Genomic DNA, 105,289 nt, shown 5'->3' on the forward strand with positions numbered 1-105,289 from the left:
TATTTCTATTCTGACGTATTAATTACTAATCCAAAATTATATATATAAACAAAAAGAAAAAGTGTTGTTTTAAGATGTAAATCTTATTGAAAAAAGTGGTTGGGAAGGCTGCTCCGGGAGGAGCGGCCTTTTCTGTTCTAACAATGTTAGAATTGCAATAAGACCTCTTCACCATCCAAAAGGGGGATATGCAGAAATCCATCTATTACTGGTAATGAAACAGGCTTTTGGTTTTTCCTGACACTGAGATTTTTCGAATGTTCGGGTAGTTTGATATTAAACTGTCCGGGAACGGTCGCTTTGATGGTGGCTTCTTTTAGCTGGCTATTGACCCATCTGGCTGAGACTTCGCCTCCTCCTCGTACTTTCAACCCGTTAAAATGGCCGGAGCCCCAATGATCGGGCAACGCAGGGAGGAAGTCGATGTACCCATTCTGACTTTGAACCAGCATTTCTGCGATTCCGGCACAGCTGCCGAAGTTTCCGTCAATCTGGAAGGGCGGATGTGCACAAAACAGATTAGGGAAAGTCCCTCCTCCTGTCACATTTGTGGTTCCTTCTTCCACACAGGGTTGAAGTAAATCCTTCAATAGTTTATAGGCATGATTGCCATCTTTCAGGCGAGCCCAGAAATTGATCTTCCAGGCCATCGACCACCCGGTACTTTTATCTCCCCGAGCCATTAACGATTTGCGGGCAGCCTCGGCTAGATTGGGAGTCGACTCCGTAGAAATTTCATCCCCGGGATATAAACCGTATAGATGAGAAACGTGTCGGTGAGTGGGCTCCACCTCTTCAAAGGGTTCCAGCCACTCCATGATACGTCCGTCTTTACCGATGGTGGTAGGCATTAGTTTGGCTTTTTTATTTTCGAGTTCTTCGACGAAAGCAGAGTCAACACCTAGTATTCCGGCTGCTTCAATGGTATTTGCAAACAGTTCACGTATGATCTGGTTATCCATTGTTGATCCGGCACAGACATGCACTACATTTCCATTAGCCATACGGAAACCATTTTCCGGTGAAGTCGTAGGGGCGGTTACCAGATAACCGTTGCGCGGATCAGTAACTAACATATCGACAAAGAATAATGCAGCACCTTTCATCACCGGATAAACCTCTTCCAGATAAGCCTTATTCATGGTGTACAGATAATGTTGATAGAGGTGCTGACAGAGCCATGCGGCAGAGGTATTCGTCGCTCCCCACGACGGATGTTCACCCGGTGCGGTAAACTCCCAGACATTCCCTAAGATATGTGTGACCCAACCGCGTGCATTATAAAACACTTTAGCTGTCTGCTCCCCACTTCTGACCTGTTGCTTTGTCCATTCAATCAACGGAAGATGTAGTTCCGATAGATTAGTCACCTCCGCCGGCCATAAATTCATCTGCAGATTAATATTCAGATGATAATCGCCATTCCACGGCGTATGAATCGTATTACACCATAGCCCTTGCAAGTTAGGCGGCAGTAATCCTTCGCGGGTCGAGGAGATGAGCAAGTATCTTCCGAATTGAAAATAGAGAGCGGCTAATGCCGGATCGTTTTCATCCTGTTGAACTAATTTTAAGCGTTGGTCTATCGGTAAATCGCTTGTCGATGAACGTCCCAGATCCAGGCCGACCCGACTAAAATAATTGTTATAAACCGCTATATGTTCTTTTTTTAATGCAGAATATTCCTTTTGTTCGGCTGAAGCAAGCAGACCAACAATCTGCTCTTTATATCCTTCTTTGTCAAAATAATCTGTAGCCATACTAATCAGGATTACTGCTTCGGATGCATTTGCGACTGTGAGTGTGGAATCAAGCGGAGTCAATGTCCCGCCTTTGGGTAAGACCACCCGTACTCGTACACCATATTGTGTCCCTTTCATCTCCAGCGTATCGACACCATCCGGCAGACGTCCCTTCATAATTAAATCACGCCCTTCAATAGCGAAGGTATAATGTTCCGGACGGTTTAATCCGAGAGTAAACGATAATGCTTTTTCATCATCGGCAGTCAGATAGACAACTCCGAGATCACCGGAAAAAGAGGTGAACACTTCACGTTGATACGACGTACTCCCTTTTTTAAAAGAGACGGAAGCGATGGCTTCATTCAGATGAAGCGTTCGACGATAATCGGTTATAGGTTCTTGCGTATTGTAATGATAATCCAAGAGTAAATGCCCTACTAACTGATAGCTTCCATATGGGGCATTTGCTCCGTCTCCCAACGCACTACCTGCTCCTTTGCAGACAAAGGTCTGATACATGAGGGCTTGCGCTTCATCATTTCTCCCCTCAAAGAGCAGTTGCCTGATACGTGAGAGGTACCAGTAGGCATACGGATTGTCTGTTTCTTGTTTACTCCCCGACCACATGGAGATCTCATTCAGAAGGATCCGCTCCTGTTCGACCCCTCCGTCGGGCATTAAACCGACTCGGCCGTTACCCAACGGGAAAGTCTCTTCCCATATCTGTGCCGGTTGGTTGAAATAATATGAGAGGGTATTCTCTTGTTTAATAATACCGGAATGACAGGAAACGAATAGAGATAACATAAAAAAGATCGGGAAATTATGGAGCCGACGGTAACATAAGTCGCAGATTCTATTCATCGGGTTCACTTGGAAATGTGTTTAATCGTTTTTCAGAAACTTTGCATATCACAAAGACGTTTGTAAAAACCATTTAGTTTCAGTAACTCCTCGTGCCGTCCGCGTTCGACAATCTCCCCTTCATGCATCACACAGATTTCATCTGCATTTTTAATGGTAGACAACCGATGGGCAATAACAATCGTTGTACGGTTTTTCATCAGGTTCTCCAACGCATCCTGTACCAGACGTTCCGATTCGGTATCCAAAGCCGATGTGGCTTCGTCCAGAATAAGGATCGGAGGATTTTTCAATATGGCTCGGGCAATACTGATCCGCTGGCGTTGGCCACCGGAGAGTTTTCCTCCCCGGTCACCAATATTCGTCTGGTAACCCTCTTCCGTAGAGAGGATAAAATCATGGGCATTGGCAATACGAGCAGCTTCTTCCACCTGTGCCTGCGTGGCATTATCTACTCCAAAAGCGATATTATTGAAGAAGGTATCATTAAAAAGAATAGCTTCCTGATTGACATTTCCCATGAGCGAACGCAGGTGATATAAAGTTGCATTTCTTACATCCGTGTCATCGATCGTGATATTTCCTTTTTCCACATCATAAAAACGAGGCAGAAGATCAACCAGTGTACTTTTCCCAGAACCCGACTGCCCGACCAAAGCGATTGTCTTCCCTTTCGGAATAGTCAGATTGATGCCTTTCAATACCCACTCGTTTTGGTATTTAAACCAGACGTCCTTGTATTCGATCTGTTTGTTTAACTGTATATCTTGAGGCTGCTCCGGATCTGTGATATTACTTTCAGCCATTAATATTTTATCAATCCTTTCCATAGATGCCAATCCTTTCTGAATAGCGTATGTAGCCTTGCTCAGATCTTTTGCCGGATTGATTATACTGTAGAAAATGACCAGGTAAAAAATAAACGTAGAAGCATCTATGGCGCTGTTCTCTCCTAAAATCAGGCTACCTCCATACCACAATACAATAGCGATTGTCGCTGTTCCTAAAAATTCACTCATCGGATGCGCCATCTGTTGGCGACGATAGATCCGGTTAGTGGTACGGCGAAAGGTATCATTGCTTTTTTCAAAACGTTCCTGGATTTTCTTTTCAGCATTAAATGCTTTAATAATTCGTAAGCCACTTAATGTCTCTTCGATCTGACTCATCAGATATCCCCATTGTTCCTGTCCGACTAACGATTTACGTTTCAATTTTTTCCCTACTGCCCCCATAATATATCCTGCCACCGGAAGAAGGATCAATACAAAAACTGTCAATTGCCAACTGATCACTATCATCCCAACCAGATAAATAACAATCAATATCGGATTTTTGAACAACATATCCAGCGAACTCATGATGGAGGTTTCAATCTCATTCACATCTCCGGAGACCCGTGCGATAATATCTCCTTTCCGTTCCTCGGAGAAGAATCCTAAGGGCAATTGGGTGATCTTTTTATTGATCTGATTACGGATATCCCTGACAACACCGGTACGGATAGGAATCATCGTAAAAAAGGCCAGATACATGGAAGCTACTTTCAGGAAAGTCATCGTTACCAGAAAAACCCCCAGAATGATCAAGGTAAATGAGCCGCCTTCTGTTTCGATCAGATTGCTGACAAAGGCAAAAAAGTTGTTACTCAATATCTCCGGCATCTCCTTCCAGGAATCCCATGAGAAAACATCCAACTGCCAATCGATATACGTATACACGCTCTCATCCGTTTTAAAAAGGATATTCAGGATAGGGATAATCAGGGCAAAGGAGAATAAATTCAATACAGCAGACAGGATATTGAAGATAACATTCAATACCAGGTATTTTTGATATGGAGGAACAAACCGTTTGAGTATACGAAGAAAATCTTTCATGTTTCTTATAGAGGGTTTAATTGGGGGTGCAAGTTAGTAATATCCTGTCGGAAAAGCTCCTTTTTTAGGTATATTAGCATAAATCTGTTTGTGTAGAATAGGGGTTTTTATTTGTGTATTTGTCCAATGATAAAACAAAAAGATGCATATACTAAGAAAAATAAGCGGGATAATTTTACTGATACTGCCCCTCTGCCTATCGGCAAAAGAGCGAAGAACCAGCGACCTTATGCTTACTGCCGGATTGAATAATGCTTCCGGATATGAACTTGAATTATCTACCACTTACTTGTTCAACAATTATTTCGGAGCAACACTTGGTTTGGGTGGCTATTGTCAGTTCGAACAATCAAGACACTTAGGCGGAACCATTCCGAATGGTGATGAATGGCGTATTTATAGTAATGATGTCTATGCACAACGCTTATTGCTTCGTCCGGCTCTCCGCCTCCGGATGCCTGTCATAACGGTTTGTGAGGATTGGCATCTCTCTTTGAATTCCGAACCGGGACTTTATCTTGTCGGTTTCCCGAATGAAGAATTGGGTGTTGATTATTACAGTAAAAAGGATGATATCAAACTATTCCCTTATCATACCGAAACGGTAAAAAACAAAGGCGGTAAGTTCTTCTTCTGGAATGTAAAGAACTTCATCGAACTACATGCCGAGAACCTCCTTATCAGCGCAGGGTATACCATCAGCAACTTTGATATTTACAACGGACGAAGAAATATCAAGATTGAAGGCTTCCCTATTAATCAATGGTTCCGAAAGCGAATGATGAGTCACTCCGTTTTTGTATCAATCGGTTATTGCTTTTAGAAACTTTCTGTAACCGATTTCTTCATAAACATTTAAACAAATATTGTCAGTTTTTACACTCTTCCGTAAACGCTTCTGCCCGGGTTATCGCCTCATGAATATTGCTGCAAATATTTTCCGTACCGATTTTTTGATCAAAACCTGATTTAATCAGTACCTGACGTACTTCGGAATTAACTCCGGAGAGGATCATACGGATGTTTTCTGCTTCTGATAAACGCAACAAACTTTCCAGGTTATGTAGTCCCGTAGAATCCATAAACGGCACTTTACGCATACGGATGATACGCACCTTTGGCTTATCGCCTATGCTTTTCATTACACCGTCAAATTTATTGGCGACACCAAAAAAGAAAGGACCGTCTATTTCGTATACTTCGACTCTTGCCGGAAGTTTCAACATCTCTTCTTCATGTTGTATTTCACCGTCATTAGATAAATCGACTACATCCCTGACGACCGAAACACGAGTCGTTTCTGTTACCCGTCGCATAAAGAGGAACATGGCCATTAACAAACCGATTTCAATCGCAATTGTCAGATCGAAGATCACTGTCAGAAAGAAAGTGGCCAATAGGACATAGACATCACTTTTGGGGTTTTTCAGTAGTGAGCGGAACGTTCGCCATTCACTCATATTATAAGACACGATAATCAACACGCCTGCCAAACAAGCCATAGGGATATGTTTGGTCAAAGGACCGAGGAAAAGCAAGATTAATAAAAGAACAACCGCATGTATAAGGCCTGCCACAGGAGTTCGTCCACCATTGTTAATATTTGTCATTGTCCGGGCAATTGCTCCGGTCACAGGGATACCTCCGAAGATCGGGACAACAATATTTGCAACCCCCTGTGCAATCAGTTCAGTGTTTGAATTGTGTTTGTTTCCGATCACCCCGTCTGCGACTGTCGCAGATAGGAGCGATTCAATGGCTCCCAGCATCGCTATTGTAAAAGCTGATGGCAAAAGCAGGTTAATCGTTTCCATATTGAAAGAGATTGCTTCCGGTTCAGGTAGTGAGGCATTGATCGTAAATCGGTCGCCAATAGTCTCTATCGTCGTAATCCCCAGGTAATTTTTCATAACAAATACGATCAGGGTCACAACAATAATCGCGATCAATGAACCGGGAATTTTTTTTGAGAATTTAGGAGATACAACGATAATGCCTATGCTAAGTAGGCCAATCAGTAGAGACCACCAATTGATCGTTGAGATATGTTGCCCATAAGTGATCCACTTGGAAATGAAATCAGCCGGTACATGTTCTATGGTTAAACCAAACAGATCTTTCATTTGCGTGGTGAAAATAGTCAATGCAATACCACTGGTGAAACCAACCACAATCGGATAAGGGATAAATTTGATCACCGTTCCCAACCGAAGGAGACCTAAAATAACCAACATAATACCGGCCATAACCGTTGCAATAGCCAATCCTTCGATCCCGAAATTCTGGATAATCCCATAAACAATCACGATAAAGGCGCCTGTCGGACCACCGATCTGTACCGAACTCCCTCCTAAAAAGGAGACAATAAAACCGCCTATAATCGCAGTGATCAACCCTTTCTCAGGACTTACTCCTGAGGCAATACCAAAAGCGATCGCCAGTGGCAATGCCACAATTCCCACAATAATTCCCGCCATCAGGTCGGCCATGAATTTCTCCCGGGAATAATTTTTTAGTGCTGTCAGCAATTTGGGATGAAAATCAAGTTTACTCGTCATATCTCTAAGACTAAAATATTAATGAATGTGCAAAGATATGAATAAATACTAATACGTTTTTGTATTCATAGAGATCTAATAGAAAACAGACTTGGGAAGTGCTGAAATCGCTCTCTTTTCCACATGCAGGAGAAACCACTTAGCGATTAAAACGAATTACTCCTGTATTCCCTCTTCCTCCCCCCCTCTCATTACTTGAAAATTGTAATCACAACTTGTAAAAGTTAGGATTTACAACTTGAATGAGTTGTAGATTCTATTCATTTTCAGGCCGTTTTTGGTAGATTCCGACAAATTACGATTTGTAACCTATTTTTCCTTTTCCAGAATTTCTCACCTCCCATCGCCCCCCTATATTTGCATCGTGTTAAGGCACGAATGAGTAAAACAACAACCACTAATTTTTCAAATTTATTACATCATGGCAACTAAGGTATTTTTTAAATTATTCGTTTTAATTTCTATTACATTATTTATCACTAGCTGTTCTTCTGACGAACATTTCGAAAGCTTACCACTAACCAACCAGACCGCTTCTACCACTCCATCAGCAATGACTCCCAACGAGAACGTATTAAGAGCGATGGATATTCAGTTCCCAAATGCTAAAAGCGTAAAATGGACTATCGAAAACGGCTATTACACAGCCAGCTTCTCTGAGAACGCCTCAGTTGTAAAAGCATGGTTCAGCCAGAAAGGAAACTTGGAATCTGCTCAAACAACTGTTGCTTACCAAACATTGAACCAATCGGTAAAAAGAACATTAGCCACAAGCGCATATGCGGATTACAGCCTCTTAAACGCCTATATCCTGGAAAGAGCAAACACATCGGATATCTATATGGTGAAAGTAAGCAACAACTCGGAAGTGTTGAACGTATACCTCTCTTTAGCCGGTGACCTGATCCGCACAAAAAACAGTACAGCCACTGAATCGGAAGCACCTGTTGTAATCCCTTCACAAGTAAACCGTACCATTAACGGGATGTTCAATGATTTCCAGGTATTGGATTACTGGGATGATTCATTGAGTGCCAAGGTAGGTGTGATCGACAGCAACAATGTTTTCAAACTGATTGCTCTGGATCAGGAGTACAACTGGATCTCTACATTCTGGGTGGTAGAAGAAGAGGTAGTACCTGCTCAGGTGATGAACAAATTCAAAGCATCTTCTTATGGCCATGCCGCAGTTAGCGACATCCGCGTGATGGATAACGGCCAAGAGGTGTCTTACCTGTTTTATTTCAGCCAGAACGACAAAAACAAAATTGCAACGGTGAAAGAAAATGGGGATTGTATTTCTATTCTGACGTATTAATTACTAATCCAAAATTATATATATAAACAAAAAGAAAAAGTGTTGTTTTAAGATGTAAATCTTATTGAAAAAAAGTGGTTGGGAAGGCTGCTCCGGGAGGAGCGGCCTTTTCTGTTAGTATATGATACGATCGTCATTTCTCGTTTTCAACAATTCTTATTCCCTGCTATTTAAATGGTTTGCATATATAAGTTCAATGACCCGGATGACCTGTTTTTTTGTGCAAATAAATTAATCGTCTAACAGCTGTGTCACTTTCGTCTACCAATTGGTGTACTTCCGTCTACCAACTGTGGTTTGATCGTCTACCAACTGTTAGACGATTAAATCTTTCAAAAAAACGGGGAGAGCGATCAGATAAAAGACGTAGGGCTTTCGCAAGAGCGGGTGAAAGGGTTTTAAAAGAGATCTGCCACGAGTGTTAATATTTTGTAATTATTAGTACCTTGCGATACAAGGTATTCTGCCCTTCCCTATATTTGCTTCGTATTTCATATCTGAAAAGCAAAAAATAAATCTCTATTTATTGTAACCAAACAGAAAAGAAGAATCTCTAATAATAAACGAACATGATGAAAACAAAATTAGTCTTTTTATTAAGTATTCTATTCATACTTCCGGGAAGTATACTTGCAGCCGATCCACTAAAGGGGAATGGTCATTTAACGACTACAAAAATCGAAATAGGAGACTATAATGACATTCGGATCGACGGTATTATGGATTTTAACTTTGAACAATCGGATGCTTCTCCAACATTAGAAATAACAATCGACGAGAATCTCCAACAGTATGTACAGACAGAAGTGAAAGATCGGATACTGACAATCGGATTTAAGAAGGGGATAAAAGTGGATCAGGTGACTAAATTCATCGTGAAAACAAACTCCAAATGGCTAAAAAACGTTCGCGTAACAGGCAACGCTTATTGTATGGTCAATAGCCGTATTGAGGAGGATGAATTAACGATACGTGCCAATGCAAACAGCTTGGTTCAATTCAAAGAGCCTGTCAAAGTCGGACGGTTGGAGATGAAAGTAACAGGTAGTGCCAATTTGGTCATCAGCGATTTGCAAACAGAGAACATCAAATGTGATCTGGACGGGTCGGGTTCGATCGCGTTAAAAAAGGGGAAAGCGAAAGAAGGCAAATACCTGATCACAGGCAGTGGAGATATACATGCCTTTGATTTTGAAGTTACTACGTTAACTTGCAAAATGACCGGAAGTGGTCTGGCTGAAATTTATGCAACCGAGTCTCTGAAAACGAACGTTATCGGTAATGGGGAAATATGTTATAAAGGAGTTGACCCGGATCATCTAACAATCATCGGAAAAGGGAAAATAAGTCCGAAACATAAAAAATAAATAATGACGTATGAAACAGAAAGTGGTTTGGTCTATTGTATTATGCATATGTGTGATTACCTCCGGATATGCAAAAAATAAAGTAAAGGGGAATGGTACGGCAGAGACCCGAGTCATATCGGTCAATGCGTATAACGATCTGCGTTTAGGTCAGAATATCGAGCCGAATAACGTCTCTTTTTTAGGGATAAATAAGAAGAAAAATTTTGCATTCAATTATGAACAGACAACTGGTGCATATACGTTGGAAATTACTCTTGATGAAAATCTATTCCCCTATTTAGAAATTGATCAAACCGGTCAAACACTATTTATCCGTGGAAAGGATGATACGAAAATTAATCCGACGATTTTTGTGGTTAATGGTCAATCACAGGAACTGAACAATGTGAGTATCAGCGGATGTGTTGATTTTATCGCTGAACGCGCTTTGACAACTCATAATATCAGCTTCCATGTATCGGGCGTAGGGGATATCCGGATAGCCCAATTAGTCAGTGAAAATATCGATTGTGAGGTTTCCGGTGTCGGGAGCGTTTACCTGACCGGTCAGGCCGCCAATGGTTCTTTCGAAGTCTCCGGAGTTGGTAAGATATATGCGTATGACTGTTTCGTGAAAAACTTGAATTGTGAAGTGTCGGGAGTCGGTAGTATACAAGCGAACGCCACGGATAAACTGACGGCGTATGCATCAGGTGTCGGCAACATCTATTACCGGGGTAATGCAACCGTCGACACCCATACTTCGGGGATTGGAAAAATCAGAAAAAATGACAAATAATTATTTTTAATACAACAAATTATGAAAACGAAAATCACTTTATCCCTTTTTACTTTCTGGTTGATCATAGGAAGCGGATGTATCCCGTTCAAACCGATCAAAGGCGACGGTAACCTGGTTACTCATCAAATTTCGATTGACGATTATAATAAAATCGGAGCCTTCAGCAGTTCGATGAAGATTAACTATGTCAGATCGGATGAAGCTCCTTTTCTGGAAGTCACCACCGATCAGAATATTTATGAAAAATATGATTTTATCATTGAACATGATAATCAGTTAAGTATCAAACCTAAAAAAGAATATCGGCAGAACAACTTTCGGCCGACGGAATTTAATGTCACGACCAATTCGCGTCAGCTGATCGAGATTATTATTGCCGGAAGCATTGAGTTTGTGACAAACAGTTCGCTATCGGGAGACGGACTCAAATTTGAAGTTGCAGGAAGCGGTTCTATATATTTTAACGACACAGTCATAGGCGACAAGGTAAAAATGAATATTGCCGGTAATGGGGAAATTCATGCTGTTCATCTGGTTAGTCGGGAGTTTCATAGCGAAATTGCAGGATCAGGTAAGTTGAATTTAGCGGGTCAGGCTGATCGTGCATCCTATAACATAGCGGGAAGTGGTGAGGTTAGAGGATTTGATTTCATTACCAACGACATTAAGGGTGAGATCGCTGGTAGTGGGGATCTTGAAATATATGCAAACAATAGCATCAAAGTGGATATTGCCGGCAGTGGAGAAATTAAATACAAAGGGGATCCTGAAGAGCCTTCAATAAAAGTCGCCGGATCAGGTTCAGTCACAAAAGTAGAGTAGGTTGCAAATCTACAGCCATCCTTTCCGACGATACCATTCGATACTTTCCTGTAATCCTTTCTCTAAATTATAGATAGGTGTAAAATTCAGATCATCCTGAAGCGGCGTAATATCACAGATCCAGTTGCGCTGTTTCAGGATAAGATATTTATCGGTATTTAGTGTCATGCTTTTCCCAAGTAATCGCCCTATGCCTTCCGAACAAAAACAGACCGGCTTGACAAGCCATGCGGGAATACGGGCACGAAACACCCATTTTTTTCCCAGCATGTTTTTGATCAGTTGCGCAAACGTTGTATCGGTATACACATCACCGTCTGCCACAAAATACGCCTTGTTCAAAATATGCTCACGCTCTAAACATTGAAAAGCCAGATTTGCCAGGTCTTTTACATAGATAAAGGTTAATTGCTGGGGAGTATAACCAACCGCAAAATCAAATCCCGATTGAATGCTTTTAATCTCCATAAAATAATCTTTATCCCCCGGGCCATAAATACCGGTAGGTCGCAGAATCACATAAGGGAAATCTATCTGAGAACGAACATATTCTTCGGCAAGCGCTTTGCTCTTTCCATAGGCTGTATTCGGTGTTTGGGGATCATTCGCTCTAATGGGGGTAAACCCTTTTTCATCTCCCGGCCCAAAACTGCTCAGACTACTCATCAGAAGAAATTTCGTAGGTTTACAGTCGGCCAACGATAAGGCAGTCAGTAATGTGCGCGTATGTTCTGCATTTACTTTAAAAAAATCGGCCTTATGTAGTGTTTTAGTCAGGCCGGCATTATGAATCACATAATCCCATATTCCGTTTTCCTGTACAAATAATTTGAGTTGATTGGTCAGTTTCTCGACATCCTGATAAGCTAAATTGATAAAACGTAAACGTTCATCTTTTAACCGCTCTTTATTACTTGTCAATCTGACTCCTGCCCATACTTCATATCCACGCCGGAGTGCCTCTTCGACTAAAAAACCGCCTACAAAACCACTGGCACCTGTAATCAGTATCTTTTTTTTATCCATGTTTATGCGATTTTAATACCCGGTGAGGAATTTCTCCATGCCCTATCAATTCAATCGGACAGGCATATACATCTCCCAACCAATCTTCCGATATCTCTGTTCCCGCGTGATAATGCAATGTCTCATTGACACACGCGATATTTTTTACAATAGACAAGACGGTTCCGATATCATGCGAGACCAACACAATTGCACTCTCCTTATTTATCTCTTCCAATAAGTGATAGAACTGTGATTCGAACCGTTTATCGACATATGAACTGGGTTCATCTAAAACCAATACACTGGGACGGGATACGATTGATCTTCCTAAGAGGACGCGTTGCAACTGTCCTCCTGACAGTTCACCGATGGCTCTTCCTTTTAGTTCCTCTAACCCCATTTGGCCTATCACCTCATCAATACGTTCCCGTTGGCGCTTATTAAACCCTCTAAACAATGATTTTTCAGAGGAAAGGCCGGAAGCAATCACTTCCCAAACGGAGATCGGGAACTTCTTATCGATGATATTCATCTGAGGGAGATATCCTATCCGTAATGAAGAGACACGTTCTTCATTTTGAAAAAAGCAGACTTCCCCTTTCTTTGGAGTTAATAAACCCAGAATCACTTTTAAAAGCGTTGTTTTTCCTCCTCCATTGGGTCCTATAATCCCTAAAAAATCATTCGCATAAATGGTCAATGAGACGTCATGCAATACGGTCTTTTCCTCATATCCGGCTGAGATATCCTGCAACTCAATTAACTTCTTCATCGGCTAAGGCTTTTGCGATATGAATCATCTCTTGAGACCAGTCGTAGTTTAACGGGTTGATAGTCACCAGTCGGCAACCAGTCTCCTGCGCGATCAATTCACCGTTTTTACGGTCAAACTCTTGTTGTACAAACACCACCCGTACATTGTGGTTCTTTGCCGTATCCACTAACTCTTTCAACTGGACAGGAGAAGGTTCTTTTCCATCCATCTCTATACACAGCTGCGTCAGATTATATTCTCCTGCCAAGTAGGTCAGCGCAGGATGGTAGATAATAAAAGTTCTGCTTAATAGCGGTTTCAACAAGGCATCAACCTCTTTTTGTGTCTCTTCAATCTCTTTTATCAATTGTGTATAGTTTGCTTGATAAACGGATTTATTCTCCGGATCCAAAACGATAAATGCATTCAGCATATTTAAAATAATCTTTTTGGCTCCATTAAAAGAGGTCCAGAGATGAGGGTCTACCGCTCCATGATAGTGATCTCCATGTTCCCAATGATTCGTAATCAACTCCATCCCCTCCGAAAGATCAACGATTTTTAGCTGTTGGTTATTCTGTGCGATATGTTCCATCCAGGCAAGTTCAAATCCAATATATCCGATTCGGAAATAAGCTTCACTTTTCCCGATTTCAACCATCTGTTGTGGAGTCGGATCATACGTTTCAGGACTTTGTCCGGTTGGAACAACACAGTTGATCTGAAACCGATCGCCTGCAATCTTCTCTGCAAAATAGCGTTGAGGTTCAATAGTTACTGAGATAACCCGCTTATCCACCTCCTTTGTCTTGCATGAAAACAAGCAAATAAGAGTTAAAAAAACAACAATCTTTTTCATGCCGTATATCATTTGGTGTAATCAAGGTCACAAAGTAAAAACAAAAAAACCATATCCGTATTAAAAGCGACTGCCCGAGTTTATCTTAATCTGAAAAAAATAAACGAATCATCTCTTTCTTAATTTACGTATTTAAATGAATAAACTCATATTCGATTTCTCAGCACGTTCCAGATAGGTGGCTACTCCGCCTAATTGAACATTATCCAACAACTCTTCTTGTTTCACTCCCATAACATCCATCGACATCGTACAGGCAATCATCTCTACTCCCGAATCGACGGCTTGCTGTATCAGCGCCTCCAAACTGTCGATATTCTTCTTTTTCATGATAAAGCGCATCATCCGGCTACCCATTCCTCCCATATTCATTTTGGAAAGCGATAGTTTGGTGCTGTTCGAAGGGAGCATCATTCCGAACATTTTGCCGAAAAGATCTTTCTTTACTGAACGTTTCTCTCTCTTTTTAATCACATTTAATCCCCAGAATGTAAAGAATAAACTGACTTTTTTTCCGGTAGCGGCAATCCCGTTGGCAATCACAAAAGAGGCTAATGCTTTGTCGAGGTCGTCACTAAAGACGATCATCGTTTTATTTCCTCCCATAGAAACGGCAGGAACAGTTTGTGTTTCGCGCACTTTTTCTACAGTGACAGCGACGGTTCCCGCCTCGGTTTTCCGTCCCACGAACCGTGCTCCGGTAATATTGCACCAGCTTTCGGCATCCTGGCTGAAGGCCATATCTGTCGATTTTACCTCCAATCGTTCGCCAGTATTCAATCGATCATAATGCTTTTTTAGTTGAATAATCGGCCCCGGGCAGGCTAAGCCGCAAGCATCTACTCTGATTGTTTTTGTATCGCCGGCGTTCCGGGTTATTTCATTTTGATTTTCATCGAGATTATCCGATTCGTGATAGTAGGATTGTTCACACATGACCGATGAATAGGTTTTGAACCCTCCCGAAAGGTTGTATACATTCGTAAAGCCTTTCTGTGTCAGTATCCTGTATGCCAGATAACCACGCAGGCCGATGGCGCAATACAGGATTATCCTTTTATCAGTAGGTATTTCGTCTAATCGACTTCGTAAATCGTCTACAGGGATATTTACTGCTCCGTCTATCCGGTTTAGATTGTATTCGTGTATGGTGCGAACATCTAAAAGGAAGTCTTTTTTAGGATCGATCGTTGCGATATCCCGCCAATGCAGGGGTTTCATCTTCCCTTTGATGATATTCTCTGCTACGAATCCGGCGATATTCACAGGGTCCTTAGCCGATGAAAAAGGAGGGGCATAGGCTTGTTCTAATTCGGTCAGGTCGTAGATAGTGCCTTTTCTCTGTATGACCTGAGCCATCATTTCGATGCGTTTGTCTACTCCATCGAAACCGACCACTTGTATTCCGTATAATTCTCCCGTTTCGGGGGCGAAAACGATTTTAATTGAAAGGGGTAAAGCCCCTGGGTAGTAGCCGGCATGCGAAGAACTGTGGGTGTACGACGAAAGATAATCCACGTTCAGCCGCTTCAAGACTTTGGCAGAAACACCCGCAGCCGCAACTGTTAAATCGAATACCTTGGCTATGGATGTTCCGATAGTTCCTTTATAGAGATGTTTATTCCCTTCCAGAATATTGTCGGCAACTATCCGGGCTTGCTTGTTTGCAGGGCCTGCCAATGGAATCAGTGCAGGTAGATTGGTGACCGGATTGGTGACCTCAACGGCATCTCCTACAGCGTATATATGCGCATCCGATGTTTGCATATGTTCATCTACCCAGATGCCTCCCAGTGTGCCTATCTTCAAACCTGCCGATTCGGCCAACTGCTTTTCGGGTCGAACGCCGACACTGCTTATAACCATATCGGATGTGATCTGTTTGCCACCGTCGAGTAAGACACTCAAGTGCTCGCCGGCAGTTTCAAATCCGATAACTCTTTCTTTTAACCAGAGGTTGATTTTTTTCTCCTTCAGGTGTTGATGTACCATAGCGGCCATAGAAAAATCGAGCGGTGCCATCACCTGGTCGCTCATCTCAACGATATCGACTTCCAGACCCGCTTCGTGTAGGTTTTCCGCCATTTCCAAGCCGATGAATCCACCACCCATTACCACAGCCCGTTTGGGTTTGTGTTGTTCGATATAGGTTTTGATGGCATCGGTGTCGGGCACACTTCTCAATGTGAATATTTGGGGGTGATCGATACCCGGAAGCGGCAGTTTAACGGGGTCTGCTCCGGTGGAAATAATGAGTTTGTCGTAAGATTCGGTGTACGTTTCTCCTGTTTGCAATTTCTTTATCTGTATGGTTTTATCTTCAGGAGAAATAGAGACAACTTCCGATTGCAACCGGATATCAATGTTGAAACGGTTAATGAATCCTTCTGCCGTTTGAACAAACAGTCGATCCCGCTCTGCAATCGTTCCTCCAATGTAATAAGGTAGTCCGCAATTGGCATACGACACATATTCTCCTCGCTCAAACAGGATGATTTCAGCATTTTCATCCATTCGACGAAGACGGGCGGCTGCGGTTGCTCCTCCCGCCACTCCTCCGATAATCAATACTTTCATATATAAACTGTATTTAATGTAAATAATGTTTAGTAGAAACTAAGTGAGTAAAAAAAAGCGATTACTCGCTTTTTATCAGTTTCGACAATACATCATCTAAATGTATTGGCTGTTTTTTCATGATCCGTACCACTTTTTCACCCTCTTTCGAAAGAGAAAAGATCATCTTCCGCTTATCTTCTAAGCCTATTTCACGAATGATCCACCCTTTTTCTTCTACCGACATAATGATTTTTGATACACGCGAGTTGGAAAGACCTATAAATTCCGCGATTTCGTAAGCAGAATGAGGTTTTCCATCTTTCATACAACACAGCAACATTGCTTCGTTTATCGTCATATCGAACTTTTTAACAAACTCTTTTTCAAACGAATATAGTGCTTTGTAAATATCTTTTATCTGACAAATAGATTCCATTATGTATATTTTCTATTATGAAATATTTTACAAAGGAAATAATTGCTTCTGAGATATACAACTCTAAGCTGTTAAAGTTAAAAAAATAGAGTGATGGGGATTGATTTGCAAATCATCCCCAAATTAGAAAATACGTTAATCTGTGCCTTGATTTTATTATTTGCTATCCGGCAAATTCTTGAACCATAATCTGTGTGTTTCTGTCAGTGCATTTCCACGATCTGTCAGATCCCAGACCCGATCATTGATATATGTGCATTGATCAAAATAGGTCATCCTATTGATATTTGTTTCTTCAAACTCCTCCATATTTACTTTTTTGTTTTTTACCATATCGCAAATCTCAAGTAACAAAGAAGAATTTGTAATAACAGCCCATTCCATTTCATCTTTATTAGAAGGAGCCGGTTTTGTCTCATGGCAACAATACATGTTCAGTATTACCCTCAGCTTCTCTTTCTTAGGAACTGTAACCGTTGCCTTTTTGATTAACAATCCATTTTGCCGATCGTTATTCTTTGATTTCAGAATCATGCCTGCCGGAAAGGTGAGTTCTATATCTTTATCTGTTATATTTTCAAGCGGAAGTAAAACCGTAACCGCATATCCACTGCCAACACTCACATCGTAATCAACCGAATAACTCCACAAGGCTCTTAGTGCCGACGGTTGATTTGCATTAAAAGAAGCATCAAAGTAGTCATCAAAGGCTCCTTTTATTTTATCTGTAGCAACAATGCCATCAGGTAATTCATACTTTTTCCCTGTTAATGGACCTTCTGTTGCTCCTAATCCTGATATTTTTCCGGGTATGTCTACTTTTATCGTGTCATCAGTATCAGTATCATCACCATCCGAACAAGCCGGTACCAGTAAAATCGAGCATGCAAAGAATAAACTTAAAATCCAATTGATCTTATTTTTCATTTCGTATCTGTTTTAAAATTAGTAAAGTAAGCCATTTAATAGAAGTAAACGTTTATCCCTTAATCATTGTGAGCAGCATCTTAAATGGCTGCAGGGCAAAGAGTGCGTGCGGTATATTAGCCGGCATGATAACGGTTTGTCCGGTAGTTAGTAGTAAGGGATTGCCGTTTATCGTGATTTCTGCTTCTCCATCCAATATTTCTACTACCGCATCAAACGGAGCTGTGTGCTCGCTTAGTCCCTGCCCCTTATCGAAAGAAAAAAGGGTAATGTTTCCTGCATCGCTTTTTAAGACTTGTTTGCTGATTATACCACCCGCGGAGTAGTCAACCATTTCCGTCATATTCAGAATGGCTCCTTTCTCAAATAATTCGCTCATAATTACATGTGTTTATTGTTAACTTTAATATTTGTTTCTTGAAGAAAAACCCTCCAAAAGGGAACCTTCAGGAGGATTTTTCAATCATAAAGTAATTGGCCTCAAAGACTATCCTAAAAACATCTTCATATCTTCATCTACTGTTGTAATTCCACCGATACCGAAATTATCGATCAGTACCTTAGCCACATTCGGTGAAAGGAATGCAGGCAGTGTAGGCCCTAAGTGGATATTCTTTACTCCTAAAGCAAGTAATGCCAGAAGGACGATTACCGCTTTCTGTTCGTACCAGGCAATATTATAAGCGATAGGCAATTCATTCACATCATTCAGTTCGAACACTTCTTTCAGTTTCAGGGCAATCAATGCCAATGAGTAGCTGTCGTTACATTGTCCGGCATCCAATACACGGGGGATACCGCCAATATCGCCCAATGGCAGTTTGTTGTAACGGTATTTAGCACAGCCTGCGGTAAGGATAACCGTGTCTTTCGGAAGTTTTCCGGCAAACTCGGTATAATAATCACGGCTTTTCATGCGTCCGTCGCAACCGGCCATCACGAAGAACTTACGGATAGCCCCTGATTTTACGGCGTCGACAACTTTGTCGGCAAGGGCAAATACCTGTTCGTGAGCAAATCCTCCGATGATTTCTCCTGTCTCGATTTCAGTAGGTGCTTTGCATTGTTTGGCATGTTCAATGAGTTTTGAGAAGTCTTTCGGCTGTCCGTTTTTGCGATCTTCAATATGTGTAAAGCCACTGAAGCCGGAAGCACCCGTAGTATAAACGCGGTCGGCATAAGTTGAAGTAGAACGTGGCGGTACGATACAGTTTGTCGTAAACAGGATCACCCCATTGAATGATTCGAAATCTTCATTCTGACGCCACCAGGCGCTACCGTAGTTGCCGGCAAAGTGACTGTATTTCTTGAATGCCGGATAGTAATGGGCCGGAAGCATCTCGCTATGCGTGTAAACGTCTACACCTGTTCCTGCGGTCTGTTCCAATAAGTCTTGCATATCGCGTAGATCGTGGCCGGATATTAAGATGGCCGGATTATTACGTACACCGATATTCACTTTGGTAATTTCCGGATTGCCGTAAGTCGACGTATTGGCTTTATCAAGCAGTGCCATTGTTTTTACACCATATTCACCACATTTAAGTACCAAAGCTGTCAACTCATCAGCCGATAACTCTTGAGTGGTGGCAACTAAGGCTTCTTGCATAAAAACATGAATATTTTCATCATCAAAACCTAAATTAACAGCGTGTTCTGCATAGGCAGCCATCCCTTTTAATCCGTATGTCAGCAATTCACGCAAAGAGCGTACATCTTCATTTTCTGTTTTAAGGACGCCGACGGTAGCGGCTTTCGTTTCCATTTCTTCCAAACTGTTTCCTTTCCAGGTTGTACAATCGCAGTCTGTAGTAACGTTTCCAGCCTCTGTCGCAAGTTTGTCGCGTAAAGCAATTGCTTCGTGAATACGTTTCACAAAACGCTCTTTGTCGAAATTAGCATTCGTGATCGTCATAAACAATGATTCCATCACAAAGTGGTTGGTTTGGGCAGACACCTCAACCCCTTTTTTACGCAGCTCCACCGTATAGTGAGAAATCCCTTTTAACAGGAATATCAATAAATCCTGTAGATTAGCCACATCGGAAGTCTTTCCGCATACTCCTTTTATCGTACAGCCTTTGTTCATGGCTGTTTCCTGACACTGATAGCAAAACATGTTCATTTTTTTTGATTTTAATTGGTTTATATCCAGTTTTCTTCTATTATCTCTCCTTGTATTCCTATGACAACCTTTTTAACAGGAACTTTGTTTGATGCCTGCTCCAAAGCCATTTTTACCAGTTGTAATAATCCTCCGCAACAGGGAACTTCCATGATGACCACTGTTAAGGTATTAATCTGTGCTCTGTCTATCATCTCGGCAATCTTCGATACGTACACTTCTTTGTTGCTGTCGAGTTTCGGACAGGCAATAGCCAATGTCCGGTTACGCATAAAGCGATCATGGAAACCACCGTAGGCATAAGCTGTACAGTCGGCAGCCAACACCACGTCGGCGCCCTGAAAGAATCCCGACTGCGGATTCAATAGGTGAAGCTGCACCGGCCATTGGCGCAACTGCGAAGGGCTATTGGTGGTTGGTATTGCCGTATTTACCGGAGCAAATGACATCTCCCGACTTCCCGGGCATGCAGCGAAAGGTTGTCCGCAATTAGAGGATTGTTTATGATTATTTTCCATGTCTATATCTATTGCTATATTATGTTCTTTTAGATAGCGAAGGCCTTGAGCCAACAGTTCTGTTTCATTATGATCTTTCAGATGAGTGAGGTGAGCCCGGATTGTTTTTTCTCCTTTTGGGACCAATCTTTCCATAACTGCAATCTCATCATAAGGCTCTGCTTCGCGTTCTTCAAAGTCTATCGCTCCCACGGGGCAGTCTCCGATACAAGCGCCCAAGCCGTCGCAATACAGGTCGCTAATCATTCGCGCTTTACCGTCAATCAGTTGCAATGCGCCTTCGTGACAGCCATTGACGCAGATTCCACAACCATTACACAAGTCTTCATTTATCTTTATTATAGTTCTTTTCATCATTTTCTTCAATTATACTTTTGCAAACATACAGTGATACGAGAAGATAAACCGTAACATTCGTTACGGGTGTAAAACTTATTCTGTGTAACTTTGCAAAAAATAGATGTATGAATCAGGACTTACTGTTTTTCTGTTCTATATGCCGGGATAAATCCCCTGAAGAGATTGATCAAATAAGATGTACAATCGACCATACGGTAAAAAACTATAAAAGGGGAGAATTGATTGCTTCACAGGGCGATCGTATATCAAGTCTTTACATGTTGACGAAAGGCAAAGTGAAAACGGAAATTATTTCCAAATCAGGACTTACTGTTTCCGTAGAAGAGATAACGGCTCCTTATCCGTTGGCTGCCGCTTTTCTTTTTGCAGACAACAATCGCTTTCCGGTAGAGGTTACCGCGATGGAGGAGTGTAAAGTGATACTCATCAGTAAATCATCGATCGAAAAACAGATGGCAAAATGTCCCGGATTCCTTCGGGGATTTATGGCTTTTATAGCCAACCGGGTACAGTTTCTTTCGGAAAGACTGAAAATATTTTCACAGAAAGGGATTAAGGCTAAAATTGCCTATTATATCCTGCAACACGACCAGAATGGGACATTTGAACTGGGACGGAGTATTGTATCACTTGCCGAATATTTTGGCGTAGAACGTCCTTCGCTCTCAAGAGCCATATCCGAGATGGCACATGATGGGATTATTGAGTTTGAAGCAGGGAAAGGGAAAATACTAAAATACAATGCGTTGAAAGAGTTGTTGGGATAATTCATTCTAATTTTCACCAATCACTGACAACGTTCATAGCTTGTAATAAGGTTTCTTATTTCACTTTAATCTTATTTCTTTGCTTGTAAAAAGTATGATTCAGTATTGTTTTTATTAGCTTTGTCAGCACTTTATTTAATCGTTGTTTGATTATATTAAATAGTTAGTTATGAGCCTTTCAATTCATATTGATATAGAAACCTGCACCCGTTGCAGAAAGTGTGTACGGATCTGTCCGGCGGAGATATTTATTCAAGAAACGCCGAAAAGTGATGTCGAAACACAGCATATTTCCTCCTGTATCCACTGTGGACATTGTGTGGGTGTTTGTCCTACTTCTTCAATAGTTCATTCGGATTTCCCTGCTGAAAAAATACATCCTATTCATCCGGAGAAATTTCCGACCTCGGAACAACTCCTATTATTGATCAAATCGCGACGGTCGAACCGAGCTTTTTCTGCAAAACCTGTTCCAGCAGAGAAATTGGATCTGATTCTGGAAGCTGCTCATCGCGCGCCAACGGGAACAAATGCACAAAATGTCTCTTTCACTTTGGTGACTGATCCCGAAAAGATTCAGCAAGTAATCGGGTTTACAATCGACATATTTATGGAACTGGGTAAAAAATTATCCAATCCGTTCCTGAAGCCCATTTTAAAGTTGATCGTACCGGATGCCTATGCCTATTTACCCCATCTCGAAGCACTCAGGCGAAAATATGAAATGGGGCAAGATCCAATTCTCCGTAAAGCAACTGCTTTATTATTGATTCATACCCCTAAGAAAAGTCAATTAGGCTGTCAAGATGCTAACCTGGCTTATCAGAACGGTTCGCTTATGGCAGAAAGTCTGGGGATAAGTCAGTTTTATACCGGTTTCCTCTGTATTGCCATGCAACAAGATAAAAAGAACCGAATTCCGAACTTTCTGGGAATCGAAGGTAAAGTACATGCCGGGATGGGGCTTGGTGTTCCAAGTATCCATTTTGAAAATTATATTGACCGGAAAGAGATCGATGTCCGGAAGCTTTAAAAGAGCGCAAGTAAGTTTTATTATCTTTGTTGAGTCACTTTTTCGGAATATGGGTCATAAGACTCTAAACAGGTAACTTATGAAAAATAAAATACTCCTTGTCGAAGATGATGTTTCATACGGAACAATGCTGAAAAACTGGATCGTGAAGAACGGCTATGACGCATTACTCGTACATTCCGTCAAACAGGCCAAAGAGGCGATCAATAAAAATGAAATACAGCTTATCTTGACCGATCTGCGTTTGCCTGATGGCGACGGTATCATGTTGCTCACCTGGGTCAAGGAACAAAAAAAAGTACCTGTTGTTATTATCATGACCAGCTATGGCGAAATACAAAGTGCCGTTTCAGCGATGAAGATCGGTGCTTCCGATTTTCTGGAGAAACCAATTAATCCGGTTGTTTTAAAACAGAAAATCGAGCAGGCTTTCCAACAAGAAGCCAAACCCTTATCGACAGTCAGATATGAAGCCAACAACTCGCATACTTATCTACAAGGTAAGAGCAAGGCTTTTCTGCAGATGTATGAACATATCGAAGTGGTTGCACCCACCCGTATGTCGGTATTGATTACCGGTGAGAGTGGTACAGGGAAGGAATATGCCGCCCGAATGATTCATGAGATGAGTAAACGAAAGCATGCCCCTTTCATTGCAGTAGACTGCGGTATCTTGTCTCGCGAACTTGCTCCCAGTGAGTTGTTCGGACATTTGAAAGGCTCTTTTACATCGGCTATTGCAGATAAGAAAGGGGTCTTCGAACAGGCTGACGGAGGCACTGTCTTTCTGGATGAAGTAGAGAATCTGCCGTATGATGTGCAGGTACAACTATTGAGGGCTTTACAGGAATTGCGTGTTCGTCCAGTCGGATCGGCAACAGATATAAAAGTAGATATTCGTATTATTGTTGCAACAAATGAAAATCTGGAATCTTCCATAGCTGAAGGGCGTTTCAGGGAAGATTTGTATCACCGCTTGAATGAATTTTCCATTCATGTGCCACCGTTGCGTGAGCGTCCTGAGGATATTCCACTTTATGCCATGCACTTTTTACAGGAAGCAAATATCGAGTTGGAGAAGCAATTAACGGGTATATCGGAAGAAGCTATGCAATTGTTAATGGGTTATCATTGGGGCGGCAACTTACGTGAACTGAGAAACGTCGTTAGAAGATCAGCTTTGTTTACCCAAACGCATGAAATCGAACAACAGAACTTACCTGATTTTCTCTCTTTGCGACAACCTGATCCTGCCTTATCTCTAAAACCCGAGAATGAAAAAGAACAGATCATCACTGCCTTAAGAGTGGCAAAGGGAAATAAGGCAGCAGCAGCCCGTTTATTGAAAATCAGCCGAAGGAGCCTATATAATAAAATGGAGCAGTACGGGCTGGATCTATAATGTATCTGTTTTATTTAGTGCGTAGATACTCCTCACAATAACTCCTCAATTCTGCAAAGAACGGTTTAAATAGTTCATTGAATAATTCTTCTTCATGGCTTTTGAGATACTCGATGGCGAGGGGGACGGAGATGTCTATACGATGAACGCTTACCATAATCTGGAGAGAGCCAAGGATTCCGTCTGTTGTTGCGTATTTCGAGAGTCTGTTGGTCAGGATAAAATGCCACATAAACCGTTTAATACGACCGGGCAGATAGCGGTAGTTGCGGATCATAGTCCAATAAAACTGTCTGGCAAAACGCTTTAACGGGATATCTGAGAACTCATTGAAATGTGCAGCCAACAGATAATCGGAGTAGATGTCGAGTACGACTCCCGAATAACGTCCGAAGTGGGGGCGCAAGGCTTGGATCGTCTCTTTTATCCGGGGATGATTATCGGTAAAGTGATCGATGGCCCGGTGAAGTAGTATGCCTTCAGCAATTGGGGACGGGTAATTCTTATAGGAACTTCCTTTTACGGCATCCCCGATAAAATTACCCAATTGTCTCCTCTTATCAGACCCCGAGAGGAATATGTGTGCGAGATAGTTCAAATTTGATTGCTTAAAATAGTGCGCAATGTACAACAAATCGTCGAAATATTTCTCTTGCACTTTATCGAGGGTGCCTTGAAAAAGTCATGTAAGAACTTTTTCAAGGCACCCTTTATAATTATCTATTATAAGCAATGAGACAGTAATTCTTAAACAGTATATTCCCCCTTATGATACGGTAATAATATATTGTGCAAAACGAGTCATTGGGCGAGTAGCGTCATCACGTACTTCGAGATTGATGGCGAATTTGTCACCTGCTTTTGCATCGGCGGGAATTGTAAAATTAGTGCTCCAGCCGCTCTCGGACGAGACAACGAGACCTTCCGCTTTGCCCTCCTTGTAGGTGCAAGCGGCGGCAGGAACCCACCACTTTGGGGTAAGTATGTCGCCATCAGGATCTTTTGCACTGCCGGAAAGAGTAATTGTCTGACCAGGGGTGGCTGTAAAGTCCAACTTATCGGCTGTCACGATCGGAGCATGGTTGCAGTCCTGCGGTTCACAGATAGCCCAGTCAGCACGTGCCGCCAGTTCTTCCCACATAAGGATAGTGTAATAGTTGTTGCGGTTAGAAACTTCCGGACGCAGACCGATATTGATGAAAGAAGCAGCACCGAATTGGCAGAATGCCCAATCGAACGGCATATAGTCTGCACGCGGATACGTCTTGAGGTTTTCCGGTCCCCAGCCCAATTCAGCTGATTTAGCCCAATCCATATAAGTGATAAGACCATAGTTGTAGATAATCGGTTCGCCATAGAGGGCACGACCTTCACCCATTAGCCATATTTCTCCGGTCAGTTTACCGTGATTATATTTGTAGGCATCCAGGATAAAATCGGTATGAAGATAGGGCTGAAGCTCGTCGGCGGCACGTCTGGGATTGTTGTAGCTCGCCGAGAAGAAAGAACCGTAACTGAAGAAGCCCATTCCGTAGCCACCATTCTGCAAGCCGGGGAACATTTCGTCGATTTTACTGTCGGCACGGCAATTGTCTTCGCCGCTTCCACCGATGCGCACCTTGGCAGTCACTTTTGCAAGAACACTTTCCCACTGCGGCGTACCGTGATACTTTTCATAGATCGAATACAATGCGCGAACCGTGGTGTTGATTCCACCCCAATGCTGGATGTACAACGGACGCATATCATTGTCCATTATGCAGTCCACAATAAAGTTAGAGCCTTCGGTCTCGAAACGGTAATCGCCTTCGAATTCGATATTGCCGACCTTGGTGATGCTCCTGATGTATTCAGGCGTCGGGTAGTTCGGATTGTTCTTACTCAACAGTTGATAGTCTGACTCATAAAAATCCATTATCCGATCCAGCCAGGTCGGGTCAATCGGACGGTACTCCGTAAGATCGGCCGGTGCTTTTACACGATGCTCACAATGCTGGGCATTGCATCTGAAATTCGGTGTGATCTGACCGAGTGTATGCTTTCCGCCATCGCCCGTAAAATGGTACATACCTGCCGACCAGACAATACCTGCCAGGTCATAATGGTCGGCATACATCAGGCTCAAAAGGATGCCATTCATATCATCCACCTCCAAGTCGGTGGTGATCAGGATTCTTGCTTGTTGACTCTTGTCAACTTTTACAGCGAGGTCTTCCGGCGCAAAGGATTGCTGTTGCCCTTTACAAGCAACTGGCAATAGCGCCATGAGGATTGATATGGATAGTGATAATATCTTCATGTTTAATTGAGATTAAAAATTAGTTTATATGTAGTTTACACCACAGTAATAATAAGCCTGTGATATCTTGTTAAAGCCGGAGTTCCGCTGTCCTGTGCTTCGAGGATGAGGTGAATAGTCTCACCCGGTTTTGCGTTGGCAGGAACAGTGAAAGTGGTTGTCGCTGTAGACGGACTATCGACTGTTACATCACCTTCGTATGTGCCTACCTTGAACTGCCACCAATTCAGTGATACTCTATCACCGTCAGGGTCTTTTACCGAACCTTTGATGTTCACCTTCTCACCCGGAGCAGCCGAAATGCTTAACGGTGCTTTAATTTGTGGATGATGATTAGCGTCAGCGTAAGTAGAAGCGACTGTCCATTGGAAACGTGCGGCCATTTCGTTCTGTACGGCAGAGGTGAAAGTGTTAGGCATCGCCGGATCGGCCTGTCGACGGTTCGAGAAGTCGGATACCGCAGGCGAATTAGCTCTCTTGCGACCACTCCATCCACCGTACGACTGATCTTCGTGCGCACGCAGTCCATTGTCAATAAAGTTCAGGAACGTATGTGTATCACCTTCGGAGATAAACTCGCCTTTCGGACGAGGAGCCGTCCATACATTGTATCCCATCTCACGGAGCTCTTCGCTTGTATAACCGGAGAGGTGGAAATAGTCGAACATATCGCCTTCCACCATCGTTTTGCCATCGCCCCACACACGGTACATCGCACCCATCGGACCTTTGTCAAGGATATTAGCCTTTATCCATTCCGCCTCGTAGTAATGTTTGATATCAGGATCCGCGCCATTCTGAGCGTTGTAACCCAATGCCACACCCCCCATGTTAGTGGTAAGATGTTCGATGTCGGGCCAGTTAGGACGTACATAATTAGCGTTGGTATTGTCTTGGTCGCCACTGAGACAGATGATGATCTTCTTTGACACCTTTTCATAGATAGATGCCCATTCAGGAGTACCTTTGTAGGTGTCTTCGATGCTCTTCAGCGCTCTTGCCAGCGTGCTGCCACCACCCCACACCATCACATATACAGGGGCCGGTTTGTCGTCCAGTATCACTTCCTTTATAAGGTCGGAACCTTCTGTGTCTTTTGTATAGTCGCCGTCAAACTCAACATTACCCCATTTCACTTTCGACATCAGATACTCAGGCGTAGGGTAGGCAGGATTGTGTATTTTTAGGTTAGGATAAGATGCCGCGTAAGCTTCGACAGCGTCGTGAATGAAACGCTCGTCCTTAGCCCAACGATAAGATTCCATCGGACCGTAGTTCATACCCGGACGGCTGTACTCACGATTTTCGAAATAAGCCAATGTCCCTTTGCCGTCGCCCTTCCAATGGAATTGGCTACTGGCATAGATCAGTCCTTCGATCTGCATATCCGTAGCGTGAAGCAGGAAACGCAAGAGTGAGTTGAGGTCATCCAACTCAGGATCGCACGTTAGTATAACGCGTGGTTTCTCGACTATCTGTTCAGGGGCTGTCGAACAGCTTGTGATAGAATATATCAAAGTAAGTCCCACTATCGCGATACAAACCTTATCAAATAATTGTCTACTTTGTTTCATACGTCATTATTTTATTTTTTATATTTCGGTCGTATGGAACTCACTAATAATGTCATCGCCTTTGGCGAAACAGTTTTAATGGCTCGTTTCATATTATATAGTCTTAAGATATCATTTAGTTCAGTTAGAGATATAAGGGAATGACAAAGCTATAAATATAGTTTATCACTCCCTAATAAAACCCAATCTAGTAATCTAATGCTAATAGATCAATGAGGCTAAACGTTCTCATTATTTAAAGAGCTGCGGGGCGAGTATGGAGAGGTACTCTCTCCAGCAGTTCCAAACGTGTCCGCCACCGGTTTCCACGTATGTGTATTTCAATCCCATTTCGTCCAGTTTGTTGCGGAAGTCAACACCGCGTTGGTACAGGAAGTCGTCCGAACCCATGCCAATCCAATACAATTTAACGCCGTTGGCGAATTGTTTCTTCAGTTGCTCAACGTCTTCGTCTGTACGCAGTGAACCGGCTGCCGAGAATAAGCCAACATAGTCGAATGTATTCTCATATCTCTTCGAGATGGCCATCGCATGTCCGCCACCCATCGACAAACCGGCAATAGCACGGTGAGACTTATCCTGAAGCGTACGGAAGTTCGCATCCACAAAGTTCATGATCTCCGGAAATATTTCTTCGAAGGTAGCAGCGGGACGAGCCGTATGGTTATGTTCGGGTTTGTAGTATCCCCAATGGCTCTCGCCCGGAGCAGCTTCCAAATAAGGGTGTCCGTTAGGCATCACCACAATCATTGGCTCCGCCTTACCTTGTGCGATAAGGTTGTCCATGATCTGAATCGTACGACCGAAGGTCACCCACTCATTCTCGTCGCCTCCCGTACCGTGAAGCAGGTAAAGAACAGGATAGCGTTTGTTCTTGTTCGCTTCGTATCCGGGAGGAGTGTACACATTCATACGACGGTCTACACCCAACGCCTTAGAGTCGTACCATACATGCGTCAGCGAGCCGTGAGCTATATCGTTCACCTTATACAGGTCGGCCAGGCCGTTACCTACAAGGAATACGTTCGAGATAGTACCAAAGTCACGGTAAACGTGTACGTTGTTGATGTCGATCGTTGCCACGCCGTCCACTACGAACAGATAGCTGTACAGTTCTGACTTCAGCGGCTTAGAGGTATATACCCACATGCTGTCCGTCTCTTTTTTCATATCCACAAGGCCTGTTCCTACAAGACCGCCGATAGGATTATCTTCCACCTTGTCTACAAAATCTCCCGCCACCTGTACCAGCTTAGCATTAGGAGCTATAAAGCGGAAAGTGACCGTGTTATCGTCGTTCACTACGCCGGATTTAATATCTTGTCCGCCGAAAAGATTCTGTTGTGCGAAAGTGTTCGTAACGCACAGTGCCATCATAAGCAATAACCCGAAGGTTTTCATTATTTTCATATTCGTTTCTTTTAAATTGTTTTTTTACTCTGTCAAAAGCTCCCTCTGCTCAATCGTTTTACACCACAGTGATTATAACCCGGTGATATCTTGTTAATGCCGGCGAGCCGTTATCTTGCGCTTCAAGGATCAGGTGAATAGTTTCTCCGGATTTGGCCTCGTTAGGAACGACTAATGAAGTTGAAGCAGATGATGTATTCTCGATCTGTATATCTCCATCATAGGTTCCTACCTTGAATGGCCACCATTTAATGGCCACCGTATCTTTATCCGGATCGGTAACAGTTGCTTTGATATTCACTTTCTCACCTGGTTTTGCCGAAAGGCTCAGAGGCGCTGTAATCACCGGATGATGATTTGCTCCTTCATAATTAGGTGTCACCGACCATCTGAAACGGGCCGCAAGTTCATTCTGTGCAGCCGGCAGGAAATTGTCAGGCATGGCCTCGTCGCGACCTCTGCGTCCGAATCCGAACTCTCCGGCAGGCGGCGCTCCTCTTTTGCGTCCACTCCAACCTCCATAATTTTGGTCTTCATGTGCGCGTAATCCATTATCTAATAGATTCAGGAAAGTATGCGTGTCACCTTCGGCCAGCCATGAATTCTTTTTATGAGGCGGGGTCCAAACGATATACCCCATTGCTTTCAGTTCATCGACAGTATAACCGGAGAGGTGGAAATAGTCGAAAATATCTCCTTCAACCATCTGCTTACCGTCTCCCCATACCCTGAACATTGCTCCCATAGGGCCTTTGCTGAGGATATTCTCTTCTACCCACTCGGGCTCGTAATAATAAGCATACTCCGGCTTAACGCTGGCCTGAACGTTGTAAGCCAGTCCGACACCGGCTCCACCGGATTGAAGAACCGCGATATCCGGCCAATTGGGTTTCATGTAATTCGCATAAGTATCGTCCTGATCACCAGACAGGCTTAATATGACTTTGTCAGAAATCTTTTTCTTTAAGGCCGGCCATCCGGGTGTGTTTTCGTTATTGTCCTGGATTACTTTCAATGCTCTGGCTATTGTGCTTCCACCGCCCCAGGCTGTAATAAATAACGGGCCGGGAACATCATCCAGTATTACCGATTTGATCAGTTCCGATCCCGGGGTATCTTTTGAAATATCACCGTCAAACTCAACATTCCCATAACGGATTTTAGATTTCAGGTATTCCGGAGTCGGATAATCCGGATGATGTACTTTCAGGTTGGGATAAACTTGCTCGTAAGCTTCCACCGCCTCGTGAATGAACCGTTCGTCTTTCGCCCAGCGATACGATTCCATTGGACCCATATTCAATCCGTGACGGGTATATTCCCTGCCGTCGACAAACCATTTCGTTCCCTTACCGTCGCCCGACCAGTGATATTGGCTACTCGCATAAATAAGCCCTTCTATCCTGAAATCAGTCGCATGTAATAAAAAGCGGATAAGGGAATTAAGATCATCCAGTTCGGGATCACATGTAATGATGATACGAGGTTTTTCCGGTTTCGGAGCCGTCTCTTGCGAACAACTCGTGAAGGAGAATACCATTGCAAGCCCTGCTATCATCAAGCTAAGTTTTCCAATTAGATTTCTTTTCATTTCTATATTCATTTGTTATTGAGAATTAATTGTTAGCCAGACGAAGCCTGGCACTCTTTTACTTAAAGAGCATTGGTGCAAACTCCGAAAGATACAACCGCCAGTTGTTCCAGGTATGCCCGCCTTCGCTTTCGCGATAGATATACTTAAATCCTATCTCGTCATACAATTTTATCAGATCAAGAACGCTCTGGTACAGGAAGTCGGTTGTTCCGCAAGCAATCCAATACAATTTTGGGTTAGCTGCCTGAAGCGCTTTCAATTGAGCAATATGATTGTCTTTGTTATATTCGCCCATGGTCGACATCAGCCCCATACTCATAACACCAATATAGTTGAAGGTGTTAGGATAAGCGTTGGATGTCATTTGCGTTTGGTATCCGCCCATCGACAGACCGGACAGCGCACGGTTCTCTTTATTTGCTTTCACGCGATAATTGGCTTCAATGAAAGGAATAATATCTTTCACTATACCATCAGGAACACTACTGCCCACCATAGCGCCGGCTTGTGCCATAGCGCCGGCATCTTGTGCCAGGCGAATAGACAAAGGCGTTTCGCCCGGAGCGGATGTAGCGCTTGCGTTACCGTTAGGGATAACAACGATCATCGGAACAGCCTTGCCTTGTGCGATAAGATTGTCAAGGATATAGTTTGTACGGCCGCGGCTAACCCATGCTTCTTCGTCGCCACCGGCGCCGTGCAGCAGATAAAGTACGGGATAAGATTCGTTCGAAGTATCATAACCCGGAGGAGTGTACACCATCATACGGCGAGTCTTGCCAAGTGTCGGCGAAGGATACCATACAGCGGATAGCTTTCCGTGAGGAACATCTTTCACATCGATCACTTCAGTGATACCACCCGGTATCATCAAACGGCTTTCGATGTGTGAACCGTCACGAACAACAATATTGTTGCTTGGGTCGGTAGCCTTAACACCATCCACACTAAAAGTGTATGTATACATATCCGGTGTGATAGGAGTTGTTCTGTACTCGAATACGCCTTCGGCGTTCTTTGTCATTTCCTTGCGTGCGTCCGGAAAGGTACCGTTCACAATCACCGATGTAGCGTTCGGCGCACGTAGGCGGAATACCACTGAGTTGTCGTTCATAACCTCCGGCGATATAATGTGCGGAACTTGTTGTTGCTGACCGACAGCCTGTGTCAGGGTGAGGGTGAAGAATAATAGAATAAATAAGATAGACATAATTGTTTTATTATTTGAATAAACGAGGAGCGAAATTTTTCAAGTCTTTACGCCATACATTCCATGAATGGCCGCCCACCATTTCGCTTAATCTGTTTAAAAAAAATCGTTTGACGATTGTGAGACAATCGTTTGACAACTATCAAATGATTATTCTATAACTATCAAACGATCATTCCACAATTGTCAAACGATTATATCATGCAGTTTTTACCAGAAAATCCTCCGGTATCCCGGAGAATTCTTCCTGATAATTTTCAATGAATTAATCATTCATAATTCATTAAAATGTTTACCACCCTGAATTCTGATTCAGAGCAGAATTGGCAGTTACTTCATCAGCCGGGAAAGGCAGAAATTTATACTTCTCCAACCAGCCGTTGCCGGGGCCGTCCATTTCTCTTACATCCCAGTTGGTCGTTCCGTCCACATATCCATAGAAGCTATACCACTTCTTTCCTTTATTCTGAAGAGCTGTAGCAGCATCACCCCAACGGACCAGGTCGAAATAGCGTTCGCCTTCGAAGAACATTTCGGCTCTCTTCTCTTCTTTAAGCGTTTGCAAATCGTAAGACCCAAGAGTCGGTACTCCGGCACGTGTGCGTATCTTATTGATAGCCTCCAAACCTGTTCCGTCGTTGTCATTGTTGGCCACTATCTGCGCTTCAGCATATAGTAATAAGACTTCGCCATATCTGAGCCACGCCTCATTGGCTTTGCTTCTGGCTTGCATAGACCAGGTATATTGAGTTGTAAAAAGATCTTCTTTTCTTGCGGCCTTAACCAAACGAAAATAACCTTGATTGTTCTGAACGGGAGGAGCCCATACACCGGTGGATCCCATAGCCAGGATATCTTCATAATCCGCCACATAAGCTTTCCATCTGGGAGATTTTCCTCCGTCATGTTTCAGTAGGAACTTGGCATAGTCAGCAGTTACGGCACCGAATCCCCAGGTTGCCGGAACCAAACCAGCTCCATCCGAATCTACATTATCGGCTCTCCAACCCAGATAAGCCTGTCTGCTATCACCTTGGTCGGTATAGTTTGTTGCATTATCCGCAGCGTTGAACTCCCATAGATACTCCGGACCGAAATCTGCTCCCGGGCGATGAAGCACCTCCATATTCACCAAATCGTAGAGATTGGAGGAGATGATTTGTTTTAATGTCGCTGCAGCTTCACTATATTTTCCCTGCCATATCTGCGCCTTACCGAGAAGTGCTTTGGCAGCTTCAGCCGTCAGACGTCCGCCAATTGCTCCCTGTCCCATCTGACCTGATTTCGAAGGAAGCACACTGATCGCTTCGTTCAGATCCTGTTCGATCAGTTGCCAGGTCTCTTCAACAGGCGTATTAGGCGTGTTACTTGCTTCACCCGAGGCCAGTATCTTGTCTACTTTCACCGGATTGCCCCAGAGTCTTACCAGATCCATATGGCAAAATGCCCTGACCGCTTTTGCTTCGGCAATAACCCTCGCTTTGACATCCGTATCCGCTTCTACTTTATGGATAAGAAGGTTACACCAGTATATAATCATATAGTAGTTCTGGTAAAGAGATTTAAGCGTTGTATTGGTGGTAACAATATTGTAGTTGCTGAACTGCTGCATATTATCAGCATCGGTAAAAGCACTTCCGGCGAAACAGTCGTCGGACAATCCGTTGATCGGAATATACCAGTTTGTAGCATTCCGCACTCCGGAATAGACAGTCTTGTATATAGAAGCCATCGCCGAGGTAACATCTGCATCATCGGCATTGGCATAAAATTCCTCCAGTTCCATAACTCCCTTTTGCGGGATCTCAAAATCGTCCTGGCAGGAGAACTGTACGGCTACCAGCAGCAAAAGAGATACTGTTATTTTTATGAATCGTATGTTTTTCATATTCAATAATTTTTTATGCGTTAAAATGATAGATTAAGACCAAATGCAACATTCTTCGATGTCGGGAAAGACATTCTGTCGATACCTATACCTGAGGTCGAGCTTGAACGTGTTTCCGGATCAATACCTTTGTAACTGGTAAAGGTGAAGAAATTGTCTAATGAGACATATGCTCTTAAAGCAGCCAATCCAAGCTTTTTCAAATACGTTTGCGGGATCGTATACCCCAATTGTATCTGTCTGATCTTAAAGTAAGATGCATCGAAAAGCATCGCGTCGGAACCCCAATATTTGGTGTCTGCAACATTCGGTTTAGGAACAGAAGCGTTCGTATTGCTTGGCGTCCACCGGTCGGTATAGAGGTAGCTGAGACGGTTGACAACAGGCAAGTCCGTACGATAATAAGCCTGGAATATTTTTCCGCCCTGCGAACCAGAACCGAATATGGTAAAGTCGAATCCTTTGTAGGCCATATTGATGGTAATACCATACGTGAAATCCGGAATACCCGAACCGGTATAAGCTCTATCATCATCCGTTACATCGGCATATGTACCTACTGATCCGTCTGCTTTCTTATACATCGTAGATCCTGTTTCCTTATCGATGTGATCCACCTGATAAGTTCTGAAATACCATACCGGATAACCTTCTTCGAAGTATGTAATCGTACCGAAGCTCTGCAGGTTGGCTCCATTCAGACGTTCGGTCGATGGGCCTTTGATCACTTTATTATCGACAGTTGCCAGATTAGCGCTGATGCTGTAGCTGAAATCTTTGATCTGATCTTTCCAGGAGAGTTCGAACTCATGTCCCATGTTGCGGACATTCCCTGCATTCACATACATCGAAGAGGCTCCTGTTGTCATGGCGGGAGTCGTAGTGGTTAAAAGTCCGTTGGTCTCTTTATGATAGAAGTCATAGGTAAATGAGAGACGGCTTCTGAGGAAGCGGGCATCCAATCCCACGTCATACTGTTCGGACTCTTCCCATTTCAATTTCGGATTGGGCAGTCTGTTAGAAGGAGCAACACCTATAGTCGAACCTGATGTATTGGTGAAGTCATAGGTGTACGAGCTACCAACGGTAGTGGCATATTCGTAATTATTCAAAATATTGACATTCCCGTTCTTACCCCAGGATGCTCTGAGTTTAAGTGAAGAGAGTGCGTCCTGGTTGACTTCTTTCATGAAACTTTCATTACTGATCGTCCAACCGGCAGATACCGACGGGAAGTAACCCCAGCGTGAATCTTTGGATAACTTAGAAGCGTCGAAAGCATCGGCACGGAAATTGGCCTGAAGATTGTAACGATTGTCGTAACTCCAACTCAACCGGCCGAAATACGCCATATTTACGCGATCATTCGGAGCACCGGTTACGCGGTCATTTGCTGAAGTAGAAGAGTAATCTACATAACGGTAGTTGTCAGCTTCGTTCGTCAGTAAGTCGGTAGAGACATTCAGGTAGTTGGTTTTATTCTTCTGATAAGACATACCGGCCATAGCCGTAAAGCTGTTTTTTCCCAGACTGAATGAATAATTGGCAAAATTCTCCCATTGATAGAACAGAGAGTTGCTTGACCGGGCTTCGAGCGTACCGTTATTTTGTTCGTTGGTCGAAAGGACATAATACGGACTCACATAGGTAGAAGTATTGCCATACGAATATCTGTATCCGAAACGGGAAGTAACGACAAGACCTTTAATCGGAGTTATATCTGCATAGAAGGTACCATTCGTATTAATCCCGTCTGATTTTGTATCTCTGGTATCGCGCATTTGCATAGGGTGCCATATTTGCGAGGTCGCATAAGGAGAAGTACCGTAAATATTACCGTCGTTATCCTTTAAGAATGGTTTGCCCTGTGAATGAGGAGTCGCGATATGCGTAGGAAGATTATCCATTTCATAGGTATAAGGCGTAATCGGATCATATAAGATCGCAGAAGCAATCATCCCGTATACTTCCGAGTTCTCCCTGACACTTTTTGATTTGTATCTTTCAATGGAGTTTGTCATTCCGACTTTAAGCCATGGTTTAATTTTATAATCGGCATTTACCTGTGCCGTGGTACGGTTGTAAGTGTCTTTATCTCCGATAACTACTCCGTTGTTATTGATAGAGGATAATGCGATATATAAACTTCCTTTATCATTGCCACCTTCGAATCCGACTGTATTCCGGACTAACGAACCGGTATCGAATACATAATCCGACCAGCGGGTATTTGCTCTTGTTCCGTTTTTATATGTATACCAGTAATCATCAATCGATGTCTGGCTGGCAAATCCGCCCTCAACCATATATTCGGACCATTGGCTGGCATTCATCACATCCGGGATGTTTCCTACTTTAGACGAACTGTATTGCATGTTGTAGAAAACTCTTCCCCGGCTATTATTAGCACCTGTTTTGGTGGTGATAAGTACTACCCCATTCCCTGCCTGTGCTCCGTAAATAGCTGCAGAGGCAGCATCTTTCAATACCTCCAGTGACTCTACATTCTCCGGATCCAGGTAATTGATATCCGAAACAGTCAAACCGTCTACAATATAGAGTGGTTCCGACGTATCATTAGAAGAATAACCACGGATGCGGATAGAGGTACCGGCTCCGGGAGCTCCGGAGGTCTGGAGGATATTGACACCGGCGGTTTTACCCTGAAGTGCATGTCCTACGGTAGAAACCGAGCGGTTCTCCAGGTCGGCTGCTTTCACTTGTGATACGGCTCCGGTGACATCACTTTTTCGTTGTACACCGTATCCGATCACGATCACTTCGTCCAAAGCCTGGTTGTCTTCTTTTAAAGTAATGTTTATTACACTGGAAACAGCCCTTTGCTCCTGGCTGATATACCCAATATAAGAGTATACGATCGTTGCTCCTCGTGAAACCGATAAGGAATACTTTCCGTCGATATCACTCATTACACCATTCGTTGTCCCTTTTTCAATCACATTCACACCAATCATCGGTTCATTCATTTCATCGACAATTGTACCGGACACATTGATCCTTTCCTGAGCGAATGTGAGAGGAATGGCCAGCCAAAACAGCAAGATGAATGCTATCAGGCCCCTTTGTTTGATTTGTGTCATTCTTTTCATTAAATATATTCTTTGAGGTTAATAAATTTTGATATAAAATCTCTGTTATTGTTTCGCTTAAAGCATAGTCTGATGCGTTCTTGTAATGGGAAGGGATCCTGTGGGGAGTCCCTTCCTGCTACAAAAACCAAGACAGCAACCTTAAATCTGAAGAACTAATAAGAACGCCTAAACAATCTTGCCTTAAAGGCTTTTTGTTAGTTGGAGAGAGTGATACAAACTAATCCGGCAATAAACAACAGGAACATCGCCGCAATCAGTTTGTTTGTACCTTTCGGAGCATCTTTAAATTCTTTCCATACAAAGACACCCCATATCATGGCGACAACCGGAGCCGCATTACTTAGTGCATACGAGATAGCCGGATTGGCAGCGCCGGCGCCCATAAAGCTGATCGCCATACCACTCATCCAGATGAATCCTCCCAATACGCCGATCAGGTGTGTACGCATATCGCCGGCGAAATAATCTTTCATCGTGACTTTTTCTCCCTCTACAGGATATTTCATGGCAAACGTGTTGAAGATAGGTGTAGTGATCAGGATACCTACGGCAAAGAAAAAGACTCCCGTATAAGGGCTCAGTGTACCTGTTCCGCCTGCCAGGTATTGAGGAGCGATTGATTTAACAACTAATCCGTAAAAGAACATGATCGCCAGCCCGGCTATAATAGCCAGTATGATCCCTTTTTTAGGAGTTGAGGCTTTGCTGGCCGACATTTTACCGTATATCTTACCACAGATGATGATTGCAACAATGATAATAGCAACACCGATCCAAAGTAATAACGAGTTGCCCGGATAGGCTTGCCCTGCCAGAGTGATCAACAGATAGTTGAATATAATACCACCGATCCATGCCAGACCGCCACCGATAGGGAATCCGATCGACATACCTGCGACTGCTATGGCGGCTGTCAGGAATATGTTACCGAAATTCCAAACGATCCCGCCTAAGAGGGCATACCGGATACTCGACCAGTCCATCACAGCCAGGTCATCAAAGAACGTTTGTCCCTGATTTCCCAGACTGCCTAATGTTACCGCTGCTAAAAGCGCTGTAAAAAAGAGACCTATGGTCAGGTCCCAGTAGAACAGTGCGAAATTCCACTTTTTGGTTGCAACCATTTTCTGCGTATTCGCCCATGATCCCCAGCAAATACAGCAATAAACGCAGCAAAGAAGTGCTAAAATGTAATTATTGACTAATATCATAATCGTGTGGATTGAGTGTTAACTGTGAACATATAGATCCCATCCGAGATAGTTTTCGATCGCTTCCTGAAGGATATCGCGTACGCCTGTTCTCACCACTGCCACATGATGTTCGAAACCGTTTTTACAGATGTACTTCATTAAGCCTTGCAGGTTGTCTACTTTAGTTACCGCTATACAGCCGTCCATGTTGTATGGCTCGTCTGTGATCGTTCCTTCGCCCAGATATGATTTAATGATGCCTTTGGGATCATCGGTGGAGATCCGGAAGTATGTAAATTCACCTTTTGTGACCTTACCGTAAACGGCGCCGAAGGTATTGATCTTACCTAATGTACGACCGAGTACACCAAGAGGACCTAACTTAAGATCGTTGTTGACGAATGATTTCGGGAAGTTACCGCAGTGCGTACAAACGCATTTGTTACGGTCTTCAGCGAAGTTGTTGTTCCAGTCTACCAACGCTGAAGGTTGATTAGACGCAAGTGTTAATGCATACATGGCAACAGCTCCGGCGAGATCCATTTCGCAAGCGGCAGGAAGAAGTTTCTCGCCCAACATGCTCATAACGACACAAGTCGCACAACCGAAGTTCTTTTCTAACGAATCCCAGCACTGAATAGCTACTGCATCGACATCGGCCTCTTCGATCCAGGCGTCGACCGCCAAACCAAACTTAGCCACAAGTGGTAATTTATTGTCGTAATCGGCAGGAACAGTCGCGTAGGCTCTGATCTCGTCCATCTTCTTCAGTAAGGCAGGAGCGTTATCTTCGATAGCGCGGGCTGCTTCAATGATCTCGGACAAGTCGACAGGAACGACGGTCATACCCGATGCCTGAAGTATCTTTTCGCTTGCGCGAACGGTATTGAAGCCTAAAGGACGAGCGCCGATAGCGCCGATTCGTGAGCCACGGATACCGTTAACAACGCGGCAAATGCCCGCGAACTTGTTGATGTCCTTAGCCAATAGATCAGAATAAATAGAATATGTATGTAATGTCGTATCGGTAAAAGGTATACCATATTGATACAAGTTATTGCATACGGATATCTTTCCGCAGAATGCATCACGACGACTGTCAAGGTCGACTTTATCATTCTCATCATCGCAAGCCTGTACTAAGATAGGCACATTCAGGTTTGCCACACTGATCGCGTTGATGATGCCGATCTCGAAACCGAAGTTTGGCAACGAAATGATGATACCATCTATACATTCTCTGTTTTCTTTGAAAAGAGCGGCGCATTTTAAACCGTCTTCACGTGTCTCTATACTACTACTTCCCGTAGGTGTTGCATCCTCCGGAAGAATTACATAATCATACCCTTCATCAGTGAGTGTTTTTAATAATTGCTTACGAACATCTCTTGCTAACTCTGAATTGAAATAGGCGCGTGTTCCTATGATCACGCCAAAACACATTTTGTTCTTGTTCTTCATGCTATTGAGTATTAAAATTGTTTCGAATTATGAATTATGAATTGTGAATCATAATTAGCAATTCATCATTTATTTAATTAGTTGTTTTACCGTTTTTTGCCACTCTTTATAGAGTAATTCCATTTTCCCTTCTTCGGTAGCCGGAAGCATCCGGTTATCTCCGCTTCGTAGAGCGGTGATATCCTGAAAACAGTTCCAGACTTTACGTGCTAATCCGTTCATGACTACTGCTCCCAGTGCTGATGCTTCTTCTATGTCTAAACAATTGATGGGTACTCCGAGTAGGTCTGCCTGGAACTGCATCAGAAATTTATTTTTAGTAGGGCCACCGTCTGCGCGCAACTCTTTCAGGGTAATACCGGCCTGTTGGGTCATGGCGCTTACAAGATCTTTTACCTGATAGGCTATGGATTCGAGGGCTGCCCGCGCAATATGTGCTTTCGATGTTCCCAGTGTCATGCCGAATATGGCAGCTTTGACTTCCGAATGCCACCACGGGGCACCCAAACCGGTAAACGCGGGTACAAAATAGACACCGCCGTTATTTTCTATTGAAGTGGCCAATATTTCGGCTTCTCCCGGATGTGTGATCATATCCAGCTGCTTCTCCAGCCAGTTAATTGTGGCTCCCGTGCAATGGATGTTTCCTTCAAAAGCGTAATATACTTTACCCAGGGCAGAGAAGCCGATGGAAGTAACCAATCCCTGGGGAGCTGTGGCAGCTTGTTCTCCAATATTCACCATAACGGATGATCCTGTGCCGTAAGTGGCTTTTCCTAATCCTTCTTCAAAACACATCTGCCCGGCTAAGGCGCCGTGAGAGTCGCCTAATACGCCGGCGATTTGAATAGGAGTATCAAATAACCCATTCACAGTTGTTTCTCCGAAAACAGAATCACAAGGAAGAACCTGAGCCATCATACTGCGTGGAATGGTGAATAGATCCAGTAATTCGTTGTCCCAATCCAACGTATGGATATTGAAGAGCAAAGTCCTTGATGCGTTTGTATAGTCGGTTGCATGTATTTTGCCTTCTGTTAGTTTCCAGATCAGCCAGGTATCGATTGTGCCCATCAACAGATCTCCTTTTTCTGCCGATTCACGTGCTCCCTCGACATGGTCAAGTATCCATTTTACACCACTGGCCGAGAAATACGGATCGATCAATAAACCGCTCTTTTGCTGAACCATCGGGGTATGCTCATTGTCTCTTAACTCTTTACAAATGGCAGCGCCTCTTGCACATTGCCATACGACGGCATTACACACAGGCGTTCCGGTATTTTTATTCCATACAACTACAGTCTCGCGCTGATTGGTAATGGCCAAAGAATAAGTGATGTTTCCATTTGCTTCCTCCTTTTCCATCAAATGACCGATAGCGCTTAAAACATTCCGGAAAATCTCTTCCGCATCATGCTCTACCCACCCGGCTTTGGGGTAATATTGCTGATGACTGATGTTAACCCTGCGTAGCAATTCGCATTTTTCGGAAAAGAGCATCGCTTTTGTGGCTGAAGTACTCTGGTCGATTGCTATTATACGGTGTTCCATGTGTATAGATTTAATGATCAATATGCTTTTATTTAATAAAATCCAGTGCTGCTTTTAGAATGCCTGCCGTGTCTAATCCGTAATGGGCGAATATTTCGGTAGCATCTCCATGAATAACATTCTCATCCGGTATCCCTATTATTTTGACCGGAACCGGTGTCTCTGACAATGTCTCCGTAACTAAAGCTCCTAATCCGCCAAAACGGCTATGCTCTTCTACGGTGATGATTCGCCCTGTTTCCTTCGCTGCTTTCAAAATAGCTTCTTTATCATAAGGCTTAATGGAAGCCATATCAAGTACACGTGTTTTTATTCCTTTCTCATGCAGTGCAAGACCTGCAAGATACGCATAGTAAACAGTTTCACCGGTGCCGATAATTGTTAAATCGTTTCCGTCCAACAGTAGATTGGCTTTTCCCAGTGTAAAATCGAAATCCTCATTTGTATATACATCCGGAACCGGAGCACGACCGACACGCACGTAGACTGGTTCCGGATAGTCTACCAAAAGTTTGACCAGTTTTTTCGTCTGGCGGGCATCACTTGGAAATACAATATTCATTCCCGGGAAAGTACGCAACACGGCAATATCATGTAGACTGTGATGCGTGGTTCCCAAGGCTCCATAGGCCACTCCTCCACTGACACCCAATATTTTAACGTTATTCTGACTATACGCGACATCCACTTTTATCTGCTCCAGACTACGTGCAACATAGAAGCAGGCGGGACCGCAAACAAACACTTTCTTGCCACTGTGAGCCAGTCCGGCAGAAATTCCTACGGCATTCTGTTCGGCAATTCCACATTCGACAAATTGTTCCGGCAGTTCGTTGGCAAAATCATTCAATGTCACCGAACCGCGGGCATCGGTAGTCACTGCTATTATATCCTTATCGGTACGAGCAAGTGAGAGTAATGTATCAGTAAAGCTCTTTCTGCAAGCAATCATATTTCATTTGTTTTTCTAAATTCTCAATTCTGTCTGAAATCTCTTGGATAGCTTGTTCGTATTGTTTGGAGCACGGAACCCCATGATGCCAGGCAAGCTCTCCTTCCATAAAAGAGACCCCTCTTCCCTTTGTGGTATGGGAAATTAATAGGTGAGGGCGGCGATTGTTATAGTCGATCGTATTGAATGTGTTGACTATCTCTCCGATCTGATCTCCGTTCATCTCTTTGACATCCCATCCCATAGCTGTCCAACGTTGATGCAGATCTTCTAAAGCCATCACTTCCTCGGTGGTTCCACTGATCTGTAAACCGTTACGATCGATAATAGCTACCAGATTATCCAATTTGTACTGATTGGCTGCCATTGCTGCTTCATAAATAGATCCTTCTCCTTGTTCGCCATCACCCATTAAGACAAATGTGTTGTAATTTGAACGATTCATTTTCGCCGCAAGAGCCGTACCTACACCGATCGATAGCCCATGTCCCAATGCGCCTGTATTGACTTCGATACCGGCTATTTTGTTCGTTGGATGACCGGCAAGGGGTGAACCAAATTCACCCAATGTGTTTGTGATATCCGGTGAAAGGAATCCTTTTGATTCTAATGTGACATACAACGCTTCGGCGCAATGGCCTTTGCTCAAGATGAAACGATCCCGTTCGGGGTCTTTCGGACAGGCAGGATCCACATCCATAATGTCGTAATACAACACAGTCAGTACATTCAGACAAGACAGATCTCCTCCGGTGTGAGCGGCTTGTGCTTTATATATAATCTCCATTAACCTTTTTCGGTTTCTTTCTGATTGAAGTTCTAATTCTTTTACTTTCATACCTTTTTGGCTATTATTCCAAGGCAAAAGAAAATATTTTCATTCTAAAAACAAGACAAAACGCAAATAATCATAAATATTTTAACAATAATTACATCTAAATCGAAAATAAAAACAGATTTTAGCAAGTGAAACAAAAACACAGAAGCAAATCGAAAGCAAATTTGCTTATTTTTGCTTTCGATAGTGGGTGTAATCTTCCAAAAAAGCATTTTTTATTTTCGTTTCTTTTAGAATTGACTAAATTTGCACCATTATTTAAACAGATACGGCATGCTCAATACGGTAGAAGAAGGGATAGCAGTTATTCAACAAGGTCAGGTGTTGATTGTTGTGGATGATGAGAATCGGGAAAATGAAGGGGATTTCATTGTTTCTGGTGAACATATCACCCCTGAGATAGTTAATTTTATGATTACATACGGGAGAGGTTTACTCTGTGTTCCGTTACCTCGCGCACGCTGCAAGGCATTGGAATTATATCCCATGACACAGGAAAATACATCTTTATTAGGTACTCCCTTTACCATGTCTGTCGATTTACAAGGTTATGGTTGTACCACAGGAGTGTCGACATACGACCGTTCTGCGACTATACGCGCGTTGGTTTGCGGAGAGATCGCACCTTCGGAATTGGCTCGTCCAGGACATATTTTCCCACTTTATGGGCAAGACAACGGCGTGTTGGCTCGTGACGGACATACCGAGGCATTGCTCGATCTGACCAGATTAGCCGGTTTAAAGCCGGGAGGCGCACTAATTGAAATATTGAACGAAGACGGAACAATGGCTCGTCTGCCTCAGCTACTTGAAATTGCCAAAAGATTTCAACTTAAAATTGTATCTATTAAAGATATTCAGGAATATCGTAAACGAAATAACATTTAGGCCAATGGCGCTCAATCGAAGAAGAATAAAAATATTGGATTTAATTCGTGAAGACGGACATGCTAAAGTACATGAACTGAGCAAAATATTCAAAGTAACGGATGTTACAATCCGTCAGGATCTTGAGATCTTGGAGAATTTAGGATATGTACAAAGAGAACACGGAGGAGCATTTTTAAAAGATATCGGTTCTCTGGTGAAATCCGGTCAAGTATTGAATCAAACACATATCGAAGAGAAAAGAGAAATTGCCCAGAAAGCAGTTTCTTTTATTCATGAAGGCGACAGTCTTATTCTTGACTCAGGATCCACAACGACTGAAATTGCTAAATTATTGATTAATTTCAAGGAACTGACAGTTATCACTAACGCACTTAATATTGCCTTAATTTTAGGGGAAAACCATGGCATCAACTTAATCGTTACCGGCGGTGAATTTAAACCTCCCACACTTTCTCTGACGGGAAAAATGGCCGCTGATTCGTTCAAGGATATTCATGTCAATAAACTTTTTTTAGCTACTGCCGGGATCTCTTCGGATATGCGCTTAACCTATCCCAGTTTAAGTGATTTAATGGTCAAATCGGCGATGATAAAGTCGGCTGACAAGGTTTTTTTAGTGGCCGACTCCTCCAAAATAGGCATTAGTGCATTTGCTAACCTTGGCTTTATATCCCTTGTTCATACAGTGATTACCGATAGTAAAATATCTGAAGAAAATTTAAAGAAGATGCAGGAACAAAATGTCGACGTATACCACTCTGAGATGTTGTACGGACAGGAGGTATAAATGTAAACGACCGATTACGGCAAATATTTCTCCTGCACTTCACCAAGAAACGCTTCCGTCAGATCGATCAGCCGGGTGATTTTCTCTTTCCATAAATAGTCTGTTGTTATATCACCGGGGCGTCGTATATCTATCTCCCAAAGAATGGTTATAATCTCTTTATCTGCTTCAAGCAGTAAAAACATCGGCGTCATTTTGTGACACACATAGTGTACTGTATCAAAGTCGTCCGCTTCGATACCTTCTTTTAATAACACCAGATGGTTAATGGCTGTATACAGGAATTGCTCGATCACCTCGATCATTTCGTCGGAAGTTTCGTCAAACAAACTTTCGGTTTCGAACTTTTCTTCTACATCTCCTCCGATCAACAACCGGAGATTTTTTAAGGTCACCGGTTTTTCCAGGAAACCGGTAAATCCTTCAATACAGGCTCTGTCGGTATGGTAGTCCATCCGTCCACTGGCAAGAATAACCGGTTTTTCAGGATCCCTTTCTCGTATTTGGGTAAGCACATCCTTTCCGGAGAAATAGCCCATCTCCATATCGGTCAGTATGGTGTCAAAATCAGCCAAGTGGGTGAGTGCTTTTTCAAATTCCGCCCAGATCTGACAGGTGACTACGTGGTGCCCCAGCTGTTCGCACAACTGACGCATCATCGTCAGGCTTGGCCCGTCATCATCAATGATCAACAAATTGCCGGCAACCGATTCAGTGACTATCTGCTCCCCCTTTTTTACGTTCAGATGAACAGTCACCCGGGTACCGTTACCTTCCGACGAATGATGGTATAACTCCCCTTCAAAAAGATCGACCAACCCTTTCACCACATACAGACCGAATCCGCTACCTTCTGCCAAGGCACTGTTTTCATCTACCCGTGTAAAAGGGAGATAGATCTTTTCCTGTTTATCGATAGGAATACCTACGCCGGTATCTGTTATTACAACCGTCAACACCTCTTCGTGATAATTTATTACAAAGAATATACTCCCTTCCTGCGTATATTTAATCGCATTAGAGAGGATATTTGTGATGATCTGCCGGATTCTTAAAGGATCGGAATAGAGTATTAACTCCGGATTAAAATTGGCATCATAAGTGAATGATAGTTTTTTTGTCTCTGCCAGCGGAGCAAACATATCATACAGTTCATCACATAATTCCAATAGAGAGAAATTTTTACAGACCAATTGCAAAGTCCCTTGTTCCAGGCGGGAAAAATCCAATAAGTTATTCAATAGTGCTAAAATATGTTTGCCAGAGTTCCGCATTGAAACAATCTCTTTGGCGCTTAGTTGCTGTTTTTGCCGGCTCAGTTCGAGATAACCCAATATAGAGTTCAAAGGTGTTTTAACATCATGAGCGACCGACAAAAGCAGTTGATGCCGGCTTTCCATAAGCTGCCGTGTCCGTTTGTTCGCCTCCTCCAACGCTATTCTGGCTTTATACCCCTTATTGACATCATGGATAATAAAGATGATGAACAGCAAAATTACCAACAACACAAAACCTCCACCAATCAACATTCTGATATTATTCTGTTTGGAGACTGTCTCTTCAGCTTCTATCTCGTCCAGACGAGAGTTAACAATCTGGCTATACAGCTGGATGAGCAAGTCGGATAGTTTGGAAGAAATATCCTGATCGGCCAGAATAAGCGAGCCGACCTGTCGTTCGAGCCGACTAATGTGCCTGGAATAATCTTCACGCGCTTCTTCAATCGCACGTTGTATCGGAAGCGTGTCGGTCTCCGTAATTTTTATCACATTGGTGGTGGTCTGTGCCACAGTGACAATCGTATCTTCCTTGGCTTGAGGGGAAAAAACATTGGAGAGTCGTTGCATAAAACTCTTTTTCGGAGCAGCCTGGACAAGAGTGTCCGAATAGGTAGTGACTATAGATGTGTCGGTATACATCTCTATCCGCTCGAGCGGCCGTTGAGCCTGTAACCGCAGCGAAAGCGAATCCAAAAGCGTCTGGTTATTGAACTGGAGGTTAAGCGCTGTCATCGACCGCCCCTTTTCCTTGAGCAGTACACTGATTTCAGACAAGATGGAATCACCGATAAAGAGTGCCTCTCCGGCTTTGATCGAGTCGATTTTTGATTCGATCTCCCCTACTTGCCGACGAAAGTTACGCAGATGCCTGTTGCGTTTTGTGCCTACATATAAACTGGCCTCTCCCTGTGCCTGATTGATCGCATGAATTAATTTATTGATTTCACCCAACTCCCGATTATATTCCTCCACAGTTATTCGTTTAGTACCGATATGTCGACTCGAAGAATAAAAGTAGAAGAAAACTGTTCCACATATAATGGCTACAAGCGCATATATAAGGAATACATTCAGCCGGATATTTGACTCTATACTCTTCTTCATGTTATGATACAAAGTAACAATAAAGTATGTAGTATTCCAATAGCACTATTTTACACATTGAAGTGTAAAATGATTATACACTTATACACATTCAAGATCTGTCGTTGATTCGCCTTTAAAACATATTTCACTATTAATAAGCAGTTTACGCGATATCTATTTTTTTGGCACGCCACTTGCAACTTCAATAAATGTAGTCATACAACATATATGTAAAAAACAATTTAAAACTAAAAACGATGAAAAAGGTATTAGTAGCAGTTGCATTAATGATGAGTGTAGGTTCGGTTTTCAGTGTACAATCTTCTGCGGTTGAGTCGGCAGCTTCTGTTGTAATGACAGAACAGGATGATACATACAAAACAGTAACTCTGGATCAGTTGAGCGCACCTGTACAAGAAGCGATCAAAGGATACGAAGAAGCTTACACCGTAAAAAGTTTAGGTTATAACGAAGAAAACAAACAGACACAGGTTACGCTTACGGCAAAAGATGAGAGCGGTGACAAGGTGGTGATCCTGGATAGCGAAGGAAAAGAAATTCAATAACTTCCCTTTTTGTTTCAAATCAAAGCCTTAACCAAAGGATTGTACATTAAACATGTTCAAGTTGAAAAGGGCATCCGGCGGGATGCCTTTTTTGCAATATCCCAACTGTTTTTTTGTGACACCTACCTCCGTTTTTTGTTAGAGGTACCTCTAAATGAATTTACACCTACCTCTAAACAGATTTAGACGTACCTCTAAATTATTTTAGACGTACCTCTAACAGAAAAGTGTTCATTTTGATTCTAAATGTTGATCCAGAGGATGCAACTTTATTCTGCAAGTAATTTTTCGATCACCTGTGGGAAATGGGCATATTCCAGTTTGTGTACTTTCGCTGCAACATCGTCGGGGGTATCCGATTGGAGAACGGGGCAGGAAGCCTGAAAGATAATCTGCCCTTCGTCATACTGTTCATTCACATAATGAATGGTAATGCCCGATTCATCTTCTCCGGCACCAACCACCGCTTCATGTACATGCATACCAAACATCCCTTTCCCGCCATATTTCGGAAGAAGTGCCGGATGGATATTGATTATCTTATGGGGGAACGCTTTTAATATCGGCTCGGAGATTTTATTCATAAAACCTGCCAGAACAATAAAGTCGATTTCATATGCGGCCAGTTTAGAAAGGATTGGTTCGCCGGATAAAAATTCTTCGCGGGAAAAGGTGAAAGAAGGAACTCCCAATGCATTCACACGGGCATGAACACCCACGTTTTTGTTGTTGGATAACACAAGTGCAACTTTAATGTCTTTATTATTAATAAAATAACGGGTAATATTTTCGGCATTCGTCCCTGAACCGGAGGCAAAAATGGCTATATTTTTCATCATTGATTGGCGCTAAAAATGCACATAAAAAGAAAAAATGTGCACTTTTGTGCATTTTTAGGTGATTATATTTGCTTTGTTACACAAAAAATATCTTTCTTTGCACTGCAAATTTAAAAAGTATATTTTGTAATTATTAATTTAAATTGAAAAAGTTATGTCTGAAGTTGCATCAAGAGTAAAAGCTATCATCGTTGACAAGTTAAGTGTTGAAGAAACAGAAGTAACAAACGAAGCAAGCTTTACAAACGATTTAGGAGCAGACTCTCTTGACACAGTAGAATTGATTATGGAATTCGAAAAAGAATTCGGAATCTCTATTCCTGACGATCAAGCAGAAAAAATTACAACAGTAGGCGACGCTATCGCTTATATCGAAGCTAACGCGAAGTAATTCCCCTTTTTATTTAACGTATGGAATTAAAAAGAGTCGTAGTAACAGGTCTTGGTGCTATTACTCCAATTGGTAACACCCTCGCAGAAACCTGGGAGGGTCTTATTAATGGGAGAAGTGGAGCAGGACCTATTACTCAGTTTGACGCTTCCAAGTTTAAAACACAATTCGCCTGTGAGGTCAAAGGTTTCGATCCGTTGGAACTGATGGATCGTAAAGAGGCGCGTAAGTGTGACCGTTATACCCTTCTGGCCTTAAAAGCTGCCCAGGATGCCGTGAATGATTCGGCACTTGATCTGGACAAGGAGAACCTTGATCGGATCGGTGTGATTTTTGCAGCAGGTATCGGAGGTATAAAAACTTTTGAAGACGAAGTGATGGGTTATGATCCGGAGCGAGGACCGCGTTTCAATCCTTTCTTTATCCCTAAAATGATTGCCGATATTGCTGCCGGACAGATTTCCATGAAATATGGATTCAGAGGGCCGAATTTTGCGACCGTATCGGCATGTGCATCATCGACGAATGCGATTGGGGATGCTTTCAACTATATTCGTTTAGGTAAGGCAAATGTAATTGTCTCCGGCGGTGCGGAAGCGGCAGTAGCCAAAGCGGGCATCGGAGGATTCAATGCGATGAATGCCCTTTCTACCCGGAATGATTCACCGGAAACTGCTTCCCGTCCGTTCAGCGCCAGCCGCGATGGATTTGTACTGGGAGAAGGTGCCGGTTGCTTGGTTCTGGAAGAGATGGAACATGCTTTAGCCAGAGGTGCTAAAATCTACTGCGAAATTGTTGGAACAGGGATGTCGGCCGATGCATATCACCTGACCGCTTCTCATCCGGAAGGATTAGGCGCCAAGCTGGTGATGAAAAATGCGTTGGAAGATGCCGAAATGAAACCTGAAGAGATCGATTATATCAATGTGCATGGAACATCTACTCCGGTAGGTGATATCTCAGAATCAAAAGCTATTCTGGATGTTTTCGGTGCACATGCATACAACTTGAACATTAGTTCAACCAAATCGATGACCGGCCATTTGTTGGGTGCGGCAGGTGCAGTTGAAACAATTGCCTGTATCATGGCGGTATGCGAAGGAGTTATTCCTCCCACAATCAACCACGAGGAGGGAGATAACGATCCGGATATCGACTACAAACTGAACTTCACGTTCAATAAAGCACAAAAAAGAGCAATCAATGCGGCGCTGTCAAATACGTTTGGATTTGGCGGACATAATGCCAGTGTCATTGTCAAAAAGTTTGTGAAATAACGTGTTGAAGGGATTAAATAAGAAAATAAGGCTCCTTAAAAACAGAGGTAAGGAGCCTTATTTGTCTATTTACAAGATGATCGGGTTTTACCCCGATAATGTCCAATTGTATGAACAGGCCTTTCTACACAAGTCCTCTTCGGTTGAAGCCGGTGATGGCCGATGGCTCAATAACGAACGATTGGAATTTTTAGGCGATGCTGTATTGGATGCGGTTATCGCCGATATTCTTTATAAACACTTTCCCAAAAAGAGAGAGGGATTCCTGACCAATACACGATCAAAGATCGTTCAGCGGGAGACATTAAACCGGGTCGCCGTGGAGTTGGGCATCGATAAAATGATGGTCTATTCGGCTAAAGTCAACAGCCACAACAACCATATGTACGGCAATGCGCTTGAAGCATTGATTGGTGCTATTTATCTGGATCAGGGATATCGGAAATGCTCGACGTTTATCCGGGAAGTCCTGATCAAAAAACACATCAACCTGGATCATATCGCCCGAAAAGAGGTGAATTTCAAATCGAGTTTAATTGAGTGGAGCCAGAAAAACAAATTAGAAATCTCTTTTGATCTGATCGAATCCTTTATGGATAACGAAGGTAATCCGGTTTTCCAGACAGCTATTTGCCTGGGAGAAATGCAGATCGGTATCGGTATCGGTTACTCCAAAAAAGAATCTCAACAACATGCGGCTAAAATGGCAGTCAAAAAACTGCGCACAGACAAAGAGTTCCAAAAAGTCATCTCTGAAATGAAGAAAAACAATACGGGTGAACTGACTGAAGAGAAAGAATTCGAAGAACTGCCGGATGAAAACGAAACGAATGAGAATAATGATTAATCATTTACCAAACGAGATTCCCATGCGTTTCCCTTGTTTAATCAGATCGTGATCCGAAGTAACAAGTTTTAGTTTGCCTGCCACCTCCTCCAATGGAATGGAATCGACAGTACCATCTTTGATACAGACCATTTTTCCGAATTGTTTATTGGCTATCAGTTCCGTGGCATGTCCACCCAGGCGTGTAGCCAGATTGCGGTCGTAAGGCGACGGATTTCCTCCACGTTGGGTATAGCCTAAAACGGTTTCACGGGTTTCAATACCTGTACCATCTTCAATGGCTTTCCCGATATAAGCCGCCGGCCGTTTCTTCTCCGGAGTGGATAACCCTTCTGCGACAACGACAATAGAATAAGGTTTGCCTCTGTGCGCACGGTCCATAATCGTGTGATTGACCGCTTCCATAGTATACCCCAATTCGGGTAAAAGAATGACATCGGCTCCTCCGGCCATCCCGGCATATAAAGCAAGCCATCCGGCATGATGCCCCATTACTTCCACCACCATCACACGGCGATGCGAACTGGCTGTCGAATGGAGACGGTCGATCGCCTCTGTTGCGATATTAACTGCCGTATCAAAACCAAAGGTAATCTCCGTCCCCCAGATATCATTATCAATTGTTTTAGGGACTCCTATGATATTTAATCCGATCTGTGAAAGCATATTGGCTGTCTTCTGCGTGCCATTCCCTCCGATACAAACCACACAGTCTAAACCTAATTCTTCATAATGCTGTTTAATGATAGAAGGTTGACCGCTTTCTTCGGAGGCCAATAATTTACGGAAAGATTTTTCACGGGATGTTCCCAGGATGGTTCCACCCAGATTGAGAATACCCGAAAGACTACGTTCATCAAGTTGCTGAGTCTCCTTTTTGAGTATCCCGGAAAAACCGTTATGGATACCAATAACCTCCATGCCATAATGCATGATGGCTGTTTTGCCGACACCACGAATGGTGGCGTTAATTCCGGGACAATCGCCACCTGATGAGAGTATGCCTATCTTCATAAGAAATAAATTATATGATTAGCAAAGATATAAATAAAAAGAGAATGCCTAACTTTGCACTTCATACAAATAAAAGGAGCATGGATATTTTAACAAAGACTGTTTCACCTTTTTTCCGTCATCGGCAAAGAAAGATCGAACTGTATGCCACAGAGACGGATCGTATTCAGGCAAGACAGTTGCAAACATTGCTCCACAAAGCCCGCAACACGCAATGGGGGTTAAAATATGATTATAAAAATATTCGGAATTATACTGATTTCCGTGAACGGGTGCCTCTGCAAACCTATGAAGATCTAAAACCTTATATCACCCGTATGATCAATGGGGAAAAGAATGTGCTTTGGCCGTCGGTTGTCCGGTGGTATGCCAGAAGTAGCGGCACGACCAATGATAAAAGCAAATTTATCCCTGTCACGGATGAGATTTTATGGCGATGCCATTACAAAGGAGGTGTAGACTGTGTTGCCCTCTATCTGCAAAACAATCCCTCCAGTCGCTTTTTTTCGAAAAAAGGATTGATCTTAGGAGGGAGTCATAGCCCCTCGCCTTTAAACAAACAGGCGCATCAAGGGGATCTTTCAGCCGTATTATTACAAAATCTGAATCCGTTGGTCAATATCATCCGGGTTCCTCCCAAACGGATCATCCTGATGGATGAATGGGAGAGTAAGATTCAAGCGATCGTTAAAAGCACAATAAACAAGGATGTGAACAGTCTTTCCGGTGTGCCTTCATGGATGCTTGTCCTGATCAAAGCAGTCTTGGAGAAAGCCGGGAAACAGTATCTGACAGAGGTTTGGCCGAATATGGAAGTCTTTTTCCATGGTGGGATCAGTTTCGAACCCTATCGCGACCAATATAAGGCATTGATTCCTTCCGATAAGATGCATTATGTGGAGACGTATAATGCGTCGGAAGGTTTTTTCGGTATACAGAACGATTTTACCGATCAAAGCCTGTTGATGATGCAGGACTATGGTACTTTTTACGAATTTATTCCTTTGAATGAGATCAATGATGCGCATCCGACAATTCTTCCATTAGAAGCGGTAGAGACCGACAAGAATTATGCGATGGTCATTTCCACCTTAGGCGGATTATGGCGCTATCAGATAGGCGATACGGTTCGTTTTACTTCTCTTTTTCCGCATAAATATGTTATTTCCGGCCGGACCAAACATTATATCAATGCTTTCGGTGAGGAATTGATGGTCGATAACGCCGATAAAGCAATTGCGATGACCAGTAGAATGACAGGCGCCAAGGTCAAGGAATATACTGCTGCTCCGCTGTTCATGCTGGATAAAGCTAAAGGTTGCCATCAATGGTTTATCGAATTTCTGAAAATGCCTCCTTCTTTAAATGAATTTGCTACGCTTTTAGATCAAACACTGCAAAGTCTGAATTCGGATTATGAGGCCAAACGGTATAAAGAGATTTCCCTCCAGCCACTGGAAATTGTAGTCGCACGTGAAGGCGCCTTTTATGACTGGCTGAAACAAAAAGGGAAACTGGGAGGGCAACATAAAATCCCCCGGTTAAGCAACGACCGCACACATATTGAGGAGTTATTGGCCATGAATCTATTTCAATAATTTCGCCTCTGCTTTTAATAGATCAACTCACCCTTTCCTTGTCGGGTTACTTCAAATTCATCCGTTGTCAGATCCACAATAGTAGACGCCTCTATCCCTCCGTAACCGCCATCGATCACTATATCTGCCAAGTCTTGATATTTCTCATAGATCAGTTCGGGATCTGTAGAGTATTCTATAATATCGTCGTCGTTATGGATAGACATGGTCATGACCGGATTACCCAAATTATGCACTAATTCACGGATAATGGCATTATCGGGAATACGGATACCTACTTCTTTTTTGTTTTTATAGATTTTAGGCAATTCATTGCTGGTAGGTAAAATAAAAGTAAAAGGACCCGGCAAATTCTTTTTCATCAGTTTGAATGCCGTATTACTCACTTTGGCATATTGGCTGATATCCGACAGGTCGTAACAAATAATAGACAGATTACTCTTTTGCGGATTAACCCCTTTGATCTGGCAAATCTTTTCCACGGCACGTACATTCATTGCATCACATCCGATGGCATAGACCGTATCGGTGGGATAGATGACCAGACCGCCTTCGCGCAAGGCATCAACAACTCTGTTTATTTCTTTCGGATGTGGATTTTCAGGATAGATCTTAATCAGCATACTTTTTCAATTGAAAATTGTTAATGGACAATTGACAATGATAATACAATTTTGTCAATTGTCCATTAACAGAAAGAGATAAATAAACGTTTATCCGTAGATAATCTTACCGTTCTCGTCGCAGAATTCTTCCAGACCTTTACTATACTGATTCATTGCACGCAAACTCATCCCCATACTGGAGAACCCTCCGTCGTGATATAAATTCTGCATGGTCACTTTCCGGGTCAGATCCGAAAACATGGTAATACAATAATCGGCACATTCGCCGGCTGAAGCATTTCCCAACGGGCTCATCTTATTCGAAAAGTCCATTAAATGATCCATACCTTTTACCCCACTACCGGCAGTCGTAATTGTCGGAGATTGCGAGATGGTATTGATCCGGACATTTTTTTCGCGACCGTAAATATAACCGAAGCTACGGGCGATAGACTCTAACAGACTCTTTGCATCGGCCATATCGTTGTAGCCGAAAAACGTCCGTTGTGCAGCCACATAACTCAACGCAATCACTGAACCATATTCAGCTATCGCATCTTGTTTTTTGGCGACCTGCAGCATTTTATGGAATGAAACGGCCGAAATATCCAATGTTTTTTCCAACATCCCGTAATCCAGATCATCGTATGTCCGTTTCTTCCGGACATTCGGACTCATCCCGATGGAATGCAATACGAAATCTATTTTTCCACCCAAGACCTCCACCGAACGGCTGAAGACGGTTTCCAGATCCTCGACACTAGTCGCATCTGCTGGAATAACCTCTGCGTTAAGTTTTTGGGATAACGCATCTACTTCTCCCATGCGAACGGCTATTGGTGTATTACTCAATGTGATTGTTGCCCCTTCTTCGACAGCTCTTTCTGCCACTTTCCAGGCAATAGACATATCATTCAGTGCTCCGAAGATAATGCCGCGTTTGCCTTTCAATAAATTATGACTCATACCTAAACTGATTTAATTCAGCACAAAAGTATGCATTATGTGCAAGATATGCAATTGATTATAGAAAGAGATCACATCCGTTCGTGGGAAGCGTCTCCGAAAAAGGGGGATAAGCAATCCCTTTTTCAGTAATAATCGCTGTAATCAGCTGATGAGGAGTCACATCGAAAGCCGGATTAAACACTGATACATCACGGGGAGCCATACGTTTTTCATACCACATTGTTGTGACTTCATCCGGATGGCGTTCTTCTATCTCTATCGATTCCCCATCCGGACAATTATGGTCGATGGTCGAGGTAGGGCCTAATACATAAAAAGGGATACCGTAATGGCGTGCCAGAATAGCCACTCCCGAAGTGCCGATTTTATTCGCTGTATCCCCATTTGCAGCAATACGGTCGCACCCAACCAGAACAGCCTGTACCCAACCTTTTTGCATCACACTTGAGGCCATATTATCACAGATAAGTGTCGTAGATACACCGGCTTTCATCAATTCGTATGCTGTTAATCTTGCCCCCTGTAATAACGGACGTGTTTCATCTGCAAAAACATGAAATCCATAGTTCTGCTCTTCCCCCAGATAGATCGGTGCCAATGCTGTTCCATAGGCAGAGACGGCAAGATGCCCTGCATTACAATGTGTCAACAAGCCCATTCCCGGACGTAATAATGACAATCCGAACTCACCGATTTTCCGACAGGCCACTACATCCTCTTCCCGGATCAACTCCGCCTCTGTGATCAGTCTGTTTTGAATCTGCTCTATCGGCAAATCTGCATGATTCAAGACGATCTGTTCCATCCGGTTTAATGCAGCCATCAAATTGACGGCTGTAGGGCGCGAACTGGCCAGATAAGTTTTTAATTGACCGAATTGTTCTAAAAAAAGTTCAAAAGAGGAGGTCTTTATCTGTTTGCAACAAACAGCCAAACCGTAAGCAGCAGCAATCCCTATAGCCGGCGCACCCCGCACTTTCAAATGATAAATAGCCTCCCAAATCTCTTCGGCGGAAGAGAGTGTGAGATAGATTTCCTTTTCGGGCAAGCGAGTCTGATCTAAAATAATCACTTGCTCGCCTTTTTCATTCAATCGGACTGTACGCAATCCGGCAAGGATATGTGTCATGTCAATTCTTTCGTTGATAAGTTGTTGTATACTATTCTATTTATCGCATTTAAAGCCCGAAATACCATGTCGCAATAGAGAAATAAATCATGACTCCGCAAATATCGGCAATCGAGGTGATCAAAGGAGCACTGGCCGTTGCCGGGTCGGCTTTGAACTTCGTAAAAACAAAAGGTAATAACATCCCTAACAGGCTTCCGACAATCACCGTAATCACCATGGTAAGAGCCACGACAACCACCACTTCCGGAGCACGAAAACCGGCTATAAGCGAAACTCCGACTGCCATTGTTGCTCCTAATAAGAAAGAGACCAACAACTCTTTTCCTAACAATCTGATCCAATCTTTGGTTTCAACATCTCCCGTTGCCAGCGCCCGAATCATCAGTGTAGCCGACTGAGACCCTGCATTCCCTCCACTGCCGATCAGTAGCGGTAGGAAAAAGACCAGTGAAACAACCGCTCCAATCACTGCTTCGAAACTGGCAATTGCTGCACCTGAAAAGACATTCATAAAAACCAATACAGTAAGCCACAATACACGCTTTTTATACAAAAAACCAACACGGGCTTTCAACGGATTGATCACGCCCTCCTGAAGCGAACCGAATTTATGGAAATCTTCCGTATTTTCTTCTTCCACCACATCGATGACATCATCTATCGTCACAATGCCTACCAATACCCCATTGGTATCTATAACAGGAAGTGCCACACGGTCATAATCTTTAAATACTTTGACGGCGACCTCCTGATCATCATACGCCTTTAAAGCGACGAACCGATTATCGACCAATTCTGAGATCCGTTGATCGGGTGAAGCCAGGATCAACTCTTTCATCCGCAGATCATCGATCAACTTCCAGTTTTCATCAACGACATAAATCACATTGAGTGTTTCCGAATCGCGCCCGTAAATCCGGATATGATCCAACGCCTGTGCCACGGTGAAATAAGGTTTGACTGCTACATATTCAGGAGTCATCAACCGTCCGATACTATCTTCGGGATAACCGAGCAAACGACGTGTAATCTCCCGCTCTTCTTCCGACATAATCTGCATCAACCGTTGGCTGACTTTGCCGGGCAACTCTTCAAAGAAGGCGGTACGATCATCCGGATCAAGATCATTCAACAGATCAGCAATCTGATTGCTATTGGCTGCAAGTCCTTTGATCACATCCTCCTGCTCATCATGCAATAGGTGCTGAAAAACCTCTTTAGCCTGCTCGCGCGACAAAAGACGAAAAAGGATAATCTGATCTGTTTTGGATAGTTCACCGATTGTTTCGGCGATCTGATGTGGGTTAAGGTCGTTTAGTGCTTGTTTAAGTATTTTCCATTTTTTTGCTTCTATAAGAAGCTGAAATTCCATTTTGAATTCGTTCATGCGTTTTCCTCCTTACAAATTTAACTCTGTAAGGAGAGCGTGCAGTACCCCTTACAGAGAGTTAATACTCCTGTTTTCTCTGTTTACTACAACTCGGTACGTCGTCCATAATGAAATTGTATAAATGAATAATTGAGTCTAATCAGCAGACTCTGTTCTAAAATCCGCGGCAAAGGTATCATTTTTTATTGAACCTGTGTGGAATGGGAGATAAATTAACAGGGTGCATCGAAAGAAAAACTTAAACGACCCAGCGGTTTAGATGAGGTATCTGAAAGACTATTTTGTCAGACGTACCTCCGTTTTTTGTTAGAGGTACGTCTAAAACAATTTAGAGGTACGTCTAAATTCATTTAGAGGTAGGTGTAAAACATTTTAGAGGTACCTCTAACAGAAAAGTCATCATCACGTATCATTTTATTCGTTCCGATAGGGCAAAAAACTGATTCCAATGGAGGCGGTAGATATACCTTTTAGTTCTTTGTCCAGATCCGCGTGTTCAGATTTAACTCATCGATGATAGCGATTAGTGAAGTGATCATCATATAGTCTCTGTATATGACCTCCCGATCATTGATCTTCGTCCATAAACCGGCCTCAAAATGATTGGTTTCATTATGGATTGCAATCATGATATTCGAACGGCAAAAGCTGAATATGACTCCTTCGTCAAACCGCTTGTCGAGTTCCACGATGCGTTCCATCATGGAAGGAGTTAATAGATAACGGGCTTCGACCTGATCGTCCGAAAAGACATCGAACCGTTTCTCGAACTCTCCATTTTCCAACTTGACACGGTTCTGTTTTAATCTTAAGAATGAGTTGCGTAAAACAACGGTCTCTCCTTTAAAATCTTTATGGAAATCGGCGATAAACATAAACCCTTTAAAGAGCGTGACCCAACGGGTTTGTCCCTTACTGCCGGTATGCTTCTCTTCGGCATGGACTTCAGAAAAGCGGAATCTGGTCTTGTCCATCACTCCGGAAATCAGGTCTTCGCTATGATAGCGATCGGGATGAACAAAAAGTTGACTTTGATTAAATACGTTCTCTGTTATACCTGATGCCGGATGATACCGTCCATTTTTTACCACATTTTTTACAATCTGAGCGACGATTTGTTTTTTATACTGTTCAAGCAATGGACCCGACCGGGACATATTAACGGTACTGATTAGGATGACAGCCACGAAAAATCCGATACCGAAGACAAACTCCGAAGATTCATATTGGCTGACCATAGCGACGATGACAATGATGATGATCAGTCCGATAATGATTTTTTTGAAAGCCTCTTTTCGAAGTTTTTGTCGTTGTGATTCGAGTTGTTCCAGTATGGGACTCAACTCATCCATCAGTTTTTCAAACGATAAATTGGAGTGCATGACGATCGGTTTATTTTGTAGGACTTATCTTACCCACATTATACGAGGCGTAAAAATAACGCATTTGCTGCATTGCAACAAATGATAATCAAAGGATCAACGATGGAAGAATGGATATTTGTTATTGAAACGGAAACCAAGACCCAGCATCAGGAAATTGGGGTCATGAAAGTCGTGAAGGCTGTACCCGATATGCAGAAATGAATTCCGGGTCAGTTCAACCTTCAGAGCCAATATCTGGTAAAATGCTTTCAAATCACCTCCGCCATGGAGGATGTTGGCTCCAAAACCTATTCCGACACTAAAATAGGGCATCACATATTCTGCTCTTCCCGAAACGCCTAAAGCCAGTTGTTTGTTGAATGACGGTCTGGAAAAGGTTGGCTCTGTCCCCGAGATATGCTCGTTGGCATACACATTGGCACTACCGTCGTAAAAGCCATCCAAAGCAACGCCAACACGTACTCTGTAGTCAAGGTTGTACATGGGGCCAAAGCTAAATCCTGCCACTGCATACGCATCCGGCGAGGCTATCTGTCGGTCTTCGACAGTCACCCCTTTTCGACGCCATGCGCCAAACAGGACTAAGTCATAACTGATATGACGCGGGAATTCAGGAATAGGCTGTAATTGTATTTTTCTGGCGAGCGACTCATGCTCCCGGTTGAACTTGTAGACCAATCCGACTTTCAGTCCGATCGTGTTTAATCCGGAATTCGGGAATTTGGTATTGCCATTGGAGAAATGAGTTAGAGAGATTCCGGATGTCAGATCGAATCGTTCTGAAAGTATCCAGTTGAGATACATATTAAGGTTGATATAAGCGTTCACCCTTGACCCGATCACCAGATTGTAATAATTCGATGCATAGTGATAAGGGTGCCACCCTGACGACAAACCGAAGTTCCATTCATAATTCAGCGAAACGTTGGATGCAAGCCGACCTAATCGGGCTCCTTGGAAAAGATAAAAAGCGGTAGGATTTCCAATCTCTTTCCGGTTGCCAAACGTATACCAAGCGAGTGCGGCTCCCTGATAGACTCCTCCGTAGATCCGGTCGACATATGAATGGGGTTCAAACTCAAAAGCGTATTGTAAATGGGGAGAGAAAGAGCCTCTGATGGGTTGTTGTAACTCATTCTCTCTTTTAAGAAAAGATTTGGTCGGGAAAATATAACCCGGCCGAGCCTCTACCGCTATACGGTGCAGAAGATGAGGTCGCTGAGGTTCGGACTCCTGTTCCTGTGCTTTTACATTAAGGGAAGAGAGGAGCATTACTCCTAAGAAAATCAACATCAACCATATCCGTATATTACCACTCATAAAGACATCATCAGTTTTACAGATTCTTGATATCCGGAACTTGTTTTTCTTGTTCTGGAATCCGAAAGAGTGTTCTACATTGAAAACCGAAAAGAGTGGCTACCAGGTTTGTGGGAAAACATTGTACGCTGGTGTTGTAGTCGGTCACCGAGGCATTATATGTACGCCGCGCCGCAGCCAATTGCTCTTCCGTCTCATTCAACGCGCGTTGCAGTTGCATAAAGTTATCCGACGCTTTTAACGCCGGATAACTTTCAGCTATAACTTGCAGGTTGTGGCTGGCATGACTGAATACGGTATCGAAAGCCTCTTTTTCTGAGTCTGTCAACGTATTATAGTCCATTGATCGCAATCGGGAAATCTCGGCAAAGAGTTCTTTCTCATGCGCTGCATATTGTTTAACCGTTGCCACTAAATTAGGGATAAGGTCGAACCGCTTTTTCAACATCACATCAATCGTACTGAATGCATTGGCCACTTCATTTCTTTTCCGAACCAATGTATTATAAACAATTATGCCAAAGATAAAAAGGATACCTGACAGGATCAATAATTTGGTGTATAAAGCCATTTCCATATGCATTATGCGATCATTTCCGATAGATATTACTCCATGACGATGTATGTGGGCCATGATACCCGGTTGGGCAGATCAAACTCCTCGTCGTAAGGTTCTACTCCCGGATCGTTATTATAGGAGGATACTCGTTTTACTCCGTCTGCCGTACTACCGCCTATACCGTTGATCACGTTTTGTATATTACCGGGACCGGCGAATCGTGTGATACACATCTTTTCAATCTTGACACGGGGTGTATTAGGCACCTCAAACCCATTTTTCTTATTCACATGGCCGTCGGTTCCGGTGAAAACCGCGTAAGAACCCAGACCAATGCTGTAATGTTCCTTGACACTGTTTGCAACTTTGAATGCCGCATAACCGTCTATCCGGCTACCCTGGCTACTCCAGCTTGTTTGAGTCGGCGGATCATACGGTGGTTCATTTTGGAAGAAGTAAGTACTGCCACGTTCGCCCAGCCATAACACTTCGTATTCCTGATAGTGTTCGGCAAACAGAGCGTAGAGCGTCACATCATTGCCGGTAACGATCAGTCCGTTTTTACATCTGTCTCTCAGCCATCGCGCCGGCCCACCGGGTTGAGTACCGTGATCGGCACGCCACAACCAGAAATGGTCGCCTACCACATTATTGCTGTTTATCTGCATAGAAGCGTGTATCTGTATGTTTTTGGATTGTACACCACCTACTCTGCAGGTAATGTCTGTCAATAATATAGGATTTGCGGAATGGTTGGTATCTACACCTTCTTCACCGATACGGATCTGATAGGTGGTACTGTTGAAAGAATCCATAAGGAGTCCGGCAACAATAATCCCATCTTTATCGTCCACATAGATACAACCCCAGTTGTTGTTTTCTGTCGGTTCGAGAGTCACCGAGGCTATACCGGCACCGAGAAGTATCGCATTTTTACGGTTGACTTGAATAGGCGCATTCAACGCGTAGTGACCGGGAGTGAAAAATACATTTTTGCCTGACTTGAGCGCAGCGTTGATTTCAACGTCGGTGTCACCTTCTTTGGCCACATACCAGTGAGTAAATAGATCTTGCACTTCACCCTCTCCCATATTTGAGGTCGACCAGGAAGTGCCTATTCTATCTTTTTGCCATGCGGGAACAAATACTTTGTATTCGCCGTCATCATCGATAAAAAGAAAAGGTTTTTCTCTGATAATCGGAGTGGTAGCCACAGGCGAGTTCGCTTCATTCGCATTGGGCGCATTCACACAACCTTGCCAAACCATATTATACGAACCGCCCATGGGCTCGGAGCCTGAAGGGAATATGGTATTTCTGGTGTACCATTGTTGCTGCCCTCCCCAGTTGGGTCTGGATGAGAATGTATAGTGGCTGTCGGCAATAAAGCCACCACTTCCCCAGAAGTTTGAAGTACCAACATCGGATATATATTTCGAGGTATTTTCAATCAGCATTCTTCTCGCACTGGTCGATTGCGACACTGTCCATGCAAAATCTCTCATCACGGTCACGTTTTCCATAGAACGCCAGAATGTACAGGTTGCATTTGCTCCGCCGGAAAGGTGAGGCCTGGTAAAAACAGAACCTAATTTAACATCCGAAGGCAATTTACCCAGTCCACCCACATGGGAGTAACATCCCAATTCGATGGAGTTTGCTTCCGGTGATGAAGCTGAACCTGAACCTCCCGGATCATACGTTTGTCCATCAATATTTGGTTTGAAATAGTAAGCTTGACGTTTTGTCGACCACTCACCGTTTTCCCGTCCACCACCAGTGGTAAGGAAATGAGTATTCATTTCTGTTCGTGCCGTTTCTGCTGTCTCATATTTTCGGTCGTAGAAATACATATTGTCGCCAAAAATCTGATTTTCCAATGAAAGGATGATCGTTGTCGAACCACGGGTAATCTTATAATAGTTTTCGTACTTATCGGTATTCGGATTCGGATCGGTAAATGTCGTTTCAGACGTTGAACCGACTGGTATAAACTCGGTAGCCAGACGACTACCACCTCTTGTGATCAGATAATCACCCGAAGAGCCAAATGGAGCCCATGATAGTGTTAAAGAATGATTCCCTTTGCTGTAGACTATGTGATTATCGGCCGAAGCGGCCTGGTTCTTCTCCTTGGGTGCGTATAATACCACAAAACTGCATAATCCCAACAGAAATACAAATGCTGTAAGAACTGCGATTAACTTTTTAGACATAAGAGTTTTTTTTAGTTTTTCATTTTTCGATATGTTACAAGTCACAATAAGATCAAAATAGTGTGATAAAACAGTAGCAATTGTTCATTATATCTTCAAAAAGGGGGTCTCAAGAAATCAGAAAAGAATAGTTGAATAAGTTATAAATTGTATGTAAGGGTAGGCCGGAGGGCTTTAATGTGGATCACTTTTTCGGAGTAATTGCTTACAATTCGTAACTATATCAAAGATCTTTTTGACTTTTTAGACGTTTTCTTTAATTGGGAGACAAACTTAGATAAAATATACGATTTACAAGCGTGTCTTATAAAAAGAACTGTATAAACTGTGTCAAAAATATAAAAAAACGATGCCGGTTAAATGAAAATTAATGTGTCGCTTTATACCAAGCCGTTTCATCTTTGGTCACTGTTCTTGTATTTATACTTGGATCAGATATTGTTATTCCGGAGTAACTTTTAATCGCTGTCGGAATCCCTTTGCTCGCTGAATAAAAAGTAGGCGTATGCATCCTATATGCAGTAGGGATAACCCGCTCCAGCTGGTTTTCGAAGGTGGTTAATAACGTTTGATCGGAACAAAGTTTAGCCACATAGTCGCCATAATCGAAAAAGATAACAGGCCAGTAGCCGTCTAATACTTGTATTTCACCTATCAAAGAGGTGTCAAATGTAAATTGCCGGTTAATCTCTTTCATCACTGATGCGAGATTGTCCAATTCCGCACAGTTTGTCACCCCTATAGTTCCACAGGGCATGGCCGAATAGTTCTGATAAAATTCATAAAATCCTTTACAGATCTCATAATAGTTGACTTTACCAACTAAATGTTGCCCGATTATATGATAAGGGAAGCCATAAGCCATGACTTCGGTAGGTGAAGCGATCAGATAATCCGTCACATTTTTCAGGTCGTAGGCAACCTCGATAGAGGACATGTAACAGTCGTCGAACATGATATATTCCATTTTCAAACCGGCACGACTAATCCCTTCGGCAAGGGTAGTCACTTCGGTCTGATAATCAGCTGTTGTCCCTCCGAAAAAACGCGTTAATGGGCCTGTCTCATTTTCCCAATGGTACTTTTCTTCACTATTTCGCAATCTTGTAGCCGATACCGGAATCCATCCCATCCCATGGCAACTGATAATCATCCCATAACGATTCGCAGGTGAATACGTTTTTACATCATTCAGGATAGAAGTGATCCAGTTCGCTGTCGTATAAGCCGGATTAGCATATGTTTTGAGTGTATCGCGCACACATTCTCCTTTATCGTATTTCAATTCGAAGAGAGTTGCTTTGGTTGGTGAAGAAGCAAAAAAGATTAAGACCCGTTCGTTTTTTAAAATATTTTTCTTGATGGTTGTTTCAAAGTCCGAAATATTCTGTTCAAAATATTTTGTCAGATTCGACGACCAGGGCATATACATGAATACAGTCTGTTCGGTGTCTTTGGTCGGATCAATTCCTTTATTGGTATCAGTTCCTCCGTTAGGATCGGGTATAGGCATCTCCTCTTTTGTACATGAAATGAGACACCAAGATAGGATTATCAATAGTGATAAAAATTGCTTCATTACGTAATCATTCAATTAGTGGGACTTCCTCTTTTTATTAAAACGGCTACAAATATACTAAAGATTTATCTGTTTGTGAAATAGTTTGTGCTGATTTTCAGTTTTATACCTCTAAAACATGAATATCATGTAATAAAATAACTCTTTCATGAAAAACCAATAGCGGAAAGAATTATATTTGTCAACGCTTCATCAACTACATATCATGAAAAAGAAACTACACCTTTGTTGTTCTCTCCTCTTTGTTATTTTGTTCCCGGGACAAGCGCAAAATATTGATTCGTTGATCCATGTATTGGACAATGAAAAACGGACGATTGAAGAACAAATAACCCTTTGCAAGCAAATAACATCTTTTTACTGGGATAATGATATGGATAAAACCTTTGAATACGCTGAACGCGGATTAAAACTGGCAGAGAAAGTCAATGATGCGTCTATAAAATCTTGGTTTAATCTGGGGATTGCCGATTCTTACAATGCGTGGGAAAAACCGGATACAGCCTTGATCTATTATGAAAAATCACTTGACCAGGCATTGGAGTCAGGAGATGACGAAACATTGACAATTGCGTACAGTTCGATTGGTGTATTCCATTTTTTGAGAGGAAGAAACCTAACAGCACTGGATTATTATATGAGAGCACTCGCCTTCAGTGAAATTACAGGTGACAGTGGACATTCGATGATCATTCTGAGCAATATTGCCGGGATATATCGTTCGTTACTCAACAATGAACGTGCACTTCATTTTCTGGAACAGGCAAAAGAGATTGCCGAAGAGATCGACTCCCAGTATGGAAAGATGTGTGTATACTATGATCTCGGTCATATCAGCCTGGAGAACAAAGAGACCGATAAAGCCTTGGAGTATATGTTGGAAGTGGAAGAACTTAGTCATATATTGTATGATAAACAATTTGAGATTCTGAGTTTACAAGCCTTATCTTATATTTATTGCGACGGTTTCAAAGCGTATGACAAAGCAGAGACATACGCCAAAGAGAGTCTGCGCGTTGCTGAAGATTTCGGTAGCCATAGGTTGATCCGATATGGCTGGCTGGCTTTATCGGACATCTACCTGAAACAAAGAAAGTATAAAGAGAGTGAGGCAACAGCCTGGAAGGCCTGGGAGATGGATTCCGTGAATTTTGATCAGGGAAGAGGGATTACGCAGAATATTGCTTTTGCCAATGCCTTGATGGGAAATGATGATAAAGCACTGGAGTTTATAGAAAAACATAAAGATTTTTACAAGACATATACCAATAAGAGCCTACAAACAGCCATGGCCGACCTGGAAGTGAAATACGAAAGTGAAAAAAAGGAAATACGTATACATGCGCTGGAAAAAGAGAGACGTTTTTATATCTGGTTTGGTGTTGCCGGACTCGCCTTGCTGTTAGCGATTATGGCGATTATGTTCTACCGCAACCGGTTGAAGAAACAGCAGATCAATCAACTGGAACAGGAGAAACAACTGATTGCCACACAGGCTGTCCTGGATGGCGAAGCGGCCGAACGATCACGGTTGGGTCGTGACCTGCATGACGGACTTGGCGGATTGTTGTCGGTAGTCAAACTCCAGCTGAAAGATATGCAGAGCGCATCTTTTGTCGATGGGCAGGAGGTCAATCGTTTCGGGAAAGTGATCGAGATGCTGGATGAATCGATCAATGAACTTCGTCGTGTAGCACATCATATGATGCCTGAATCCCTGATGCGTTACGGACTGAAAGTCTCCCTCGAAGATTATTGCCGTGCGATCACAATCGCTCATTTTCAGTATTACGGCAGCACAGAACGTTTGGATGAACGTCTGGAAATTCTCCTGTATCGTTGCTCGTATGAATTAATAAACAATGCGATTAAGTATGCCGACGCAACAACGATCAACGTACAGTTAATGGCTGATAATGGTTTTGTTTCTCTCACGGTTCAGGATAACGGAAAAGGGTTTGATCCCGACCAAGTCACATCTGGCTCCGGATTGAATAACATCCGGACAAGAGTTTCTGCCTACAATGGGAAAATGATTCTTTGTGCTGCTCCCGGTAAAGGGACAGAAGTAAGCATAGAGATAGAGTCACTCTGACAGAAAGATCGGATAAAATCGTTTTACACCCCACGACATTCTCTGTTTTTTAATCCATATTCTGGACAAATTTGTCCGGATTCGGACACTCTTTGTTTTTTAAAACACACTCATTTTGAATGTTTTATCTATTATGGCATAGGAGTTGCATCTTCACTTTTCAAAATACTGTTTATTATGGAGATTATACAATTACAAGGTATCACAAAAATATACCGTACCAAAGAGGTAGAAACGCTTGCTTTGGAGAATGTCAACCTGGATGTCAGGGAAGGGGAATTTTTATCCGTAATGGGTCCGTCAGGTTGTGGGAAAAGTACACTGCTTAATCTGATAGGACTACTCGATCTGCCGGATGAAGGAAAGGTTTTTATTAATAATGTAGAAACAACTCATCTGAAAGACGGAACAATGGCGGAGTTCAGGAATGAAACACTCGGTTTTGTTTTTCAGAGTTTCCACCTGATCAATTCGTTGAATGTACTGGACAATGTCGAACTACCACTGCTCTACAGAAAATCAACCGAAAAAAATCGGCGCGAAAAAGCAAAAGAGGTCTTGGAAAAAGTAGGCCTATCCCATCGGATGAAACACTTTCCATCTCAACTATCCGGCGGACAATGTCAACGCGTGGCCATCGCTCGTGCGATTATCGGTCATCCTAAGATCATTCTGGCAGATGAACCTACCGGTAACCTCGATAGTAAAATGGGATCAGAGATTATGGACTTATTATTTCAGCTAAACCAGGAGGGTGCAACAATTATCATGGTCACCCATGACGAACATATTGCTGAGTCTACCCAACGCATTGTGCGTTTTTTTGATGGGAGAAGAGTGGAGTAAATAATGATTAATGAACAATTATGTACAAAATCTATTTCAAACAAGCCATTGAGATGCTGAAACAGAATAAGTTTATCAGCATGATAGCCATATGGGGAACGGCATTGGCGATTATGATGATCATGGCTATAATCGTGACCGACAATGTGAAAAATATAGGTGTTGCTCCTGAAATCAACCGTACCCGCACGTATTATCTTCCGATTGAAATCATCAAAGATACGACAAACGGTCACTGGAATGCAGGCAATGTCAGTCATCACGTGTTTCATGATTATATAAAAGACCTTCAGACACCTGAATATATCTCCGGATTTGATTATAAAGAGGCGTTGGTCGCCAAAGAGAACTCCAAGGATTATATGCAAATGACTACTAAATATGTCGACAATGCTTACTGGCATATCCTCTCTTTTCCTTTTTTAGAAGGACGCCCATTTAGCCAGGAGGAGTTTGAATCGGGAATCCCTTTCGCTATAATCACGGAAACAGCGGCGCGAAAATTATTTCAGGGTGAGCAAGCGTTGGGAAAATCTATCGTGGTCAATGCAAAATCATATCAGGTGATCGGTATTGTCAAAGACATATCTCCTGTTTTTACGATCGCTTCGGCCGACATTTGGGTGCCCTATACTTCGACTTACAACTACAAAGAGTCGTCACATATCGTTATGTTTTTACTCAGAGACGCGAAAGATCTTGCCCGATTAGAGGAAGAACTCCAGAAGGCTGAAAAAAGATACGGTTCGAATAATCCCAATAAGGTATTATTATTGTTGAAACCCAAAACGCACCGTACATATATCATGAATATCTGGGGGATGGATGATATGCAGGTCAGTATTGCCTTGCGTATGCAATACTGGAAGCAACTCTTTATCTTTTTAGTGCTTTTATTGGTTCCGGCAATCAATCTATCCGGATTAAGCCTCTCGCGTATAAAAAGAAGGATAGAGGAAATAGGGGTACGCAAAGCTTTTGGGGCTAAGCGCCACCACATACTGATTCAGGTACTTTTTGAAAATCTGATCACCTCTCTGATCGGAGGGTTTATCGGCTTGTTTCTCTCTTATATTGTTGTCATTCAACTGAAAGAGTGGTTGCTAAAAGTGCCGGAAGAGAGTTTTGTCCCTATCAATTCCCTGATTTCTCCATGGGTTATTCTGGCAGTCTTTACCGTATGTATACTTATCAACCTGCTGTCGGCAGGGATTCCTGCCTACCGAGCCTCAAGAGCTACGATTGTCAATTCACTAAGTAAAAATGAGACTAATTGAAATATTATGATACGTCACTTATTTAAAATAATCTGGAACGAACGGAAAAGTAATGGTTGGATCGTCCTCGAATATGTAGTTGTATTCTGTCTTTTGTGGTTCTGCTGCGATTATCTTTTTTTCATCGGAAAAAGCTATTCAGAACCTTTGGGATTTGATATATCAAATACGTTTTATATAACCATGCAGAAAGGAAGTGTGGAAGAAAAGTCGGAAGATGATAGCACAACAGAGGAGTATATTACATATACAGCCACGTTTATAGAACGGGTGAAACGTTATCCGGGAGTGGAATATATTAGTTTCTCCCACCAGGGAGTACCTTATGCGCCTGCCACTTCGTCTACCAGTGTGATCTTCGGACGTGATTCTTTAAATGAAGAAGTACGTGTCAGATGGGTTACTTCCGAGTTTTTTGATGTCTTCAAAGTACCGGTTCAAAGTGGCCGTATATTTAATTCGGAGGATGTGGCGGAAACCGACTTTGTGGTCATCAGCCCCGACCGCCACAATCGCTTCGGAAAGTATCCGGGAGCGACGGCTTCTATTCACGAGATCAAAAGCCTTTATAACGCACCGGAACAGAAAAATCATCCGGTCGTCGGTATTGCCGGGAAGGTAAAGGACACCTATTTTGAACCTTACAAAAGCAATGTCTATTACACAAAAAAAACTTCCGATATCCAACTCGAATGGAGCCAGATTGCCATCCGTGTCTCTCCGCAAGCCACCGCCGGTTTTGCCGAACGGTTTTCAAAAGAGATGCGTGAACAACTCAATATTGGCCCCTACTTCTTATCTTCTATCGTTCCTCTTGAAAAAATAAAAGCAAACCGGATTAAAAGAGCAGGAATTAACGACCGTCTGAATAGTGTTTATGCCATCATGGCTTTCTTGATTATGAATATCTTCTTAGGTGTAATCGGAACCTTTTGGTACCGGACACAGGCACGGAAAAGTGAGATCGGGCTGCGCATGGCCATGGGATCTACTGCGAGACAGGTGAAGATACTGCTCTTTCAAGAAACATTGCTTTTACTGTTTGTCTCCAGCATAATCGGTATAAATATCTGTTTCAATATAAGCGGAACAGATATTCTCAAAATGATCGATATACCGATTGCCGACCGTACCCAGCTGGCGACAGGGTTTGAGCAAAGTGTGATTGTCTACCTGTTGACTTTCTCTTTTTTGGCTATCGTATCGCTGTTGGCCGTATGGTATCCGGTACGCCAGGCCTCCAGCATTCCGCCGTCGGAAGCGCTGCATGCCGAGTAATTTCTGAAATCTGTTTATAACTTGCAACAAAATGGTATATTTGGACGATGATACTTATTTGTGACGACGACTCCACTGTTCGTACTTCGTTGACCTTGGTACTCAAACGAGCCGGTTACGAAGTCGCTACTGCTGCCAATCAACAGGAGGCTATTGATTTTGTTCGGAAAACAACGCCCGAATTGGTGTTGATGGATATGAACTATTCACAAACGACCACAGGCGAGGAAGGGTTGGAACTTCTGGCTAAAATCCAGATTCTATGCCCTGATAGTCCTGTGATATTGATCACCGCATGGGGATCGATCAATCTGGCAGTCAAAGGGATTCGGGCAGGCGCTTTTGATTTCATCACGAAACCCTGGAACAATCTAATGCTCCTGAACAGTATCCGGACAGCGATTGAGTTAAGTGATGAAAACAATCCGGAGAATCAATCTGAGACCGTATCCCAGTCATACAGTACACACATCGTCGGACGTTCTCCCCTTTTGATGCAAGTCATGCAAACCGTCTCCCGGATAGCACAGACCAATGCATCTGTATTGATTACCGGCGAGAGTGGAACAGGCAAAGAATTGATCGCAGCAGCCATTCACGCGGGCAGTCGCAGAAAAGAGAAACCCTTTGTTAAAGTAAACCTGGGTGGGATATCCCTCTCTCTGTTTGAAAGCGAAATGTTCGGTCATAAGAAAGGGGCATTTACCGATGCACATCACGACCGGATCGGGCGGTTTGAAATGGCCGATAAAGGAACCATCTTCCTGGACGAAATCGGAGAGTTGGATATGACCTGCCAGGTCAAACTCTTACGGGTATTGCAGGATCAGACCTTTGAACCGCTGGGAGACAGCCGTCCTCATCAGGTCGATACGCGGATTATAAGTGCGACAAACAAAAACCTGGCGGAGTTGGTTACAAAAGGGAGATTCCGTGAAGACCTGTTCTACCGGATCAACCTGATAACCATCCGTATGCCGGCTTTACGGGAACGAACGGAAGATATCCCTTTGTTGGTCGATTATTTTGCCCAAAAGCAATCAACGTTAAATAAATTACCCCAGGTTGAATTTTCGTCTGATGCGATCGAATACCTCAAAAAACTCCCTTATCCGGGGAATATCCGTGAATTGAAAAACCTGATCGACAGAACCATTTTGGTCTCCGGCAGACATCTGATCACAGACCGGGAGTTGAAGGAACAATACATCGAAATTCCGTTGCATCCGGAAATACAAAACAATGCTGTCCAGTCGTTGGAAAGCGTCGAACGGCATATGATTCTGAAAGCGATCGAACTGTATGGAGCCAATCACTCTAAAATAGCGACAGCTTTAGGATTGAGCAGACAAACACTGTACCGTCGACTGGAGAAATATCAGATAAAACTACCTGAATAATTGCTGCCGCATGAAATCAAAAGGGATCTTTTGGATAATCGTACTCTTCATTACCGGGATATTCGTGGGGATCGGATTCCTGTTTTTCAGGGATGAGCCTATCTCCTTTTGGGTGGCTCAATGTATGGCCATTGCTTCAGTGCTCTTTTCGCTCTTTTTATATAAACAATTGATCAAACCGTATCATATCATACTGAATGGGATGGAGTTGTTGAAAGAACAGGACTTTTCTACGCATCTGCGCCCGGTAAACAACAAAGAAGCTAATCAGCTGATAGAGATATTTAACCGAATGATCACTCAGCTTCGGCATGAACGTTCAACAGTACGAGCCAAAAATCACTTCTTAGACCTGCTTATCAATGCCTCACCACAAGGGATCATTATTCTCGACTTAAACAAACGCATATCCGATATCAATTCCTCCGGATTAAAACTGTTGAATATCGCCAATCTCTCGGCTGTAAAAGGAGAGACACTCAACGAAGCATCTTTCGAACTAGCCCCCTCATTGGCTGCAATGAAATCGGGTGACGATATGATCATTAGAGGTTCAGGGGCTACGGTCTATCGCTGTATCCGCTCTTCTTTTATCGACCAGGGATTTGATCATCCTTTTTTGCTTATAGAGGAGTTGACACATGAGTTATTGAAAATAGAGAAGAGCTCATATGAACGCATTATCCGAATGATGTCACACGAAGTCAATAATTCGGTGGGAGCCATCGGGTCGACTCTGAATGTGGTCGCTGAAATATGCAGACAAGACGAAAAAGAAGAGTGGAGTGAAGTCTTACCGGCCGTTGAAGCATCCTATGACCGTTGTGGCCATTTGGCTCATTTTATAAGTAACCTGGCTCATGTGGTAAAGATCCCTGAGCCTGTATTATCTGAGGTCTCCCTCAATGAACAAGTCCGTGCCGTAGATGCGCTTACACGCATAGAATGTCAACAACGTCGTATCAAACTGACGCTATTGTTAACCGAACAGAATCATATCATTCGGGCAGATGGTATTCAGTTGGAACAGGTACTGGTCAATATCATTAAAAATGCCTACGAGTCCATCCATGAAAATGGGGAGATCCGGATTATTACCCAATCATCCCCTTTATCTATTGTTATTGAAGACAATGGCCCGGGAATTACCGACGAGGTCAAACAAAAGCTTTTCACCCCTTTTTATACCACGAAGAAAACAGGGCAGGGAATCGGTTTAATGTTTGTCAGAGATGTGCTCCTTAACCACCGTTACAAATTCAGTCTATACACGGAAGAGGGTTGGACCAGATTTAAAATTTTTTTTGAATAAGTCGTTAATTATGTGAGTTCGATATAAGAAAAAAGTATTCTAGCCGAAGATTATTTGATTCTTCGCGTGAAGGCTTTGCCTGAACGCTTCTCCTCCATAGCTACTCTTTATACCAAATTCACATTAAAAACAATATATTTACGACATAAATGAATAAAAATGCATTTTTTACTAACTCGTATTTTTGTGTTTTTTAGTCAAATAGGTCGCATTTTCGGGTATTTTCGGCAAAAGGTAGGCGATTCTCCACATTTTGTACCAGTCCACTCTCCCATTTTATCTACATGATTTCAAAAATCATGCAGATAACCTTGAAGAAGCATCTAAATAGTTCGAACAAGTCATCAGCATCATTTTTTTAGGGGTTGGAAAAGGGCAAAAAAAAGGCTCGAAAATCGATTTTTTTTCTCCAGAAGGGTGATTTTTTTAGATCCACAAAAACAGGCAAGAGAAAATGAAAATCAAAGTCTATTGTAAAAATAAACCGCTAATCCCTGCCTTATTCACAAACAGCATCACCCGCTGTTCCAAATAGACGAATCTCGAAGGTACTCAATTGACAAAGTGTACAAACTGACAGATTGTAAAGCGGACTCATATTAACGCACCTTCAGCACGTCAAAATGTTTCAAACATTACCCCAATTAAAGATTCATTCGTTATAACTCACATTAATTACTATTTTTGTCGACACAATAAAAGCGACCATGAAAAAGTTCCTGACATCCCTATTCTCTTCGGAGAAAAAAGAAGAGACAACAGCGAGTAAAGAAAAAGCTGATTTGAAAAATTTCGATATTCTGAAATACGACGGAATCCGTGCTATGCGTATGGGTCGTCGATCGTATGCGATAAAATGTTTTACTGAAGCGTTGAATATTCAGAACGACTTTGAGGCCATGAACCACTTGGCAACAGCGTATACAATGGAACATGCGTATGAGGAGGCATTAGATGTACTCAACGATATGGTGGCGTTGGAATCGGCTCATGTTGCCACACGACTGGCACGGGTAAACATATTGTTCCTACTCGACCGGGATGAAGAGGCGATTATTGATTGCCAAGCCGTATTGGAAGTTGAGCCGGATAATCATCTGGCGTTTTTCCTGATGGCCAAAGCGAAACGGGCGATAAAAAAACCGGAAGAGGCGATCGAAGAGTTGGATCAAGCGATCAGTCTCAAAGCCGATTTTGCAGATGCTTATCTTTTACGGGCAGAACTGTTGTTAGGAATCGGAGCGGGCGAAAAAGCACTGACCGATATCGAAGAGGTGGCTGAGATTGCACCGGATGAGGAACTTGTTTTTCTGCTTCGAGGACGTATCTATGAGTCATTAGGGAACCCACAGGCGGCAAGTGCCGACTATCAGCAGGCATTGGCGCTTAACCCATTTAATGAAGAGGCATGTATCTTGGCTGGAAAACTATTGATCTCTTTAGAAAAATACGATGAAGCGATCCTCTTTTTTGATGAAGCGATTGAGGGTGATCCTCAATTTGCCCGTGCGTATGCCGAAAGAGGAAGGGCCAAACATCTGAAAGGCAATGAAACAGAAGCCGTAGAAGACTTGCAGAAAGCCCATGAACTAAAATCCGAAAACGAAGAAGAGTTCTCGGATGGGAAGGCGAATTTTGATGATTTGTATAAGGGAGGGATATTCTAATAAAGTGATAACTACCGATTCAGATAAGAAATAAAGGAGATTATTTTCAGAGAATCAGTCCCGTTTCGTTTGTATATTCAAAAAAAGTCTTTTATCTTTGCAGGCCAAATAATTGAAAGAAAATTATAAAAATATATCAATAAGATGAAAAGAACATTCCAACCTTCCAATAGGAAAAGAAAGAACAAACATGGCTTCCGTTCAAGAATGGCTACTGCTAACGGCCGTAGAGTATTAGCATCACGTCGTGCAAAAGGAAGAGCCAAATTAACAGTATCTGACGAATATAACGGATAAGCTGTTTTTTGTAAGATTTTAAGAGAAAGTAAAGGTTTTGCTAAAAAGCCTTTACTTTCTTTGTTTTTGAGGCTTTTTTTCTACTTTTGACTCGCGCTTACGAATTAAACGATAGAAATGGACAATTTTTTTATAAAACTGTTGAAAAACCCCTATTTCATCACATTGATATTAGCCATAGCGATATCCTGCGCGGCAGTTTATGGTGTTTTGAAATGGTTGGACGTATATACCCGGCACAATATCGTTGTGATTGTTCCGGACGTGAAAGGGTTGAAAGTTAACGAAGCCGCTGCCTTTTTTGAGAACAACAAACTACGCTATAACGTTATTGACTCTGTCTATTCCCAGGATGTGCCGCCCGGTGCAATTGTGGAACTATATCCCTCTTCAGGTTCAAAGGTCAAAGAAGAACGTATCGTTTTTCTTACGATCAATGCGTTTACGGCACAGATGGCTGCCATTCCTGATGTCGAAGATCTCTCTTTCCGACAAGCGTATGCAATATTGCGTTCGCGCGGATTCACTCAGATTGAGGTGAAATATGTTGCCGGAAGGTATAAAGATTTGGCGATTGATGTGGAAACAAACGGACGGAAGTTGAAAGTGGACGAAAAGATGCCGTTGGATACCAAACTGCTTCTTCGCATCAGTAGTGGACATGCAAATCCCGATTCGCTTCAGTTTCCCGGTTTCGGGGAAGACGGCCGACCGGTACAATCGTTAAACAGTGAAGACGAAAGGTGGTTTTAACCATGGAGGAGCGTTTGGAGGAGATGTTTGACGAACAGGAAGACGACGACCTGTTATTACCCGCCCAGGAGGGTGATGATTCCCAGCAGATGTATGAGCATTTCCGTTTTGTGGCCGATAAAGGACAAACCTTGTTACGGGTGGATAAGTTCTTGGTCGACCGGATGATGGGTGCTACACGAAACCGGATTCAGCTGGCTGCAGATGCCGGATGTATTCTGGTCAATGATAAACCGGTCAAAAGCAATTATCGGGTCAAGCCACTGGATGTTGTCAGCCTTGTTTTGGATCGCCCACGCCGCGAACTGGAGATTATTCCCGAAGATATCCCATTACATATTGTTTATGAAGACGACGACCTGTTGGTGGTGAATAAACCGGCCGGATTGGTTGTTCATCCCGGTCACGGAAACTATACCGGGACATTGGTGAATGCTTTGGCATTCTATCTGAAAGATGATCCGGCCTATGATCCGTCTGATCCTCGCTTGGGGTTGGTCCACCGGATTGATAAGGACACTTCGGGATTATTGGTCGTGGCCAAAAAACCGGAGGCAAAAACGAATCTCAGTCTGCAGTTTTACAATAAAACAACGCAACGCAAATATCTGGCGTTAGTCTGGGGACAAGTACAGGAGCCCGAAGGACGCATAGAAGGAAATATCGGACGCGATCCAAAAGACCGGATGCAGATGCGGGTTTTTCCTGAAGGAGATCAAGGGAAACCGGCCGTCACACATTATACGGTCATGGAGCGGTTGGGGTATGTGACCCTGACGGAATGCCGGTTGGAAACGGGACGCACGCACCAGATACGTGTGCATATGAAATATATCGGCCATACGCTTTTTAATGATGAGCGGTATGGTGGGCACGATATTTTAAAAGGAACTACTTTTGCCAAATATAAACAGTTTGTTCAGAATTGTTTTGCGATATGTCCGCGTCAGGCCTTACATGCCAAGACGTTGGGATTTATCCATCCGACAAGCGGAGAGCAACTGTTTTTCGACTCCGAACTTCCGACCGATATGGAACAGTTAGTGGAGAAATGGCGCTCTTATGTAAATGCTAAAGAGTTATAAAATGAAAAAAAATATTGCAATAATAGCCGGTGGAGACTCTTCAGAGATTGTCGTATCGTTAAAGAGTGCAGAAGGGCTCTACTCCTTTATTGATAAAGAAAAATATAATGTCTATATTGCTCTCGTTAAAAAGGATGAATGGGTGGTGAAACTTGCAGAAAACGAATACAGCCTGATTGATAAAAATGATTTCAGTTTTCTGCAGAACGGCAAGAAGGTACAAGTTGATTTCGCCTATATCACCATCCACGGAACACCAGGAGAAGACGGACGTTTACAGGGGTATTTCGACTTGATAGGATTACCCTATTCATCTTGTAGTCTATTGACGAGTGCGATTACGTTTAATAAATTTGTGTGCAATAACTATTTAAAGAATTTTGGTGTTCGTGTAGCTGATTCGATCCGGTTGTTTGCCGGAGAGCAAATGACGGAGGAGGCGATTGTTCAACGACTGGGATTACCGGTATTTATAAAGCCGAATGACGGGGGAAGCAGCTTTGGAGTGACCAAGGTAAAAACGGAGTCACAAATCCGGCCTGCCATTGCAAAAGCGTTTGCAGAAGGGAAAGAGGTGATTATTGAAAAATATATGGAAGGCACAGAGGTCACTTGCGGATGTTATAAGACAAAAAAAGGGAAAGAAGTCGTATTCCCTTTAACTGAAGTAGTGACAGAGAATGAGTTTTTTGATTTTGATGCCAAATACAACGGGCAGTCGGATGAGATTACTCCTGCACGCCTACCGGAAGCGTTGACCAAAAAGATTCAACAACAAACTTCCCGTATATACGATCTGTTGGGAGCGAAAGGATTGATCCGGGTGGATTATATTATTCTGGCAGATAACGAACCGTATATGCTTGAGGTAAACACTGTTCCGGGAATGACTGTAGCCAGCTTTATTCCGCAGCAGGTTAGAGCCGCCGGACTCGATATCCAAGAGGTCATGTCGGATCTTATTGAGAATGAACTGAACTAGATTGATGATTAGGTAAAAAAGAAGTAAAATGAAGATAAATACAGTTACTCCTAATTTTGATGACATCCGTCCTCTGAATAATGACGAGGTCAAGGATGCGATAGAAGAACTGATTGCCAATAAAGACTTTGATGACGCTTTTCGTTATATTAAACCGGATCTAAACTGGGAAGAGTTCAGTCAGATCATGCGGTCTTGCCGAACCAAAGAGGAGTTCAAAGAGCGATTGGCCTATGAGGTGGTTATGCTGGTGGCACGAAATACCACTTTCTCCCTGACAATCTCCGGCCGAAGCCGATTGCCTGAAGGACATATCCCCTGTACGTTTATCTCCAATCATCGTGATATTGTATTAGATGCCTCATTTCTGAATGTTATGTTATATGATGTCGGTTATGGGTTAACACAGGTGGCCATCGGTGATAATCTATTGCTTAAACCATGGATAGAAACATTGGTGAGACTGAATAACAGCTTTATTGTCAAAAGAGGTATCTCTGGGCGTCAGCAGCTGCTGGCCAGTGCACATCTGTCGGATTATATCCATCACACCATTAAAGAGACCAAAGAATCAGTCTGGATCGCCCAACGGGAAGGCCGGGCAAAAGATTCGAATGACAAAACACAAAACAGCATACTCAAAATGCTGAACATGGGTGGGGAGAAAGATCTACTGACAAACATCATGGATCTGAATATTGTACCTGTAGCCATCTCATACGAATTTGATCCATGTGATTTCCTGAAAGCACAGGAGTTTCAACAAAGACGTGATAACACTGATTTTGTGAAAAGCAAACGGGACGATTTATTGAGTATGGAGACGGGTATTCTGAATAATAAAGGACGGGTACATTTCTCCATTTGTACACCTATCAATAAGAAGCTATCGGTATTGGATCCTCAGATGGAAAAGAATGAACTCTATTCGACCATTGCCGGCATTATAGACAAAGAGATATACAAACATTATCGTTTTTACCCCTGCAATTATGTGGCTTACGATATGCTGATGGCGACAAACCGTTTCAGTAATATGTATGGTGCTGCGGATAAAGAACAGTTTGAGGAGTATTTGCAAACCCAGTTAGATAAAATTGTCATACCGGAGAAAGACGAACCTTATTTGCGTACTAAAATCCTTGAAATGTACACCAATCCGTTAAAAAACTTTTTGGCAAACGAGTGATATAGTTATAATCATATATGTATGGGGATGTCTTTTTATGTATTAGGCATCCCTTTTTTTATACTTATCAATCTCTTTTTCCTGCTTCTTAACATATCCCTTTAATGCGTATACACCCATTCCCATTTAGTATCTTTGGAATGACTCTAAAGCATAGTGTATAATTAAATCAAAAGGTGTATGAATACAATGGACTATATGCTTCGTGAAGAGAAATACGGGGCGCATAATTATCATCCGCTTCCTGTTGTATTGAAACGGGGAGTAGGCGTATTTGTCTGGGATGTGGAAGAGAAACGTTATTTTGACTTCCTCTCGGGCTATTCCGCATTGAGCCAGGGGCATTGTCATCCGAAAATTGTTGCAGCATTGAAAACGCAGGCAGAGCAACTGACACTTGTCTCACGTGCGTTCTATTCAGACCGACTGGGCGAATATATGAAGAAAGCCTGTGAACTGTTCGGTTATGAGAAGTTATTGCCGATGAATTCAGGTGCTGAAGCGGTAGAAACAGCCCTTAAACTGGCCCGTCGTTGGGGATATATAAAAAAAGGAATTCCTGAAAATGAGGCTAAAATCATTGTATGCACGAACAATTTCCATGGACGGACGATAACAATTGTCTCCATGAGTACCGATCCGGATGCCTACCGTGGGTTCGGACCTTATACGCCGGGTTTTATTAAGATACCCTATAATAATGTAGATGCACTTCGGCAAGCTTTACAGGAGCCTGGGGTTGTCGGCTTTTTATTGGAACCTATACAAGGAGAAGCCGGGGTTGTTGTGCCTGATGAAGGATATCTGCGCAGTTGTTTCCAGCTATGTACCGAACAAAATGTACTGTTTATTGCCGATGAGATCCAGACCGGGATCGGAAGAACAGGGAAATTACTGGCTTGTGATCACGAGGAGGTACACCCGGATCTGTTGATTTTAGGGAAAGCATTATCCGGAGGTATTTCACCCGTTTCTGCCGTACTGGCTAATGATGAGATTATGCTGACCATCCAACCAGGTGAACATGGCTCTACTTTCGGTGGAAATCCTTTAGCTGCAGCTATCGGTATTGCCGCTTTAGAAGTTGTAGAAGAGGAACGATTAGCCGAAAATGCAGCATTGATGGGTGATCTTTTCCGAACTACCCTAAGGCATTTTCAGCATCCGATGATAACTCAGGTCAGAGGAAAAGGATTATTGAATGCTATTGTAACAACTCCCCGAAATGGGAAAAGTGCATGGGATATCTGTCTTGCTCTGAAAGAGAACGGTCTATTAGCGAAACCGACGCATAAAGATATTATCCGTTTTACTCCTCCATTAATTATTTCTGAAAAGCAAATGTACGAGGCTTTAGAAATCATTCAACAGACATTTACACAAATGAAGTAACCTCTATTAATCAAACAAACAGATGAAGATAAACGTAATCGGCGTACCGCTAAATCTTGGTTGTGACTGTGCAGGAGCGGACAAAGCGCCCAATCATTTACGAGAAAGAGGGTTAATGAATATTATCCGTAAACACGGACACCGTGCATTTGATTTGGGTAATCTGTATGTCCCTCCCGTAAAAGAGCAGGATAAATACGCACAGGGCAATACGATGAAGTATCTGGATACAATCGTTGAGGTGAATAATAACCTGGCAGAACTTGTGTATGATACCCTACACGGAGGGGCATTCCCTCTGGTAATAGGCGGAGATCATTCGTTGGGTTTAGGAAGTGCTTCGGGCGTAGGGAAATGTTATGATGATTTTGGGATTATCTGGCTGGATGCACATGGTGATATCAATACGAGTGAAACTTCACCGAGTGGGAATATCCATGGAATGCCTTTGAGTGCACTTATGGGATTGGGGAGTGAAGAATTGGTGAATATCTATGCTCCGGGAAATAAAGTGCATGCACAGAATGTATTTCTTGTAGGTACACGCAGTCTGGACGAGGGGGAGCGTGAATTAATCCGTCGTGAGCGTTTAAGTGTTTACCCCATGGACGTGATCCGGGAGAAAGGCATTGCGTTTGTAGCCGAAGATATTAAACGAAAAATAAAAACACGTAAAATTCGGAATATTCATTTCAGCATTGATGTGGATAGTATTGATCCTACGTATGCGCCGGGAACAGGTACACCGGTACCGGAAGGATTAACACCGGAGGAATTTAATGCGTTTGTAGACTCTATCCTGGCGATTAATTTGGTTAAGTCCATGGATCTGGTGGAGTTAAACCCCGAACTGGACGAAGATAATCAGACCACCAACCTTTGCCTACAAATTATAGACCATGTAATGGCACAAATATAAACGACCATATCCCACACCCTCTTTTTTGAAGAATAACCGTTTTTAATAATTTCCCAAACTCCATCAATCAAAGAAACCCAATTAGTAGAGGGTCACCACCATACTGTATCTATTTACTTTTGATCCATGATTCATCTTAAAAATCAAGGAACATGAAAAAGCTATTCTTTTTATTCGTATTGCCGCTATTAGTAAATGTATTGTATGCACAAGAACAATCGCAACCTGAACTCGAACCGCTTCGCAGAGGATATATCGGGATAGGTGTAGGGCCTGCTTTTCTGACAAAATCGTATGATAACGCCAGTTCAGGTATACAGGCGAATCTCAATTTTGGCTATCTTATTTCGGAGAGTGTCGGAATCAATGCCTCTGTTTTGGGTACATCGTTTGATTTATCGAATTACACCGATCAATCTATCGGATTATCGGGCTTTCTGGTAGGCCCTTTGTTTTCTACAGCTTATGCGGCCGATAAATTTCAATTTGATCTACGACCGACTGTAGGTTATGTCAAAGGTTCGGTAAGTGTTGGAAATAAATCGGGAACGACAAAAGAGGGTTCCTTTGCTGCCGGAGCCGGAGCGTCTGTCCGGTGGAATACCTGGAGGCTCTTTTCGCTTTCTGCGAATCTGGATTATTATTATGGGAAGATTAATGACGTCGATCTATCTTCCATAGGAGTAACCATAGGGGTTAGTTATCGATTAAAATAGAGCAAGAATCAGAATAAAAAAACGCCACTGCTTTTCGAACAGTGGCGTTTTTTATCTATCTAAAAAGAGTCTTTTTTAGTCTTGTAGTTTCGCTGTAATGAATTCACGATTCAAGCGAGCGATATTACTGATCGATACTGCTTTGGGACATTCTGCCTCACAAGCACGTGTGTTCGTACAGTTACCGAAGCCCAGTTCATCCATTTTAGAAACCATCGCTTTAGCACGACGGGCAGCTTCCACTCTTCCCTGAGGAAGTAAAGCCAACTGGCTCACTTTCGCAGAAACGAACAACATAGCCGAACCATTTTTACATGCAGCGACACAAGCACCGCAACCGATACAAGCCGCAGCATCCATCGCCAGATCCGCTTCCTTCTTAGGAATAGGTATCGCATTGGCATCAGGAATTCCTCCGGTATTTACCGAAACAAAACCACCTGCCTGAATAATTTTATCGAATGCATAACGGTCTACCATCAGGTCACGGATCACCGGGAAACCGGCAGAACGCCAAGGTTCAATGGTAATAGTCGCTCCATCTTCAAATTTACGCATATGCAACTGGCATGTGGTAATTTCCGTATCCGGTCCGTGAGGATGTCCATCGATATACAATGAACACATACCGCAAATACCTTCGCGGCAGTCGTGATCAAAGACTACAGGATCTTTTCCTTCATTAACCAGCTGTTCGTTGAGAATGTCAAGCATTTCAAGGAAAGAACTTCCCTGAGAGATATCTTTCAACGGGTACGTTTCAAAAGCTCCTTTATCTTTCGGACCTTTCTGACGCCAGACTTTTACTGTGATATTTATATTTTTGTCCATGTTTCTTAATTGTTAATTGTAAATTATTAATTGTCATTGTTTAATGGCCATTTCTCATTAACCATTAATCATTAATAATTAGTTTTTATAGTTCCGTTGCTGGCGTACTACAAATTCGTAATCAAGTGGCTCTTTCAGCATCACAGGATCTTTATCTTCTCCCTGATATTCCCAACAAGATACATAAGAGAACTCTTCGTCACGACGAAGTGCTTCACCCTCCTCTGTCTGGTACTCTTCGCGGAAGTGTCCACCACAAGATTCAGCACGGTCATAAGCGTCATGTGCCATCAATTCACCGATCTCAAGGAAGTCGGCTAAACGAAGTGCTTTTTCCAATTCCACATTCAAGTCATCAGCCTTACCCGGAATACGGACATTGCCCCAGAACTCTTTTTTCAACTTCTTCATTCGCTCGATTGCATCTTTCAGTCCTTCAGCATTACGTGCCATACCTACGAGATCCCACATAATATGTCCGAGTTCTTTATGGATATTGTCCACCGAACGTTCTCCTTGAATATTCATCAATTTGGTGATGCGATCCTGAATCCCTTTTTCAGCTTCTGCAAATTCAGGCAGATCGGTACTGAAACGCGGAACCTGAATCTGATCGGCCAGGTAATTCTGGATCGTATAAGGCAATACAAAATAACCGTCAGCCAGTCCCTGCATCAACGCAGAAGCACCTAAGCGGTTTGCTCCGTGATCGGAGAAGTTAGCCTCACCAATCGCAAACAGACCCGGTATAGAAGTCATCAATTCATAATCTACCCACAGACCACCCATTGAATAGTGGAGCGCCGGATAGATCATCATCGGTGTTTCATATGGATTATCATCTACAATTTTTTCGTACATCTGGAAGAGGTTTCCATAACGTGCTTCAACCACATTCTTTCCAAGACGGTTGATCGCTTCAGAAAAGTCCAGATAGACAGCTTGTCCTGCACCTACTCCGAAACCGGCATCGCAACGTTCTTTCGCAGCACGTGAAGCTACGTCACGCGGAACCAGGTTACCGAAAGCCGGATAACGGCGTTCCAGATAGTAGTCGCGGTCTTCTTCTTTAAGCTGTGTCGGTTTCAGTTTACCGGCGCGGATCGCTTCTGCATCCTCTTTCTTCTTCGGTACCCAGATACGACCATCATTACGTAATGACTCCGACATCAGGGTTAGTTTAGATTGAAATTCTCCGTGTACCGGTATACATGTCGGGTGGATCTGCACCATACATGGATTGGCAAAATAAGCGCCTTTTTTATAACATTGCCATGCCGCAGAACCATTCGAAGCCATGGCATTGGTAGACAGGAAGAAGGTATTGACATAACCTCCGGTTGCCACAACAACAGCATGAGCAGCAAAACGTTCCAGGCTACCTGTCACCAGGTTACGGGCGATGATACCACGTGCACGACCGTCGACTTTAACCACGTCAACCATTTCGTAACGGGTATACATTTTTACCTTGTTCAATCCGATCTGACGGCTTAACGCGGAGTAAGCGCCCAGCAATAATTGCTGACCGGTCTGACCGCGGGCATAGAATGTTCGGGATACCTGTGCACCACCAAAAGAACGGTTATCCAACAAACCTCCGTATTCGCGTGCGAAAGGCACACCTTGCGCCACACATTGGTCGATGATCGAATTAGAAACTTCAGCTAAACGATAAACGTTTGCTTCACGGGCACGGTAGTCACCCCCTTTGATTGTATCGTAGAACAGACGGTAAACAGAGTCACCGTCATTCTGATAGTTCTTCGCCGCATTGATCCCTCCCTGTGCAGCGATAGAGTGTGCACGACGAGGAGAATCCTGAATACAGAAATTTAAAACATTGAATCCCATTTCTGCCAGTGAAGCAGCGGCAGAAGCGCCTGCCAAACCGGTGCCAACAACGATCACGTCTAAACGACGTTTGTTTGCCGGGTTAACCAGTTTCTGATGAGCTTTATAATCTGTCCACTTCTCAGCCAAAGGGCCTTGAGGGATTTTTGAATTTATCTGTGTCATATTACGTTATTTTCAATAATTGATTACACCTAATAAAAGCTAAACCTTAGAGGTTTTTCACATAGAAGAAAATGGTTACGAATGCAAATCCGAGGAAAATCAGAGTCGCATAAATATTACCGATCCATTTCCAACGGTTGATCCAGATGTTATTGTTCCATCCGATTGTTTGAATAGAACTCCAGATACCGTGTGTCAGGTGGAACCATAAAGCAGCATACCAAACCAGATAACATACCACCACCCATGTCTGGCTGAAGTAGTAGTTGATAAAAGCTGCTCCATCTTGTGGAGAGACTGTGGCTCCTCCCAGTTCAACAGCATGATGGCCGAGCAGTTCGGCAAACATCATTTTGTACCAGAATTGAGCAAAATGCAACAACATAAAACCAACGATGATCACACCCAGAACAAACATGTTCTTAGACGCCCATGTGACGTTTTTCTGGCGTGCGCTCACCGCGTAACTGTCATTGCCACGCGCTTTCCGATTCTGCAATGTCAGAATCAATGCATACAGAAAATGGACAGCCACTCCGGCTGCCAGTACCAAAGTCCCTGCTACAGCATACCAATTTGCTCCGAGAAAAGCACAAATCATATTGTAAGCATCCTCTGAGAAAACGGCTGCCATATTCATGGCCATGTGGAACGTGAGGAATAAGATAAGAAAGATTCCTGATATACTCATTATCAGTTTCTTTCCGATAGAAGAATTAAGTAACCACATAAGATAATAATTTAAGTTATTGAGTTTTGTATGATGATCTTTTTATCAGGTATTTATAAAGCCGCAAAGGTAGGCTAAATCCCTATATCAAGCAATAAATTAAAGAAAATTTTCTGTAATTATCAGCTTTCTGAAAAATCGGCATGTTTTTTCTACTCCATCCGATAGAAAAACGAGAACTCTATGACGTAATTTGGTAAGACCTTCCTCTCACAGAAAAGTGTTCGAAAGGCCTTTAAAAAACCGCTGGGATGTTTGAGTTTTTGTTATAAATAATGTGAGTTTAATTTTATTTCTTTATCACATGGGTGGTAGACGGGACACGGAACAAGCAACCGGCCCAGTCATCATAGAACTGTGTTGGAATATTATTTGTTCCTCCATCCCACCAGACATACACCTGTTTCAGATTCGGACAATCGGTTGCGTCAAAATGCTCCAGATCCCGACAGTTGCTAATATCCAGTGTCTGCACAGCTGTATTATTGCAAAAAAGTCGCTTCAACCTGGTTAGTTTGCTCACATTCAACTCGGAGATAAGCGTATTACCGCATTCGAGATATTGTAGATAAGATAAATGATCAACCGCTAACTTGGATATAGGCGTATTTGAACAGGTCAACAGCGTTAAATCCACCGCCTGGGCTATTTCCAATTCAGCAATATTGGTATTGGCACACATCAATGTTTGTAATTTAGCCAGATTTCCAATCTCCAATACCGAAACTTGGGTATCCGAAACATCTATCACTTCCAGGTTCGTTAACTCTTTTACATCTAACTCCGAAATAGAAGTATTATCGCAATAGAGGACTTGAAGTTGTTTTAAATGACTGATATTTAATTCGGATATTTTTGTGTTTCCCACTCTTAATTGTTCAAGTTTAGTTAAACCGCTTAAATCAAGGGAGGATAGATTAGTATATCCGCAAAAGAGATTTTTCAGATTTGGAAAATATGTTATACCGTCCAATGATTCCAGATACTTATTATTGCTTAAATCAAAAGACGTTATCCTTTTGGCGTTGGCTCGCGTTAACTGACCATCTTTTACATAAGCTGTACTTAATAGGTATTCCCGGAATCCTTTATCTGTAATAAATAGTAAAATGTCCTCATTGTCCTCATCGTTCGGATCTTGTAACACAACACCTTCTTTTGTTTTTCCCATTTGTAATAGCGAAGTTTCATACAGGGAGTTCACAGCAGTAAGCTGCATCCGTGCAGAACGATCTTCCCCCGTGTAATTGAGAGCAAGTGTAAATGTGATCGTGTGCATACCTGCCGCTCCTCTCTTTTTATCAACCGTCACCCAGTCGGGTAACGCCCCATCGGTGTTTTTTAAGAGTTCTAATTCCCAATTACCGGTGGCTTCGAATCGTAAGGTTGCCACAGTCTCATCGGCATAAACCATTAGGTTATCCTCAATATTGATGATTTCACCTCCTTCGGGAATCTCCACTATCGAATCATCATTATTACTACAGGAGGCACAAAGGCCACAAATAAGAAAAAGAGAACATGCGAATCGTAGAATTGTTGTATTCATATTTGTTTTATTGGTAGGATTATATCACTATTACAGAGATCATGGAGATAAATATTTAATAAAACAAAACTAATAAATTATTTTATGTATGCAAAGCATTTTCCTGGAACCAATACCTGATAACGAATAGAACACAAGGGGGGGTGTCCAAAAAGTCCTTTGGACACCCCCCCTATGTTATTAATGCTTATTTCCTGTGATTAAAACATGTATATACACTTTTCACAAACTGCCGAACCGGCCGATTGATCTTTCATCTGCATCATACTGAGATGGGCATCTGTCATGCCGGGAAAAGTCCGTTTAAAGTAAGCACGATATAGCGGTGAATTGTAGAACACATGGTTCGGTACCGCATACGCCTGAACCCCTATCAGTGGGCGATTACAAACATCACACACCCCCGTTCCGGTAAATATCGGATAACGACCTGCAGATCCCGAAGAGACCTGTGGCGCCGGTTGCGGCTGTGGACGTTGCACAGCAGGTCTTGCAGATGCTGGATTCGGCTGTATGGCAGGAATTTCCCGTGCGATCATAACCTCCTCCTTTTTCCATAGCGAATACCCCAGTAAGATAAACGCCACATTCGTGAGCCCCCCTGCATTCCCGATCAGGAAAATATAAGGTTCATAAAAAGAGACAGACCCCACATTTCTGAACAAGACGAACACAATCGATAAAATGGCTCCTGTGACCAGTAATATAATAGCCGTCCGGCTCTTCTTATGTTGGATCGTTTGTACCCCGATAAGCAATAAGCCCAAGGCGCTTAAAAAAGAGGAAGCAATACCTCCGGTATACCGGATATTCACCAAACCAAAATTTTCTATATTTTGCGCAGAAGGAAGAATACTCAGAAAGAACGCAAACACACCATACAACACCATACACCAGGCTGCACTCCGACTATCCTTCCCCTCACGGCGCAAAAAGAGACCAATCAATAATAAGAATAACGGAGTGACAAACCACTGGATAAAACCAACCGCAAATCCGTTATGAAGTGTCACCATAGTATATATATTTACGCCTGCCATGATCAACATCGCCACCGAAGCCACCAGAAACGTATTCGCCACACTGCGCTCAATACCCCATTGGGTAGAAGCCGTTTTAGGATCCGCTCCAAACCGATTCTCGCCATACGTCCCCTCAAGCAACATCAAAACAAACAACCAGAAACCCCCTATCACCGGGATCAACGCAAGGATCAAATACCATCCACTTCTTCCTGTATCATGCAACCTCCGCACAGAGACAGCCCAGAAAGGAACAATTATCAACCATAAATAGGCAATCGTAAAAACCCCGTAGGGAAGACCGGCACGGATAAAATCGTCGGGGATTAAATCTGCTGTAACATCAATAACCGCAAATAAGATTAAGAACAGCATATAGAACAATACAAACATCCAATACTCTTTTCTCCGGGCTCTTCCGCGGCCATCGGCATACTTCTTCAATGCTTCAAGAAACCATTTCATATTTTTCCGTTTTTAGTCCCTTTCGGGTAGATTTATTTCAAGCAAAGATATCCGAATAACAAGCGTTGTCAATCCCCCAAAAAGGGGGAATTTTCAGCTAAATGGACGTGAGTCCGGAAGAGATTCGGGTTTCAGAGGGAAGAAAAGACCATATAGAACTACAAACAGTATGCTGACTGTTTTTTTGTCATATGCTATTCGTTTTTCTGTTACACGTAGGTCTGTTTTCTGTTAGAGGTACCTCTAAACAAATTTAGAGGTAGGTGTAAATCGATTTAGAGGTACGTCTAAATCATTTTAGAGGTACCTCTAACAGAAAAGTGTTCAAGAACTTCTAAAAATCTTTTACGATCGCTTCGAAATTCTTATTAGATTTGTCAATTCTATCGCTATAAAAACAAACAACAATGATCTCAAAAAACGTTTTCTCAACCATTATTATACTCTGCTTTGTTCATCTGACAACACTTACGGCTCAGCAGAGCAATCAACCGCTACCGATAGATCCCAATCTACGCTATGGGCAACTTTCGAACGGTATGACTTACTATATCAGACACAATGAGAAACCGAAAAACAGAGCTGATTTTTACATCGTACAAAAGGTAGGGTCTATTCTCGAAGAAGAGAATCAGAGGGGGTTGGCCCATTTCCTTGAACATATGGCATTCAATGGAAGCAAACACTTCCCCGAACAGGGTATGGATAAATATACCGAAAGTATCGGTATGCGTATGGGTGAAAACATGAACGCCTATACCGGCTTTGACGAAACAGTCTATATGTTGATGAATGCTCCTGTCGAACGACAAACGACTGTCGACTCCTGCCTACTTATCCTGCATGATTGGTCGGGGTTTTTAGCACTCGCTGACACCGCTATCGAAAAAGAACGGGGCGTAATCCGCGAAGAGTGGCGGACAGGTCAAGATGCACAAGCCCGGTTATGGGAACAGCAACTGCCTAAAATGTTCCCGGACAATAGATACGGCCACCGGATGCCGATCGGGACCATCGATGTGATCAATAACTTCCGGCCGGAAGAATTACGCGACTATTACAAAAAATGGTACCGCCCCGATCTGCAGGCGATTATTATTGTAGGAGATATCGATGTCGCATATGTGGAGTCTTCAATACAGACCCTGTTTAGTGATATCCCTGCACCCAATGATCCGGCAGAAAGAATACAGTTTGAAGTCGCCGACAACGACACTCCCCTGGTCTCTATCGCCAAAGATAAAGAGGCCTCTTATCATATCCTCTATCTCTTTTTCAAACACGACAAACTCCCGACCGAAGTCAATGCAACGATCACAGGGATGGTCATGGATTATATCCGCAGTGCCAGCGCAACCATGATGAACGACCGTTTCGACGAGATGGTACTACAACCTACCCCTCCGTTTATTTTCGCTCAATCGTTTGATGGCGACTATATGGTGGCCCGTACAAAAGCGGCCTGGACAGTCACAGCCATTGCAGAAGAAGGCGCAATCAATTCTACATTGAGTACACTGGTCAATGAAACCGAACGCATGAGACAGTACGGCTTCACTCCTTCGGAATATGAACGGGCAAAGACAAACATCCTCAAACAATACGAGTCGGCCTACAACGAACGCGACAACCAGCAAAACGATAGTTATTCGCAGGAGTATGTCAGCCATTTTACCGAAGGAGGTTATACGCCCGGCATTGAAATGGAGTACGCACTGATCCAACAGATCGCAGAAACGGTGACTGTCGAACAAATCAACGCATATATCAGTAGTATCATCGGTGAAAAAAATATCGTGATCGGATTAACGGGTCCCGACAAAGAAGAACTCACATATCCTACAGAAGAGGAACTGCTCCAGGTCTTTACAGAAGCCCGGAATCTTCCCGTTGAGCCATATGTTGAAAACGTCTCCGATGAGCCTCTGATTCCTCATTTGCCTACGCCCGGAACAATCGTCCGTGAAGAAAATGATCCATTATTCAATGCTCACGTACTCACATTGAACAACGGTATTAAAGTCGTATTGAAACAAACCGATTTCAAAAAAGACCAGATCCTCATGACCGCTACCCGTTCAGGAGGAACAACGCTCTTTGATGATCACGACGTCGACAACTTAAAAGTGATCAACGACGTTATCGGACTTGGAGGTTGGGGGGAGTTTTCGGCGATCGACCTCAACAAACGACTGGCTGGGAAAAAGGTCTCCTGTTCAACCGCTATCGGCACCGATAATGAAAGTGTCAACGGTATGGCAGCCCCAGCAGATGTGGAGACGCTCTTTCAGTTGATCTACCTCTCATTCACCGCCCCACGCCGGGATGATGATGCCTATATGTCGTACATGACTCGTATCAAAGCCCAATTATACAATCTGGAGTTAGACCCGATGGTCTCTTTCAGCGACACCCTGATGCAAACTGTTTATGCAGGCAACCCACGCACCCAACGGTTGAAAGCCAACGATTTTGAAAACATCAGTTATCAGCGCCTTCTTCAGATGTATCACGAACGATTCGACGATGCCTCCGGATTTGTATTTACCTTTGTGGGAAATATCGATATCGAAGAGATAAAACCTTATATCAAACAATACCTGGCATCGCTACCTGCATCCGGACATATAGACGCGCCCAACGAAGCGAATTTCCCGCCAATTCAAAAAGGGGGAATAAATAAACGGTTCAACCGTCACATGGAAACCCCCAAGGCATCCGTGATTAGTCTCTACTCCGGACAAATGGCTTATACCCTCGAAAATGCGTTGACTGCCACCATTCTCAAACAGGTTCTCGACCTGGTATACACCGAAAAAATCCGAAAAGAAGAGGGGGCAACTTATGGGGTACAAACTTCTGCACGTGTTTCCCTCTTTCCTGAAGGACGAACCACGCTGCAAATCTATTTTGATACCGATCCGGCACGCTTCCACGAGATGAATACCATCATTCGTGATGAACTCAACCGTATCACAGAAGAAGGCCCCCGTCAGGAAGATTTCCAGAAAACGATCGACAATCTATTCAAACGATATGCCGAGAACCAGGAAGAAAATAGTTATTGGCTAAATATTCTCGACAACTACTATTATAGGGGAATAGATAGTTATACTTCCTATCAGGAAACGCTTCAAAAGCTGACACCCGACAAGGTCAGAATATTCTTAAAAGAGTTGATTGATCAAGAGAACAGAATCGAACTGATTATGGAACCATAAATGAAACTTTATTTTTTCTCCAATAATGTATAGGGTATTTCATTTGTAAACAGTCATATGATAAAGAAAAACACACAAAAGAAAACGATCATGAAAAAGAACATTCATACCTTTATTCTCATCCTACTGGCGACGCTGAGCCATTCGGTAGTTGCCCAAAACGATACCTTGATCGGGATCCTTCGCAACGCAGATACCAAAATTGTCAAACGGCATCAAGTCAGATTAGGAAAAGAGAAACCAATCAAAGTGAAAACCGACAAACACGGGATATTCAGAATCCCCAATGCCAACCTCAACGATACACTCTATATCTACATAAAGAGTGAACAACGAGAAGTCCAGATTCCCGTCCGGGGATACGATATCTTAAATATCATGTTACGCCAAGGATCATTTACTGCCGAACCGACGACTATGGATGACCCTTATCTCGTACAACATATGTTGCGCCAACGCAGTAAACTCTTAAGTTCGGATACTATGAATAAATCTCAGATAGAGGAAAGTGGATGCACCGATGTATTGTGTTTGTTGCAGCGTATGAGTGGAGTTATTGTCAACGGTGAATCGGTACGGGTTCGTGGTATCACCTCCCTCAACGCCGGTTCCGATCCGTTAGTGATAATCGATGGTGTCCAGGGAGGATCATTGAATATGTCGGCTTACGATGTCAGTGAGATTACCGTCCTTAAGGAGACCACGCAATACGGTATAAAAGGGGCGGCAGGCGTCATTCTCATAAAAACAACAAAAGGGAATTAATTCTAAAGAAAATAACAGTTGGAAGTATAATAAATAAAGCGCATATTTTTCACCGTAAAACAAAACAATCTGCACGATAAAACGTTTATATTTACAGCTACCTAAGTCGTCCAGAGATGAGGAGATTGATTAAATGGGTAGGGATCATATGCCTCATACCAATCGTATTGGTATTATTCGTAATCATACTTTTATATATCCCTCCCATTCAGAACGTTGTCGTCCAGAAAGCCACCCGCTATGCCAGCAAAGCCACCGGGATGCACATACAAGTAGAGAAGATCCGCCTATCCTTTCCACTCGATTTGTCTATATACGAAACCGAAATCTTAACTTCCTCTTCTGATACAATACTTACGTTGGAACGACTAACGATCAGTCTCAACCCTATACCGTTACTTCATAAAGTAGTATCAGTCGAGTCTATTGAATTCGAAAATGCACATATAAATACCGGATCATTGATCGAAGGCGCCGAATTAAGAGGTACCATTCAACAATTATCCGCACGTGCCGACCGGATTGACCTGATACAGGAGAAAGCGACATTAAATGCGCTTAAACTTTCCGACTCGGCAATCACCTTAAAGATAACCGCTACGGAAAAAGAAGAGACCGCTGTTTCGGAACCTCTCAACTGGATACTCAACCTCGAAAAGATTGATTTCGAACATCTCTGTCTGGCGTTGCAAATGCCTGAAGATTCACTACGGATAAGTACGTATATCGATCGGGCCGGATTAAGTCATGGAGCGATTGACCTGGCGACTTCCCATTATGAGGCTTCCCGTTTTGAGTTATCCCGTTCCGTCGTTAATTATGATGGGGATGAACGGATACCCCAACCTGGATTTGACCCTGCACATATCGCATTAGACCAATTAAATATTGCTGTTGAATCCATCGTGTATCACGATAGAGCAATCAATGTAGACATAAAAGAATTTGCAGCAGAAGAACGTTCTGGATTAAATATCAATGCTTTACATGGAAATATAAACAGCGACAGTACCACCATTCAAATCCCTGAATTAATACTCAAAACGCCTGATTCGGAAATTGCATTCGTCGCAACCATTCCCTGGAGTGTATTCGAGGAGCAATCAAAAGGATCACTGAATGCCAGACTAACAGCATCTCTGGGGGAGAACGATATTTTCACAGGTGTTCAAGGAGTGCCCACCGATCTTATTCAGTTATATCCCAACCACCCTTTAAGTCTGACGGTTGGGGTAGAGGGTAATCTAAATTTACTTACCTTGCGTCAGTTGAAGGTAGAACTCCCTGATGCATTAACGATTAATATTTCAGGGAAAATGGAAGCTGTAATGGATAGTATTCGTCGTACTGCTGATCTCAACATACACAGCCAAACCGGTAATCTCGACTTTCTGTTGGGTATATTACCAACCACCCAGCGCGATCAATTTCGTATTCCACAAGATATAACACTATCCGGAAATCTCGGGTTACATGATCAGGAACTGCATACTCACTTGCAGTTGACAGAAGATAAAGGGCAAATCGATCTAGTGGCCCAATACCATCTCGTTCAAGAGGCTTATTCGGTCGCCTTGAATGCCGACAGCCTTGAACCGGTACACTTTATGCCGGGCGATTCTCTACTTTGGGTTTCAGCCAACCTGAAGATAGAAGGTCAAGGGACCGATCTTTTTGCAGACAGTACATGGGCAACTATAAACGGCCGGATATCGGATATCCAGTATGGGACAATGCATATCGCCGATGTCACACTTGAGGGAGCCTTAAAAGAACATCAGACCACTTTCCGATTAAAGAGTGAATATCCTGTTGCTCATATGGATATCTCTTTCGATGGTTCTATCCGAAAAGAAGAGACCAAAGGGATGTTAATCATGGATGTAGACAGTCTCGATCTTTATGCCTTACATTTGATAGACCGTCCGCTCTCAACCTCTTTCCAGCTTTTTGGTGAGGCTCAGAGTGATTTGGAAAAAGAACATAAAGTAGATATCACTATCGGAAACTGGGATCTGAATACGTCTGATATGCACTTCAATCCTAAGATGCTTACCCTATTTGCCCGAACTGATAAAGATACCACCAGGCTCTCTCTTCACTCCGGTGATCTGGGAATCGTGTTGACAGGAAATGGTGATCTGGAAACAATGATCGATCAACTGGCAGCAATCAATGACGAAGTCAATCTTCAATTAAAAGAAGACTCTACAGTAAATATAGCCGGTCTGCGTCCTGCTTTACCCGATTTGACCCTGACGATCAATGCCGAAAAGGAAAATCCCCTTTACACGATTTTACGACAATATGATATTCTCTATAATACGATACAGATAAAAGCCTCGACATCCCCCGAAAACGGGTTGTTGATGGACGCCGGTTTGTTCGGACTACGGCGGGATACGCTTCAGTTCGATACCATCATGGCGAATATACGCCCCGACTCGACAGGGCTACTCTTTGGGCTTCGTGTGGCTAAAAACAGGTACCGTCAACAAATGCCTTTTACGGCGGAAGTACGCGGCTCAGTCGGTTATAGATATGCTAATGCCGAATTTTTATATACCAATCACCTGCGTGAAACCGGATTATTAGTCGGAGTTCGTATACAACAAATATCCGGAGGATTCCGTTTTCAACTATATCCTGAAGAAGTTGTTCTCGCTTTCAATCCGTTCAAGTTGAATCCGGATAACTATCTTTTATTTAAAAGTATGCAAGAGATCGAGGCCGATATCCGGTTTACCGGACCTCGGAATGCTTCACTCTGGATACACTCCATGCCGGGAGCAGGCGATTATCCCGAACTGCACGCTGAATTGAGTCAGATCGATCTCGATGTGGTCTCCAAAGGATTTGCCGAATTACCACTTATGAAAGGCATATTGAGTGCTGACCTGCAATATGCACCGATAGACAATACGTTTATGGTGGTAGCCGATGTCAATGTCGATGAACTTTATTATGAAAACGGCCGTGTCGGTGAAATGATGCTCAATGCAGTCTACCTCCCTTTAGAAAATGCCCAACACCAAGTCGACGTGCATCTCTATCACGATCAATCGGAAATCAGTTCCGCTTATGCCCTTCTCCATACGGGGAAACAAACGACCAGTATGCAAGGTACGCTGAACGTATCTCAACTTCCATTAGACATGCTCAATCCGTTCATCCCCGGTCGGATGGCTCATATGGATGGGGCTATGAACGGGGAAGTGTCGATTGCCGGCTCTACCGTCAAGCCGGTTCTCGACGGTTTTATCCAGCTGGATAGTAGCTCCGTCTATTTAGGAATGGCAGATACACGTCTTCGTTTCGACAACAAGAGGATAACAGTCGACAAAAGCCTGATCACATTGAATAAATACAATATCTATTCCGCAGGGAATAATCCTTTTGTGATCGACGGGAATATCGACCTCTCCAACCTCTCCCGTATGAGGACTGATCTGAAAATGACAGCCCAAAACATGCAGGTACTCGAGGCAAAACGGACAAAGGAGAGCTTGGTCTACGGACGGCTTCTGATGAACTTCGATACCACCATCAAAGGACCTTTCAACGGGCTGGTCGTAAGAGGTGACGCTCATTTATTGGGAGGAACGGATATGACTTATGTATTGACAGACTCTCCGTTAAGTATACAGGATCGGATGGATGGTCTCGTAACGTTCACCTCTTTTACCGACACGCTGACCCGCAGACGTAGGAATCAGGCTGCGACAGGTATAAGCGGTATGGATATGCTGATGGCTTTACACATTGATCCGACCGTACAAATGCGTGTTGATCTAACCCCCGACCAATCCAATTTCGTCGAAGTAGAAGGTGGAGGCGACCTCACCTTCCAGATGAATAAACAGGGGGATATGGTATTGAACGGACGGTATACCTTCTCTGAAGGGATTGTAAAATATGCACTGCCGGTCGTTCCGCTCAAAGAGTTCAATATCCATCAGGGAAGTTCCGTGCAATGGGACGGGGAGATTATGAATCCGCGGATTGATGTGATGGCCACCGAACGGATGCGAGCCACAATTACACGCGACGGCAACCAGCGAAGAGCCAACTTCGATGTCGGTATCAGTATACAGGAACGGCTCGACAATATGAATATGACTTTTATTATCAATGCGGTCGACGATCAGCAGTCTATGACCGAACTGGCCAGTTTGGGTGAAGACGAACGAACGCGATGGGCGGTTTATATGATGATTACAGGTTCTTATATGGGATCCGGTTCGGGCGTAAATGTAGATGCCGTGATCAGTAATTTCCTGATGGGAGAGGTCAACAATATTGCTGGGGATGTACTCAAAGGGGTAGATATCAACCTGGGATTAGACACTTACGAATCGGAAGGTCAGACGCAACGTGATCTGACATTCAGTTTCTCCAAACGTTTTTATAACGACCGCATCAGAGTCACCGTAGGAGGCAAAGTCGCCATGGAAAATCAGCAACAGGCAGAATCTTTCCTGGATAATTTTGCGGCGGAATACCTATTGGATGTGGCCGGATCAAAAACAGTCAAGTTCTTTTACGACCGCAATTATGATATGTTGGAAGGCGAAGTGGTGCAAACCGGTGTTGGCCTTGTGTTACGAAAAAAAGTGTTACACTTACGCGAACTCTTTGACTTCCGGAAGAAAAAAACGACACCTGTCACAGAAAAAGAGGAGGAAACAGTTGATGATGAATAAAGAAATCTCCATACATCTATTGATATACGGATTTATCGTGTTACTTATTCTGGCAGGTTGTTCGACAACAAGAAATCTACCGGAAGGAGAAATCCTATATACCGGAATAGAGCGGATAGAAGTTGTCGATCTGGATAAAACACCGGAAGGAGATCTGGCCATGCAGGAAGTGGAAGCTGCTCTGGACTATGCTCCCAATAATTCACTCTTCGGAAGTTCCACCACTCGTCTTCCCCTTCCGGTCGGCTTATGGATATACAACAGCTTTCAGAAATATAAGGGAGGTCTCGGAAAATGGATTTTTGAAAAATTTGCCGCCAAACCTGTTTTCATAACAACGGTCAATCCTGATGTGCGTGTTGCCGTAGCACACAACGTATTACGCGAAAACGGTTATTTCAACGGGCAAAGTGCGTATGAGATCATTCCGGATAAAAAAGACTCATTGAAAGCCAAGATCAGCTACCATATAACAATGAACCAGGCCTATCGGTACGACAGTATCCGTTATATGTCTATGCGCCATTTTGTCGATACGATCATCAGTGCCAATCTCAAAAACACTTTACTCCGGAAAGATCAGCAATTCAATGTGGTCAAAATGGAGAACGAACGACAACGTATCTCTTCCGATCTGCGTAATAACGGTTTCTATTATTACCGCCCCGAATACATCGTTTATCAGGCAGATACGTTGATCTCTCCCGGTAAAGTATGGCTACAGGTTGCACGTAAAGACGGAACTCCGCCTAATGCACTGACCCCTTATCGCATTGGAAAAATCAACATCCATATAGGTGGATATAATGGCGAAAAAACAACCGATTCATTGGTTTATAAAGACATGACCATTTTTTACGAAGGAAAACTCCATATCCGTCCGGCTGTATTATACGAACGCTTACGCTTTAAACCGGGAGATCTCTATACGTTGGAAGAACAACAACGGACACAAACCGGATTATCACGACTCAATGCGTTCCGCTATGCCGAGTTTCAATACGCTCCGCGCCGCAATGTCCGTGACTCCGTGCGCAGAGGTCAAGCCGGAAGAAACCCGAATCAGGAAAGACTGGGTATGAATATGCTCGATAGTCTGCAAAGAAGAAGTTCTCTTTTCCGGCAAAACAATATACTGGATGTCAACATCAATACGGTCTATGACCTCCCTTATGACGGTGAATTTGAAATCAACGCCAGTACAAAAGATAATAATTATGCCGGACCGGGAGCAATCTTTTCGCTCACACGACGGAATGCGTTCAAAGGAGGTGAAATAGTCGGATTACAACTCAGGGGAGCCTATGAATGGCAAACCGGCAATCAGGGAGGAGGCAATAAATCAAAAATAAACAGTTATGAACTTGGATTAAGTTCAACCCTGACTATTCCTTTTATTCTTTTCCCGGGATATATCTATCGCGACTTGAAACAACCCTCAAGTACGACATTTAAAGTAAGTGGTGATCTATTGAACCGTCCGAAGTATTTCAAAATGCTTTCATTCAGTGGGAGTATGACCTATGATTTCAGACCGACTTCAACGACCCGCCATCAGATCAGCCCACTCCGGTTGACCTACAATAAACTGAATCCAACCCAGTTCTTTTCCGACAGCGTCGCCAGTTCGAACCAGGGACTTTATGAAAGTCTGAAAAGCCAATTTATCCCGGCAATGAGTTATACTTTTACGTATGACAATTCACCGGTCTCCGACCGAAGCAATTTCTCCTGGTCGACGACTATAACCGAAGCCGGCAATCTCATCGACGGCACCGCTGCTCTCTTTGGAAAAGCGTTCAATAAAAAAGGAAAAGAACTATTCGGCGTCCCTTTTGCCCAGTTTATTAAAGGAACGACCGAAGCCCGCTACAATCACCGTATAGATCGTAAAAACCGGTTAGTAGTCCGCGCAATGGCAGGTGTTATTTACAGTTACGGGAATGCAACAATTTCTCCCTATAGCGAACAATTCTACATAGGAGGAGCCAACAGTGTTCGTGCGTTTACGATTCGCTCTATCGGTCCCGGAAGATTTGATCCTCCGAGAGATCCCGAGAAATGGGAGAACTATCAAAATCCTTACGCCTATATCGACCGTATCGGAGATATTAAATTCGAAGCCAACCTGGAATACCGCTTTAATGTGGCCGGTGCACTTAACGGAGCCCTTTTTATGGATTGGGGGGGCATCTGGGGTATGCGGGCCGACGACCGTTCCGATTCCCGGTTGAAAGCCGGCGAGTTTCTCAATGATATGGCATTAGGTACCGGTGCTGGTCTGCGTTATGACCTCTCTTTCCTTTTACTCCGTCTGGACTTCGGTTTTGGCTTACATGTCCCGTACAAAACAGACAAAAGCGGATACTTCAATGTCAATCCGTTCGACGGCAAATACAATGCATTTAACTGGCATTTGGCGGTAGGATATCCTTTTTAAAGATTCTCAACTACCCCCATAAAGAAGATAGTGCCTGTACTCTTTTCTCTTATTAAATAAAGGAACGGGCGGTTAAGGTGGAATGTATTGATAGATGGTTCTCCATCCAGATCTGCCCCAATTATTTTTTCTATAGTTACAGCAGACGCCTCTGTTCCCTCTTCGGTAATTTCAATAAATGTTTTTTGTAACACATTTGATACTGTTAACGGAGCAGTGGGGTGAATGGATGAAAAATCGGCATTACTGTCGAACATCGCTTGCATACCCATCGTGATTAAATCGTCATTGAGCGACCGCTCGTAGGTTATTTCGAACCGTGGAATCTTAAATTGTGTGTAGGCTCCTCTTAACCCATAAAAAGTCTCTTCATTCAGTTCTTTGATTGCCGAGGCTATAGATATACCTTCGTTTGGCAGTAGAAATATCATACTGAAAGCTTCATTTCCATAGGGCAATTCAGCAAGAGCAAATCGTTCATTTTCTGAATAATTAATAGTCAGTACCATATTCATCATCGGAACAGAACGTTCTTGCCCATCTTGATTGTAGAATATCTCCTCTGTAGTCAGTTCTTTATCAAAAGGCACTGTCCATGGTCCATTAAAATATAAGGCATTAATCAGATACATCACAGCATTCGCATCTACATGATCCAGAATTTCAGGGATTGTCCCTTCCGTTTTTTCCGAACACCAGTTGTTGATTAGATTAACTGTTTCCGAATCAGAGAAATTTTCATTTCGGACTTCTGCATCATAAAATGTTTTATTGGTATCGATAAAGGCATCGAGTACCGGAAATTGGTTTTCTATCCAGATCGAATTAGCACTTCTAAATGCGACATCCGGATCAATTTCGCGCATAATGTCAATCATTTTCTGGAAATAGCCATTCATCGCTTCGCGCGAAATGTCCTTATACCCTAATACACGTTGCATCTCCTCATGGGTTACGCCATCTGCTCCATTATTGAGCATCCCCAAAGCAAGGCTTGCACTCAATGGCGAGATAAGGATATTCTTTCCCGGTATTTCGTTTTTATACACTGTTTTCAGCAATTCGAAAGCAAAGAGGTTATTCTGCTGACTGATTTGTCTTTCAATAGGTGTCAAGCTGAAATCTTTCTGCTCTACGACTGGTTCTTCGGGAGTTTCCGGTATCACAGGTGGCGGAGTCGTACCCTCATGATCACACCCGATAAGAAATAATGCAATGAACAAAAATGATACGATTTTTTTCATACGAACTCCTTTCATAATTATATTTTAGACTACTTAGAAATAACGTGTTCAACAAATGTAATGATAATTATAAAATATACATTGTTTAATGTATAATCGAACTATTGATTTTATCATATTGTTGCTAAAAATAGTTTATTCGTAACATAAATTGTGAAAATTCCATTTTTACATAACACATACTTTCGTTATTTTTCGTCAAACAGGTGGCTATTCTAAGGATTTCAGACAAAATATAGGCGATTTTTACAATTTATTCTGGTTCACTCTCTCATTTTATCTGGATGATTTAAAAAATGGTGCAGATGATTTTGGAAGAACATCTAAATAGTTCGAGCCAATCATTAGCATCATTTTTTTAGGTGTTGAAAACGGTCGAAAAAAGGGGTTGAAAACCGGTTGATTTTTTCCAGAAGCGTGATTTTTTAGAACCTACAAAAATAGGCATGACAAAATGAAAATCAAGCACTGTTATAAAAATAAACCCCAAATCCATACGATTTTCATGAACAAGCCTATGGCTGACTTCAAATAGACGAATCTTGGAGGGGATAAAATAACAAAATGTAAAAACTGACAAATTGTAGTTTTGCTTCCTTTCCGCTGCTTGGTCCGATTTATAAAAAGAGAAGTAATAGAGTAAGAAAAGTAAATAACATCACATTGAGGGCGGTTTGCCCTAATGTCTTGTTAAGTTCACGCCCTTTATACCGGCTTAATTGTTTCCAGGTGGATAGAAACAAAACGAAAAACAATCCGGCCAGAAAAGTTTTCCACCAATTGGCCTCTAGAAGAAAAGGAGAAATAACGATCAGGGCGATCAACCCGTTTATCAGATAAAAAAGGCGTCCAAACTTACGTCCGAATAGAACGATTGTTGTTTTTTTACGAGCCACCTTATCTTGCTCGTAATCGCGATAATTATTGACAATAAGTATATTGATCGATAGAAAACCGATAGCCAGAGACAGGAGAAAAGCCAATAATGAGAAAGATAGTGCCAGCACATAATAGGTAAAACAGACAGGGACTACACCATAGAACAACAAGACACTGACGTCTCCAAGTCCATTATAGGCTAAAGGGAACGGCCCGGCTGAATAGGCCAATACGCACACCGCCATAAGTATCCCGACCGGAAGTAATATCCAGCCGCCGTATAAGAGTAAAAAGCAACCACAGAAACAAGACAATCCAAGTGTGATGAAAGTACCAGTTAACATCGCACGTGGAGTGATCCAACCAGATGCAACCGCACGCGAAGGGCCTAACCGGTCTTCGTTATCCGCCCCTTTTTTGAAGTCAAAATAGTCATTCGCGAAGTTACTGGCAATTTGTGCCAACAGGGCAACAAGAACACACAAAAATGCCGGAATAAACTGAAAGACCCCATCACGCCAAGCTACAGCACAACCAATAAGAACCGGACTTAACGAGGCGGATAGTGTTTGGGGGCGGGCAGCTTTCCACCAGAAGGTTATTGTGTTTCTCTTCATGCGGTATATTTTCAGCAAAGGTAAGAAAAGTTATGGCTATTATGTGACCAACCGTATTCCTTACGTGCTTAAAGAGTGCCCTCTCACATCAGTTACAAGCAATAATCATTCCTATCAGAAGTATTATAATACCGGCAATAACCCAAACCTTCTTTTTCCTTTTTGCGAAAACCTGATTTTGAGAAATTCTAGCGTGGTCAACAGTTAATTCGATTGCCTCAACACTGCATACGGTCAAACATTTACCACAACCAATACAGTCATTCGGATAAGCCACTTTAGCCATATCCCTGTCCAGCCCATAATCCATATCAAGTACTTTGCGACGACAGATGTCTACACACTCACCACACCCTTTACACTTCTCTTTATTTATCTCTAAGGAGACTGTTCTCCCTTCTTTCTTTTTATGAAGCATTATTTTCTCTGTTAAAATTAGACCTACCTATTCGATATACCGTTTAATTGGGAAGACAAGCAAGCCGACATAATATTTTACAGAATGAAGTTTTTATTTTGAGTGCGAGCAAGACCGATATGAGTTCTTTTATACGCTATTCATTGATTCTTCACTATTATCTACTTACGATAGAGCGATAAAAAAGACCAAGTAAAGAGCCTGTTTTGCGCCATAGGAGTCACTAAACTTTTTCAATGAACGCTTGCGTGAACCGATAAAAAGTCGTAATATTGCACCCGATTTCAGAGCCAGTCTCTGATCAGGTCCCATAGCTCAGTTGGTTAGAGCACCTGACTCATAATCAGGGAGTCCTTGGTTCAAGCCCAAGTGGGACCACTGCCTAGAAATAAAGCACTTACAGAAGAATCTGTAGGTGCTTTTTGTTTTGTGTTTGCACACAATTTGCACACAACGACTAAGACCCTTGACATGATTTGCAAAGTCTCATCCTTAACTCTAATAAATATTGTTTGTCTATGATATAATAGTTTTGAGATTTCAAAATATTATTCTCGTTGAAAACTCCAGTGTTTTTATGGAATGTCTCTTCCTCGTAATTAGAACGCATCAAAAAACATTCTAACTTATCATGAAAAATTCTTCTGTTATATTGAATTTTCAAAGAAAGTGGATCCTTGTAGTGCTTAAATACGTCTTTGAATCTATTTTGCTGTTCGAGATAATCTACAAAATATTCAAAACAGTTATTATTATTCATTTCTTGGTACAATTTGAGAAAAAAAACGCTTTGGTTGATAAAAGACGCTTTCAATTCATCTATACAAAAAAAACGAGTTTCTATATTTTTGAACGAATACTTTGCTTTTATATCTCGTATTTCGCTTAATGACAGGCCTTTGTTGTTTAAATAGGTAATTGCATAAAAAACAATTGAATTTGCGACTGCATTAGTTATAAATGCCTTTTGGATTGGAATACGTTTAGACACAAAGATAGAGTCACTTGTTGGAGCAAATCCACAAATTAAAAACTCTTTTATATCTAATGAGTAATTTTTTAGAGCAATGTTGATGGGCATACCATTTAGAAGGTTGGCAAACGATTCTTTTGATATATAAACCCAATAAGACTTTTTGTTCTGCACCTCTAAACCACTAATTTTCACAAATTCTCTGTGATTTATTTCAAAATAACTTATATTGCATTTTTCCCAAAACACTATATTTCACTCTTTGCTAACCCAAGCGCATATGCTATAGGATAATTGATATTAACATATTTAACTGGAATTTCTATTTCTGTATCATGGTATTTTTTTAAAAAGAAAAGGCTCTTACTATCATTCATCATTAGAATTTCATTGTTTAATTCGTAATTGTCGGCGACCATCACTATTCTAGATACTCTTGGATTTCGATATATATCTTTTAATATGTTAATGTAATGTTCATTACATGTCTCATTTTGATCAGCAAAAAAGGAACGAATCCTAAAAGAGCCTATCTCTGTTTCCACCTTTACTTGGTTTGAATCAATGAAACAAAAAACATCCTCAGGAATACAATGAGTCAAAAAGCTACTATTAAGTTTATATGCAAATATCACATCAACAACATGTCCTACTTCTTCAATCCTTGCATTTAATGCAAATTGGTAGAGTAAGTTTTCCAAATTGATTTTATCAAAATCTTTAAAAGGATACACCTCCTTATATATATCCAAGGTAAAACAAATTTGTTGATTTAAAAAATCAGTATTTATGAGAATAATTGTCTCACTCAATAATCCTAAATGCATATTTATTACTGATAAGATAATGTACAGATAATATTCCCAAAGATAGATTTTTTTAACAAGAAGAGATAATTATATCCTAAAATCCTTACTCTTCTTGAATTTCGACTTGAAATACAGGTTCATAGTCTGCTGGAACTCCTTAAATTTCCTCCCAAGTCAATCCAAAATATTCTCCCCATTAAGACTTAGCTGTAATTTTTTAGAATTATCCGGTTCCTTATTTATTTTCAACTTATATCCTTTACTTCAAAGTACTGTTCATGCTCCGGTGAGTAGAATTCGAAAAACTAATTGTTTGATACATAGCGAACTATGTCTTAAAACCTCTGCTTTGACACATTTCGGGCTTCTGTTTGGGCTTAATCCCCATCGCTGCTCTGAACTCATCGTACTTCTGCCTGAACCATTGGGCAAGACTGATTCCATTAAGTAGTAACCGAAAGCTGCTCGGCGCTCCTGTACCTTTATCAAACCG

At 42.7% G+C, this 105,289-nt stretch carries 82 protein-coding genes and 1 tRNA gene; 35 read left to right on the plus strand and 48 right to left on the minus strand.

The annotated features are described in order from the left end of the window. Positions 1–146: 146 nt before the first annotated feature. Positions 147–2,552, minus strand: a complete 2,406-nt coding sequence (locus M2135_RS08630) for a glycoside hydrolase family 95 protein (protein WP_280748163.1) — start codon at positions 2,550–2,552, stop codon at positions 147–149. A gap of 89 nt (positions 2,553–2,641) precedes the next feature. Next, positions 2,642–4,489, minus strand: coding sequence for an ABC transporter ATP-binding protein (locus M2135_RS08635; RefSeq protein ID WP_280748089.1), 1,848 nt, complete (start codon positions 4,487–4,489; stop codon positions 2,642–2,644). 142 nt (positions 4,490–4,631) lie between these two features. Between M2135_RS08635 and M2135_RS08640 the strand changes: the two genes are divergently transcribed. Continuing rightward, positions 4,632–5,312, plus strand: coding sequence for a hypothetical protein (locus M2135_RS08640; RefSeq protein WP_280748090.1), 681 nt, complete (start codon positions 4,632–4,634; stop codon positions 5,310–5,312). A 46-nt stretch (positions 5,313–5,358) separates the two neighbouring features. On the opposite strand, the gene sulP is transcribed toward M2135_RS08640, so the two are convergent. Continuing rightward, positions 5,359–7,047, minus strand: a complete 1,689-nt coding sequence (sulP, locus tag M2135_RS08645) for a sulfate permease (protein WP_280748091.1) — start codon at positions 7,045–7,047, stop codon at positions 5,359–5,361. 421 nt (positions 7,048–7,468) lie between these two features. Between sulP and M2135_RS08650 the strand changes: the two genes are divergently transcribed. The 4 genes from M2135_RS08650 (at position 7,469) to M2135_RS08665 (ending at position 11,338) form a co-directional block, all read left to right on the plus strand. Beyond that, positions 7,469–8,365: a PepSY-like domain-containing protein gene (locus tag M2135_RS08650; protein ID WP_280748092.1), complete on the plus strand. Its 897-nt coding sequence runs from the start codon at positions 7,469–7,471 to the stop codon at positions 8,363–8,365. Positions 8,366–8,934: 569 nt separating this feature from the next. Then, positions 8,935–9,732, plus strand: a complete 798-nt coding sequence (locus tag M2135_RS08655) for a head GIN domain-containing protein (protein ID WP_280748093.1) — start codon at positions 8,935–8,937, stop codon at positions 9,730–9,732. Positions 9,733–9,742: 10 nt separating this feature from the next. Further along, entirely contained in the window at positions 9,743–10,513 is a 771-nt protein-coding gene (locus M2135_RS08660; RefSeq protein ID WP_280748094.1) for a head GIN domain-containing protein, read from the plus strand. A gap of 21 nt (positions 10,514–10,534) precedes the next feature. Next, complete coding sequence (locus M2135_RS08665; RefSeq protein ID WP_280748095.1) at positions 10,535–11,338, plus strand: head GIN domain-containing protein; 804 nt, start codon at positions 10,535–10,537, stop codon at positions 11,336–11,338. Between the two features lie 9 nt (positions 11,339–11,347). Here M2135_RS08665 and M2135_RS08670 read toward each other — a convergent pair whose 3' ends face one another. From M2135_RS08670 to M2135_RS08710, 9 genes are all read right to left on the minus strand, one after another. Beyond that, the gene (locus tag M2135_RS08670; protein ID WP_280748096.1) at positions 11,348–12,364 is read right to left on the minus strand and encodes an NAD(P)-dependent oxidoreductase; all 1,017 of its coding nucleotides are present in this window, start codon (positions 12,362–12,364) and stop codon (positions 11,348–11,350) included. Then, positions 12,357–13,118 carry a metal ABC transporter ATP-binding protein gene (locus M2135_RS08675; RefSeq protein ID WP_280748097.1) on the minus strand — a complete coding sequence of 254 codons (762 nt, stop codon included), beginning with the start codon at positions 13,116–13,118 and terminating at the stop codon, positions 12,357–12,359. Before M2135_RS08675 ends, M2135_RS08670 begins: the two co-directional genes overlap by 8 nt. Next, positions 13,102–13,959, minus strand: coding sequence for a zinc ABC transporter substrate-binding protein (locus tag M2135_RS08680; RefSeq protein WP_280748098.1), 858 nt, complete (start codon positions 13,957–13,959; stop codon positions 13,102–13,104). The genes M2135_RS08675 and M2135_RS08680 overlap by 17 nt, the downstream gene beginning before the upstream one ends. Positions 13,960–14,091: 132 nt before the next feature. Next, positions 14,092–16,536, minus strand: a complete 2,445-nt coding sequence (locus tag M2135_RS08685; RefSeq protein WP_280748099.1) for an FAD-dependent oxidoreductase — start codon at positions 16,534–16,536, stop codon at positions 14,092–14,094. Positions 16,537–16,597: 61 nt separating this feature from the next. Next, positions 16,598–16,954 (minus strand): MarR family transcriptional regulator, encoded by a 357-nt coding sequence (locus M2135_RS08690; protein WP_280748100.1) that lies wholly within the window; start codon positions 16,952–16,954, stop codon positions 16,598–16,600. A 156-nt stretch (positions 16,955–17,110) separates the two neighbouring features. After that, complete coding sequence (locus M2135_RS08695; protein WP_280748101.1) at positions 17,111–17,881, minus strand: hypothetical protein; 771 nt, start codon at positions 17,879–17,881, stop codon at positions 17,111–17,113. 52 nt (positions 17,882–17,933) lie between these two features. Then, positions 17,934–18,260 carry a cupin domain-containing protein gene (locus tag M2135_RS08700; RefSeq protein ID WP_280748102.1) on the minus strand — a complete coding sequence of 109 codons (327 nt, stop codon included), beginning with the start codon at positions 18,258–18,260 and terminating at the stop codon, positions 17,934–17,936. Positions 18,261–18,368: 108 nt separating this feature from the next. Then, positions 18,369–20,000, minus strand: a complete 1,632-nt coding sequence (gene hcp, locus M2135_RS08705; protein ID WP_280748164.1) for a hydroxylamine reductase — start codon at positions 19,998–20,000, stop codon at positions 18,369–18,371. A gap of 26 nt (positions 20,001–20,026) precedes the next feature. Next, complete coding sequence (locus tag M2135_RS08710) at positions 20,027–20,878, minus strand: 4Fe-4S binding protein (protein WP_280748103.1); 852 nt, start codon at positions 20,876–20,878, stop codon at positions 20,027–20,029. A gap of 110 nt (positions 20,879–20,988) precedes the next feature. On the opposite strand from M2135_RS08710, the gene M2135_RS08715 reads away from it, so the two are divergent. The 3 genes from M2135_RS08715 to M2135_RS08725 all read left to right on the plus strand — a co-directional run bounded on the left by M2135_RS08715 (position 20,989) and on the right by M2135_RS08725 (position 24,086). Beyond that, positions 20,989–21,651: a Crp/Fnr family transcriptional regulator gene (locus M2135_RS08715; protein WP_280748104.1), complete on the plus strand. Its 663-nt coding sequence runs from the start codon at positions 20,989–20,991 to the stop codon at positions 21,649–21,651. A gap of 169 nt (positions 21,652–21,820) precedes the next feature. After that, positions 21,821–22,684: a nitroreductase family protein gene (locus M2135_RS08720; RefSeq protein WP_280748105.1), complete on the plus strand. Its 864-nt coding sequence runs from the start codon at positions 21,821–21,823 to the stop codon at positions 22,682–22,684. Between the two features lie 79 nt (positions 22,685–22,763). After that, positions 22,764–24,086 carry a sigma-54 dependent transcriptional regulator gene (locus M2135_RS08725; RefSeq protein ID WP_280748106.1) on the plus strand — a complete coding sequence of 441 codons (1,323 nt, stop codon included), beginning with the start codon at positions 22,764–22,766 and terminating at the stop codon, positions 24,084–24,086. Positions 24,087–24,096: 10 nt separating this feature from the next. Here M2135_RS08725 and M2135_RS08730 read toward each other — a convergent pair whose 3' ends face one another. The 13 genes from M2135_RS08730 to M2135_RS08790 all read right to left on the minus strand — a co-directional run bounded on the left by M2135_RS08730 (position 24,097) and on the right by M2135_RS08790 (position 43,172). After that, the gene (locus M2135_RS08730; protein ID WP_280748107.1) at positions 24,097–24,633 is read right to left on the minus strand and encodes an ACP phosphodiesterase; all 537 of its coding nucleotides are present in this window, start codon (positions 24,631–24,633) and stop codon (positions 24,097–24,099) included. Between the two features lie 219 nt (positions 24,634–24,852). Then, on the minus strand, positions 24,853–26,385 hold the full coding sequence (locus tag M2135_RS08735; protein ID WP_280748108.1) for a nucleoside hydrolase-like domain-containing protein: 1,533 nt from the start codon (positions 26,383–26,385) through the stop codon (positions 24,853–24,855). Positions 26,386–26,420: 35 nt separating this feature from the next. After that, positions 26,421–27,959 carry a DUF1593 domain-containing protein gene (locus M2135_RS08740; RefSeq protein ID WP_280748109.1) on the minus strand — a complete coding sequence of 513 codons (1,539 nt, stop codon included), beginning with the start codon at positions 27,957–27,959 and terminating at the stop codon, positions 26,421–26,423. Positions 27,960–28,190: 231 nt separating this feature from the next. After that, complete coding sequence (locus tag M2135_RS08745) at positions 28,191–29,360, minus strand: alpha/beta hydrolase-fold protein (protein ID WP_280748165.1); 1,170 nt, start codon at positions 29,358–29,360, stop codon at positions 28,191–28,193. A 67-nt stretch (positions 29,361–29,427) separates the two neighbouring features. Then, positions 29,428–30,960: a DUF1593 domain-containing protein gene (locus tag M2135_RS08750; protein ID WP_280748110.1), complete on the minus strand. Its 1,533-nt coding sequence runs from the start codon at positions 30,958–30,960 to the stop codon at positions 29,428–29,430. A gap of 58 nt (positions 30,961–31,018) precedes the next feature. Next, positions 31,019–32,173 (minus strand): esterase, encoded by a 1,155-nt coding sequence (locus tag M2135_RS08755; RefSeq protein WP_280748111.1) that lies wholly within the window; start codon positions 32,171–32,173, stop codon positions 31,019–31,021. 292 nt (positions 32,174–32,465) lie between these two features. Further along, the gene (locus tag M2135_RS08760) at positions 32,466–34,061 is read right to left on the minus strand and encodes a RagB/SusD family nutrient uptake outer membrane protein (RefSeq protein WP_280748112.1); all 1,596 of its coding nucleotides are present in this window, start codon (positions 34,059–34,061) and stop codon (positions 32,466–32,468) included. A gap of 20 nt (positions 34,062–34,081) precedes the next feature. Then, positions 34,082–37,171 (minus strand): TonB-dependent receptor, encoded by a 3,090-nt coding sequence (locus M2135_RS08765; protein ID WP_280748113.1) that lies wholly within the window; start codon positions 37,169–37,171, stop codon positions 34,082–34,084. Between the two features lie 197 nt (positions 37,172–37,368). Then, positions 37,369–38,385: a GRP family sugar transporter gene (locus M2135_RS08770; protein ID WP_280748114.1), complete on the minus strand. Its 1,017-nt coding sequence runs from the start codon at positions 38,383–38,385 to the stop codon at positions 37,369–37,371. Between the two features lie 18 nt (positions 38,386–38,403). Then, on the minus strand, positions 38,404–39,828 hold the full coding sequence (locus M2135_RS08775; protein WP_280748115.1) for a fucose isomerase: 1,425 nt from the start codon (positions 39,826–39,828) through the stop codon (positions 38,404–38,406). Between the two features lie 69 nt (positions 39,829–39,897). Beyond that, positions 39,898–41,382, minus strand: coding sequence for a glycerol kinase (locus M2135_RS08780; RefSeq protein WP_280748116.1), 1,485 nt, complete (start codon positions 41,380–41,382; stop codon positions 39,898–39,900). A gap of 28 nt (positions 41,383–41,410) precedes the next feature. Beyond that, entirely contained in the window at positions 41,411–42,334 is a 924-nt protein-coding gene (locus M2135_RS08785; RefSeq protein WP_280748117.1) for a transketolase C-terminal domain-containing protein, read from the minus strand. Next, a complete protein-coding gene (locus tag M2135_RS08790) occupies positions 42,306–43,172 on the minus strand; it encodes a transketolase (protein WP_280748118.1) in 867 nt (288 codons plus the stop codon). Before M2135_RS08790 ends, M2135_RS08785 begins: the two co-directional genes overlap by 29 nt. Positions 43,173–43,445: 273 nt before the next feature. Between M2135_RS08790 and ribB the strand changes: the two genes are divergently transcribed. Together ribB and M2135_RS08800 are read left to right on the plus strand one after the other, a co-directional pair. Continuing rightward, on the plus strand, positions 43,446–44,060 hold the full coding sequence (ribB, locus tag M2135_RS08795) for a 3,4-dihydroxy-2-butanone-4-phosphate synthase (RefSeq protein WP_280748119.1): 615 nt from the start codon (positions 43,446–43,448) through the stop codon (positions 44,058–44,060). 4 nt (positions 44,061–44,064) lie between these two features. Continuing rightward, a complete protein-coding gene (locus M2135_RS08800; protein ID WP_280748120.1) occupies positions 44,065–44,850 on the plus strand; it encodes a DeoR/GlpR family DNA-binding transcription regulator in 786 nt (261 codons plus the stop codon). Between the two features lie 14 nt (positions 44,851–44,864). Here M2135_RS08800 and M2135_RS08805 read toward each other — a convergent pair whose 3' ends face one another. Then, positions 44,865–47,234 carry a hybrid sensor histidine kinase/response regulator gene (locus tag M2135_RS08805; RefSeq protein WP_280748121.1) on the minus strand — a complete coding sequence of 790 codons (2,370 nt, stop codon included), beginning with the start codon at positions 47,232–47,234 and terminating at the stop codon, positions 44,865–44,867. A 239-nt stretch (positions 47,235–47,473) separates the two neighbouring features. Here M2135_RS08805 and M2135_RS08810 point away from each other — a divergent pair, with 239 nt between their 5' ends. Continuing rightward, positions 47,474–47,782, plus strand: coding sequence for a hypothetical protein (locus M2135_RS08810; protein WP_280748122.1), 309 nt, complete (start codon positions 47,474–47,476; stop codon positions 47,780–47,782). 269 nt (positions 47,783–48,051) lie between these two features. On the opposite strand, the gene purN is transcribed toward M2135_RS08810, so the two are convergent. After that, positions 48,052–48,618, minus strand: coding sequence for a phosphoribosylglycinamide formyltransferase (gene purN, locus M2135_RS08815; protein WP_280748166.1), 567 nt, complete (start codon positions 48,616–48,618; stop codon positions 48,052–48,054). Positions 48,619–48,775: 157 nt separating this feature from the next. On the opposite strand from purN, the gene M2135_RS08820 reads away from it, so the two are divergent. The 3 genes from M2135_RS08820 to rnc all read left to right on the plus strand — a co-directional run bounded on the left by M2135_RS08820 (position 48,776) and on the right by rnc (position 51,136). Then, entirely contained in the window at positions 48,776–49,012 is a 237-nt protein-coding gene (locus M2135_RS08820) for an acyl carrier protein (RefSeq protein WP_106831692.1), read from the plus strand. 20 nt (positions 49,013–49,032) lie between these two features. Then, on the plus strand, positions 49,033–50,289 hold the full coding sequence (fabF, locus tag M2135_RS08825; RefSeq protein ID WP_280748123.1) for a beta-ketoacyl-ACP synthase II: 1,257 nt from the start codon (positions 49,033–49,035) through the stop codon (positions 50,287–50,289). A 76-nt stretch (positions 50,290–50,365) separates the two neighbouring features. Continuing rightward, positions 50,366–51,136 (plus strand): ribonuclease III, encoded by a 771-nt coding sequence (rnc, locus tag M2135_RS08830; protein WP_280748167.1) that lies wholly within the window; start codon positions 50,366–50,368, stop codon positions 51,134–51,136. On the opposite strand, the gene M2135_RS08835 is transcribed toward rnc, so the two are convergent. After that, positions 51,137–52,150, minus strand: coding sequence for an ATP-dependent 6-phosphofructokinase (locus tag M2135_RS08835; protein ID WP_280748124.1), 1,014 nt, complete (start codon positions 52,148–52,150; stop codon positions 51,137–51,139). Positions 52,151–52,230: 80 nt separating this feature from the next. Between M2135_RS08835 and M2135_RS08840 the strand changes: the two genes are divergently transcribed. Further along, on the plus strand, positions 52,231–53,748 hold the full coding sequence (locus tag M2135_RS08840) for a GH3 auxin-responsive promoter family protein (RefSeq protein WP_280748125.1): 1,518 nt from the start codon (positions 52,231–52,233) through the stop codon (positions 53,746–53,748). Between the two features lie 14 nt (positions 53,749–53,762). On the opposite strand, the gene M2135_RS08845 is transcribed toward M2135_RS08840, so the two are convergent. The 9 genes from M2135_RS08845 to M2135_RS08885 form a co-directional block, all read right to left on the minus strand. After that, positions 53,763–54,371 carry an L-threonylcarbamoyladenylate synthase gene (locus M2135_RS08845; RefSeq protein WP_280748126.1) on the minus strand — a complete coding sequence of 203 codons (609 nt, stop codon included), beginning with the start codon at positions 54,369–54,371 and terminating at the stop codon, positions 53,763–53,765. A gap of 90 nt (positions 54,372–54,461) precedes the next feature. Beyond that, positions 54,462–55,319, minus strand: a complete 858-nt coding sequence (locus tag M2135_RS08850; RefSeq protein WP_280748127.1) for an SDR family oxidoreductase — start codon at positions 55,317–55,319, stop codon at positions 54,462–54,464. A 58-nt stretch (positions 55,320–55,377) separates the two neighbouring features. Next, complete coding sequence (gene mtnA / locus M2135_RS08855; RefSeq protein WP_280748128.1) at positions 55,378–56,451, minus strand: S-methyl-5-thioribose-1-phosphate isomerase; 1,074 nt, start codon at positions 56,449–56,451, stop codon at positions 55,378–55,380. A 49-nt stretch (positions 56,452–56,500) separates the two neighbouring features. Continuing rightward, positions 56,501–57,841, minus strand: coding sequence for a magnesium transporter (gene mgtE / locus M2135_RS08860; protein ID WP_280748129.1), 1,341 nt, complete (start codon positions 57,839–57,841; stop codon positions 56,501–56,503). Between the two features lie 473 nt (positions 57,842–58,314). Beyond that, positions 58,315–59,226 carry a DUF3137 domain-containing protein gene (locus M2135_RS08865; protein WP_280748130.1) on the minus strand — a complete coding sequence of 304 codons (912 nt, stop codon included), beginning with the start codon at positions 59,224–59,226 and terminating at the stop codon, positions 58,315–58,317. Positions 59,227–59,322: 96 nt separating this feature from the next. Continuing rightward, a complete protein-coding gene (locus M2135_RS08870; RefSeq protein ID WP_280748131.1) occupies positions 59,323–60,549 on the minus strand; it encodes an acyloxyacyl hydrolase in 1,227 nt (408 codons plus the stop codon). A 16-nt stretch (positions 60,550–60,565) separates the two neighbouring features. Further along, a complete protein-coding gene (locus tag M2135_RS08875) occupies positions 60,566–61,099 on the minus strand; it encodes a LemA family protein (protein ID WP_280748168.1) in 534 nt (177 codons plus the stop codon). 56 nt (positions 61,100–61,155) lie between these two features. Next, complete coding sequence (locus tag M2135_RS08880; protein ID WP_280748132.1) at positions 61,156–63,324, minus strand: hypothetical protein; 2,169 nt, start codon at positions 63,322–63,324, stop codon at positions 61,156–61,158. 367 nt (positions 63,325–63,691) lie between these two features. Then, entirely contained in the window at positions 63,692–64,903 is a 1,212-nt protein-coding gene (locus M2135_RS08885) for a clostripain-related cysteine peptidase (protein ID WP_280748133.1), read from the minus strand. A 205-nt stretch (positions 64,904–65,108) separates the two neighbouring features. On the opposite strand from M2135_RS08885, the gene M2135_RS08890 reads away from it, so the two are divergent. The 15 genes from M2135_RS08890 to M2135_RS08960 all read left to right on the plus strand — a co-directional run bounded on the left by M2135_RS08890 (position 65,109) and on the right by M2135_RS08960 (position 82,111). Beyond that, entirely contained in the window at positions 65,109–66,998 is a 1,890-nt protein-coding gene (locus tag M2135_RS08890) for a sensor histidine kinase (RefSeq protein WP_280748134.1), read from the plus strand. A 177-nt stretch (positions 66,999–67,175) separates the two neighbouring features. Beyond that, a complete protein-coding gene (locus M2135_RS08895; protein WP_280748135.1) occupies positions 67,176–67,844 on the plus strand; it encodes an ABC transporter ATP-binding protein in 669 nt (222 codons plus the stop codon). A 20-nt stretch (positions 67,845–67,864) separates the two neighbouring features. Further along, the gene (locus M2135_RS08900) at positions 67,865–69,121 is read left to right on the plus strand and encodes an ABC transporter permease (protein WP_280748136.1); all 1,257 of its coding nucleotides are present in this window, start codon (positions 67,865–67,867) and stop codon (positions 69,119–69,121) included. Positions 69,122–69,127: 6 nt separating this feature from the next. Continuing rightward, on the plus strand, positions 69,128–70,399 hold the full coding sequence (locus tag M2135_RS08905) for an FtsX-like permease family protein (RefSeq protein WP_280748137.1): 1,272 nt from the start codon (positions 69,128–69,130) through the stop codon (positions 70,397–70,399). A 47-nt stretch (positions 70,400–70,446) separates the two neighbouring features. Beyond that, positions 70,447–71,799, plus strand: a complete 1,353-nt coding sequence (locus M2135_RS08910; protein WP_280748138.1) for a sigma-54 dependent transcriptional regulator — start codon at positions 70,447–70,449, stop codon at positions 71,797–71,799. 10 nt (positions 71,800–71,809) lie between these two features. Next, positions 71,810–73,111, plus strand: coding sequence for an ATP-binding protein (locus M2135_RS08915; RefSeq protein ID WP_280748139.1), 1,302 nt, complete (start codon positions 71,810–71,812; stop codon positions 73,109–73,111). A 707-nt stretch (positions 73,112–73,818) separates the two neighbouring features. Further along, positions 73,819–74,778: a tetratricopeptide repeat protein gene (locus M2135_RS08920; RefSeq protein ID WP_280748140.1), complete on the plus strand. Its 960-nt coding sequence runs from the start codon at positions 73,819–73,821 to the stop codon at positions 74,776–74,778. A 144-nt stretch (positions 74,779–74,922) separates the two neighbouring features. Beyond that, positions 74,923–75,075: a 50S ribosomal protein L34 gene (gene rpmH, locus M2135_RS08925; protein ID WP_005633099.1), complete on the plus strand. Its 153-nt coding sequence runs from the start codon at positions 74,923–74,925 to the stop codon at positions 75,073–75,075. 117 nt (positions 75,076–75,192) lie between these two features. Next, entirely contained in the window at positions 75,193–75,828 is a 636-nt protein-coding gene (locus M2135_RS08930; protein WP_280748141.1) for a PASTA domain-containing protein, read from the plus strand. Between the two features lie 2 nt (positions 75,829–75,830). Continuing rightward, positions 75,831–76,913 carry an RluA family pseudouridine synthase gene (locus tag M2135_RS08935; protein ID WP_280748142.1) on the plus strand — a complete coding sequence of 361 codons (1,083 nt, stop codon included), beginning with the start codon at positions 75,831–75,833 and terminating at the stop codon, positions 76,911–76,913. A gap of 1 nt (position 76,914) precedes the next feature. After that, positions 76,915–77,895, plus strand: coding sequence for a D-alanine--D-alanine ligase (locus M2135_RS08940; protein ID WP_280748143.1), 981 nt, complete (start codon positions 76,915–76,917; stop codon positions 77,893–77,895). Positions 77,896–77,923: 28 nt separating this feature from the next. Further along, positions 77,924–79,084, plus strand: coding sequence for a 1-acyl-sn-glycerol-3-phosphate acyltransferase (locus M2135_RS08945; protein ID WP_280748144.1), 1,161 nt, complete (start codon positions 77,924–77,926; stop codon positions 79,082–79,084). A gap of 180 nt (positions 79,085–79,264) precedes the next feature. Beyond that, complete coding sequence (gene rocD, locus M2135_RS08950; RefSeq protein ID WP_280748145.1) at positions 79,265–80,476, plus strand: ornithine--oxo-acid transaminase; 1,212 nt, start codon at positions 79,265–79,267, stop codon at positions 80,474–80,476. 22 nt (positions 80,477–80,498) lie between these two features. Further along, on the plus strand, positions 80,499–81,395 hold the full coding sequence (gene rocF / locus M2135_RS08955) for an arginase (protein ID WP_280748146.1): 897 nt from the start codon (positions 80,499–80,501) through the stop codon (positions 81,393–81,395). A gap of 152 nt (positions 81,396–81,547) precedes the next feature. Further along, positions 81,548–82,111 carry an outer membrane beta-barrel protein gene (locus M2135_RS08960; protein WP_280748147.1) on the plus strand — a complete coding sequence of 188 codons (564 nt, stop codon included), beginning with the start codon at positions 81,548–81,550 and terminating at the stop codon, positions 82,109–82,111. Between the two features lie 75 nt (positions 82,112–82,186). Here the strand turns inward: M2135_RS08960 and M2135_RS08965 are convergent, their stop codons facing one another. The 5 genes from M2135_RS08965 to M2135_RS08985 form a co-directional block, all read right to left on the minus strand. Beyond that, entirely contained in the window at positions 82,187–82,942 is a 756-nt protein-coding gene (locus M2135_RS08965) for a succinate dehydrogenase/fumarate reductase iron-sulfur subunit (protein ID WP_280748148.1), read from the minus strand. A gap of 78 nt (positions 82,943–83,020) precedes the next feature. Further along, positions 83,021–84,961 carry a fumarate reductase/succinate dehydrogenase flavoprotein subunit gene (locus tag M2135_RS08970; RefSeq protein WP_280748149.1) on the minus strand — a complete coding sequence of 647 codons (1,941 nt, stop codon included), beginning with the start codon at positions 84,959–84,961 and terminating at the stop codon, positions 83,021–83,023. Positions 84,962–85,007: 46 nt separating this feature from the next. Beyond that, positions 85,008–85,691, minus strand: coding sequence for a succinate dehydrogenase cytochrome b subunit (locus tag M2135_RS08975; protein ID WP_280748150.1), 684 nt, complete (start codon positions 85,689–85,691; stop codon positions 85,008–85,010). Positions 85,692–85,980: 289 nt separating this feature from the next. Then, positions 85,981–87,240, minus strand: a complete 1,260-nt coding sequence (locus M2135_RS08980; RefSeq protein ID WP_280748151.1) for a BACON domain-containing carbohydrate-binding protein — start codon at positions 87,238–87,240, stop codon at positions 85,981–85,983. A gap of 200 nt (positions 87,241–87,440) precedes the next feature. Next, the gene (locus M2135_RS08985) at positions 87,441–88,727 is read right to left on the minus strand and encodes a DUF805 domain-containing protein (protein ID WP_280748152.1); all 1,287 of its coding nucleotides are present in this window, start codon (positions 88,725–88,727) and stop codon (positions 87,441–87,443) included. A gap of 407 nt (positions 88,728–89,134) precedes the next feature. Here M2135_RS08985 and M2135_RS08990 point away from each other — a divergent pair, with 407 nt between their 5' ends. From M2135_RS08990 to M2135_RS09005, 4 genes are all read left to right on the plus strand, one after another. Beyond that, positions 89,135–91,948 (plus strand): insulinase family protein, encoded by a 2,814-nt coding sequence (locus tag M2135_RS08990; RefSeq protein WP_280748153.1) that lies wholly within the window; start codon positions 89,135–89,137, stop codon positions 91,946–91,948. 90 nt (positions 91,949–92,038) lie between these two features. Then, positions 92,039–92,713, plus strand: a complete 675-nt coding sequence (locus M2135_RS08995; protein ID WP_280748154.1) for a TonB-dependent receptor plug domain-containing protein — start codon at positions 92,039–92,041, stop codon at positions 92,711–92,713. 116 nt (positions 92,714–92,829) lie between these two features. Next, a complete protein-coding gene (locus tag M2135_RS09000) occupies positions 92,830–97,416 on the plus strand; it encodes a translocation/assembly module TamB domain-containing protein (protein ID WP_280748155.1) in 4,587 nt (1,528 codons plus the stop codon). After that, entirely contained in the window at positions 97,406–99,856 is a 2,451-nt protein-coding gene (locus tag M2135_RS09005) for a BamA/TamA family outer membrane protein (RefSeq protein WP_280748156.1), read from the plus strand. The genes M2135_RS09000 and M2135_RS09005 overlap by 11 nt, the downstream gene beginning before the upstream one ends. Here M2135_RS09005 and M2135_RS09010 read toward each other — a convergent pair. From M2135_RS09010 to M2135_RS09025, 4 genes are all read right to left on the minus strand, one after another. Beyond that, positions 99,853–101,100 (minus strand): serpin family protein, encoded by a 1,248-nt coding sequence (locus M2135_RS09010; RefSeq protein ID WP_280748157.1) that lies wholly within the window; start codon positions 101,098–101,100, stop codon positions 99,853–99,855. The two genes, M2135_RS09005 and M2135_RS09010, sit on opposite strands and share 4 nt — an antisense overlap. Before the next feature lie 617 nt (positions 101,101–101,717). Continuing rightward, positions 101,718–102,596 (minus strand): 1,4-dihydroxy-2-naphthoate octaprenyltransferase, encoded by an 879-nt coding sequence (gene menA, locus M2135_RS09015; RefSeq protein WP_280748158.1) that lies wholly within the window; start codon positions 102,594–102,596, stop codon positions 101,718–101,720. Between the two features lie 88 nt (positions 102,597–102,684). Further along, positions 102,685–103,014 (minus strand): ferredoxin family protein, encoded by a 330-nt coding sequence (locus M2135_RS09020; protein ID WP_280748159.1) that lies wholly within the window; start codon positions 103,012–103,014, stop codon positions 102,685–102,687. Between the two features lie 165 nt (positions 103,015–103,179). Continuing rightward, positions 103,180–103,326: a hypothetical protein gene (locus tag M2135_RS09025; RefSeq protein WP_280748160.1), complete on the minus strand. Its 147-nt coding sequence runs from the start codon at positions 103,324–103,326 to the stop codon at positions 103,180–103,182. On the opposite strand from M2135_RS09025, the gene M2135_RS09030 reads away from it, so the two are divergent. Then, positions 103,319–103,392, plus strand: a tRNA-Ile gene (locus tag M2135_RS09030). The two genes, M2135_RS09025 and M2135_RS09030, sit on opposite strands and share 8 nt — an antisense overlap. 79 nt (positions 103,393–103,471) lie before the next feature. Here the strand turns inward: M2135_RS09030 and M2135_RS09035 are convergent. Beyond that, on the minus strand, positions 103,472–104,182 hold the full coding sequence (locus M2135_RS09035; RefSeq protein WP_280748161.1) for a hypothetical protein: 711 nt from the start codon (positions 104,180–104,182) through the stop codon (positions 103,472–103,474). 53 nt (positions 104,183–104,235) lie between these two features. Beyond that, complete coding sequence (locus tag M2135_RS09040) at positions 104,236–104,814, minus strand: hypothetical protein (RefSeq protein ID WP_280748162.1); 579 nt, start codon at positions 104,812–104,814, stop codon at positions 104,236–104,238. Positions 104,815–105,289 lie beyond the last annotated feature (475 nt).

It is taken from the genome of Parabacteroides sp. PF5-9, assembly GCF_029893105.1.
Classification (GTDB): Bacteria; Bacteroidota; Bacteroidia; order Bacteroidales; family Tannerellaceae; genus JARXWG01.

Bases quoted from the DNA above. Each gene is read 5' to 3' on its own strand.
- M2135_RS08680 (WP_280748098.1), bottom strand. From the start codon at position 13,959: ATGAAAAAGATTGTTGTTTTTTTAACTCTTATTTGCTTGTTTTCATGC.
- M2135_RS08715 (WP_280748104.1), top strand. From the start codon at position 20,989: ATGAATCAGGACTTACTGTTTTTCTGTTCTATATGCCGGGATAAATCC.
- M2135_RS08760 (WP_280748112.1), bottom strand. From the start codon at position 34,061: ATGAAAAACATACGATTCATAAAAATAACAGTATCTCTTTTGCTGCTG.
- M2135_RS08660 (WP_280748094.1), top strand. From the start codon at position 9,743: ATGAAACAGAAAGTGGTTTGGTCTATTGTATTATGCATATGTGTGATT.
- M2135_RS08685 (WP_280748099.1), bottom strand. From the start codon at position 16,536: ATGAAAGTATTGATTATCGGAGGAGTGGCGGGAGGAGCAACCGCAGCC.
- M2135_RS09020 (WP_280748159.1), bottom strand. From the start codon at position 103,014: ATGCTTCATAAAAAGAAAGAAGGGAGAACAGTCTCCTTAGAGATAAAT.
- M2135_RS08755 (WP_280748111.1), bottom strand. From the start codon at position 32,173: ATGTCTATCTTATTTATTCTATTATTCTTCACCCTCACCCTGACACAG.
- M2135_RS08745 (WP_280748165.1), bottom strand. From the start codon at position 29,360: ATGAAAACCTTCGGGTTATTGCTTATGATGGCACTGTGCGTTACGAAC.
- M2135_RS08960 (WP_280748147.1), top strand. From the start codon at position 81,548: ATGAAAAAGCTATTCTTTTTATTCGTATTGCCGCTATTAGTAAATGTA.
- M2135_RS08895 (WP_280748135.1), top strand. From the start codon at position 67,176: ATGGAGATTATACAATTACAAGGTATCACAAAAATATACCGTACCAAA.
- M2135_RS08995 (WP_280748154.1), top strand. From the start codon at position 92,039: ATGAAAAAGAACATTCATACCTTTATTCTCATCCTACTGGCGACGCTG.
- M2135_RS08630 (WP_280748163.1), bottom strand. From the start codon at position 2,552: ATGTTATCTCTATTCGTTTCCTGTCATTCCGGTATTATTAAACAAGAG.
- M2135_RS08800 (WP_280748120.1), top strand. From the start codon at position 44,065: ATGGCGCTCAATCGAAGAAGAATAAAAATATTGGATTTAATTCGTGAA.
- M2135_RS08710 (WP_280748103.1), bottom strand. From the start codon at position 20,878: ATGAAAAGAACTATAATAAAGATAAATGAAGACTTGTGTAATGGTTGT.
- M2135_RS08665 (WP_280748095.1), top strand. From the start codon at position 10,535: ATGAAAACGAAAATCACTTTATCCCTTTTTACTTTCTGGTTGATCATA.
- M2135_RS08865 (WP_280748130.1), bottom strand. From the start codon at position 59,226: ATGCACTCCAATTTATCGTTTGAAAAACTGATGGATGAGTTGAGTCCC.
- M2135_RS09025 (WP_280748160.1), bottom strand. From the start codon at position 103,326: ATGGGACCTGATCAGAGACTGGCTCTGAAATCGGGTGCAATATTACGA.
- M2135_RS08650 (WP_280748092.1), top strand. From the start codon at position 7,469: ATGGCAACTAAGGTATTTTTTAAATTATTCGTTTTAATTTCTATTACA.
- M2135_RS08905 (WP_280748137.1), top strand. From the start codon at position 69,128: ATGATACGTCACTTATTTAAAATAATCTGGAACGAACGGAAAAGTAAT.
- M2135_RS09005 (WP_280748156.1), top strand. From the start codon at position 97,406: ATGATGAATAAAGAAATCTCCATACATCTATTGATATACGGATTTATC.
- M2135_RS08885 (WP_280748133.1), bottom strand. From the start codon at position 64,903: ATGAAGCAATTTTTATCACTATTGATAATCCTATCTTGGTGTCTCATT.
- M2135_RS08770 (WP_280748114.1), bottom strand. From the start codon at position 38,385: ATGATATTAGTCAATAATTACATTTTAGCACTTCTTTGCTGCGTTTAT.
- M2135_RS08990 (WP_280748153.1), top strand. From the start codon at position 89,135: ATGATCTCAAAAAACGTTTTCTCAACCATTATTATACTCTGCTTTGTT.
- M2135_RS08940 (WP_280748143.1), top strand. From the start codon at position 76,915: ATGAAAAAAAATATTGCAATAATAGCCGGTGGAGACTCTTCAGAGATT.
- M2135_RS08840 (WP_280748125.1), top strand. From the start codon at position 52,231: ATGGATATTTTAACAAAGACTGTTTCACCTTTTTTCCGTCATCGGCAA.
- rnc (WP_280748167.1), top strand. From the start codon at position 50,366: ATGATCGGGTTTTACCCCGATAATGTCCAATTGTATGAACAGGCCTTT.
- M2135_RS08675 (WP_280748097.1), bottom strand. From the start codon at position 13,118: ATGAAGAAGTTAATTGAGTTGCAGGATATCTCAGCCGGATATGAGGAA.
- rocD (WP_280748145.1), top strand. From the start codon at position 79,265: ATGAATACAATGGACTATATGCTTCGTGAAGAGAAATACGGGGCGCAT.
- M2135_RS08655 (WP_280748093.1), top strand. From the start codon at position 8,935: ATGATGAAAACAAAATTAGTCTTTTTATTAAGTATTCTATTCATACTT.
- M2135_RS08640 (WP_280748090.1), top strand. From the start codon at position 4,632: ATGCATATACTAAGAAAAATAAGCGGGATAATTTTACTGATACTGCCC.
- M2135_RS08850 (WP_280748127.1), bottom strand. From the start codon at position 55,319: ATGAGTCATAATTTATTGAAAGGCAAACGCGGCATTATCTTCGGAGCA.
- M2135_RS08785 (WP_280748117.1), bottom strand. From the start codon at position 42,334: ATGATTGCTTGCAGAAAGAGCTTTACTGATACATTACTCTCACTTGCT.
- M2135_RS08870 (WP_280748131.1), bottom strand. From the start codon at position 60,549: ATGAGTGGTAATATACGGATATGGTTGATGTTGATTTTCTTAGGAGTA.
- M2135_RS08805 (WP_280748121.1), bottom strand. From the start codon at position 47,234: ATGAAGAAGAGTATAGAGTCAAATATCCGGCTGAATGTATTCCTTATA.
- M2135_RS08790 (WP_280748118.1), bottom strand. From the start codon at position 43,172: ATGAAAGTAAAAGAATTAGAACTTCAATCAGAAAGAAACCGAAAAAGG.
- M2135_RS09010 (WP_280748157.1), bottom strand. From the start codon at position 101,100: ATGAAAAAAATCGTATCATTTTTGTTCATTGCATTATTTCTTATCGGG.
- M2135_RS09000 (WP_280748155.1), top strand. From the start codon at position 92,830: ATGAGGAGATTGATTAAATGGGTAGGGATCATATGCCTCATACCAATC.
- M2135_RS08915 (WP_280748139.1), top strand. From the start codon at position 71,810: ATGAAATCAAAAGGGATCTTTTGGATAATCGTACTCTTCATTACCGGG.
- mgtE (WP_280748129.1), bottom strand. From the start codon at position 57,841: ATGAACGAATTCAAAATGGAATTTCAGCTTCTTATAGAAGCAAAAAAA.
- mtnA (WP_280748128.1), bottom strand. From the start codon at position 56,451: ATGACACATATCCTTGCCGGATTGCGTACAGTCCGATTGAATGAAAAA.
- M2135_RS08945 (WP_280748144.1), top strand. From the start codon at position 77,924: ATGAAGATAAATACAGTTACTCCTAATTTTGATGACATCCGTCCTCTG.
- M2135_RS08930 (WP_280748141.1), top strand. From the start codon at position 75,193: ATGGACAATTTTTTTATAAAACTGTTGAAAAACCCCTATTTCATCACA.
- M2135_RS08670 (WP_280748096.1), bottom strand. From the start codon at position 12,364: ATGGATAAAAAAAAGATACTGATTACAGGTGCCAGTGGTTTTGTAGGC.
- M2135_RS08980 (WP_280748151.1), bottom strand. From the start codon at position 87,240: ATGAATACAACAATTCTACGATTCGCATGTTCTCTTTTTCTTATTTGT.
- M2135_RS08890 (WP_280748134.1), top strand. From the start codon at position 65,109: ATGAAAAAGAAACTACACCTTTGTTGTTCTCTCCTCTTTGTTATTTTG.
- M2135_RS08900 (WP_280748136.1), top strand. From the start codon at position 67,865: ATGTACAAAATCTATTTCAAACAAGCCATTGAGATGCTGAAACAGAAT.
- ribB (WP_280748119.1), top strand. From the start codon at position 43,446: ATGCTCAATACGGTAGAAGAAGGGATAGCAGTTATTCAACAAGGTCAG.
- M2135_RS08975 (WP_280748150.1), bottom strand. From the start codon at position 85,691: ATGTGGTTACTTAATTCTTCTATCGGAAAGAAACTGATAATGAGTATA.
- M2135_RS08910 (WP_280748138.1), top strand. From the start codon at position 70,447: ATGATACTTATTTGTGACGACGACTCCACTGTTCGTACTTCGTTGACC.
- M2135_RS08935 (WP_280748142.1), top strand. From the start codon at position 75,831: ATGGAGGAGCGTTTGGAGGAGATGTTTGACGAACAGGAAGACGACGAC.
- M2135_RS08985 (WP_280748152.1), bottom strand. From the start codon at position 88,727: ATGAAATGGTTTCTTGAAGCATTGAAGAAGTATGCCGATGGCCGCGGA.
- M2135_RS08695 (WP_280748101.1), bottom strand. From the start codon at position 17,881: ATGAAAAATAAGATCAATTGGATTTTAAGTTTATTCTTTGCATGCTCG.
- M2135_RS08720 (WP_280748105.1), top strand. From the start codon at position 21,821: ATGAGCCTTTCAATTCATATTGATATAGAAACCTGCACCCGTTGCAGA.
- M2135_RS08920 (WP_280748140.1), top strand. From the start codon at position 73,819: ATGAAAAAGTTCCTGACATCCCTATTCTCTTCGGAGAAAAAAGAAGAG.
- M2135_RS08780 (WP_280748116.1), bottom strand. From the start codon at position 41,382: ATGGAACACCGTATAATAGCAATCGACCAGAGTACTTCAGCCACAAAA.
- menA (WP_280748158.1), bottom strand. From the start codon at position 102,596: ATGAAGAGAAACACAATAACCTTCTGGTGGAAAGCTGCCCGCCCCCAA.
- M2135_RS08810 (WP_280748122.1), top strand. From the start codon at position 47,474: ATGAAAAAGGTATTAGTAGCAGTTGCATTAATGATGAGTGTAGGTTCG.
- fabF (WP_280748123.1), top strand. From the start codon at position 49,033: ATGGAATTAAAAAGAGTCGTAGTAACAGGTCTTGGTGCTATTACTCCA.
- M2135_RS08775 (WP_280748115.1), bottom strand. From the start codon at position 39,828: ATGAAGAACAAGAACAAAATGTGTTTTGGCGTGATCATAGGAACACGC.
- purN (WP_280748166.1), bottom strand. From the start codon at position 48,618: ATGAAAAATATAGCCATTTTTGCCTCCGGTTCAGGGACGAATGCCGAA.
- M2135_RS08880 (WP_280748132.1), bottom strand. From the start codon at position 63,324: ATGTCTAAAAAGTTAATCGCAGTTCTTACAGCATTTGTATTTCTGTTG.
- M2135_RS08965 (WP_280748148.1), bottom strand. From the start codon at position 82,942: ATGGACAAAAATATAAATATCACAGTAAAAGTCTGGCGTCAGAAAGGT.
- M2135_RS08725 (WP_280748106.1), top strand. From the start codon at position 22,764: ATGAAAAATAAAATACTCCTTGTCGAAGATGATGTTTCATACGGAACA.
- sulP (WP_280748091.1), bottom strand. From the start codon at position 7,047: ATGACGAGTAAACTTGATTTTCATCCCAAATTGCTGACAGCACTAAAA.
- M2135_RS08700 (WP_280748102.1), bottom strand. From the start codon at position 18,260: ATGAGCGAATTATTTGAGAAAGGAGCCATTCTGAATATGACGGAAATG.
- rocF (WP_280748146.1), top strand. From the start codon at position 80,499: ATGAAGATAAACGTAATCGGCGTACCGCTAAATCTTGGTTGTGACTGT.
- hcp (WP_280748164.1), bottom strand. From the start codon at position 20,000: ATGTTTTGCTATCAGTGTCAGGAAACAGCCATGAACAAAGGCTGTACG.
- M2135_RS08765 (WP_280748113.1), bottom strand. From the start codon at position 37,171: ATGAAAAGAATGACACAAATCAAACAAAGGGGCCTGATAGCATTCATC.
- M2135_RS09040 (WP_280748162.1), bottom strand. From the start codon at position 104,814: ATGCATTTAGGATTATTGAGTGAGACAATTATTCTCATAAATACTGAT.
- M2135_RS08970 (WP_280748149.1), bottom strand. From the start codon at position 84,961: ATGACACAGATAAATTCAAAAATCCCTCAAGGCCCTTTGGCTGAGAAG.
- M2135_RS08735 (WP_280748108.1), bottom strand. From the start codon at position 26,385: ATGAAGATATTATCACTATCCATATCAATCCTCATGGCGCTATTGCCA.
- M2135_RS08740 (WP_280748109.1), bottom strand. From the start codon at position 27,959: ATGAAACAAAGTAGACAATTATTTGATAAGGTTTGTATCGCGATAGTG.
- rpmH (WP_005633099.1), top strand. From the start codon at position 74,923: ATGAAAAGAACATTCCAACCTTCCAATAGGAAAAGAAAGAACAAACAT.
- M2135_RS08820 (WP_106831692.1), top strand. From the start codon at position 48,776: ATGTCTGAAGTTGCATCAAGAGTAAAAGCTATCATCGTTGACAAGTTA.
- M2135_RS08835 (WP_280748124.1), bottom strand. From the start codon at position 52,150: ATGAAGATAGGCATACTCTCATCAGGTGGCGATTGTCCCGGAATTAAC.
- M2135_RS08845 (WP_280748126.1), bottom strand. From the start codon at position 54,371: ATGCTGATTAAGATCTATCCTGAAAATCCACATCCGAAAGAAATAAAC.
- M2135_RS08750 (WP_280748110.1), bottom strand. From the start codon at position 30,960: ATGAAAAGAAATCTAATTGGAAAACTTAGCTTGATGATAGCAGGGCTT.
- M2135_RS08635 (WP_280748089.1), bottom strand. From the start codon at position 4,489: ATGAAAGATTTTCTTCGTATACTCAAACGGTTTGTTCCTCCATATCAA.
- M2135_RS08690 (WP_280748100.1), bottom strand. From the start codon at position 16,954: ATGGAATCTATTTGTCAGATAAAAGATATTTACAAAGCACTATATTCG.